Here is a 109,976-nt window from a genome sequence, read left to right as displayed (position 1 = left end):
GCAGGAAGCGGATGCGGGTGCGGTATTCGCGGCCGAGCCAGCCGACCTCGATGCAGTTGAGCAGCGAGCGCGCCGGCGGTTCGGCCGGAAGATCGATGGCGATCTCAAGGGTGATGCTCTCGCTGACGGCGAGCGTGATGTCGGGCGCGTCGCAGAAGACCATGCCGTCGATCTGCTCGCAGCTCCACGGCTCGCCGACGTCGCCGGAAAGGCTGACGGAGGACAGCGACAGCTCGTCATAGAGGAAGAGCGGGCCCTGGAACGGGCCGGAACCGGAATTGGTGACGGTCACCTCAAAGGCGCAGCCCTCGCCGGGCAGGCATTCGACGGGACCGGTCTTGGAAATGGCGAGGTCGAATTCGGTGGATTCGTCGCCCTCCGGGATTTCGGGATCGCGCGGCAGGGCGTCGTCGTAGGCGATCTCCTCTTCGGTCTCGCCGCCGCCGACGACGACCTCGACGTCACCGGGGTGGGAAACGCGGAAGGCGGTGCGCTGCGGCGGCTCGTCGGCGAGGTTGCCGGGCACGATATAGGCCGAATCGACGCCGTCCGGCGGCGTCGCGGAGGCGCCGTCTGCCGGCGGGTTGAGCGCTTCGGGAGCGAGGATTTCCGTGCCGCCGTCGATCGGAACGCCCTCAAGGCCGTTGGTCTCGTCGCTCTCGTTGCCCGAGCACGGGCCGTCGGGCGAGCACAGATTGTCGCCGGTCGCCCAGACGAAGGCGTCGGGAGCTTCCGGATCGAGTTCGCCGGCATCGGTGTAGCCGAAGCCGAAGGCGACGCCGCCATTGGCGTTGGCGCGGATGAAGGGAGGCCCGTCCTCCTCGCCGCGTTCGGTGTTGCCCACATTGTAGCGGGCGTCCGGCTGCCAGATGCCCTCGTCGTCACGCAGGTAGCGCAGCACGCGGGACATCTTCGGCTGGGCGAACAGGCCCGGGCCGGCGCCGTCGGGCACAAGGCCGCCGCGCTCGGCGACCAGCATGACGCCGTCGCGGGAAATGGCGATGTCGCTCGGCGCGCCGTTCGGCTTCAGGGTCGCCGGATCGGCGTCGTTGCCGCCCTCACCCGCATTGTCGCCGCCTTCACCGTCGTCGCCTTCGGGGCGGCGGTCGCTGGCGAAGAAGTTCGGCAGCACGAATTCGCGGCGGATGTCCTGGACATCGAAGTCGCCGGAGGCGGAAATGCCGATCGACCAGACGGTGTTCCGGGAATCCTCGCCGGCCTCGGCCCAGGTCTCGTCGCCGATCGGATCGGCGCCCCAGACCGTATAGTAGAGCCGCGCGCGGCCGCTCTGCTCGTCGCGGTCGACGGCAAGGCCGTAGACCCGGCGCCGGTAGTCGGCAACGTTCCAGCAGGACGGCGTCGTCGACGCATCGGCCGTTGCGCCATCCGGCGTCTGGCAGTTGTCGAGCTGGGCCTCGGTCTCGGGATCGAACTCCACGACCGGCAGCACGTGGTAGTCGCCGGAGGCGACGTCGAGGAAATAGGAGCGGCCGTCGACGCCGTGATCGAAGGTGCCCGTGATATCGCCGGTCTCGGCGGAGACGCGATGGATCAGGCCCGATTCCAGGTCGGTGACAAAGAGCTGCTTGTGGTCCGCGTCATAGGCGAGATTGCCGAGCGCGGCGCCCGTGTTGTAGCGGTCGTTCGGCGCGATTTCGGTAAAGGCCTCGGGGATATAGTCGTTTTCCGGCGAGATCCGGTAGATCGTGCCGGCTGCGCCTTGCGGGCCCCACTGGCCGTCGAGCCAGGAGCCGTCGGATTTCAGATGCAGGCCGAAGGCGGAGGTGGCGCTCACATAGATGGTCGGCTGGGCGCCGTCGTCGATGGCGATGCCGAACACCTGGCCGACATCGAGGGCGCGGGCGAGGACGGAGGTCGGGGCGTCGCGCCAGACCTGTCCGGTCGGCGGGCGGCCGGGCGAGCGCACATTGATGAGTTCGACCGTGGTGCCGCCGGAATCGATGGCCGGCCCCTCGCCGCCGTTTTCAAGACCGGAGAACCGCGTCACCACGGCGTCGCCGGTCGACAGGCGGGTTTCCTGCGCGGAAGCGTTCGACGACGCGAACGCCAGCCACGCCATCGCGGCAGCCGCGGCTGCCTTTGCAGCATGCAACTTATTCATTTTTCGGACGCTTCTTTCCCGACTGATTATGATTGGGTTCACGAAACGGGACTGATTTGAGGGATTGTGGCGGCGCGGTGATCCGCGGCGTGTGAACAGAGCCCGGAATCGGCCTGTGACGGCTACACGATGCACCGACATGCATTTCCCCGTGGCCCTTTCGACCGTCAAACAAGGTCGAAAGCAAGCTCCCCATCCGCCGGGCACTATAGACAGCCGACACCGTATTCACAATATGAGACAGGTGGATGGCTTAATTTTTATAGGTTTTTTCGCACTGCAACACCCGATCGTGCCAACCGGTCTCTTAAATCTCGGCCGACAGGCCCCGCGCATTCGCCCGGTCCGACGGGCGCATGCGGTTACGGGCATAGGGCGGCGGCCAGGCCCGGATCAGACCACGAAGACGGACGAGCCGGTGGTCTTGCGGCCTTCCAGGTCGCGGTGCGCGGCGACGGCGTCGGCGAGCTTGTATTCCTGATTGACGCGGATCTTGACGGCGCCCGAGGTCACGACCCCGAACAGCTCGTCCGCCATGGCGACCAGGTCCTCGCGCGCCGCGGCATAGGCGAAAAGATTCGGCCGGGTGCAGAACAGGGAGCCCTTCTGGTTCAAAAGGCCGATCGAGAATGGCGGCACCGGGCCCGAGGCGTTGCCGAATGAGGCCCACAGGCCGAGCGGGCGGATACAGTCGAGGGAGCCCGGAAAGGTATCCTTGCCGACACCGTCATAGACCACGTCGACGCCCCTGCCGTCGGTCAATTCGCGAACCTTTTCGACGAAATCGTCCTTGCGGTAGTCGATGACGTGGTCGTAGCCATGGGCCAGCGCCAGCTCGACCTTTTCCGGCGAGCCGGCGGTGCCGATGGCGGTGACGCCGAGGTGCCGCGCCCACTGGCCGGCGATCAGCCCGACGCCGCCGGCCGCGGCATGGAACAGCATGGTATCGCCCTTCTTCAGCGGGAAGGTGCGACGCAGCAGGTACTGGGCGGTCAGCCCCTTCAGCATCAGGGCGGCGGCGGTCCTGTCGTCGACGCCGTCGGGCAAGAGCACCAGCCGGTCGGCGGGGACGTTGCGCTCCTCGGCATAGGAGCCGAGCGGGCCGACATAGGCGACGCGGTCGCCCGGCTTGACGTCCGTCACGCCCTCCCCGACGGCGACGACCTCGCCTGCGCCCTCGTTGCCGGGGACGAAGGGCAGGCCCGTCGGCGCCGGATAGAGGCCGGAGCGGAAATAGGTATCGATGTAGTTGAGGCCGACGGCGGTGTGACGGATGCGCGCCTCGCCGGGCTTGGGCTCGCCCGGATCGAAGACGTCCCACTGCATGACTTCCGGACCGCCAGCTTCGTGGACCTGGATTGCATGGATCATCGTATTGCTCCCTGTTCTGTCGGCGCTCGGCTGCCCGCTTCGGCTCACGTGTCCCCGGTGCGCTTGCGGGCGCGGCGGGCGGCCAGCACGTTGAAAATCTCCACCAGCGCGGAAAACAGCATGGCGAAGTAGATATATCCGCGCGGGATATGGAAACCGATGCCGTCGGCGATGAGCGCGACGCCGATCAGGAACAGAAAGGCGAGCGCCAGCATCTTGGTGGTCGGATGACGCGAGATGAAGCGCGAGACGGCGCCGGAGGCGAAATACATGATCGCCATGGCGATGACGACGGCCGCTATCATCACCTCCAGATGCTCGGCCATTCCGATCGCGGTGATGATGGAATCGACGGAAAACACCATGTCGATGGCGACGATCTGGGCGATGATCGCGGCAAAGGTGGCGGTCACCTTCGAGGGCCCCTCCTCGCCCGCGCCCTCGATGGCGCCGTGGATCTCGTGGGTCGCCTTGAAGAGCAGGAACAGCCCGCCGGCGATGAGGATGAGGTCGCGCCAGGAAACCGGCTGGCCGAACGCCTCAAAGAGCGGCGCGGAGAGGCCGATCAGCCAGGTCAGCGCGGCGAGCAAGGCGATGCGGAAGACGAGCGCCAGCGCAAGGCCGATCTGGCGGGCGCGCTTGGCCGCCGGCTCCGGCAGCCGACCGACGATGACGGAGATGAAGACGACGTTGTCGATGCCGAGGACGATCTCCATGACCGTCAGCGTCATCAGGCTGGCCCAGACCTGCGGGTCGCTGAGGCTTGGTATCATCGTGGGCGGGGGCTCCCGCCGCGCGGTTCAGAAAGCGGTTTCGGCCGTCTTGAATTGATCCACTGGTGGACGAAGCCGATGCAGAACAGATAGAGGCTGGTCCCGGCCAGGCCGAGGACGATCCACAGCGGCGGCGCCAGGCCGGCGGCCAGCGCCAGTCCCGCAAAGACGCCCCAGCCGAGGCACATGGCAAGGGTGACGAGGCGCCAGCGCTTGACGCGGACCGGATGGACGAAGTCGAGCGGCGCAAAGGTCAGCACCGTCAGGATGACGACGACGGCAAGCGTGACGAATTGCGGCGGGTTGAGCACCATCAGCACCAGCACGACCATGTTCCAGACCGCCGGAAAGCCCTTGAACGAGCCGTCCTCGTTCTTCATGCGCGTGTCGGCGAAATAGAGCGCGCCGCCGGTCACCACCAGCACCGCGCCGATCAGGTCGAAGGGCCTGGAGGCGATGCCGGAGACGACCAGGATCATCGCCGGCAGGAAGACGTAGGTGGTGTAGTCGATGACGAAGTCGAGGGCGGCGCCGGACCAGCGCGGCATGCGGTCGCCGATCGACAGGCGCCGGGCCATCGGGCCGTCGAGCCCGTCGACGATGAGGGCAACGCCGAGCCAGACGAAGGCGTTGATGAAATCGCCCTGGACGATGGCGATGCCGGCAAGCAGCGCAAAAGCCGCACCGGAAGCGGTGAAGAGATGGATCAGGAAGGGAAGACGCGGCACGACGGTCGCCGTTTTACGCTGGAAATGGCCGCTCACTTAAGCCCCCGGGAAAGGCGGCAAAGGCCGCGCCGGGTGCGGCCCTCGATTCGCTGATTTGCTGGACCCCGACGATCGCGGCAGACGTCGCGACCGCCACCGATAACGGCGGCATACGGGCGGAAAACGGCGCGGTTGCGCGGCAGAACCGATATCCCCTTCATTCTCCCAGGCACCTCGCCAACGCACGCCCCCCTGATCGCACCCGCCGCATTATAAACCGATCGCACGGCGAATGGGTTCCGACATCAACAATACCGCACAACCCCAAAGGAAAAAAACGACGCCCAGGATGCGCGGAATCCAGATGCTGATGACGATCTTCTCAAGTGCCATAGCTGCACCGAGAATGGCAATCCAGATTACGTTCATGACGCCGACGGCGAACATCACCGCCATCAGCGCCCAGCAGCATCCGAAGCAGAACAGCCCCTGCTCGACGCCGAGGCGGAAGACGCCGGCAGTGTCGTCGCGCCATTTGGCGTGGAAATAGGGCACCGGCGCCTGGCAGCGGGTCAGGCACGCGTATTTCGCCGGCGTGAACTGGTAGATGCCGGCGGCGATCATCGTCGTGCCGGCAAGGACGAGGCTCGCAGGTGCCATCATCGGCGTCATCGCCTGCAGCGCGGTGAGGCCCCACTGGGCGAGCGAGGCAACGACCGCAAAGGCGACCCAGACCGACAGGTAGCCGGCGGCCAGGACGATGACCGGCGCCGCGCGATGGCCGGTGCGCCGGCCGCTGTCGGCGATGTCGGCATAGGTGGCGAGCATGGGACCGGCCGTCGGCAGCATCATCGCCATCACCATCATCACCCACATGACGAGCACCAGGAAGAAGTCCGAGACGGCCCAGGGCCCGGCCGAGGGCATGCCGAAATAGCCGCCGGCGGTCGGCGCGCAGATCGCCGCCAGCGCCGCCCGCGCCGTCGCGTCGAGGCCGGAGAAGTTGTTGAAGACGTTGAAGGCGCCCATGCCGGGGCCAAGCGCGCCCATGTCCATGTCCGGCACCATCGCGCCGACCATGATCAGAAGGTAGACCCAGCCGAGGCCGGCCAGGACGACGACGGTCAAAATGACGGTCATGCGCGGGCGGCGGGCGAACCAGGCAACGCCCCGGTCGGCGGCGCCGAGATGGCTGAGGTCGTCTTTGTCCGGGCTCTTCGTCACGCTGGTCTCGCTGGCGGGCGGCGCCGTCGCTCACAGGCGCCGCAGGCGCGTTTCACTGGGCGCACGGGGGCGCGGGCGCACCAAACCAAGCCGGCGCGGCAATGGCAAGCGGATTGGCGTTCGCAGCGCCTCAAGGAACGCCGCTGCGACTATACGTCAAAGCGATGCGACCTTACGTCAAAGCGATGCCCGTCCGGAATTGATCGAAAGATGGCCCATTGGGGACAGAAGAGGTTGCGCGTGTCACTGGATGCGAACGATTTCCTGATTCTCGCGGCTATCGGCGGATTGCTGATCGGATTGGGCGCAGCGCTCTCATGGCTGTTTTCCGGCCGGCACTACAATCCGGCAGACTGCCTGCCGCCGCTTACCGCGCGAACCTTCATCGGCGTGCCGCTACTGCTCCTGATCGGGCTGGCGCTCGGCGGCGCGGTCGGCTGCCTTGCCGGACCTGAGGGGCTGTGCGTCGCCGCCGACAGTTTGCGGCAGACGCCGGGCCTTGCCCTTGCGGGCGGCGTCCTCGGCGGCGCCGGCCTCAGGCTGCTGCATGGCTGCCTGGTCGACCATTCGGTCTGCGGACTGGCGCGCCAGTCGGGCCGGTCGACGGCGATTGCCGCGGTCGTCTTTTCCGTTGCGTTCTTTGCCGGCGTCATTGTCCTGGAGATGGGACAATGACCCTTCGCGACGTCGGCGAGCAGGCGGCTATGCTCTTGACCGGCGTCCTCTACGGCGCCGGCTTCGTCTTCGCCGGCCTTGCCGATCCGGCCAATGTGCGCGCCATGCTGGGCTTTTCCGGGCTCGGCACCGACGGCTGGCACGCCTGGCCGGTGTTCTCGCTGTTCGTCGCGCTGATCGTCGCCATGTGGGGCATCCGCATGGGCCAGCGCCTGCGCCGGCCGGTGCTGGCGCGCTCGTTTTCACGCATTATCTATGACGAGATGGATTTGCGCGCCCTTATCGGCGCCGTGCTCCTGGGCACCGGCTGGGGCATCGCCGGTTTCGTGCCGTCGACCGCCCTTGCCGCGCTGACCTCCGTGCCGTTCGATGCCGGGCTGTTTCTTTTCGGCGCGATCGTCGGCATTGTCGGCGTCGATCTGGTCGCCCGGCGGGGCAACGAGCCGCAGAAGCGGCTGTAGGCACTGCAGCGGCCCTCGCCGGCAGCCGCAACGAACGAGTACGACAATGGCAAAAGAACCGATTCGCAAGGAAACGCACGGGCAGTTGATCCCCGGCGAGGCCGCAACGCCCGCCACGACGGAGCCGAAGACGCTGAAGGCCGATGTGACGATCATCGGCGGCGGCCCGGCCGGTCTCGTCGCCGCCAACGTCTTTGCCCGCTCCGGCTTCCATACGGTGCTGATCGCGCTGAAGACCGTCCCGGGCGACCGGCGCACGACGGCGCTGCTTGCCGCCTCGGTGGAGATGCTGAGGGTCTCCGGACTGTGGCCGGCGATCGCGCCGCACACCGCGCCGCTCGCCACCATGCGCATCGTCGATGACACCGGCAGGCTGTTCCGGGCGCCGGAAATCGCCTTCGAGGCGAACGAGATCGGGCTCGACGCCTTCGGCTACAATGTGGAGAACACGCCGCTCGTCACCTGCCTCGGCGCCTCGGCGGAAAACCGGCCCACCCTCACCTGGCTCGATGCCACGGCGGAGGACATCGCCATCGGCGAGGAAGCGGCGCGGATCACCGCCTCGGACGGCACGGTGGTGGAGACGGCGCTGATCGCCGGCTCCGATGGGCGCAATTCGCCGAGCCGCGAGGCGGCGGGCATTTCCGTGCGCCGCTGGCAATACCGGCAGGCGGCGTTCGTTGCCAATTTCGCCCACGACGCGCCCCACCATAACGCCTCGACCGAATTCCACACGCCGAGCGGCCCGTTCACGCTGGTGCCGCTGCCGGGCGACCGTTCCAGCCTCGTCTGCGTGGAGCGGCCCCATGTGGCCGAAGAGCTGGCGTCGATGGAGCCGGCGGCGCTGGATGCGGAGGTGGAGCGGCGCGCCCATTCCATCCTCGGGCGCATGGACCTTGAGGGCGTCGGCCAGGTGTTCCCGCTGTCGAGCTTCGTTGCGAAAAAATTCGGCGCGAACCGGGTCGCGCTCATCGGCGAGGCCGGCCACGGCTTCCCGCCGATCGGGGCCCAGGGGCTGAACCTGTCGCTGCGGGACATCGCCTCCCTCGTGGAGATCGCGGAAGACGTGCGCCGCGTCGGCGGCGACATCGGCGGGCCTGAGGCGCTTGCCCGCTACGACCGGGCGCGCCAGCCGGACGTCTGGTCGCGCACGCTCGGCGTCGATGCGCTCAACCGCGCACTCCTCAGCGATTTCCTGCCGGTGCAGGCGCTGCGCGGCGCCGGGCTCTACCTTGCCAACCGGGTCGGGCCGCTCCGGCGCATCATGATGCGCGAGGGCATCACGCCGCGCTTCCGGCTGCCGAAGCTGATGCGCGGGCATAAGGCCGACCCGGCCGCGTGACGGTCCGGCATCCTACAGCCCGAAGTGGAGCACCGGCAGCATGTCGCTGCGCACGAGGAAGATAACGAGCGTGACCGTCGCCACGGAGACCACCGTGCCGACGAGGATCGCGCTGGAGGCCCGCTCCATATAGACCCGGTACTGGCGGGCGATGACGAAGACGTTCGCCGCCGGCGGCAAGCAGGCCATGAGCACGGCCGTTGCCACCCAGACGGGATCGATGCCGCCGACCCAGTTCAAAAGCAGGAACACGATGATCGGGTGGATCACCAGCTTGGTGAAGAGCAGGAACGGCAGCTCCAGCGGCACCCGGCCGAGCGGACGCAGGGCCACGGTGACGCCGAGGGCAAAGAGCGCGCAGGGCGCGGCGGCGTTGCTCAGATAGGTGAGCAGGGTGTCGATCGCCTGGGGCGGGCGGAATTCTATTGCCGCGGCCAGCACCCCGACGATGGTGGCGATGATGAAGGGGTGGGTGAAGATCCGCTTCAGGACGAGCATCACCGTCGCCCTCAACGAATGCTGCTCGGTGCCGGCGATCGCCATCATCATCGGCGCCAGCACGAACAGCAGCGTGTTGTCGAAGCAGAAGATCAGCGCCGTGGGCACGGTGGCGGCCGGGCCGAGGGCGGCGAGCGTCAGGCCGGGGCCCATATAGCCGATATTGGAGTAGGAGCCGGCCAGGCCCTGGATCGTCGCCTCGGCGATATTGCCGCGGGTGAAGACGACGCCGATGCAAAAGGCGAGCGCGAAGGCGCAATAGGTCGCAAAGGTCGTCGTCGCCACGTAGCTGAGATTGGCCAGTTCCTCGATCGGCGTCTGCGACAACAGGCGGAAGAACAGGGCCGGCAGGGCGAGGTAGATGACGAAGAAATTGAGCCAGGCGAGGCCTTCGTCGGGCAGGCGCATCAGCTTTCCCGAGCCGTAGCCGAGGAAGATCAGGCCGAAAAAGGGCAGCGCGAGGGAGATGACGTCCTGCATGGGGAAAAGCTCAGACTCCGTTTCGCACCCTTGCAGGTCCGTCTGGTGCCGGCGACGGCGGCTTGATTGGTGACCTACCGGCTTGCCTGCGCGCGGTCAATGAAGAGCCGGCGGGAACCTTTGCTGCGGCGCAACCGGATACCGGCTCGTGCGCCCAAAGACCGGTTGCCCAATACGCCGAAGTGTGCAACGCAATATGACAATCGGTGCCGCCTTGCACGGCGCCGAAAACCGACGAAAACCGGCAGGAAACAAGACCCATGAAGACACCCAAGGCGTTTTTCAAGCCGCTCGCCATCGGCGCCCCGGCCCCCATGATGGAGCCGCCGGTGCGGCTGGAGCGGATGATCCATTTCGTGCCGCCGCATGTGGACAAGATGCGCGCCAAGGTGCCGGACATCGCCAAAAAGGTCGACGTCGTCCTCGGCAACCTGGAAGACGCCATCCCGGCCGACAAGAAGATCGAGGCGCGCCAGGGCTTCATCGAGATGGCGCGCGACGTCGATTTCGGCGAGACCGGCCTTTGGACGCGGATCAACTGCCTGAACAGCCCCTGGGTGCTCGACGACCTGTTGGAAATCGTCGCCGGCGTCGGCGACAAGCTCGATGTGGTCATGCTGCCGAAGGTCGAAGGCCCCTGGGACATCCACTATCTCGACCAGTTGCTGGCCCAGCTCGAGGCCCGCAACGGCGTGACCAAGCCGATCATGATCCACGCCATCCTGGAGACCGCCGAGGGCGTCAAGAATGTCGAGGCGATCGCCACCGCAAGTCCGCGCATGCACGGCATGAGCCTCGGCCCGGCCGACCTTGCCGCCTCGCGCGGCATGAAGACGACGCGTGTCGGCGGCGGCCATCCGGACTATGTGGTGCTGGCGGACGCCGGCGCGGACGCCGATGCCCCTCGCCCCGCCTACCAGCAGGATCTCTGGCACTACACCGTCGCCAAGATGGTCGATGCGTGCGAGGCCGCCGGCATCAAGGCGTTCTACGGCCCGTTCGGCGACTTTTCCGATGCGGCGGCCTGCGAGGCGCAGTTCCGCAACGCCTTCCTGATGGGCTGCCACGGCGCCTGGTCGCTGCATCCGAACCAGATCGATATCGCCAAGAAGGTGTTCTCGCCCGACGTGGGCGAGGTGGCCTTTGCCAAAAAGATCCTCGATGCCATGCCGGACGGCACCGGCGCGGTGATGATCGACGGCAAGATGCAGGACGATGCGACCTGGAAACAGGCCAAGGTCATCGTCGACCTGGCAAGGTTGATCGCAGTCAAAGACCCGGAGCTTGCAAAGGCCTATGATTTATGATGGTTCAAAGGAGGCGGTTTCTCCCACCGCCTCCGCACGGCGGCTCGACAGCCATTTAACGTCCGTTTAAGCTGGGCCGTCGTACACTAATGTGATCAAACGCTTAGTGGAACAATGCGTACTGCGAAGTTCAACATCGGCCAGGTTGTCCGGCACCGGCACTATCCGTTCCGGGGCGTGATCTTCGACGTCGATCCGACCTTCAGCAATACCGACGAGTGGTGGGAAGCCATTCCGGAGGACGTGCGGCCGGAAAAGGACCAGCCGTTCTACCACCTCCTGGCCGAAAACGCCGAGACGGAATACATCGCCTATGTGTCGGAGCAGAACCTCGTTCCGGACACCTCCGGCGAACCGATCCGCCATCCGCAGCTCAACGAAATCTTCGAGCCCGACGAGCACGGCCAGTACCGCACGCGGGAATCCATCCTGAACTGAGGTCGGGACGGCCGCCCCGCGGCGACCTGTTGTTTCGGACCATCAAATGCAAAACGGCGCGCATCCATCGATGCGCGCCGTTTGCGTTCGTCCGGTGCCGGAAGAGGCCTTACTCGGCCTTTTCCTTGGCTTCCTTCTGGGCTTCGATCAGCTTCTCGCGGGCCGCGGCGGCCTTTTCGAAGAGCTTTTCCTGAAGCGTCTTCTGCGCCTGCTGATACTGCTGCGGGTTCAGGCCCTCGCTGTCGTAGCTGGCGGTGAAGCCGTTCAGCGACAGGCGGAAATTGATCTGCTTGTTCTGCCGGTTCAGCGCGGTGATGATGAGGTCGGCGCCCTTCTTCATGGAGGCGACGAAGGCCTCGTCGATCGGCACCCGGCCGTAGCAGCCCGAGTTCAGGCAGACGTCGATCTTGCCGCGGGTCGGCTTGTTCTTGTCGACCTGGATGTTGACGCCCGGCTGGATCAGGAGGCCGAGCGGGATCGAATAGGCGAGCACCTTGCGCTTTTCGCCGACCACTTCCTGGACCATGATCGAGCCGAGCACCTGGCCGGTCTCGGTCGTCACCTCACGGTTGACGAAGCAATGCTTCTTGTTGGTCTTCGGATCGACGTTGCAGATCTTCAGCCATTCGGAGAGCAGCTCCGGCCCCTCGGTGGCGCTGGATTCCTGCGCCCGCGCCGGACCGCCGACGGCGATCGAGGCCGCCAGCATTGCGGTCGCGGCAAACGCCATGGCAAGCGTGCGGCCGCGCACCCGACGAGCGACACCGGTCGTGTGGGAAAATGACTTGTTATCCGTCATGCGGGTTTCCTTGCGATGTCCTGTTGATTGGTGCGACCTGCACCTTGCCGGCGGCCCGGTCGCAACGATGAATCACTCATTGCCGCATGTCCTGTGGGTGAAATGCGGCGAATTATTGGCCCGGTCGTAGTCGGCGCCATCATTAGCGCGGTCGAGACCGGATTTCCAGTCATGCCGGCGCCGGGCGGCCGGTTTTTGGCCGCAGGCGGCCGGCAACCCCGCAACGCACGGCGACAACGCAACCGCGCCGTGCTTGCATGGGTCACAACGTGGTCAAACTCATCTAAAATTCAAGACAAGAGAATCAGCATGCCGTTTCCGGCGTGCCGTCCAGTCACGAGGATGCGTCCGATCCCTGCCCTTGCCCCCACGACCGCCGAACGGTGTTCCGGCCGGCGCCCGATACGGTTTCTCGCCGGCTTCCTGCTCGTTGCCGCCGCGCTGGCGTCTGCCGCGCCGCTCCGTGCCGCGGAGCCCACGCACGGCATTGCCATGCATGGGGCGCCGGCTCTTGCCCCCGACTTCGACCATTTGCCCTACACAAATCCGGATGCGCCGAAGGGCGGCACGGTGACCTACGGTCTCGTCGGCACCTTCGACAACCTCAATCCGCTGATCGTCAAGGGCACCGCCGCCGTCGGCATCCGCGATCCGCTTTTCGGCAACAACGTCATCGAGAGCCTGTTGGAGCGCAACCGCGCCGAGCCGTTCTCGCTCTACGGCCTTTTGGCCGAGCGCGTCGAGATGCCCGTGGACCGCAGCTCCGTCACCTTCTACCTCAATCCCAAGGCGCGGTTTTCCGACGGCGATCCGGTCGACATCGACGACGTCCTCTTCTCCTTCGAGACGCTGAAGGAAAAGGGCCGCCCGAACCACCGGGCGCCCTATTCCAAGGTGCTCTCGACGGAGCGCGTCGGCGACAACGGCATCCGCTTCAACCTGAAAGGCGACGACCGCGAACTGCCGCTGATCCTCGGCCTGATGCCGATCATTCCGAAGCACCATTTCGACGACGGCCGGTTCGACAGGACGACGCTCGACCCGATCGTCGGCAGCGGGCCCTATCTCATCACCGGGGTCGATGCCGGCACCCGCATGATCCTGAAGCGCAATCCGGACTATTGGGGCCGCGACCTGCCGCTCAAGCGCGGCTTCGACAATTTCGACGAGATCCGCTTCGACTATTATCGCGACGAGAACACCCGCTTCGAGGCCTTCAAGAAGGGGCTCGTCGACGCGATCACCGAGCGCGACCCGACCCGCTGGGCGACCGGCTACGACTTCCCCGCCGTCACCGAGGGCAAGGTGGTCAAGGACGGGTTCGAAACCGGCACGCCGAAGGGCATGTACGGCTTCGTCTTCAACACCCGCCGACCGCCCTTCAACGATCCGAAGGTGCGCGAAGCCTTCGGCTATCTGTTCGATTTCAAATGGATCAACGAGAACCTCTATTTCGGGCTCTACCGGCGCACGACGAGCTATTTCGAGGGCTCGGAACTCGCCTCCACCGGGCGTCCGGCGTCGGACGGCGAGCGGGCGCTGCTCGCCCCCTTCCCCGGCGCGGTGCGCGACGACATCCTTGAGGGCACATGGGCGCCGCCGGAGCCGGACGGCAGCGGCCGCGACCGCACCGCCATCCGCAACGCCCTGTCGCTCTTTGCCGAGGCCGGCTGGAAAATCCAGGGGCGCACGCTCACCGGACCGAACGGCGCGCCGATGTCCTTTGAGATCACCACCGCGACGCCCGACCACGAACGCCTGGCGCTCGCCTATGCCCGGACGCTGAAGCGCATCGGCATCGCCGTTTCCGTGCGCACCGTCGATGCCGCGCAATACCAGCGCCGGTTGCAGAGCTATGATTTCGACGTCATCCTCAACACCTGGGCCTCGTCGCTGTCGCCGGGCAACGAGCAGGCGTTCCGCTGGAGCAGCCGGGCCGCCGACCTGGAAGGCACGTTCAACTTCGCCGGAGCGCGCGAGCCGGCACTCGATGCGATGATCGCGGCGATGCTGGCGGCGCGCACGCGCCCGGCCTTCGTCGATGCGGTCCGCGCCTTCGACCGGGTGCTGCTCTCCGGCTTCTACGTGGTGCCGCTGTTCCATGCCCCGGAGGTCTGGGTGGCGCGCTGGGAGCACGTCTCCCACCCCGAAAAACCCGCACTCGACGGTCCACGCTTTGAGACGTGGTGGTCCAGAAAGGCCGCGAAATGATGCTCATCGACCATGAGGCGACGAAGCCCTACCGCACCTCCGGCGCCTGGGGACGCGTGGCGCTGGACATGCTGGTGCACCGGGCCGCGCAGGGGCACCCGGAGCACGCCGCGATCGCCGATGCGACGGACCGGCTTGACTGGACCGGCGGGGCGCCGCGCAGCCTGACCTTTGCCGAACTCGACCGGGAGATCGACGCCACCGCCGCGGCCTACCGTGCCCTCGGCCTTGAGGAAGGCTCGGTCGTCGGGCTGTTTTCGCCCAACACGGTCGACACGGTCGTCGCCCTCCTCGGCGGCCTTCGCGCCGGGCTTATCGTGGCGCCGATGCCGCTGACCTGGCGCGGCGCCGACATCCAGGCCGGGCTCGACCTCGTCGGCGCCAAGGCGGTGATCGCCGCCGACCGGCTGGAGGATGCGCCGCTCGCCGAGATCGTCCGCGACACCGCGGTCAACGTCTTCGGCGTGCGCTTCGTCCTCGGCCTCGGCGACGACCTGCCGGACGGCGTCGCGCCGTTCGCCGAAGTCCGCGATCCGGACGGAAAGCTCGCTGAGCCGGCCGGCTTTACCGCCGACCACGTCGCCACCATCACCTGGACGGAGGGCCGCAAGGGCGCCCCCCAGCCGCTGCCGCGCAGCCACAATCAGTGGATCGCCACCGGCCTGATGCATCTCCTGGAAGGCCGCATCGAGCCGGCGACCGTCCTTGCCAGCGCCTTCGCACCGACCGGCCTCGTCGGCATCGGCGCCGTTCTGGTCCCCTGGCTCCTGACCGGCGGCACGCTCCACCTCTCCCATTTCCGCAGCCTCGACGGCCTTGCCGACGACATCGCCAGGGCCGGTGCCCGGCACGCCATCCTGCCGGAGCCGCTGGTCGATGCGGTCGCCCAGCGGCTCGAGGCGGCAGGCGCGGAGCAGCCGGCCTATACCGCCATCTGGCGCAACGGCCACGGCGCGGCCGATGCAAAGATCGCCAGCACGCGGGCCGGCGTCGACATCTTCACCCTCGACGAATGGGCGCTGGTCGCCTCGCTGAGGGCCGGCGACCGTCCGTCGCCGATCCCGATCGGACCGGTCAATGCGCCGCGCGGCACCGAGCAGGCGCCGATCCTCGCCGAGACCCGGCTCGTCGCCCGGCAGCGGCGCAACGGCGAGGCGGACGACACACTGGTTTCCGGCGAGATCGCCGTTTCCGGCGCCATGGTGCCGGAGATCGGCTGGCCGGGTGGGCGGGCCGAGCCGCCGCTGCGCGACGATGCCGGCTTCGTGCGCACCGGGCTGTTCGCAAGGCCCGTCTCGGAGTTCCCGGTCACTGCGGAAATCACCGGACGGGGTCCGGGAACGGCGAGCCTCGGCGGGTTGTCCGTGCCGCTCGACCAGGTGCAGCGGCTGATCGGCGAGCGGCCCGATGCGACCAAATCCGCCGCCTTCAGCGAGGCCGACCGCATCGTCGGCGCGCGGCTTCGCGCCGCGGTCGTCGGCGAGGCCGAGCCCGGCTTCACGGCGGCGGAGCTGGAGGCCTATCTGGACGGCCGCGGCGTCGCGCTCCACAAGCGGCCGCACGAGGCCGATGCGGTCAGCGGCCTTCCCGTCAGGATCGACGGCCACATCGACCGCGAGGCCCTTGCCCGGCGTTTCTCCAAATAGGCGATACCCCCGAAATCTGCGGGAAACCGGTCTTTTCGACGGAACCCTTTACCGAACGTTTACGCTCCCGGGCGGAAAGTTGGTCAATTGATTTGACCTTGGTGTTCTGGGGGAAGCCATGTCGCCGTCCACACGTCTTCTCATGGTCGGTCAGACCGACGTCGACGACCAGCAGCCGGAGCTGGAAAGCGAGCTCTCCCGGCGCGGTTTCGAAATCCACCACAGCGACGCCAAGGCGGCCTCCAACCTCTGGGCCGCGACCCGGTCCGACGTCGTCGTCCTCGACCTCCTCGCCGCCACCGCGGCCGGCGAGCGCGAGGTGTTTTCCTCGCTCGCCGAACGGCTCGCCCGGTCCGGCCTTTCCGACCACCGGCCGGTGATCGCGCTGGCCGACCCGTCCGCGGCCGACACCTTCCGGGAGACCGTCGCCAATGTGGACGACGTACTCTATGCGCCGCTGACCGCGGCCGAACTGGTCTCGCGCATCGACGGGCTCCGGCGCCTCACCACCATGCAGACCGAGCTTGCCCGGCGCACCGCGACGGCGGCAAGCTTCGGAGTCGACCTGCCGGAGATCCTGCCGCCCGGCGAGATCGCCGACGCCAATGTGCTGGTGGTCGGTGATGCGACCCATTTCCTGGCCCTTGAGACCGCGCTCAGCGCCCATGCCGTGCTGGTCGGAGCGTTCACCACCGATACGGCCTTCGACTACCTGTCGCGGCGGGAGTTCGATGCGGTGATCGTCGCCCTTGGAGCCGACGACGCCTTCGATTTCGTCCAGGACGTGCGCCGCAATCCGCTCCATTTCAACCTGCCTCTCGTCGTCATCGGCGAGCGCGGCAACGAGGCCGAGACCTCGGCCCTCTTCGACGCCGGCGCCTCGGAAGTTGCGGCCATCGCCGGCGCCCCCGGCGAGCTCGCCGCGCGGCTGACCGCCCATATCCGCGAGTTCCGCTTCCGCCAGCGCCTCAACGCCGTCTATCGGCACAGCCGGCGCCACGTCATCTGCGACGGCCTGACCGGGCTCTATACCCGCGGCTTCCTGCTGACCCACCTTTCCCACATCATCGACGATGCGGAGCGCTGGGAAGAACCGTTCACCGTCGCCGCCTTCGGCGTGCCGGCGATGGACGCCATCAACATCGAATACGGCTATCCGGCCGGCGACCTAGCGCTGCGCCAGCTCGGCAACGTCATCGGCCAGGTGGTGCGCGGCGAGGACCTTGCCGCCCGCTTCGACGGGCCGCGCTTTGCCGTGGTCTTCACCGACACCGACATGGAGGCGGCGGAAACGGCAGCACGGCGCATCGCTGCGATCGCCGGCAACACCGCCTTCTCGCTCGACGGCGGCGAGGCCTTCTCGGTGGACCTTTGGACCGGGCTCGCCCAGTTCGAGCCGGGCGACACGCCGCAGTCGCTGATCGACCGGGCGCTCGCCCAGACGGGGTGTTAGCATTTCTTGGCGTTCAAACGCCACGCAGGCTTCTCGGCGCAACGGCGCCGGCGCGCGTTCGCGCTTGCCAAGGCCCGATGCAGAGCGCATCGGGCCTTGGAGTGCGTTTCCCTTCTTGCGGCCTTCTTCAATCGCCGTTCTTGCGCAAGAGCCCTCGCATTTGACGTGCCGCGCCCTACCCTGACAGGGTGACAGCGGCCGACTGCGAGGGACCATGACCGACGAAGAGCTGAAAAAATCCGTTCTGCCGATCGACGTCGTCTCCGACGTCATGTGCCCCTGGTGCTTCATCGGCAAGCGGCGGCTTGGATACGCGCTTGAAAAGGCGGCCGACGTCCCGGTGCTCGTGCGCTGGCGCCCGTTCCAGCTCGACGCCACCCTGCCGCCGGAGGGCAAGGACTACCGGCGCTACCATGAGGACAAGTTCGGCTCGGCCGAAAAGGTCGATGCGCTGCGCGCCCGCGTTACCGAGGCGGGCCGCGCCGAAGGCCTCGACTTCCGGCTCGACGCCATCCCGAAGGCCCCCAACACCCTCAACGCCCACCGGCTGATCCGCTGGGCCGGCCCGGTCGGCGTCCAGAACAAGCTGGTGGAACTGTTGTTCTCGCTCTACTTCCTGGAAGGCGCCGACCTCACCGACGACGCGGTGCTGGCCGAGGCGGCAGATGCCTGCGGCATGGCGAAGGACCGGGCACTGGAGCTCTTGAAAACCGACCAGGATGTCGAGGCCGTCAAGACCGAGATCGCCGTCGCCCAACGCATGGGCATCAATTCGGTCCCCACCTTCCTGATCGCCAACCGCTACGCCGTCGTCGGCGCCCAGGAGCCCGATGTGCTTGCCCAGGCGATCCGCGAGGCCTGGGTCGAGCGCTCGGAAGAAGCCGAATTCGCGGTGCCTTCCGGCACCTGATTTTTTTACGTTCAAACGCCACTAAGGCTCTACGGCGCAACGGCGCCGGCGCGCGTTCGCGCTTGCGACGCTTTCAGCGTCGAATTGATCACCCCGCACAGCCTCGAAATGATCACGCCGCCTTGCGGGCGTCGTCGGCAAGGCGCGCGAGCTTGGTGAGGATGGTCGCTGCGCCCTTCAGGCGGTCGTCGGGGCCCGGCCAGTCGCGGCTGAAGAACACCCTCTGATCCGGCCGGATCTTGGCAAGCGCGCCCTGCTCGGTGATGTAGCGGACGAGGCCTGCCGGGTTCTCGAACTCGCCCTTGCGGAAGGAGACGACGACGCCCTTCGGGCCCGCGTCAATCTTTTCCACATTCGCTTTCCGGCACAAGCCCTTGATGAACATGATCTTTAGCAGGTGCTCGACCTCGTCGGGCATGGGCCCGAAGCGGTCGATCATCTCGGCGCCGAAGGCATCGATCTCGCTCGCCTCGCCGAGATCGCCGAGACGGCGGTAAAGGTTCAGGCGCAATTGCAGGTCGGGGACATAGCTCTCCGGGATCATCACCGGGGTGCCGACGGAGATCTGCGGCGACCAGTGGTCCTCCAGCTCCTCCTCGCCGCCGGCGCGCTGGCTGGCGACGGCCTCTTCCAGCATCTGCTGGTAAAGCTCGTAGCCGACCTCGCGGATATGGCCGGACTGCTCCTCGCCGACGAGGTTGCCGGCGCCGCGGATGTCGAGGTCGTGGCTGGCGAGTTGGAAACCGGCACCGAGGGTGTCCAGGGATTCCAGCACCTTCAGCCGGCGCTCTGCCGCCGGCGTCAGCTTGCGGTCGGCCGGCACGGTGAACAGCGAATAGGCCCTCACCTTCGACCGCCCCACCCGGCCGCGGAGCTGGTAGAGCTGGGCAAGGCCGAACATGTCCGCGCGGTGGACGATGAGCGTGTTCGCCGTCGGGATGTCGAGGCCGGATTCCACGATGGTGGTGGACAGCAGCACGTCGTAGCGGCCCTCATAGAAGGCCGTCATGATGTCCTCCAGTACCCCCGGCGTCATCTGGCCGTGGGCGACCGCGACCTTCACCTCCGGCACGTTCTCGTCGAGGAAGGTCTTGATCTCGCCAAGATCGGAAATGCGCGGGCAGACATAGAAGGACTGGCCGCCGCGGTAGCGCTCGCGCAGCAAGGCCTCGCGCACCACCAGCGGATCGAAGGGGGAGATGAAGGTGCGCACGGCCAGCCGGTCGACCGGCGGGGTGGCGATGATCGACATTTCGCGCACGCCCGACAGGGCCAGTTGCAGGGTGCGCGGGATCGGCGTCGCCGTCAGCGTCAGGACGTGGACGTCGGTCTTCAGCTCCTTCAGCCGCTCCTTGTGCTTGACGCCGAAATGCTGCTCCTCGTCGACGATGAGGAGCCCCAGATTGCGGAATTTGATGGCCTTGCCGAGGAGCGCGTGGGTGCCGACGACGATGTCGACGGTGCCGTCGGTGAGGCCGGCCTTGACCCGCGACATCTCCTTGGTGCCGACAAGGCGCGAGGCCTGCGCCACCTCAAGCGGAAGTCCCCGGAACCGCTCCTGGAAGGTCTTGAAGTGCTGGCGCGACAGAAGCGTCGTCGGCACAATGACGGCGACCTGGCGCCCGGACATGGCGACGGCGAAGGCGGCCCTCAGCGCCACCTCGGTCTTGCCGAAGCCGACATCTCCGCAGACGAGGCGGTCGGCCGGGCGACCAGAGCCGAGATCCTCCAGCACCGCCTCGATGGCGCCGAGCTGGTCTTCCGTTTCTTCGTAGGGGAATTTCGCCGCGAACTCGTCGGAGAGCCCCTCCGGCGCGTTGATGACCTCGGCGGTCTTCATGGCGCGGGCGGCGGCGGTCTTGATGAGGCCGTCGGCGATCTCGCGGATGCGCGCCTTCATGCGCGCCTTGCGGGCCTGCCAGGCGCCGCCGCCGAGGCGGTCGAGCTGGACTTCGGTCTCCTCCGAGCCGTAGCGGGTCAGAAGCTCGATGTTCTCCACCGGCAGGTAGAGCTTGTCGTCGCCGTGGTAGCGGATGTCGAGGCAGTCGTGCGGGGCGCCGGCGGCCTCGATGGTCTTCAGGCCGACGAAACGGCCGATGCCGTGGTCGACATGCACGACGAGGTCGCCTTCCGCAAGGCTCGTCACATCGGAGAGGAAATCCTGGGCCCGGCGCGACTTGCGGCGCGAGCGCACCAGCCGGTCGCCGAGCACGTCCTGCTCGCCGATGACGGCGAAGTCGCCGGTCTCGAAGCCGGTCTCGACGCCGAGGACGACGAGCGCCACCACATCCTTCGGCAGCGCCTCCACGGCCTGCCAGTCGCCGACCCGCTCCACGCGCTCAAGGCCGTGGTCGGCAAGGACGTTCTGCAGGCGGTCCCGCGCGCCCTCCGACCAGGAGGCGACGACGACGCGCTTCGGCTTCTTTAACAGCGCGCGAACATGGGTGACGAGGGCATCGAAGACATTGACGTCTCCGCTCGCCCGCTCCGCGGCGAACGAGCGGCCGACCCGGCCGCCGATATTGACGATCCCCGCCTTTTCCTCCGGCGCGCCGAAGGGCGTCATCTTCGCCGTATTGCGGTCGGCGAGGAACGATTTGTAGGCCTCCTCGGTCAGGTAGAGGGTGTCCGGGTGGAGCGGCTTATAGGGCGCGGCGGCGCCGTCGGCGCTTTTTTCCTGCGCCTCGCGGCGGGCCTGGTAGTGATCCTCGATCTGCTCGTGGCGCTCGTGGACGACGTCGTCGATGAGGGCATCGAACAGCACCGGGGCGTCGCCGAGATAAGCGTCGAGCGTGTCGAGCCGCTCGTAGAACAGCGGCAGCCAGTGTTCCATGCCGGGATAGCGCCGGCCCTCGCTGACCGCCTGGTAGAGCATGTCGTTCTGGGTGTTGCCGCCGAACTCCGACCGGTAGGCCTGGCGGAAGCGGGCGACCGTCTCCTCGTTGAGGACGATCTCGTTGGTCGGCACCAGGTCGATGCGCCGGTTCTGGCCGGTCGAGCGCTGGGTTTCCGGGTCGAACGGGCGGATCGATTCCAGCGTATCGCCGAAGAAGTCGAGGCGGAGCGGCGCGTCGGTGCCGGCGGCATAGAGGTCGACGATGCCGCCGCGGACCGCGTATTCGCCGGCCTCGCGCACGGTGGGCGACCGCTGGAAGCCGTTCGATTCCAGCCAGCGCGTCAGGTCCGACATGTCGACCCGGTTGCCGGGCGCAATGGTGAGGCTCTGGCCGGCGACCCAGTCGCGCGGCGGCAGGCGCTGCAAGAGTGCGTTCGCCGTCGTCAACAGGATGACGGGCCTTTCTGTCGCCTCCATGTGGGCGAGCCGGGCGAGCGTTGCCATGCGCCTTGCCGAGACGCCGGCATTGGGCGAGACCCGGTCGTAGGGAAGGCAGTCCCAGGCCGGCAGGATGAGGGGTTCGACGGAGGGCGCGAAAAAGCCGATGGCATCGGCGATCGCCGCCATGCGGCCGCCGTCGCGGACGACGAAGGCGAGCGCCGGACCTTTGCCCTTGCCGAAGCCGGCCATGGTCAGCCTTGCGGCGACCATCGCCTCCAGGCCATCGACGACGCCGGCGAGCGTCGCCGAGGAATGGCGGTCGAACAGGGTAGAGAGGTCGGTCACCTTGCGGTCCTTGGTATCGAAACGGTCACGGAATCAGGTCAGCGGCGACGGATCAGGATCCGGCAGCGTGGAACGCGCAGATGCGCTTGAAGAGCGGCGTGTCGTAGCCTTCCGGCGTCGCCTTGGCCCCCGTGAACCAGGCATAGAGTTCCTGGTCCGGGGCATCCATCAGGTGCTCCAGCACATCCAGCTCGTCGGCATCGAGCCCTTCCACCTCGGCCTCCACGAAGGGGCCGAGCACGAGGTCCATCTCGCGGGTGCCGCGATGCCAGGAGCGGTAAAGGATGCGCCGCCGGCGCGGATCGAGCCCGTCGCTCGTTCGGGTCATGCCCGTCATAATTCTCAAAATCCCTTGTGAATGACGTTTCTATATAGTCAGGATGCGCCGCTGTCAGCAGCATGTCCGCAACATCCCCCGGGGGAATCGCCGATAATCCGGCCGAAAACGCTTTTCGCCAACCGTCAGGTGCCATGCGCCCCGAACTTCTGAACCCGCTCTACCGCACGCTGCAAAGCCTTGAGGGCATCGGCCCGAAGCTGGAAAAGACGCTGACGAAGCTCCTCGTCGGCTCGGGCGCGGAGCGCGAGGCGCGCCTCCTCGACCTCGTCTTCCACCTGCCAGCCGCCGCCATCGACCGCAGCCTGCAGCCGGGCATCGCCAAAGCCCCCGAAGGCGCCATCGTCACGCTGAAGACCTGGGTCGACCGGCACCAGCCGACGCCGCGCCATTCCCGCGCGCCCTACAAGGTCTTTTGCCACGACGACACCGGCGAGATCGCCCTCGTCTTCTTCCACGCCAAGGAGGACTGGCTGCAACGCCAACTCCCCGTCGGCGAGACCCGTTATGTGAGCGGCAAGGTGGAGTGGTTCAACGGCCAGGCGCAGATCGTCCATCCGGACCATATCGTTGCCGAGGCCGATTTCGCCGACCTGCCGCTGATCGAGCCGGTCTATCCGATGACGGCGGGGCTGTCGCCGAAGACGCTGAGGCGCGTCATCGACGAGGCGGTCGGCCTCGTGCCCGACCTGCCGGAATGGCAGGATGCGGCGTGGCTGAAGCGCCAGAAATGGCCGGGCTTTGCGGAAGCTCTCGATACGGTCCACCACCCGGAGGCGGCGAGCGACATCGATCCGGCAACGCCGGCCTGGTCGCGGCTCGCCTTCGACGAGATATTGGCCGGGCAATTGGCGCTCGCCCTCGTCAGAAAACATATGCGCAAGACCGCCGGCTCGGCCCGCACCGGCGACGGAAGTATCCGGGAAAAAATCCTGGCCGCCCTGCCCTTTTCGCTCACCGACGGCCAGCGGCAGGCGGTGGCGGAAATCGAGGAAGACTTGGCGCAGCCGAAGCGCATGCTGCGGCTGCTGCAGGGCGATGTGGGCTCCGGCAAGACGGTTGTCGCGCTGATGGCGGCGGCGGCCGTTGCCGAGGCCGGCGGCCAGACGGCGATGATGGCGCCGACCGAACTGCTGGCCCGCCAGCACCTGAAGACCATCACGCCGCTCGCCGAGGCCGCGGGTCTGACGGTCGCCGGGCTGACCGGCCGCGACAAGGGCAAGGAGCGACGGGCCGTGGAGGCGGCGCTGGCCGCCGGCGAGATCGACATCGTCGTCGGCACCCATGCCCTTTTCCAGTCGGCGACCGCCTTCAAGAACCTCGCCTTGGCCATCGTCGACGAACAGCACCGCTTCGGCGTCCACCAGCGGCTGGCTTTGACGGCGAAAGGCTCCGGCACTGACGTCCTCGTCATGACGGCAACGCCGATCCCGCGCACGCTGGTGCTGACCTATTTCGGCGACATGGACGTCTCGCGGCTGCTGGAAAAGCCGGCCGGCCGCAAGCCGGTGAAGACGTCGAGCATCGCGCTGGAGCGGATGGGAGAGGTTCTCGACGGCCTCCAGCGGGCCCTCGCCGACGGCGCAAAGGTCTATTGGGTCTGTCCGCTGGTGGAGGAGTCCGAGGCGCTCGATGCCGCCGCCGCCGAGGACCGGTTTGCGACGCTCCGGGCGGAATTCGGCGACATCGTCGGCCTCGTCCACGGCCGCATGAAGGCGGCCGAGAAGGACGCGGCGATGGCCGACTTCCAGTCGGGGCGCACGAAGATCCTCGTTTCCACCACCGTCATCGAGGTCGGCGTCGACGTGCCCGATGCCACCATCATGGTGATCGAGCACGCCGAGCGCTTCGGCCTTGCCCAGCTCCACCAGCTCCGCGGCCGCGTCGGGCGCGGCGACAAGCCCTCCACCTGCCTCCTCCTCTACAAGGGTCCCTTGAGCGAGACGGCCCATGCGCGGCTCGCCATCATGCGCGAGACAGAGGACGGGTTCCGCATCGCGGAAGAAGACCTGAAGCTGCGCGGCGAAGGCGAAGTTCTGGGCACCCGCCAGAGCGGCACGCCGGGGTTCAAAGTCGCCCGCATCGAGGCCCACGGCCATCTGCTGGAAGCCGCCCGCGACGACGCGCGGTTGATCCTGGAGACCGATCCGGAGCTGGCAGGGGCGCGGGGGGAAGCGCTGAGGATTCTGTTGTATTTGTTCGGGCGGGACGAAGCGGTGCGGTTGCTGCGGGCTGGGTGACATCCGCCCTCCTCGTCACCCCGGGCGAAGCGAAGCGGAGACCCGGGGCCTATTGCCCGTTTCTGTGCGGTGGCCCGCATCGGCTCTACGCAGAGCTTCGCCATCGCGGCCGCCAACGCTTCACCGAAACGGCATATCGTGCCGATGTGGGCAATAGGCCCCGGCTCGGGGGCCGGGGTGACGGGGAGAGGTTGGCGCGAGTTCGGAGTATCGGACACCCTCTGATTGTCTACGGCGTCGAGGCCCATTACCCTCGCCAAGTTTGGGAAGTGGAATCGAATGACGGGCGGCTGGGTCTACATTGTCACGAACCGCAAGCACGGAACGCTCTATGTGGGCGTCACAAGTGACATTCGCCGCCGAGCGGTCGAACACCGCGAGGGAGCATTCGACAGCTTCACCAAAAAACACGCGTTGCACCGGCTCGTCTGGATGGAACCGCACGAGACAATGCCAGAGGCGATCCGGCGCGAGAAATCGCTCAAGCGCTGGCAGCGTGCCTGGAAAATCCAGTTGATCGAGCAAAGAAACCCCGACTGGGACGATCTCTTTGAGACGCTGAATAGCTGACGGTCATGTGCATTCGGCGGCACGGCGTTGCTCGCGCGTCGCCCCCCTCTCCCCGTCACCCCGGGCGGAGCGAAGCGGAGACCCGGGGCCTATTGCCCGTCACAACGCAGTAGCCCCCATCGGTTGCCCGCATGACTTCGCTTGTCGGTCGGACCCGTTTTGCCGAGGTGCCATACCGTGTCGATGTGGGCAATAGGCCCCGGCTCGGGGGCCGGGGTGACGTCTGAGTTTGGGGCGAGCGGCAACACGAAAAAGCCGCGCCGTCCCGAAGGACGGCGCGGCCCGAATTAGCGCTATTGGCAGCGAAACGGCCGCCGGACTGTCAGAAGCTCACCCCCGACAACGGCACCGCCCAACCTCACCCCCTGAGGATCGACCGCCCGGCATAGACCGCCTGCGTATCCAGCTCTTCCTCGATCCGGAGCAGCTGATTGTACTTGGCCAGCCGGTCGGAGCGGGCGAGCGAGCCCGTTTTGATCTGGCCGCAATTGGTGGCCACCGCAAGGTCGGCGATGGTGTTGTCCTCGGTCTCGCCGGAGCGGTGGGACATGACCGCCGTGTAGGCGTTCTTGTGGGCCATCTCGACGGCCTGCAGGGTCTCGGTCAGCGAGCCGATCTGGTTGACCTTGATGAGGATGGAGTTGGCGACGCCACGGTCGATGCCCTGCTTCAGGCGCGTGACGTTGGTGACGAACAGGTCGTCGCCGACGAGCTGGCAGCGGTCGCCGATCGCCTCGGTGATGGCGGTCCAGCCCTCCCAGTCGTCCTCGGCCATGCCGTCCTCGATGGAGATGATCGGATATTTGCCGACGAGATCGGCATAGACGGCGGCCATCTCCTCCGGCCCGAGGATCTTGCCTTCGCCGTCGAGGTGGTACTTACCGTCCTTGAAGAACTCGGACGATGCCGGGTCGAGGGCGAGGAAGATGTCCTCGCCGGGCTTGTAGCCGGCGGTCTCGATCGCCTTCATGACGAAGTCGAGGGCTTCCTGGGCCGAGCCGAGATTGGGGGCGAAGCCGCCCTCGTCGCCGACATTGGTGTTGTGGCCGGCGTCCTTCAGGGCCTTCTTCAGGGTGTGGAAGATCTCCGCGCCGGCGCGCAGGCCCTCCGCGAAGGTGTCCATGCCGACCGGCATGATCATGAATTCCTGGAAGTCGATCGGGTTGTCGGCATGGACGCCGCCATTGACGATGTTCATCATCGGCACCGGCAGGGTGCGAGCCGAGGCGCCGCCGACATATTTGTAGAGCGGCAGGCCGGAGGCCTGGGCGGCGGCCTTGGCGACGGCGAGCGAGACGCCGAGGATGGCGTTGGCGCCGAAGCGGCCCTTGTTGTCCGTGCCGTCGAGCTCGCACATAACGTCGTCGATGCGGATCTGGTCTTCGGCATCGAGGCCGGTGACGGCGTCGTAGATGTCGTTGTTGACGGCGTCCACCGCCTTGGTCACGCCCTTGCCGAAATAGCGCTCGTCGCCGTCGCGCAGCTCGACCGCCTCGTGGGCGCCGGTGGAGGCGCCGGACGGTACCGCCGCGCGGCCCATGGAGCCGTCCTCCAGCACGACATCGACCTCGACCGTCGGATTGCCGCGGCTATCAAGAATTTCACGTCCCAGAATATCGATGATTGCGGTCATGACAGGGCCTTTCGGAGTGGGGGAAGAAATGTCGCGATCTGTCTAAAACGTTTCGCGGCGGTTGGGAACCGGATTGCGGCCGGGAATGCCGCATTGCGATCGGTTTTTTTGCGCCGCAGCGGGCGACGGGTCAGTCGGCTTTGGCGGCGAGTTGCAGGGCTGCGCCCACCGCCTCGAAATGCTTGTCCCAGCCATAGCGCTGGAAGCGCGCGACGCGCTCCATCTGGGTGGCGCGGCGGGGCGATTCCGGGTCGGCATAGTCGAGGATGACCTGGCGCCAGCCGATGCCGTCGAGCGGGTCGAGGTGCTCGGGAATCCCCTGCCCGACCTCGACCAGCGCCGGAATGTCGGAGGCGATCACCGGGACGCCGAGGGTCAGCGCCTCGGCGATCGGCAGGCCGAAGCCCTCGGCAAAGGACGGCATCAGGGCGGCTCTGGCGCCGTTAAGGAGCGCGACCAGCTCGTCGTCGGTGAGGTTGGAGGATTCCAGCACATGCCCCTTGATGCTGCGGCATCGCTCCAGCATGTCGATCGCCGCCTCGGCCTCCCAGCCGCGGCGGCCGACGACGATGAGCTTCGGCGCCCTCTCGCCGTGCTCCTCGACGATCTTGCGCCAGACCTTCAAGAGGAACAGGTGGTTCTTGCGCGCCTCGATGGTCGAGACGATGACGAAATAGGGATCGGCGCCGATCAGCCGGCCGAGCGGCTTGCGGCGGCCGAACTGCGGCTCCAGGCCGAGATGGGCCGGCACGACGTTGATCGGCCGCCCGTCGATATGGTCGCGCAGGCGCCGGCCGGTGTCGTGGGAATTGACGATCACGGTATCGGCGAAGTCGGCGACCGTGCGCACGCGCTTCTGGTGCTTCTCGGCATCGCCCTCGCGGCAATATTCGGGAAAATCGAGCGGGATGACGTCGTGGATCAGGAACGTGATATGGACGTTTCCGAGGTTCCGGAGCTGCGCGAAAAGGCGTCTCTTTTCAAGGTGATGGTGCGAGACGTTGATGTAGATTACGCGGGCGCCACGCTGCTCGGCGTTGAGCACGATGCGGCGCACCCGGCGCCTTGCCCAGAGCCGGACCGGATTGGCAAGGCCGAAGCCGGAGGGCCCGCGCGGGTCGGCGCCGTCCTCACCCTGGGCAACGACCGGCTCCTCGCCGGTGAAGACGACCGGCTTTTCCGGCAATTGCCGGACCGGCCGCTCGACATTGGGCTCCCAGGTGGCATTGAGGAAGCGGGCGACCTCGAGGATCTCGCGGGCGTTGACCGGCGTACCGGCGCCGGCCCAACTGCGGGAAATCCAGCGAATGAGGCGGCGGGCGAGCACGTCGGTGACGGCGCGGATCTCGCCGCCGGTGACGGCGACGAAGCGCACGTCGGCGTCGACCTCGCGCATGACCCAGTTGGCGAAGGCGAGTTCGACGCGGTCGATGCCGGTGGGCGCAGCGCGCTTCACGCGCGAGATCAGCCGCGAGATGTCGAACAGCACCAGCGGCCGGGTCGTATCGGTGCTCGGGGTCAGATCGGTCAGACCGATTTGTTCGTTCATAGAATTACCTGGGCTTCCCGGGCACAAGGCCTGCGCCTGTCGCGGCCGTCTGTCAAGTCCGGGCGCCGGTTGCGGCCGGACCTGAGACCCCGCGATCAGTCGAGCGCCACCGGATTGGCCTTGGCGACCTCGTCGAAGCGCTTCAGCAACGTGAGCAGGGCCTCCATTTCGCCGAGCGGCACCATGTTCGGCCCATCGGACGGCGCGTTGTCCGGGTCGTCATGGGTCTCGATGAAGACGCCGGCGATGCCGATGGCAACGGCAGCGCGGGCGAGCACCGGCACGAATTCACGCTGGCCGCCGGAGGCCGTGCCCTTGCCGCCGGGCTGCTGCACGGAATGGGTGGCGTCGAAGATGACCGGCGCGCCGGTCGCGGCCATGATCGGCAGGCCGCGCATGTCGGTGACGAGGGTGTTGTAGCCGAAGCTGGCGCCGCGCTCGGTCAGGAGCACGTTCGGATTGCCGGACTCCGTCACCTTGGTCAGCACGTTCGCCATGTCCCAGGGGGCGAGGAACTGGCCCTTCTTGACGTTGACGACGGCACCGGTCCTGGCCGCGGCGATCAGAAGGTCGGTCTGGCGGCAGAGGAAGGCCGGGATCTGCAGGATGTCGACCACCTCGGCGACGGGCGCGCACTGGCCGGCCTCGTGCACGTCGGTCAGCACCGGCAGGCCATAGCGCTCGCGGATCTCCGCGAAGACCGGCATGGCATCCTTGAGTCCGACGCCGCGCTTGCCGGAGATGCTGGTCCGGTTGGCCTTGTCGAAGGAGGTCTTGAAGACGAGGCCGATGCCGACCTTTTCGGAAATCTCCTTCAGCGCCGCGGCCATCTCCAGGGCGTGATCACGACTTTCCATCTGGCACGGCCCGGCGATGATGCCGAGCGGCAGGCTGTTGGAAAAGCGGACATTGCCGGCGGCAACGGTGCTGTTGGGGCTGCTCATGAAGCGGGATTCTCCTGGAAGGCAAGGACGGTGGCAAGGCCCGGTGCCGGGGCGACGACGATGCGGCTGCCGCGCACCTCGAAGGCGACGCCGTTTTGCGTCAGCAAGTCCTTGAGGCGTGCAAGGTCGGCCACAGTGACGACGAAGGCGGAAAGCCGCGGGCCGCGGCCGGAAAGTTTTGCATCGCGCCCGAAGATCATACGGAACGCGGCTGGCGTGACGATGGAAAAGGCGCCCTTCGGCAGCTCGGCATGGATGCCCAGCGAGGAGGCGTGGATGCCGCGCTCGCCGGTGACGACCTCAAGGTCGTACTGGAAGTCGCTGGGGTTCTCTTCCGCGGCGAACACCTCGGCAATGCCGAGCGCGCCGTTCTCGTGGGTGGTGTTGCCGGGCGCCCAGAAGCCCTCGGTGCCGATGTGCTGGCAGCAGAACAGCGTCATGTCGGGCGAGCGCTCGTCAAGCGCATAGGCAAGGCGGACGCCGATGGTGGTCTCGGAACCGTCGGCCGCGACGGCCTTGCGCTCAAAGGGAAACACCGGCCCGCCGCCATAGCCGGCCTCGTCGAGCCTGGCCCGATCGGCATCGGCGTCTTCCGTCGTCAGCGCCAGCTTGGAAAAGCCCTCCGGACCGCAGCGGAAGCGATAGGCGTCGAAGCGGCGCAGGAACACGTAGCCCTTGCGGGCATGTTCTTCCATCTCGATGCGGTTGGCGACGGCAAGCGGCTCCAGATAAGTGCGGTTCTGGAAGAAGACGCAGGCGTTCTTGGTGCCGAAGGGATGCAGCGCATCGGGCGCGACGGTGAAGCCGAGGGCGCCCAGCCGCGCCCGCGCGATGGCGAGATCGCGGACCGGAAGAACCAGATGATCGATGCCGTGAACCATAGCTTACCGCCCTTCAGGCGACGTTCCATTGCGCGCGAATATGGCACCCTCGCGACTGTCCGGGCAAAAAGGGATCAGACCAGACGGCTTTGGGCCAGCGCCGCGGCGATGAAGGAGGCAAAGAGCGGGTGCGGCGCGAAGGGGCGCGACTTCAGTTCGGGGTGGAACTGGACGCCGATGAACCAGGGATGGTCGATGAATTCGACCGTTTCCGGCAGCACGCCGTCCGGCGACATGCCGGCAAAGCGCATGCCGCGCTCCTCCAGCCGGTCGCGATAGGCGCAGTTGACCTCGTAGCGATGGCGGTGGCGTTCGGAAATATCGGTGTCGCCGTAGATCGCGGCGATGCGGCTGTCGGCGGCGAGCCTGGCCGGATAGGCGCCGAGGCGCATGGTGCCGCCGAGATCGGCGTCGGTGCCGCGCTTTTCCAGCTCGTTGCCCTTCAACCACTCCGTCATCAGGCCGACCACGGGGTCCTCGGTCGGGCCGAACTCGGTGGAGCTTGCCCCGCCGATGCCGGCGAGCGAGCGGGCGGCCTCGATCACCGCCATCTGCATGCCGAAGCAGATGCCGAAATAGGGCACCTTGCGGCGGCGCGCGAAGCCGGCCGCCTTGATCTTTCCCTCCGCGCCGCGCTCGCCGAAGCCGCCCGGCACCAGGATGCCGTTGACATGCTCCAGGCGTGGCGTCGGGTCCTCCACGTCGAAGGTGGCGGACTCGATCCATTCGATGTTGACGTGGATGTTGTTGGCGATGCCGCCATGGATCAGCGCCTCGAACAGCGACTTGTAGGCGTCCTTGAGGCCCGTGTACTTGCCGACGACGGCGATCGTCACCTCGCCTTCCGGATGGGTGATGCGGTGGGAAATGGTTTGCCAGCGGGTGAGGTCCGGGGCCGGCGCACCCGTGTAGCCGAAGGCGTTCAGCACCTCGTCGTCGAGCCCCTGTGCGTGGTAGGCGATCGGCACGTCGTAGATCGAGTCCGCGTCGAGCGCCGGGATCACCGCCGATTCCCGCACGTTGCAGAACAGCGCCAGCTTGCGGCGCTCGGCCATCGGGATTTCCCGGTCGCAGCGAACCAAGAGGATGTCCGGCTGGATGCCGATGGAGCGCAGTTCCTTGACCGAGTGCTGGGTCGGCTTGGTCTTCAACTCGCCGGCACTCGGGATGAACGGCATCAAGGTGAGGTGGATGTAGACCGCCGCGCCGCGCGGCAGGTCGTTGCCGAGCTGGCGGATCGCCTCGAAGAACGGCAGGCCCTCGATATCGCCGACGGTGCCGCCGATCTCGCACAGGACGAAGTCGTACTCCTCGTTGCCGTCGAGCACGAATTCCTTGATGGCGTCGGTGACGTGGGGAATGACCTGGACGGTGCCGCCGAGATAGTCGCCGCGGCGCTCCTTGGCGATGATGTCCTGGTAGATGCGGCCGGTGGTGATGTTGTCCATCCGGTTGGCGGGCCGGCCGGTAAAGCGCTCGTAGTGGCCGAGGTCGAGGTCGGTCTCGGCGCCGTCGTCGGTGACGTAGACCTCGCCGTGCTGGTACGGCGACATCGTTCCCGGATCGACGTTGAGATAGGGGTCGAGCTTGCGCAGCCGGACCTTGTAGCCACGCGCCTGAAGGAGGGCACCGAGGGCCGCCGACGCAAGCCCCTTGCCGAGTGACGACACCACGCCGCCGGTGATGAAAACATACCGCGCCATGGGCGACCGTTATACCGTTCAGCTTGCCGATTCGAACAGCGTCGAATCGCGCGATCCAGAGGTTTCCACCGCGCCCCGTTGAAGGGCGCGGCGGGATGATGGGAAAAGCCCGGCTACTGCGAGTTCGGAACCTGCGGTCCGCTCGGCTGCTCGGGTGTCTGCAGCCGGTCGAGGAGGCTCGGGCCGCTGTCGCCGGACGGGGCAGACGGCGCGGCGGGCGGGGCCGCAGGCGCGGTGCCTTCGCCGGCCGGAGCGTCCGGCGTTGCCGGCGGCGTCGTCGGCTGGGTGTCGGTCGCCGGCTCTTCGGTCGTCTGGGTGCCGACCGCCGGGATGAGGTCGAAGATCGACGTCGGCGCCTCGCCCATGCGGGCGATCACCGTCAGGATGATCGACGTGGCGAAGAAGGTGGCGGCCAGGATCGCCGTCGTGCGGGTCAGGAGATTGGCCGTGCCGCGGCTGGAAAACAGGCCGCCGCCACCGCCGCCGCCGCCGATCCCCAGCGCGCCCCCTTCGGAGCGCTGCAGCAGGATGACGGCAACGAGGGCGATCACGACCATCAGATGGATGACGATGATGACGGTTTGCATACGTGTCCGGCTCGAAAATGTGCGGAAAGTTGAGCGCGTCTTACACCATAGCCGCGGTGCATGTCACCCCGGCGATCGCCTCAACGCGTGCCCCTCATATAGTGTCCGTGCGGCATTCGCAACACGGCAAGGCCCCGGCGACGCGTGCCGCCGGGACGGTCAGTGCCCCTGCCGTCGACCCCGCGGGGCCGGCGACCGCCTATTTGTAGGCGGCCAGAATGCCGAGGAAGTCGGCCGCCTTGAGGCTGGCGCCGCCGACCAGCGCGCCGTCCACATTGGCGACAGCCATCAGCTCAGACGCGTTCGACGGCTTCACCGAGCCGCCATAGAGGATGCGCACCTTGCCGCCTACGTCGCCATACATGGCAACGAGCTTTTCGCGGATGAAGGCATGCACCTCGGCGACGTCGTCGGCCGTCGGGGTGAGGCCCGTGCCGATCGCCCAGACGGGCTCATAGGCAACGATCAGGTTGGCGGCGGTGGCGCCTTCCGGCAGCGAGCCGGCGACCTGGGTGCCGACCACGTCGAGGGTCTTTCCGGCCTCGCGCTCGTCCTTGGTCTCGCCGACGCAGACGATGGCGACGAGCCCGGCGCGGTGGACGGCAAGCGCCTTGTCCTTGACGACGGCATCGCTCTCGCCGTGGTCGGTGCGGCGCTCCGAATGGCCGACGATGACGGCGGCAGCACCGGCGTCGGCGAACATTTCCGCGGCGAGGTCGCCGGTGTGGGCGCCCTTTTCCGCCGCATGGCAGTCCTGGCCGCCGACGGTGACCGGCGAGGCGGATGCCTTTTCGGCAAAGGCGGCCACCAGCAATGCCGGCGGGCAGACCATGGCATCGGCCTTTGCGGCGAGCCCCGCATCGAAGCCGTCGATCAGGGCGGCGAGTTCGCCGGCCGAGGCCTTGAGGCCGTTCATTTTCCAGTTACCCGCGACGAGCGGCTTGATTCCGGTAGTCGTCATAGCGCTTGGATCCCCATTTCATGGTGAGTCACCCGGTCCGCCCCGTCATCTATCAGAAAGGGCCCGAAGCACAAAGGCCGATGCCTTGCGGCGCGCCGACACGGTCTCTATGATCCGCGCGCTTCGGTGCCAGTGGATAAAAGGCCTCGGGCCACGACCCGATCGGGCAAGGCCGGCGCAGACAACGCACAACGGAAAGACAGAATGCTCGAAACCTTGCGGAAAAGCGCGACGGGTTGGGTCGCGAAGATTTTCATAGGCCTCCTGGTCATCAGCTTTGCGGTCTGGGGCATCGCCGACATCTTCCGCGGTTACGGAACGACGACGGTGGCGACGATCGGCGAGACCGAGGTGCCGGTCGAGATCTTCCGGACCACCTATAACCGTGAACTGCGCCAGCTCGGCCAGCGCCTGCGCCGCCCGGTCACGGCCCAGGAGGCCGCAGCCGTCGGCCTGCCGCAGCAGGTGCTGAGCCGGCTCGTCAACGAAGCGACCCTCAATGAGGAAGCGCGCCGGATGAAGCTCGGCCTGTCGGACGAAAAGCTGGCCGAGACCATTCGCTCCGACCCGAATCTCCAGGGCCTCAACGGCAAGTTCGACCGCAACCGGCTGCAGGACCTTCTGTTCTCGCTCGGCATGAACGAGGCGTACTACCTCGCCGAACAGCGCCGGCTCTCCACGCGCCAGCAGCTTGCCGGCGCCATCGGCGGCGGCTTTAGGGCACCGGACGCCTATCTGGAAGCGATCAACCAGTACGTCAACGAGGAGCGGACGATCTCCTACCTCACCCTGCCGACCTCGGCCGCGGGCGAGATCGCCGATCCGTCCGAAGACGACCTGAAGGCCTATTACGAGGCCAACAAGGCCGATTTCCGCGCACCGGAATACCGCAAGCTGACCATCATCTCCGTCAATCCGGAGACCGTCGCCGACCCCAAGAGCGTCGAGGAGGCGGACATCCAGCAGACCTACGAGACGTCGGAAGCCTATTTCACGCCCGAAAAGCGTTTCATCCGGCAGATCGTGTTCCAGGACAAGGCGGCCGCCCAGGCAGCGGCCGACAGGCTGCAGTCCGGCGCCAGCTTCGAGGACATCGCGGCGGAGCGGAACCTGACCGCCACCGACACGGATCTCGGCCTTCTCGGCAAGTCCGAAGTGCTCGACCCGGCGATCGCCGAGGCGGCCTTTTCCATGACGGAGCCCGGTACCAGCGGCGTCATCGACGGCCGGTTCGGCACCGTCATCGTCAACGTCAAGGAAATCCAGCCGGAACAGCGCAAGCCGCTCGCCGAGGTGCGCGACCAGATCGCCCTCGACATCGCCGTCAAGCTCGCCGAGGGCGAGGTGCTGCAGATGCACGACGAGATCGAGGACGCGCGCGCCGGCGGCGCCACGCTTGCCGAAATCGCGCAGCGCTTCGGGCTGACTGCCCGGACCATCGAGGCGGTCGATGCCACCGGCAAGGATCCGGAGGGCAACGACGTCCAGTTGCCGATCGCCCAGGAGCTTCTGCAGGCCGCTTTCGACAGCGACGTCGGCGTGGAGAACGACCCGCTGCAGCAGACCAAGGGCTTCGTCTGGTACGACATCCAGGACGTGACCCCGGCGCGCGATCGCACCCTTGAGGAGGCCCGCGACAAGGTGGTCGCGGCCTGGCGTGCCAAGGAACTCGACCAGCGGCTCAGCGCCAAGGTCACCGAACTCACCGAGCGGCTGAAGAGCGGCACGGAGCTTTCCGCCATCGCCGGAGAACTCGGCACCGAGGTTCGGACCGCCGAGGGCCTGAAGCGCAATGCGCCCAAGGACGGCGTCGACGGTGCCGTCGTCGCCGCCGCCTTCCGCGGCCCTGAGGGTGACATCGAAAGCGTCAAGCTTAGCGATGGCAGCCGCGTCCTCCTCAAGGTCACCGCGGTCGCGCCGCCGGTGTTCTTTGCCGAGGCCGCCGACATGCAGCAGATCCGCGAGCAGCTCAACGCCCAGATCTTCGGCTCCGTTCTGGCGCAATATGTCACCCAGATTCAGGAGCGGCTGGGCGTTACCATCAACCAGCAGGCGGTGGCCTCGACGCTGGGCCTCAACGACCTGCAATAGAGCCAACCGGATTTTTCGGGCGCGGCCCCGTGCTTGCGCCCGAATGCAGCTAAGGGATCTATCGCCGATGGCCGATTTCAAATCGCTGATCGCCAAGGTCGCCGACGGCAAGGCGCTCGACGCGGCCGAGGCAACGGACGCCTTCGAGGTGATCATGTCGGGCGACGCGACGCCCTCTCAGATCGGCGGCTTCCTGATGGCGCTGCGCGTGCGCGGCGAGACGGTCGACGAGATCACCGGCGCGGCCTCGACGATGCGGGCGAAGATGGTGCCGGTGACCGCGCCGGAGAACGCCATCGACATCGTCGGCACCGGGGGTGATGCCTCCGGCTCCTATAACGTGTCGACCTGCGCGGCCTTCGTCGTTGCCGCCGCTGGCGTTCCCGTCGCCAAGCACGGCAACCGGGCGCTGTCGTCGAAATCGGGCGCCGCCGACGTGCTGATGGCCCTCGGCGTCAATATCGAGCTGCAGCCCGAGGCGATCTCGCGCTGCATCGCCGAGGCCGGGCTCGGCTTCATGTTCGCCCCCTCGCACCACCAGGCGATGCGCCATGTCGGCCCGACCCGCGTCGAGCTTGGCACGCGCACGATCTTCAACCTGCTCGGTCCGCTCTCCAACCCGGCCGGGGTCAAGCGGCAGATGACCGGCGTTTTCTCTGAAGCCTGGGTCGAGCCGCTCGCCCATGTGCTCGCCAATCTCGGCAGCGAGCGGGCCTGGATCGTCCACGGCTCCGACGGCCTCGACGAGATCACCACCACCGGCCCGACGAGCGTTGCCGAACTGAAGGACGGCAAGGTGACGACCTTCACCATCACGCCGGGCGATGTCGGCCTGTCGACCGCAAGGCCGGAAGAGCTGAAGGGCGGCGATGCCGCGACCAATGCCGAGGCGCTCACTGCCGTCCTTTCCGGTGCGTCCGGCGCCTATCGCGACATCGTGCTGATGAATGCCGGCGCCTCGCTGGTCGTTGCCGGCGCTGCCGACGACCTCGTCACCGGCATCGAGAAAGCGGCCGCCGCCATAGACGGCGGATCGGCCAAGGCCACCCTTGACCGGCTGGTCGCCGTCTCCAATCAATAGGACCTGATGACCGATATCCTGACCAAGATCGAAGCCTACAAGCGCGAGGAAATCGCCGTCGCCAAGGCCAAGCTGCCGCCGGCGGACCTTGCCGCACGGCTTTCCGAGACCGAAGACCGCCCGCGCGGCTTCCTGTCCGCACTGAAGGAAAAGGTCGAGGCCGGTGAGACCGGGCTGATTGCCGAGATCAAGAAGGCGAGCCCGTCGAAGGGCCTGATCCGGGCGGATTTCGACCCCCCTTCCCTTGCCCGGGCCTATGACGAGGGCGGCGCGGCCTGCCTCTCGGTGCTGACCGATACGCCCTCTTTCCAGGGCCATCCAGACTTTCTGGGCGCGGCGCGGAACGCCGTCGAACTGCCGGTGCTGCGCAAGGATTTCCTCTACGACACCTACCAGGTCGACGAGGCGCGGCTGTGGGGTGCCGACTGCATCCTCATCATCATGGCCGCCGTCGACGACGCCACTGCAAAGGCGCTGGAAGAGGCCGCCTTTTCCCGCGGCATGGACGTCCTCGTGGAGGTCCATGACGACGCCGAGCTTGAGCGGGCGCTGAAGCTCTCGTCAAAACTCCTCGGCATCAACAACCGCAACCTCAAGACCTTCGAGACCACCCTTGAGACCAGCGAACGACTCGCCGCCCAAGTGCCGGACGACCGACTGCTGGTCGGCGAGAGCGGCATCTTCACGCCGGCCGACATCGCCCGGCTCGGCACTGTGGGCATCCGGAGCTTCCTCGTCGGCGAGAGCCTGATGCGCCAGGAGGACGTTGCCGCCGCGACCCGCGCGCTGCTTGCGCCGGTATCCGACGCCAGCCGCGCGGCGGAGTGACGCCATGGCCGACAGCGACCACCTCACCCATATCGATGCTTCCGGCAAGGCCGACATGGTCGACGTCTCCGACAAGGCGGTGACCGAGCGCGTCGCCGTTGCGACCGGCTCCGTGACCATGCTGCCGGAGACGCTGAAGATGATCCTTGCGGGCGACGCCAAGAAGGGCGACGTCATCGGCACCGCACGCATCGCCGGCATCATGGCGGCCAAGCGCACCCACGAGCTGATCCCGCTCTGCCATCCGCTGCTGCTGACCAAGGTTTCCGTCGACATCGAGCCGGACGAGAGCCTGCCCGGCCTCGTCGTCACCGCGACCGCCAAGGTCGGCGGCCAGACCGGCGTCGAGATGGAAGCGCTGACGGCGGCGAGCGTTGCCTGCCTCACGGTCTACGACATGGCCAAGGCCGTCGACCGGTTCATGGAGATCGGCGGCATCCGGCTTTTGGAGAAATCCGGCGGCCGCTCCGGCCACTGGCGCGCGCCCGAAAAGGGCTCTGGGAAGGATGGGGCATGAGCCTCCTTTCCGTCGAAGAGGCCCATAAGCGATTGCTCGACGGCATCGGGCCGGTCGGCACCGAGGTCGTGCCGCTTGCCGAGGCCAATGGCCGGTTCCTTGCCGAGGACGTCTATTCCCTGCGCACCCAGCCGCCCTTCGATGCCTCGGCCATGGACGGCTATGCGGTGCGCGCGCACGACCTTTCCAAGGTGCCGACGACGCTGCAGGTGATCGGCGAGGCGGCGGCCGGCCACGGGTTCGACGGCACGGTCAATCCGGGTGAGGCGGTGCGCATCTTCACCGGCGCGCCGCTGCCGGACGGCGCCGATGCGATCCTGATCCAGGAAAAGACGCGGCCCGGCGAGACCCTGGACACCGTCACCGCCCTCTCCTCCGTCCCGGTCGATGAATATATCCGCCCGGCCGGTCTCGACTTCGCCCTCGGCCAGAAGCTGCTGACCAGGGGTCGCCGCCTCGGCTATCGGGAGCTGGCGCTCGCCGCGGCCATGAACCACGACACGCTCAGGGTCGCAAAACGCCCGAAGGTGGCATTCCTTGCCACCGGCGACGAGCTGGTGCCGCCGGGCGACGAGCCGGGCCCGTTCCAGATCGTCGCCTCCAACGGCTTTGCCCTCGGCGCGATGCTCGCCGATCTCGGCGCCGAGCCCATCGATCTCGGGATTGCGCCGGACGCGGCCGACGTCATCGCGGACAAGGCGCGTTCCGCCATCGACGGCGGCGCCCATGTCCTCGTCACCCTCGGCGGCGCCTCGGTCGGCGACCACGACATGGTGCAGACGGCGCTCGGCGATATCGGCTTCGAGCTTGGCTTCTGGCGCATCGCCATGGTGCCCGGAAAGCCGCTGATCTCCGGCCATATCGGGCCGATGCGCGTGCTCGGCCTGCCGGGCAATCCGGTCTCCAGCATCGTCTGCGCGCTATTGTTCCTGCATCCGCTGGTGCGGGCGCTGCAGGGCGCAAGCGAGGTGCACAGCCGGGAAGAGACGGCGGTCCTCGGCGATCCGGTCGCAGAGAACGGCGAGCGTCAGGCCTATATGCGGGCGCGGCTCAGCTTCAGCCGCTCCGGCCATGTGGTGGCAACGCCCGTCTCGCTGCAGGATTCCTCGCTGCTGGCGACGCTCTCCGGCGCCGACGCCCTCGTCATCCGGCCGCCCCATGCGCCGGCGGCCGAGGTCGGCAGCCCGTGCCGGATCATCCGGCTATAGGGCCTTCACCGGGTTTTCCAGCGTCCCGATGCCGGCGATCTCGATTTTCACGCGGTCGCCGTCCTTCAGGTATTTCGGCGGATCGAAGCCCATGCCGACGCCGGCGGGCGTGCCGGTCGCGATGACGTCGCCAGGCTTCAGGGTGATGCCATTGGAGAGCACGGCAATCAGCGTCGGCACGTCGAAGATCATCAGGGCCGTGTTGGAATCCTGGCGCAGCTCGTCATTGACCCAGCATTTGACGCTGGTGTCGGCAAGGTCGACCTCGTCGGCGGTGACCGCCCACGGCCCCATCGGGCAGAAGGTGTCCTGGGATTTGCCGATCAGCCACTGGGTGTGCTGGAGTTGCAGGTCGCGGGCCGAGACGTCGTTGATAATCGTGAAGCCCCAGACGTGGTCCATGGCATTCTCGGGCGCAATGCAGCGCCCTTCCTTGCCGATGATGACGGCCAGTTCGGCCTCGTAGTCGATGGCGGTGGAGACGGCGGCATCGATCTCGATCGCCGCGCCTGGCGCGATGACCGTCTCCGGTACCTTGGAAAAGACGATCGGCGCCTTCGGGCCGTCGGCGCCGACGGGGGCGCTCCGAAAGCCCTGATTGGCCATTTCCGCGACGTGCTCACGGTAGTTCTTGCCGATGCAGAAGACGTTGCGGGCGGGGCGCGGGATCGGCGCGCGGAGTGTCACCAGCGACAGCGGCACAGTGTCGGTCACCGGCAGCTTTGCCCCGGAAAAGACGCAGCCAATGCCGGTCGCCTCGACCGTTTCGGCCGCAACGTCTAAGCGTTCCACGACGCCCTCGGCCTCCTTGACCCGCCCGACATGGCACCCGCCCTGCCAATCGAAAACCGCCAGTTTCATCGTCGTCGCCTTTCCGCCGCTTGCCGCCTCATGCCTCGGGACCGGCCGGCGTGCAATTGCCGATCGTCCCGGTTCCTTCGCTTCTAGCACGATGACGGGCGGTGGGAATACGGGGGGCGCTCTCTGCTTGCCGCCCTCGCCGGTTCGGCTATTCTCGCGGTCCCATGATCAAGCTCGACCGATACGACCTGAAGATTCTCCAGATCCTCCAGAGCCAGGGCCGGATTTCCAAGGTCCGGCTGGCGGAGGCGGTCGGGCTGTCGACCAGTCCGACATGGGAGCGGCTGAAGCGGCTGGAAGAGGCCGGCATCATCACCGGCTACCACGCCGACATCGACGCCAAGAAGCTGGCCCCGGCAACGACGGTCGTCGTCGAGGTCACCCTGGCGCAGCACCAGGCCGCGGATTTCGAGCGCTTCGAGGCCGCCGTTGGCGCCATTCCGGAGATCGTGGAGTGCCTCGCCACCGGCGGCGGCGTCGACTACGTCATGAAGGTGGTTTGCGCCAACGTCGACGCCTACCAGCGGCTCATCGACCGCATGCTGGCCGAGGATCTCGGGATCGAGCGCTATTTCAGCTATGTCGTCACCAAGCCGGTCAAGCAGGCGAGCGGCGTGCCGCTCGACGTGCTCAACGGCGGAACGGAGGCGTAAAAGCGCCTCGCCCCATCAACGAAGGGAGATTTCCAGGCGTACGGCGTCGCCGCGATAGATGCCGTCGCTGGCAAACATCACGCGCTTCTGGCGGGACAGCACGCAGCGGTGCATCAGGGCGACCGGCGAATTGACCTCGACCTTCAATAGCGCCGCGGTCTCCACGTCGGCGGTGCCGACGGTCAGCGTCTGGTGGGCCGCGCCGATGTCGTTGCCGGCGAAGTCCTGGACGAGGCTCGACAGCGCCTTGTCGTCGAGCCGGTCGGGCGGAAGGCGGCCGAAGATCTCCTCACCGATGAAGCCGGTGCCGACCATGTAGGGCTCGCCGTCGCGGATATGCAGCCGGCGCAGGGCGTGATAGCGCGGCAGGTGCGGGGCGTCGCAACTGAGGGAATCGGGCAGCCGCGTGACGATTTCCGACGACAGGGTCCGGATCGTGGCGTCGTCATGCGCGGTGCAACAGCTCGCCCAATCCATTTCCAGCCGATGCACCCGCGAGCGCACCGGCGCCCGGCGCACGAACGAGCCCTTGGCGCGGTGGCGCTCGACGAGCCCCTCTGCTTCGAGCTTGTCGAAGGCCTGGCGGATCGTCCCGCGGGCGACGCCGAATTCCTCGGCCAGATCGTCGATGTTCGGGGTCCGGCAACCGACCCGCCACTGGCCGGAAGCGATGCGGTTGCGGAACAGGGTGGCGAGTTGAAGATAGATGGCAATACGGCTTCGCTTCAGCGAACTCGCCGTTTCGTTTGCGTCCGATGACGCCGTCTGGTCGACCACAGCTTGTGATCCTTTCGAATTCGACATCCAGGGCGTGTGCGGGAGGGAAGGCCGAAAACGGCTCGTCGCGTCTTGCGCTCTGGCCTGTCGGTGCGCTCTTTCCTGCGCGTCAGCCGCCGGCTTTCGCCCGGCTGGCAGCGCGCCCAACAATACCGAGGATACGACCGCGCCGGCCGTTCGGATCAGCCATTCATCAATAAATCGGATATCTGGACCAAATGACGCATTCTTTTTTTGGAAACATTCGTTTTTGCGCCAGCCCCCGCGTTCGGCGCCCAGCCCTTCTGCACCTTTGGCGTGTGTTTTGCGCCGGCGCGGATGTGGGGATCGCGCCGGCTCAGTAGGAGCGCGGCAGGCCGAGTTCGTGGGTCGCGAGGAAGGAGAGGATCAGGTTGGTGGAGATCGGCGCTACCTGGTAGAGCCGGGTCTCGCGGAACTTCCTCTCGATGTCGAATTCCTCGGCAAAGCCGAAGCCGCCATGGGTCTGCAGGCAGACATTGGCCGCCTCCCAGGACGCATCGGCCGCCAGCATCTTGGCCATATTGGCCTCCGCGCCGCAGGACCGCTCGGCATCGTAAAGGCTCACGGCCTCGCGGCACATCAGCTCCGCGGCGCGCATGTTGGCGTAGGCCCGGGCGATCGGGAACTGCACCCCCTGGTTCTGGCCGATCGGCCGGTCGAAAACGCTGCGCTCCCCGGCATAGGCCGCCGCCCTGTCGAGGAACCACCTTGCATCGCCGATGCACTCGTGGGCGATCAGGATCCGCTCCGCATTCATGCCGGACAGGATGTAGCGGAACCCCTCGCCTTCCGTGCCGATGAGGTTTTCGGCCGGAACGCGCACATCGTCGAAGAACACCTCGGTGGTGGCGTGGTTCATCATGGTGCGGATCGGGCGGATCGTCAGGCCGTTTTCGAGCGCCTCGCGCATGTCGAGAAGGAACACCGACATGCCGTCGGTGCGGCGGGTACTCGCGTCCTTCGGCGCGGTGCGGGCAAGCAGCACCATCAGGTCGGAGTGCTCGGCCCGGCTGGTCCAGATCTTCTGTCCGTTGATGACATAGGCATCGCCGTCGCGCCGCGCGGTCGTCTTAATCGAGGTGGTGTCGGTGCCGCTCGTCGGCTCCGTCACGCCGAAGGCCTGGAGGCGCAAGGATCCGTCGGCAACCTTCGGCAGGTATTTTTCTTTCTGGGCGTCATTCCCGTGGCGCAGCACGGTTCCCATCACATACATCTGGGCATGGCAGGCAGCGCCGTTGCAGCCGGCGTGGTGGATTTCCTGAAGGATCGCCGCCGCCGCCGACAGCGGCAGCCCGGAGCCGCCGTATTCTTCCGGGATCAGAGCGGCGAGATAGCCGGCCTCCGACAATGCGTGAACAAATTCCTCCGGATAGGCGTTCTCAACGTCGAGCCGGCGCCAGTAGTCGCCCGGAAAGCCGGCGCAGAGCTGGCGCACCGCGTCGCGGATATCCGCATAGGGATCATCGAAAACCATGGGTGTTCCTCCAGGCTCTTTGCTCTTTTTTCGGTCGCACCATCGGGCGATCGACGGCAATTGGCAAGGCGGTGCGGCGCAACGGCGCTATGATGGTAGCGATGGACATCAGGCCGGGCATTACGTCCGACAAGAACGCGGATAGAGACAATGACCCTGGTCGACGACAGCCCCGAGGCCCCTCCCCGCTTCCTCGACGTCGTTTCCTTCGTCTTCGACGGCAAGGGCGGCGCGCGCGAAATCGCGGCCGACGATTTCCCGGAACACGCCTTCGCCGAGGGGGAAAGCGGCTTTGCCTGGCTGCACCTGAAGCGGGAGGCGAGCGCCACGCCCGCGCTCCTTGCCGCCCTCGACCTTGACGGCTACGTCACCGACGCGCTTACGGCGGAGGAAACCCGGCCGCGCTGCACCGTCCATGGCGACGGCGTCCTCATCAACCTGCGCGGCGTCAACCTGCACCCGTCTGCCGACCCGGAGGACATGATCTCGGTCCGGCTCTGGGCGACGGAGCGGCAGGTGATCGGCGTCTCGGTCCGCCCCCTGTTCGCCATCGGCGACCTCCTTGCCGCCATCTCGCGCGGCCAGGCGCCGGTCTCGGCCGGCGATTTCGTCGCCAAGCTGGCGCTCCGGCTCGCCGACCGGGCCGAGCCGGCCGTTGCCGACCTGACCGACGCTATCGACGACCTTGAGGACCTGTCGCTCGATCCGGAAGCGTTCGTGTCGCGCCAGGACCTTTCCGCGATCCGGCGCGCCGCGATCCTCCTCAGGCGCTATCTGGTGCCCCAGCGCGACGCGCTGTCGACCCTTGAGATCGAAGACCTTCCGTGGCTCGGCGAGCGGGACCGGGCACATTTGCGCGAGGCCGCCGACCGGGTCCTAAGGCTCGGCGAGGAGCTGGATGCGATCCGCGACCGGGCCCAGGTCGTCCACGACCAGATCCTCGACCAGCGGGCCGAAAGCCTCAATCGGCGCATGCTGCTTTTGGCCATCGTCACGGCGATCTTCCTGCCGCTCGGGCTCGTCACCAGCCTCCTCGGCATCAATGTCGGCGGCATCCCCGGCGCCGACAACCCGAACGCCTTCGCCATCGTCTGCGCGCTCCTCGCCGCCCTCGGCGCCGGCGCCTACTGGTGGTTCCGCAGGACGGGGATGTTCCGTTAGGCAGCTTGGACGGAGGCGAAAACGGATTCGTCGCACGACCTATGATTGCCTTTTTTGTAGCCAATGTATAATTCTGCCCGCATCGTAAGTCACAGGGCATCGAGGTTGCATTGAAGCTCGACCATTCGGATGTGGCGCAACTGGCAGACCGGCCGTTGCCGCGCTTTGACGCCGGCCCGTTGATAGATTTCACGAGCTTTGAGCGGGGAGCGGTGATCAACGGCCTCGGACCGTTGGCAATGCTGGCACGCGCGCATGGTTGCCCGTTCGATAAGACCGCGGCAATGACCTTCTTCGGTGTTCGCGATGCCTCCCATAGCTTCTATGCACCTAGGCTCGATTGGGGCTTCCGGCCGACCGAACCGCAGGCGACGGATGGCCTTGCCCATCTTCTGATGGCGGGTGACGCCTCCTTGCGCGCAAGACGGATCGCGGCATTTCTTCGAGCCCTTGGTACACCCAGCATTCCGTCTGTCGACGTTTTGGAACAAGCCGAAGCGCGCGCGGAAGTCGACCGGATCGATCTGGAGATCTTGATTCCGACGGCGGACCCCAGAAAGCGACGCCCGATCATTATCGAGGCGAAATTCGGACACCACCTGACGACGGGCCAACTCTCCCGATACCTGAAGGCGCGCCGAAATTCGCGCTATGACTACGCCAATGGCGATTTCGTCCTGTTGGCCGAAAACGACCGTGCCGCAAAGCGGCTTAAAGGCCGACAGGTCACCAAATGGCGCCTGGTCACCTGGCAAACGCTCTGGCTTCGCTTCGAGCGGGCGCGGCCGGAAGAAGATAATCCGGACCTCTCAGCTTTCCTGAGCTTTCTCTGGAACCGCGTGGGACGCAATTAGGGAGTTGGAGCTATGACCGAGGCGTTCGAATACAATGCTCTCAAAGCCTATTTCACGGACGATGCGGTCAAGCGCGCCACCGACACGCTTGTCGGGAAACTGGCGGGCGACAAGTTGCCCGAAATGACATGGGACGAGGCTCGCAACTACAACCGAGCCTTGCTGATGGCTTGTCAGATACGAACTGAGTTTGTCGATCTCCATTTCCGCATTTTCGAAGAGACCTTCGGAATGCCAAACAGCCTGCCTGGGTCGCAATATTTTTACGATTACTGTAACCCGAATTATGTTTGGATTGAAAAACACATTGAGCTCGTATTTTTTGTTGACGGGCCTGCCGAAGACGGTGGGAAATGCATTAGCTATTTTGTATCTACCGAAAAGGGTAAGATATCTCTTCAGATTATGCTCTGGACCGATGAGGACACTGGCGTCGGGAGTAAAGGGCTTCCTGCAATTTCCGGCTGGAAAACGATCTCAGAAACCGAAGAGGAAAACGCGTACCTTCAAACGGAAAAGAAAATAACAATCGATGACTATTTGAAAGATCCCATGCCGACCACGGCAACGCTCGCGGCGCTGGCCAGCGAAGCGATCGAAGTTCTAAAGAGGGATTGGATTTAGAAACCCAGGAAAACGGTTCCGCCACCGATCTGAATACTCGCAACCGGAAGCCTGGCCTCACGACGCCCGCCGCTCTCGCCTTTCCGAAAGTTCCGCCCGCCGGCAGATTTCCTTAGTCAGGCCGGAAAACAGCACCTCGTGGAACGGCGCCATGGCGTACCAGTAGGCAAGGCCCGCGGCGCCCGCCGGATGCCAGTAGGCGGTTGCCGTCAGTACGGTTTCGCGTTCCGCTCTCTCGTCGATCTCGAATTCCAGGACCCCGGCGCCGGGGGCGCGCATGCCGAATTCCAGGAGCAGGCGGCGGCCCGGCTCAAGGCCGATGACCTCCCAGGAATCCACCTTATCGCCGAGGCGCAAATCCTCCGGGTGCCTTCGCCTGTGCTGCAGGCCGCGGCCGCCGACCATCCAGTCGAGCACCTCGCGCGCGGTCCAGAGCGTGTTCAGATAGTAGTAGCGATTGTCGCCGCCGATCGCCGTCACCACCTTCCAGACCGACTCAGGCGAGGATTCTGCCGTCGCCGTGCCGGAGGCGCGCTTGGCATAGTAGGCATGGTCGCGCCGCCGGCCCCGCATCCTGAACGCTCCTTCCACCCAGCGCGCCTGCACGGTGCATTGCCGCTCGGCCGCGAACGCCGCTTCGACGCTCTCGCGAAAGCCGAGAAGCCGCTGCGGCACCAGGGTTTCGAGCGGCCCGGTATCGGCGACGAAATCATGCTTCAGGCCCTCGATCAACGCCCGGGCAACATTGGCGGGCACGGCGGTCACCAGCTTCAGCCAGTAGGACGACAGGCGCGGTGACAGCACGGAGACCGGGATGATGGCGGGCGGCTGCCGGCCGGCGACATCGGCAAGGGTCGTCATCATGTCCTGGTATGTGAGGGTTTCCGGGCCCGCCGCATCGAACGTCTTTCCAGCCGCTTCCTCATGCTCCGGCAGCCGCAGGAGATAAAAAAGCAGATTGTCGAGGGCGACAGGCGGCGACTTGGAGCGCACCCACAGGGGCGTCACCATCACCGGCAGGTGGAAGACGAGGTCGCGCATGACCTCGAAGGCCGCCGAGCCCGGCCCGACGATGATGCCGGCGCGCAGCTCCGTCACTGGCACCGATCCGCGGCGCAGTTCGTCGCCGGTGTCGCGGCGCGAGGTGATGTGCTCGGAATCCGCATCGTCCGGCACCAGCCCGCCGAGATAGACGATACGGCGGACGCCCGCCCGTTCGGCAGCCGCCGCGAAGTTCCGGGCCGCCTCCAGGTCGAGCCGGCCGAAATCGCGGCCGGCGGCCATGGAGTGGACGAGATAGTGGGCGGTGTCGACGCCTTCCAGCACCGGATCGAGGGATTTTGGGTCGAGCGCGTCCGCCGCCATGACCTGGACGCCGTCCCAGCTATGCGCCTCCAGCACCTGCGGGCGGCGCGATACGGCCCGCACCGGAATGCCGGCCGCCGTCAGATAGGGCACGAGGTTGGAGCCGATATAGCCGCTGGCACCGAACACCAGGCGGCGGTCTTTGCTGGGCAGCGCCTCGGGCGGCGCGGTGTCCTCGGTCATGGCCTCGATCCGGAAAACGGGTTCTCCCATTAGACGGATCGCACACGGCTTTGGATCAATCCTGGCCGTCGCGCGTTATGTGCTCAGGTCGAGGGCAGGCAAAGCCCTTGGCCTCACGCGCAGCCGTCCGTTTCGCGGCCGACGACGTCGACGTCGACCATCACCGATCCGGCGCGGATGAAACCGAGCTTTTGCGCCGCCGCCTTTGTGACGTCGATGATGCGGCCGCGCACGAACGGGCCGCGGTCGTTGATGCAGACGACGACCGAGCGGCCATTGCGCTTGTTGGTCACCTTCACGCGGGTGCCGAATTTCAGGCGCCGGTGGGCCGCCGTCATGGCGTTCGGGTTCGCCCGCTCGCCGCTCGCGGTGCGCGAGGTCATCGCGTACCAGGAGGCCCGGCCCTTCTCGGTCTTGGCAATGGCCGCGGTCCCGCCCGCAGCCACCATGGTCACGACAGAAGCCGCAATGAGCCCCCGCCAAAGCGCGGTCAACTGAATCACCGTCTCGTCCTTCAGGTTGTTGGAAAACGGCGGCGCTTTGACACAAGGTTTGCGGCGATTTTGCGGGCGGTAACAAACAACGCGCACGGGCGGCGAAAGCGGCGCGGCGGAAGGACCCGTTTCAAGGTCGTCACAAAGGCATCAGGCGCGGCGGGCCATTCACCGTCAATCAGCGCTCGGCGGATCGCAGAGACTTCCCGTCAAATCCTTGAAAAAACTGGCGACCCCGGCAGGATTCGAACCTGCGACCTGCTGATTAGAAGTCAGCTGCTCTATCCGGCTGAGCTACGGGGTCTTTGGTGCCTCGCGCGGTCAACAGGAGGCACGGGCGCATGCTCTCGGTCGGTGTTCCGGCGCGTCTTTTTGTCCTTGAGCCCGGTTCGCTGTTCGCAAGGCCCGCTTCAGAAGCGGGCAGCTTTCAAAAAATCAGTGGGTCCAGGGCGCGGCGCGGTCGTAGCGGAAATTGTCGGCGTAGAACTTGCGCTTCGGCTCGCGAGCCTTCGGTTCCAGGACGCGGAACTCGATGCCGTTGCGCTCCGCATAGGCGATCGCCTCTTCCTTGGTGGCGAAGAACAGGCGCACCTGCTGGGTCATGTCGGTGGCCGACGTCCAGCCCATCAGCGGGTCCTTGTTGCGCGGGGCGGCGGGCTCGAAATCGAGCACCCAGCGCTTGGTCTTGCGGGTGCCGGACTGCATGGCCGTCTTCGTCGGTTTGTAGATGCGCGCGATCATTGCTGGCGGTCTCCCGAAATCCCGTTGCCTTTCGCCCGGACGGCTGGTCGGGGCAGCAGGATTTGAACCTGCGACCTACTGCTCCCAAAGCAGTTGCGCTACCAGGCTGCGCTATGCCCCGCCGGTCCGGCGCCGAACCGACTATCCGATTACACGCTGACCGCTTCGCGGACAAGCGCTTTGCCCCCTCGCCCTGCCGCGTCCCCTCACCCGCCGGCGCCGATCAGCGGATGGCGGGCACGGTCGCCGACCTTCAGGCCGATGCGGTCGGCCGTGCCGGCGACGACTTCCAGCACGAAGCGCGCCCTCTCCGGCGGCGAGACGAGGTCCGTCGATTCCGGCACCGTGTCGCGGGCGATGAAATTCACCGTCCCGTCGGCGGCAATGAAGATCATGTCGAGGGAGATATAGGTGTTCTTCATCCAGAAGGAGAGTAGTTCGGAGCGCTTGAAATCGAACAGCATGCCATGGTCCGGCGCCATCTCGCGGCGGTACATCAGCCCGCGGGTGCGTTCCGCCGTCGTATCGGCGATCTCCACGGTGAAGGAATGGGAGCCGCTCGCGGTCTCGAGCACCACGGGCGCGGCATCGGCCGCGCGCAACGGGCCGGCTGCGGCGAGCGCCGCCCATGCAAGGGCGACCAGCAGAAAAACCTGGAAGAAACGGGCCTGAGAACGACCCGCCCGAACGCCCGATGCCCGCATCGACGACCTCAATGGGAGGACGGGATGTGGCCGCCGTCTTCCGGCCGGATCTCGGCCACCATCAGCCCCTTGGGGCCGGCGCCATAGCGGATGGTGACGAACTGGCCGGGGCGCAACTCAGCAATGCCGAAGCGGCGCAGGGTCTCCATGTGGATGAAGATGTCCGGGGTGCCCTCGCCGCGGGTCAGGAACCCGTAGCCGCGCAGGCGGTTGAACCACTTCACCTGGGCCCGCTCCGGCCCGAAGGTCGGCGTCACCTGGACATGGGTGCGCGAGGGCGGCATCTGCGAGGGATGCACGGCCGTCGCCTCGTCCATGGAGAGGATCCTGAGGGCCTGCAGGCCGCGCGGGCGCTCCAGCACCTCGCAGACGACGCGGGCGCCCTCATAGGCGGTCTGGAAGCCGTCGCGCCTCAGGCACGTGACGTGTAAGAGGATGTCGGCCATGCCGTCCTCGTCGGGGACGATGAAGCCGAACCCCTTGGCAACGTCGAACCACTTGATGGTGCCCGCCACCTCGACGACATCGACTGCAGCCTCGTCGGAGAGGTCGTCCAGGTCGTCGCGCGCATCTGGCGAATACTTCGCCACCATGACAATCGGCCTCTTTTTTACGCCTCACTGACGCACCGTCCCCAAGCAACGGCCGCCGGAAGTGATTCCCGGTAGAAGGATACCATCGGGTTGGGGGCCGGGCACAAGGGGTTTTCGAGGCCTCCACGAAATTATCCGCAAGGAAATCGGGCGTATTTTACCGGCAAATTCCCCGCGACGGTACGGTTAGCCAATTCTTACCCAAGAAAAGGCTTGAATACATCGCCTATCTGCATGCGCACGACATGGTCGGCGATGGCATCGAGGTCGGTCGGATCGCGGTTGATGATGACCAGCGTCGCGCCGGCCCGCTTGGCGATCACCGGCAGGGCGGCGGCGGGGTAGACGACCAGCGACGAGCCGATGGCCAGGAACAGGTCGGCGTTGACGGCCGCCTCCTGGGCGCGCGCCATCTCCGCCTCCGGCATCATCTGGCCGAAGGAAATCACCGCGCCCTTGACGAGGCCGCCGCAGGAACGGCAGCGCGGGCTCTCCCCTGTCTCGTCGATGTGCGCGCGCATTTCGGCGAGCTCGTGGCGTTCGCGGCAGTCGAGGCAATGGGCGTAGGTCCCGTTGCCGTGGATCTCGATGACGCGCTCGGGCGGAACGCCGGCCCGCTGGTGCAGACCGTCGATGTTCTGGGTGATCACCGTCTCCAGATGGCCGCGCCGCATCTCCTCGGCGATGGCGAGGTGGCCGGCATTGGGCTCGGCCGCGCCGAACTGGTCCATCATCACGAAGCGCCGGCGCCAGTCCTCCATGCGCGCGTCTTCGGAGGCGCAGAAGTCGTCGAACATGATCGGCTTGTAGTTGGACCAGATGCCGCCCGGGCTGCGGAAATCGGGAATGCCGCTCTCGGTTGAGATGCCGGCGCCGGTGAAGACGACGCCACGCCGGGCGCCGGCCAGAAGCTCGGCGATTGTTTCGCATGCGGCGTTGAGTTCCGCGATCACCGTCATAAGTTAAGCCTCAGATTCGAAAAAACGGGAGACGCAAAAAATGCGCTATCTGCACACCATGGTCCGCGTGAAGGACCTCGATGCCTCGCTCGATTTCTACTGCAACAAGCTCGGCCTGCAAGAGGTGCGCCGGACCGAGAGCGAAAAGGGCCGGTTCACGCTGATTTTCCTGGCCGCGCCGGAGGACGGCGACCGGGCCAAGACCGACAAGGCCCCGCTCGTTGAGCTGACCTACAACTGGGACCCGGAAGACTATGGTGAGGGCCGCAATTTCGGCCATCTGGCGTTCGAGGTCGACGACATCTACGGCCTTTGCGACAAGCTGCAGAAATCCGGCGTCACCATCAACCGCCCGCCCCGCGACGGCCACATGGCCTTCGTGCGCTCGCCGGACAACATTTCCGTGGAGCTGCTGCAGAAGGGGGACTCCAAGGAGCCGGCCGAGCCCTGGGCGTCCATGGGCAACACCGGCCACTGGTGATTTTTTTGGGGCATCGGCGGGCTTGGATCGGGGGCGATGGGTCTGACGGCGAATGCACCGCTGCCTCTCCCCCGCCCCGGTCGATGCCCGTTCGAACAAAGGCTTCGAAATCGCCTTGCCTCCTCGCGCCCCGTCCCGCGGACGCCGGTTCAAGTAAGGGCGTCGGAAACGCCTTGCGGCCTCGCGCAGTGTCCGGCCTGCGCCCGTTCGAACGCGGCCCGGCATCAGCGACTGCGGGGCCTTACAGTAACCGCACCGAATGTGGTTGCGACAGGGCCGAAGGACGCCGAAAAATCCCGCCCGGCGGTCTTGTCGCCCGCAGCATTCCCCTCTATAAACCGCCCGTCGATTCCGATGATCGGCCAAGCGCTCCCTTCGTCTATCGGTTAGGACGCCAGATTTTCAATCTGGAAAGAGGGGTTCGACTCCCCTAGGGAGCGCCACGCGTCCAGCATAAGTCTATGAATTTCCTGCAAAAAATGATCGGACCGACAACCGCGCCCTAACATTTACCCTAGCAGGAGACAGGGCACGACGATTGTTTTCTTCGCCGCTTTGATTTTCAATGCCGCCCTTTCGGCGGTCGCTGAAGGCTTTCTTGCTGCCGTCGCGGGCAAGGCCAGAGACTGGCGTGCAACCCTGTCTGCCGTTGCGTTCGGTGCCGCAGCGATCGCTACCACGGTGATTGCCATCATGCCGGCAATCCCGGAAGGCTGGAGATAGGATCCACCTGTTGTCGCGGGGCAGGCACAAAAAAAGCCGCCGACCCGAAGGCCAGCGGCAAGGCACAGGGGGGGCGTCAAACAGAGTGGACAGGAGCCACTCAAATCCAGATGACTGGACTTCTTCCGTACCGCGGTGACGGCGCGGAAGCTCTTGGGACCTGCGATAATTTTCTCGGCCGCACTTGTGGGCCGAAAAATTATCGCAGGTCCGATCTCAGGTGGGATCGCCGGGCGGGGCCGGCTTCAGGTCCTCCCAGTTCTCGCCGACGGCGATCATGCAGGCGCGGCCGGAGGTATTGGTCATCAGCACCGTCCAGGAGCCGCCCTTGGAGACGAAGATCTCCAGGACGTCAGAGCGCGAGGCGAGGCCCAGCGCCCGGGGCGTCTCGCCATAGCGCGTCGCCAGCATAGCCACGACGGTTTCGCGGTCGCCGCAGGGAACGACGCCCTGCGCTGCGACGGGTGTTGGCATGAGCAAACCGGCAATGATCATGGCCAAGGCAGAGACACCGAACAGCTTCGGCAGTAGATTGGCGATATACCCCATGGCCCAAAAGGCGGCCGCGCCCAAGGATATCAACATCCAGCGGGCACCACCTGCTTGCTGAACCAACGCCTTGAATTCGCTGATGTCCTTCTTGACGATAGCCATATCCGACACCAGCAGCTTTTGCCGTTCATCAAAGCGAACGAGCAATTCGTGATCTTCCGCCTGTTGCTTTTCGAGACGCCCAAGTCGCTCATGCTCTTCCGGTGTCATCTATTACCCCAATGCCTCAAACCAATTTGAGCCGTCTCCGACAGGAAAAGCGCCGGAATGACGACCTGTGCGATGTCCCAGAACTGCGACGGCAGGGCCGCGACGTTCCAGTCGAAGAGGAAGATACTGTCGAGGACGCCGGCGGCGTACCACAAGCCAAGCGGCACGGCGAAGAGGAACCGCCCAAGCCGGGTCGCCGACCAGAAAAACCCGGCTTCGGCAACAGCGAGATCGCGCTTGGCCTCCAGGCTCTTGATCCGGACGTCGGCCGCGATCCGGTCGGCGTCATTCTCGGCGGTCAGCTTGGCGCGGTACGCCTCGATAAGCCGATCGGCAACGCCGCCGGTCAGCCAAGCAAGCAGTGTCTTGAAGATCACCATCAAGGCGCCCTCCGTCCCGGCGGCGTCGTCGTCACCTGTCTGAGAGCAATGTTGACCAGCGCCGACAAAAGCAGCGCCGCGCCCTGGTACTTCACCGGCACGACCCCGGCCCAGAGCTGCGGATCGACCAGCGCGACGACGCCGAGAACGCCGAACACGGCATTGGAAAGCCGCGTCCGCCAGCCCTTGAGCCTGTAGACAAGGTGCTTAAGCATGGGACGCCCTCCACCACCGGCCGATTTCGTCGGCGTTCTTCCAGACGGCCCAAACGACGGCGCCGGCGATCGCGACGGCGACGGCCGGGACGATGAAGGCCGTGACGTCAAAGTCGGAGAATGCAGAGACGGCGCCGCCCGCGCCGGCCGCCGCAAGGGACATCAGGCCGGCCGCGTTGGTCGTTCCCTTGGCGACTTCGGTCCGGTCGAGCGCGGCCATCGTCGCCGGGCCGAGGATCCCATCATTGACGAGACCGTCATGGGAGCGCTGGAAGGCAAGGACGGCCTTGCGGGTACTCGGCCCCCACTTGCCGTCGATCGGGCCGGGATCGAAGCCCTGCGCCTTCAGGAGCCGCTGATAGTCGATCAGCTTCTTTTCGCGGTCGGCCGCGTCGTTGTCATTGGCCGCCGCATCGTCGCGCGCGCCGAACCGCGCCGCGGTAACGGCAACGCCGCCGGCGTCGGCATAGTCGCCATGCTCGATCAGGGCGGCCTCCAGGCGCCGCCGGTTGACGAGGCCCTGGAGGCGGCGTCCGCCCGCCGTGTTGTAGCCGGCCCGCAGAAGCGCGGCGCACCGTGCGACGTGACCGTCGCGAAGGGCCGTCGCCCAACGCCAGGTCACCGACCCCTTGCCGAGATTGAAGGCAACGGACGTCGCGCCGTCATAGTGATGCTGCTCGGTCGGCCGGATCGACGCATTGACGGCGGCGCCGTATTCCGTATCTGCGACCACCATCAACAGATGCTGGCCTTCTTCCTCCGTGATGGTGTCGCCCATGCGCAGCTTGTGCCCGCGGGTCTTCATCCAGTAATCCCGAAAAACGGCGCTTCCCCAAGTGAAGCCCGTGTAAATGGTGACAACGCCGACCGCGTCGCGGTAGGCGTGATACACCTTGCCCTCGCGGCGTGCGATGAAGTCTGCGCCGCCCGGCGATAGCGAAAGGCTCATGTCGTTTCTCCCATGAAAAAACCCGCCGGCGGCGGGTTGCAGATGGATGAGGTTGCTTCGTTCAGCCTAGAGTTCGGCGTTATAGTCGACTCTCCCGCGCCAATACGTTCTTCCGGCATTGCCACTCTGAAGATAGATAACGGCTCCTTTCGTTGTAGGGGTGAAATATCCGAACGAAGCGGGAGTGATGTTGCCGAATGCGTCGATATCCTGATTCTCGACAACGACTGCATCTCTCATCTCTACAGTCGACTGAGGAATAGCGTAGAATGGTGCTGTTTGACCCGCGGCGTCCGCGTAACCTGATGACGCGAAGGGAATGCCCCCCTGAAAGTATCTGTGACACGCCATCAGATCAGATGCATATGTCACTCGCTCGAAATCGGTCGCGTAGGATCCGTATTCAAACTGCCACCCGGTCGTATAGAAGGTCGGCGCCGGGGACGCGGGGGAATAGTTCAGGATCGCGTTGGAAATGCTTGACGTGGCGTAATCCTGCGCGCCCTCCCATGTGGCGTCCGTCCCCTGAAAATTCGACCCGGCCATGAGCGCGATGCCAACCTCTATGCCCGTGCTCGTGTCCGTCTTCCATGTGCCGGTCGTGTCGAGGGTCAAGGTAACGGTTTTCGCCTCCCAAGTGTCGGCAGAATTGATCGTGATGTCTGTGACGTAGGAGCGATTGCCGTCATCGTTGGTCAGGAAGACGCCATATGTTCCCGTGACTGAGGAACGAACGCGAACACTTGCCGTCACCGTTGCGGCGCCGGATGCGCCGACCTGCAGCCAGGCGGTGTTAAGCCCCTCGATGCGTTGGCGGATGATCGCGTAGTCGGAGGCGCCGGCGGCGGCGGGCGTACCGGCCGTGACCTTGAGGCTGTGCGTGAATCCTGCCGGGGACTCCGTGCTCTGCTCGCATGTCCAGTCGAATGTCGCCGTTTTTTCGACCTCGAACCGATCGACGGGGAACCCGCTGTCCCCCGTAACGGTGCTGCCGCGCTGATTGACCACCATGGCGCCGTTGATGATCATGTTCCGGCGCCCGGCCAAGGGGCCGGTGTTTAAGCCGTCAAGACGGCGATAGAGTGCATTCAGGGTCTCCAGGCCAACGTTGATACCAATCGTTTTCGTGCCCGAAGAAAACGAGACCTTGTTGTTGCTGTTGGACGATCGAAACACCGTCGTTCGCTGGAGAGTGTCTGTCGAACTGACATAGGTGCCGAGCCCTTCTTCCCACTCATCGTCCAGCCTGGCGACGTAATAGGTCTGATCGCCGTCGCTCATGAAGCTGCCAAACGCCCGGTAGTCCGTGATAGCACCGGCAAGTTCGAAGTCGGTAACGCCCTGCGTCGTGGACGATTCCTGAACAAGATTGGCAAAAACCAGGCTCATAATCGCTCCTTGATTTTCAACTGCTTGGAGAAGATTCCGAAATCCGGCTGCATGATGCTGGTCGACTCCGTCATCAGGCCCCAGACCGTGTCGCGGGGAAGATCACTGCTGTCAGGATCCAGAAGCAGAAGGACGTCCGTCTTCAGCGCGTTCGATCGGCTGACCGTGTCGACGAAGCCGCGCTGCTCGGCATCAGTGAGGAAAGAGAACGTCAGGTCGATCGCCCGATAGGTGTTTTCCGGCGTGATCTGCGTTTGTCCGCCACGGGTCTCGGTGATCACGGACCGGTCGATATAGGTGAGCGACCATCCGAATCCGAAGTTCTTTCCAAACGCCGTCCGGACACCGGCGACGACGCGCCCGACCTCCACGTAGTCGAGGCTTGAGTGGGCGAGATCGATCCGCAGATATCGTCCGGAGACTGCGGTTTGCAAGGCCCAAACGGCCTGGGCGAAGTTCTGATCCACGGATGCCGACATGCTGTCGTAGAGATCGCCGGCCGCACCGGTGGAGTCCGACGTCGAAATCCGCAGTCGCACCGTGGACGCCGTGAGCCCGATGGCAGCGATCGTGTCAATCGATGTCGTCGCCCCGAAGTCAAAGGTCAGGTAGGACAATGCGGTCCGCGACCGCCATTTCTTCCCAACATGCTGATCCTGCACGTTCGCCGCCGGCGCCAGAATGACCTGCGTCGGCGCGGAAACCGCAGCACCATCCGCCAGGTTTGAATAGACAATCGCCGCGTTCGCCATCAGCCGAAGCCCACAATCTCGATTGCATTGCTGCTCGCATTCTCGGAAATCTCAACGACGCGCAGGTTCCGTCCGGTCGTCAGGTCGAACCGGGGAAAAGTGACGGTTATTGTGTCGCTGATCTCGAGCGAAAACGGCCGCGTTCCAAGGGTCAGTCTGTAGAGCGATGCGCTGTCCGCATGGAGAGCAAGAAGGCGATCCGCCAGGCCTTGGGCATCCTCTTCATTGCGAAAATATCCGCCGACCGGATCCCTCTCCTGGGCAAACGGATGATTGACCTTGACGGCAGCACTTTCGGCAACGGCATATCGGACTTCCTCGGCGAGAAATGCCCGCCGCTCGTCGCCGACGGCCCCGGCCAATTCGTCCTGAACGGTCCAGTTGCGGGCATATCCGACGCGCCATTTATAGGGTGGCGGCGTAAGGTTGTCCGGCAACCTCTCGCGTCGGATATCAACGATTTCAGTCTCATCGAAGCGCATCGCCGGGACGGGGCCGGGCGCTTCAAAAACCTTGATTTCGAGCTTCCCATTGCGCCGGAACCCGATGGTTCCGCCATAGCCCATGATCCGCGTCACGGTCTCCGAAACGGTCGAGGTGTCATTGTGATCCGCGTAGTAACCGACTTCGAAGGGTTGTGCGGTTTCGAACTTGTCGAAGGCCGGGACATAGAAATCGTCCGGGTCGGTCAATGCCGACAGGTTAGCGACGATCCGTCGAATGACCTGCCCCTGTGTCGAGACAAAGCCGGACCCGGAATTGTCCCCTTCCGCGTCACAGGTGATCACGTCCCCATCGAGGAGGAAATTGATGCGAAACAGCCCGCAGGCGAGACACGTCGCGAAATCGCCACTCGGGATCGCTGCCGCCAGAAGCGCGGCGGCGGTCCCGTAATCCTGATCGAAATCAAGCGCCACACCGTTGGCATAGACGGCCGAAATCGCCTGAACCGGGCCGTCATTGACCTGGTAGAGCTGTTTTGTCGACTGAACCAGAACCGGGGTGATGTTGGAGCAATATCCATAGCAGAGCGGCTTGCGCTTGCCCTCCAGGTCGTCCCCGCCATTGACCCCGCCCGATCCGGAATAGGTGCTCTCGGTGAGTGGAATCTCGAGCTTGTACCCGAAGTCCTGCAGGTCGACACGTAGCTCGGTCTCGTCAACGTGAAAATCCGAGGCCGTCCCCTTGAAGATCGTGAACCAGGTTCTGTAGTCGTCGCTGTCGCGGCCGTAGCGAACCTCCAACCCCCGACCGTCAAGGGCATAGAATTCCGGCAGGAAGTCGTAGAATCCATCGCCGTTGTTGACGACCAACTCCCCCTGCCCTTCGACAAATCCCGAGAACCCGTCGCCGCTGATGGCCGATCGCTTGAAGCTTAGCGGCTGGGCCAAGGTTCCGGAAAAGTAGGTGTCGGCCGGAACGTCATCGTCACCGGTGAGGAAGGACCGGGACGCGGCGTAGATCGCATAGTCGAAGGTGACCGTGAGCGACGCGCGCCCGTGCAGGACGACAAAAGACGTGCCCGACTCGCTCAGATCGCCGAATGGGCGATCGCCGAACGGGAAAAGGCCAAAGCTCATCGGTCAGACAGTCTCCACGGCCGAAGAACGGCGCCATAGGTTCGCAGACCGGTATCCGTGAGAACGGCATGTGCCGGGTTGATGCCGCGGGCTTCCAATGTTGCCTCGCCGATGAGCGTGACCGTGACCGGATTGAGAAGAACCGGCCATTCAGACCAGATGAGGAACTGCTGTGATCTCGTCTCGAGCCGAAGCGGGAAGCGGGCGGGCTCGGCGAATGGCGGCATCCACCGGTCGGCCGTCACTCGCTCGGCAAACGGGGCGAAGTCCTGGAACGCGAGGAACTGCTGATTGGCGGTGTTCAGCCGCGGTGGGAAGCGGTCGGGCTCGCTGAGGGGCGGAACCCACCGGTCGGCCGTGACCGTTTCTTCAAACGGGGCGAACTGAACGAACGCTTCGAACGGGTGATCGTGAATCGGTAGCGCCCTGGCGAAGCGGACGGGCTCGCTGAGGGGCTGTGCCCATTTCTCCGCATAGGCGATTTCCGGGAACGGATCCGCCTTGACGAACGCTTCGAACTGCTGGCTTGCGACGGGCAGCGCCGCGGCGAACCGAACCGGCTCGGAGAACGGGCGTTGGAATTTGTCCGGCGCCGGGACTTCCTCGAACGGCGAGAACCCCTGGTATGCAAGAAACTGCTGCTGCGTGACCGGGAGAGATGCAGCGAACCGAACCGGCTCGGAAAGCGGCGGCGCCCATCGATCGGCCGACACAGCCTCGAGGAACGGCTCGTCCTTTACGAGGAACTGGAAAGGATGGAGCGCCGTCGGCAACGCATCCGCGAACCGGACCGGGTCGTCGAATTGCCGGAACCATTTTTCGACGTAGATCGCTTCGCCGAACGGCGCCGCCTGAACAAAGACCTCGTATTGCTGGTTTGCCGTCTCGAGCCGCGGCGAAAACCGAACCGGCTCGGAAAGCGGCGGCATCCACTTGTCGGGAAATGCCGTTTCCGCAAAGGGCTCAAAGCCCTGATAGGCTTCAAACTGGTGCTGTTCGGGTCCAAGCCGCGGCGCAAAGCGGACCGGTTCGGACAGCGCCTGCGTCCATTGCGCAACCGAGGTCTCATCGAACGGTCCGAAGCCCTGATAGGCCTCGAATTGCTGAGCATTGGTCGGCAGCGCCGCCGGGAATCTCGCCGGCTCGGAAAGCGGTGGCGCCCACCTGTCCGTCGAAACCGTTTCCGGGAAAGGCGCGAAGCCCTGAAATGCGAGGAACTGCTGATCGTGCGTCGCCAGCGCCGGAAGCGTTCGGACCGGTTCCGACAGTTCTTGCTGGAATTTGTCCGGATTTGCCGTTTCCGGCTGCGCGAGCGCGTCGGGGCTGATCGATAGCGCATAGAGCGACGCCAGGCAGACGGCGACCGCCGGCACGACATGGTAGCGCGTCGACTCGCTCAGCGACTGGTGCCAACTATCCTCGAATACGGGCTCGACCGCAACGGGGATTTCATCCCCAGCAAACGGCGCTGAACCGAAGGGAAAGGCACCAAACATCGATTAGATTCCGTACGAGCGTCGCGCGTGATAGGCGGCTTCCGCACGCGCGAGCTTTTCTTCAATCGGGTCGCACGTGCCCCTGGACACACAGTCCGGGCAAATGAGCCCGCCGCAGCCGCCGCATCGCCCGCCGATGTCCTCCGGTCGCTGGAATGGCCTCACGGGAACGATCTTGTTGCAATGGGCGCAGGTGAAGGTGTCGGTTTCCTCCTGCCTGCCGTCGTTCGTGGTAAGGATTAGAACCCCGCCCGGCTTGCGCATGGATGCCTCCCATATTGACATGGAGAAGACGGCGGCAAGGCGCGGTGTCCTGCCGCCGCCCTCTATTGCGATCAGGCGCCGCGGAAATGCGCGTTGACGATGACGGTACCGGTGTAGCCGGGGGACTTGGCGCGGAACGCAAGACCGGCCGCGTCGGTCGCCGGAACCACCAGTTCCTGACCCGGAAACGCAACCCAGCGCATGGACGCGCGCTGGTTGGCGCCAATCGGCAGAAGGTTGGAGTTGGAGGTGACCGTAGGCTCCACCGTGTTGTTGGCGAGGCCGACGCCAAGGAACGCGCCGTCGGCGAGATCGATCTTGTTCGGCGTGATCGACGTTGCGGTTCCGCTGGCCGTCGTCCGGCTGACGTCCCAGGTCATGGCCTGGTCGGCCGGCGTTCCATCGGTGCCAAAAATGATGTCGTGCACCATAAAGCGCTGTAGGGACGTGCCGTTTGATGCAGCGAGCACCAGCGCAGTCTTGAAGGTGGTGGTCATGGACTGCTGGGTCCCGCCCAGCAGGTTACTGGCTGCGTAGCCGGCCATTGTCTTCTCCATCTTTTGGAATAGGCGTCGTGACGACGCTTGGAATGGCGCTGCCCGCGCCGTTGCATCAGTCGAACTTGATGATCAATTGTCCCGGGTTCAACTGAAACTGGTCATTCGTATCAAAGGTTTGCGAGTTGGCCAGGGCGCCGTAAAGCAGCATGTTGCCGGCGCTGGACGCATCCGAAATCGCGAAATATGTCACGGACCCGTTGTCACCATCGGCGGGTCCGAAATTGACCACCGTGTCGATCTGCGACGTTCCCGAAGTGAGGTCGGTTTCCGTCATCAACCCGAAGATCGATTGCCGCGAATACCCGCTGTCGGAAATCTCGTCGTCGAAAGACCCCGACTCCGTCGGCGAAGCGGTGTGCAAAGACCCCCACAATTCCGTCGGAATGGTAAATGCCGTGATCCCCAGGGCGTGGTCCAGAAGAGCCTTCTGGAGATAGCGCGTCATCGCCGCCATTAGCCGTTCGCCTTCCTCTGCTTCCGGTTTGCCGCAATCCGGGTTTCGTTCGTCAAGCGGTTGAGTTCGGCACGGACCGAGCGCAGTTCCTCGCGCATCACCTCGACCTGTTGGGCGGACGAGGTGATGATGGCCTGCGCCAGTTTCGCGTCATTTCTTGAATTGTTGTCGTTGCGCGGACCGAAGGTCCCGGAGTCCATTTGCTCGAGATAGGGTCGGTAGCGGGCGGTTGCGGCCTGATCCATCACGTACTCGCCGCGATGAACGACGCCGGCAACGACGTTGGACGGCCCGTCGCCGGTGTAGCCGCCGCGGGCGAAGCCCTCCAGGCTGCCGCGGTCGCCGCCAGAACTGATGAACGCGCTCATATAGCGGTTGAGTTGGCGAATGGCCGCGTCAACGCTCATGACCCCGTCGTCGATGTCGATGAGTTTCGAGACCTGGCGTTCAAGGGCATCGATCTGTCTTTCAGTCGATGTCAACTGCCGCGTCGCCGACGCCTGCACGGTATCGAGCGAGGATGTGACCTGCTCGAAAATCGTCGCGTATTGCGGGCTGGACGCGTAGTAGGATTTTGCCTCTTCCAGATAGGCTTGCGCGGCGCTTGTCAGGCTCGACATAGCGGTCTCGTCGCCGCGCATGGCCGCCTGGAACGTGCTACTGTACTGTTGCTGAGCCTCAGCCAGCCGTTCCGACGCAGACAGTGTCGAAAGATTACTGTCAAGCTTCAGATCGTCGCGGAACGCCTTCACCTGGTCGATGAAGTTTTCCAGCGTTGAGGCGGTGTCCTCGAGTTCGCTTCGCTCGGCGTTGTAAGCGTTCAAAAGATCCTGTCTGGCATCCTGAACCTGTTGTTCGCGATATTGACGAATCAGGGCTTTGCGCTCGGCGTTGAGCGTGTTTTCCAAAACAGCGAGCGCGTGCTTAGAGGCGCCCGACTCCTTCAGCGCCTCATATTCTGCTTTGGCGGCTCGGTTGAAGACAGCCAACTGCCCCTTCAGGGTGGATGTGTCTATCCGCGCCGTGAAGATGCGGTCCCAGAACTGCTGCAGATCGACGGAAACGGTGACGTCGGACAAGTCCTTCAGGGCCTTCCTGAGTGCCGGAAATCTTTTTGACAGTGCGTCGATCTGCTTGTCCGTGAGATTGGAGTTTCTAATGATGTTGGCCAGCGAGAGCTGCAACTCTTTGAAGGCGCCAGCACCGCTGAGGCCAAGCGCCTCGGCGTCCTTCAGACGCTCGTTGTACTTTTCCTGGGCATCGGCAATATCGTTCAGGTAGCCCCGGCCCGACAGGTCGTTGATGCTGGATCGGACGTCGCCTCGGTACTCGTCCCTGAGGTCGTCGAGCGCCGACCTCAAGCGCTTGGAAATGGCCTTGGACGCCTCTGTCGACGACATGCCGAGGTCCATAAGGGTCTTTTTCAGGCCGGAGGCGGTGCCGCGCGCATTGGCAACGGCGGCCTCCATTTCCGTCATCTCCCTGGCCCCGTGCAGCAGCGACAGGGCGTATTGCTGCGCGGCCGATCGCGCTTGTCGGGTGCGCTTGGCGACATCGGATTGTGTCTCGCCAGCGCGCTTGAACTCTTTCGCATCTGAAATCACGCCCTGCAGGCTGTCGCGAAGGTCCAGCATGTTCTTCCTGGCGACGACAAATGGGGAGTTGTCCCCAAGGCCGGAACGCAGAGCATCGATGGTGCTCTCAAACCCGCCGAGAAATTCCTTTCGAACGCGCTGCGTGAACGCGGCCGTGGCCTTGCGGAGTTGTCGGACCATCGCGTCGTTACCGGCCTTTTTTGCCAGTTCGATCGCCGGGTCCGTCTGCGACTTGTACTCGCGAACCTGCTGTGTCGCCGTGCCGACGCCGCGGCCACGGCCAACATCTATGAGGGAAATGATGTTCTCGCGTTGCGCATCAAACTGTGCTTTGGCCTGCTGGCGCTGCTTGTTGTTGCTGCCGCCGAAAAGAGAGCCGACAACGCCGGCGAGGCCGCCCGCAAGGGCGCCGAGAGGATTGCCGCCGGTTGCGGCAAGGCCGCTGAGCGCGCCACCGATACCGCCCATGACCGTTCCAGCGGTGCCGCCGCCGGTCTGGTAGCCGATGCCGGCGCCCCCCAAGACAGCACTTGCGGTTCCGCCGGAAAGAATGCCGCCGCCTTTGCCGAAGATGGCTGAAAGCCCTGTAACAGAACCCTTTGCCGTGCCCGCTTCTGCGCCGGTCTGTGTCGCACTCGAAATCGTCTTGAACAGCCCAGAAAAAAGCCCGCCCGACGACGTTACATTGTCATTTGCGGCCGTTGGTGTGCCGGAAAACAGGTTCTTGATGTTCTGCGATCCGATCTGGGCAAAGCTGCGAGCCAAATTGCGGAAGAAATCCTTTGCGTCCGCCGCCGGCTTGGTGAACAGGTCGCCGAGCGCATCGCCGAGCGTCTGCTCGATCTGCTTCGCCGTCTCGTCGGCCTGGTCGCCGACCTTGCGCAGGGCGTCGATTTCCTTGTCGACCGCCTTGCGCTGGATCTCGGTCAGCTTGTCGCCGTACTTGTCGAGCAGCGACATGAGTTCCTTGATGCGGGCTTCGGCTGCTTCCTTCGGGAAGAACTTTTCAACCAGACCGTCGGCGGTGTCCTTGAAGCGTTCGAACTCGCGGGCGGCCTCCTTGGCCGCCTTGGCGGCGTTCTTGGTCTTCTCGTCAAGGTCGCCGATGCTCACAGACGCCCCGCCCGTGGACGTTGCAACTTTTTTTAGATTGCCATCGACCGTCTGCAACTGTTTCCCAAGGTTCACATAGGCCTTGGTGAGAGCATCTGCCTCTGATGCGGCCTGGTCCTCAAAATGCTGGAGAATATCCGAGTTCAGACCGGTCAGGCGCAGAAACCCGACACGACGCGCATTCGCTGCTTCGAATTCCGCATTGGCCAGGATCATGGCCGACTTCGCGGCCTCCACCTGCATGGCAATCTGGTTGCGGAGGGCCATGGTATAGCCCTCGGATGCGGCTTTGGCATTGTTCAGCGCGCCCTCATTCTGGCGATAGGCGAACTCCGCATCGGCCGTGGCCTGGGCCGCCGCACTGACATTGTCGCGAAGCAACAGATACCCGCCTGCCAACGCCGTCACAGCGATGCCGATCGGTCCACCGACGAAGGCCATCGCCGCCGAGAGGGTGCGCGCGGCGACGGCCGCCGCCCCCATCGTCGCAGTCATGGTGGCGAACCGGGCGATCACCGTCGCCAGCGCTGCGGCAAGGTGACCGGCGGTGAAGATCACGACCGCGTTGACGATGAGCCCCATATTGTCGGCGACGGCCTTGATCGCGGGAACGAGCGTGCCGGTCATGGTGCCGCCGACGCCAAGCACTTCGGCCTGCAGCGCGGACCATACCCGCCCCGCCTGGAAACCCGGGCTGTTGGCCATTTTGTTGAAGGCGATTTCCGTCTGCCCGGCTTTGTTCTCCATCTGGCCGAGGACGTCGGAAAAATCCTCGCCGGCCTGTCCGGCTAAAGCCATTGCGGGCACGAGGGCTTCGACGCCGCCGAACAATTGCGCGAGAACGGCGGTGTTGCCGCCGGTCTTCTGCACGAGATCTTCAAGGAAGCCGGCAAACCCCTTCGACGCAAGCCCGGCCGCGGTGAAATCGATCCCGAGCTGTTTTGCGAGCTTCGACGCCTCCGACGTCGGTTTTGCCACTGCGGCAAGGATCGCGCGAACACCGGTCACCGACTCCGCCGTCGAAATGCCGCCCTTCGTCAGGGCCGCAATCGACGCAACGAGTTCGTCGAACCCGACGCCGGTTTGGGCGGCAAGCGGCGCGACGCGACCGAGAGTCGACGACAGTTCTTCGATGGTCGTCTTGCCGGCCCGCATGGCCACAAAGAGCGCGTCCGAGACCGCCGTCGCGCTTTCGACCTTCGACCCATAGGCATTCAGGATGCTGGTCAGGCCGTCGGCGGCAACCGCGACGCTGGTGACGCCACCGACGGCAAGGCGGTTGGCCGCGTCCAAAGTCCTGGTCGCCTCGGCGGCGGAAGAAGCCCCCGCCGAGATGATCTGGTAATAGGCGCGCGCCTGACCGGTTAGGTCTCCGAATGCGCGCCCTTGTGCGGTCGCCCCCTTTTCCAACTTGGCCATGTTGAAGGTGGTCGTATCAACCAGCGTCGAAACTTCCGCAACAGCATCCTTGAAGCCGACGACACTGCGAACACTCATTGCGGTGCCGACGGCCGCACCAAGAGCGCCGGCCGCTCGGGTTAAGCTGCGCATGCTCATTTCGGCGAGGTTGACCGACCTGGTCATCTTGCGGAAATTGCTTTCCGACGACCTCGTCAAGCGATCGACTTTCTTTTCTGTCGTTTCGGCAGCGCCGCCAATGTCAATAATGACACGCCTGACGACGCGCCCGCCGCTTTGTGCGCCGGTTGGATCGATCTTGACGGAAAGGGTGGCCATCAGCGTTTCTTCGGTTTTCACTTGTCGAGTTCTTTGACGATGTCGAGATATTCGGTATCGAGGTCCTGGATCATGCGCAGCAGGTCGTAGCGGGCGGACGGATCGCGATATCCGCAGAGGTCGCAATAGGCCGCGACCTCACTGACCGGGATGCCGGCCGGTGCGCCGAAGCCGACCCGGCGCGACCGATTAAGGTCCCAGAATGCCTCTAGATAGAAGGCCAGGCGCCCCGGAAGTTCGGGACGCCTTTGCAGCGCCGGCGCATCGGGCTTTACGCGCTCAAGTCGCTCTGCGTGCTCGCCCCACTCGACTTGCCATCGGAGGGCGCTGCGGAGTTTTTTGCGTCTTCCTCCCGCGGCACGGCCCGGAAGTTCTGCTCGTCCGTCGCGTCGCCGATGAAGACGTCGAACGCCCTTTCGCAGGCGCGGTCGGTCATCAGGTCGATGAAGTTCTCGCGCGTCGCCGCGATGACGGCGCCATCGGACTTGATGGTCGTGCTCCAGGACAACACGCCAGTGTCGTAGACGATGCCGGCGAGTTGCCGCGCCAGGTCCTTGTCGGCCTCCGAGCCGAGCTTCTTGCGGCGCTCCTGGCGTTCGGAATAGGCCTTCATCGCAATGCGGAACTGCGGGTTATCGTGGCCGGAAAGGCTCTTGGAGCGGATCCGGATCATGCCGAAGCCGAGATCGTATTCGAACGTCACGCCGTCTTCACCGGCGATCTTCTGGTCAACGGGAACGTAGCCGTCGATTTTCATGATTTCACCTCGTCGGGTTGGTGGGGCCGGCCGCCCGACACAGCCGGCCCCGATGACGCGAGCCGAGGGGAGGAGGGGTCGGCTCACAGCGCCAAGGCGCGTCGGGTCATTCACATTTTCAGTTGCATGCGGTATCGTCCGCCCTCCGAAAGGGAGGTGGGGAAATGCGTGCGTTTTTCAGTGTTGTTTTCTTGGTCGCGCTTGGGTTTGCCGGATGCCAAACCGCAAGCATGGAAACCCAGTTCGATGCCTCTGCGCATGAATTTGCGCTCGGTGCCGGCGACGCCTCCGTCTTTGGACAAGCATTCATGCGCCGAAATGACGGCGTGGTTGTCTACGCGGCCGGTAGCACGGTTCTGTTAATGCCGGACACCGGCTACACCAGAGAGATCGTTGAAAAGTCCCAGATCGCATTCGGCGGGTTTTCTGCCGAAGCGATAGACAAGCGCTACGAAAAGTACACCAAGGAAACGGTTGCAGACGGTGAAGGCCGCTTCACATTCGCCTCGGTTCCCGCGGGCAACTACTATCTGGTGACATACGTCACGTGGTATGCCGGCGGCATCCAACAGGGCGGCCGCATCTATCGGCAGATCACGGTCGAAGACGGCGCCGAAAAATCGATCATCATGACCAGCTAGCGCCATAGAAAAGGCGCCCGAACGGGGCGCCTTCTTGATTGCAGGACATCGTGCCGCGCCGTTATCCGGCAACGGCCTCGATCGCGACCGGCGGGAATTCCTGCGCCAGCCTGGCGAGCCCCTTCGCGGTGACGCGGACTTGCGTGGTCACCTTCTCGCTGCCGTCCGACCGGTAGACGGTCGTCGTCTTGTGCTCGAGCAGGCCTTGCGCCAGCTTCGACTGGTAGGCGATATCGCTGGTGCCGGGCCGGCTGTAGATCCAGCCGTGCGAGCGCAGGAAGGCAAACAGGTCCTTCGGCCGCACCTGCAGGGTCTTGGCCGCATCGGTGATGCACAGCGACCCGTCGGCGTTGCTGAGCCGTTCCAGCGCGTCGACCTTCGGCGCCTGCTCGGCAATGGTTCCTTCCAGTTCCAGCACCTTTTCGGTGTAGGTCAGCAGCAGCGAGCGCAGATTGTTCGGATTGCCGAGCGCCTCCATGGCGTCGACTTCGGGTGCGCGGTAGCTGCCGGTGCGCCGGATCGACGGCAGCACGTCGTGGAAAACCCAGCGCTGGAAGCGGGATATCCGCTTTCGAATGCGCTCGTCGACTTTTTTCGTTGCTCGCCGAAGAATAATCGCCCGATAGACACCGGCCTCGGATACGATCGAGACATCCTGCTCGCCGCCAGGGGTGTGCACCGGGTGCACACCCTTTTCGTCAGCATCGAGCAGACGAGTCATTTGCGGCGCCGAACTGTAGGCCAGTTCCGCCGCCACGTCGCCGGCGACGAACCAGAACTCCCCATCCTGCTCGACGATGCGCACGTTCCGTCCCTCGAACTGGAACGGGGTCACGCCGTTGATCTCCATCGTGGTTTGCGTGTTCATGTCAGGGTCTCCTGTGGCGCCCGGCCGACCAAGCCACCGGCGCGTAGTGGGTCGCAATGCGACACCGGGGCCACAGAAGCTCTCGGTATCGCGCCATCCCCTTGGTCGCGGGGGTGTTTGAATTGTCAGTGGGCGTCGTCAGATGTCCGCGCCGGGCCTAGTTGATCCGGTCGACGCGCCGCGGAACGTCGTTCAAGAGCTCCGGATAGAAGAACGGGTCGTTGTCCTTCATGTGCCGCGCCACACAGGCGCGGGCGATCTGGACGAAGCGGAGCGACCCGTTGCCTTCCAGGAACTCCCGCATGTGGGCGGCGGCCGTCGTCAAAAGGGCCTCGGGCGGGATCTGCTCCGCAAACTCCCTCGGGCTGATCTTCGGGCGCCCTTGTTGCGCCGGGGCCGTCATCGCCGGCTCCCGCCTGGTCGGCGGGCGGCGGTTGAACGACTTCACGGGAACGGTCTTGCCGCCCATCCAGTCGAACAGGACGTTCGTGCACCACACCGCGAATTCCGGCGACAGCCATTGTGCGAGGTGGATGGCGACCTTCGGATGGACCCACGTGCCCTGTGGGCCGGAACCGCCCTTAACCGATTGAATCAACTTCGAAACGGGAATCCCCGCTTCGGCCGACAGCGCCGACATGAACCCCGACGTCGCATCGAGGCGCGCATAGTCGTTGAATTTCTTCCCGGCCGCCTTGCACATGGCCGTCGCGTTCAGATAGCCGTCCTCGACGCGCTGTTCGATCCGGGCGGCGTGGAACGGGTGGATGACGATCGCGTTCACTTCGCCGCCCTCCCCTTCCGGAACGTCACGCGCATGACGTTGTCGTCATGGGCGGTCATCACGGCCTTGCCGCCGCGCTTCGTCGTCCAGGTCTGAACGCGCATGTTGTTGCAGATCGCCGGCCTTTTCCTGCCGGCCTGCGCCGTGCTATTCGCTCCGGCAGCCATTGCAGCCTCCTGTCAGGTTGCTTTCGGTTAGGGCCGGTAGGAAGGTGGTGCTTCCTATCGGCCTGTTTTTGTGATAACACGGTTTCAGATTGGGGTCAATAACTGTGATAACACAAAAGCCAAAGAAGCGCGGACCGAAACCAACCGGGAAAGGGCAGATGCTCGGGGTCCGGCTCCACGACGATTTGCTTGTGCCTCTCGATGCGTTCATTTCGGACGAGGCGGTGAACCCGGGCAACCCATCTCGCCCCGAAGCCATCCGCCGCATTCTTCGCGATTGGCTGGAAGAGCGCGGCTACCTGAACGACTAGATTCCCTCTTCCTCAGCCCCGCCCGTATCGACCTCGAACGGCGGCACCTCATCGACTTCAGGCGCCGGCGGCACATCCGCCGCCGCGCCCTTCCGTCCGACCTCGACGGCGAGCCCCTTGCCGATCCATAGATCGCCGAGGTGGCGCGCGACGGTGAGCTTTTCGCCGGCCGGATGATGGACCTTCCAGCCGGTGTCGTAGCCGTCGAAGGCCTGGATGATCTCGACACGCATCACGCGACCGCCCGCGTCAGGATGATGGTCGCGTTGTTGGGCGGCGAGCTCGCGGTCGAATAGAGGCCCTGCCATTCGAAGTCGAGCATGATGTCCTGGTCGTTGCCCGGGGTCGGCACGGTGCCGGTCGTAAACTTCGCCTTCGGGATGTTGATGGTGTACTTCTCGTTCGTCACCGAGCCGACCGTCCAGGAAATCCCGACATCCGTGTGGTTGACGAAGGCGTCATAGGCGGCAAGGTTCTCGAAATAGATCGAGATCGAGCCGGTGACGACGCAGCGGCCGGACCCGATGCCGACAAGGCCCTGGGTGCCGACGGCGGTCTGTTCGCGAAGGTTGTTCTCGATATTGACGGTCAGCGACATCACCGTCGGCGCCGGCGAAATCCCGGTCAGGGTCAGCGCGGAAACGTCGTTGGACGCCGCGGAGATCGCGTTGGTGTTCGCCGCGGTGTAGGTGGCGCCGGAGAGCGCGGCGGCGGAGGACGTGTGCCCCCGCCCCATGACGCTCATGGTGTAGGTGACGCGCTCCCGGGCGTTGATGTTCAGCGTCATCGCGCCGATCTGGCAGCCGGTGAAGCGCATGTAGGAGTCGGTCGCGCCCTGCTCGAAGGTCTTTTCGAAGGTGAAGAACTTCTTCGTCGTGCCGTTCTTCAGGACATTCGACGACCAGGTGCTCTGGAAAAGTCCCTCCAGGAGCGGATCGAGCGTGCCGTAGGACAGCTCGCCCTCGATATCGCCAGCGACGGCATAGCCGACATCGATGCTGTCGGAGACGTTCCGGTCGGCGCGGATTTCCTCCGAGCTGACGGTTTCCTTGTTGTAGTTCAGGGACTCGCCGGTGAAGCGGAGATTCTGAAAGCTCGGCGATGCGGGAGTGGTTCCATCCGTGCTCTCGGCAACGAACGCCAGCCTGGTACCACTGGAATCTGCAAAGGCCATTTGTGGGCTCCATCGATTGGGAAGGCCGACGTCGTCCGACGTTGGCGATGCGGCTTGCCCAAGGCCGTGTTACGGGCGCGCGAGCCAATCCTTCGTTGGTTCGCCGAGTAGATCTCGTGTCCATCCGCTCATGGAGCGGGTCTTGTCCGCATAGAACCGCAGCGCTTCGGTCCACGCCTTGGTGAAGCTGCTGCACTCGCTCCATGGCTTGCCGTCGAAGAAATGCGGCTCAGGGGTCATCGGGACGCCGCACAGAACGATCCGGTCGAAGCCTTCCCCGATCGCCACCTTGACGGCGAAGAGCCCGGACGACCCGGACCCGGACATTCCCGGCCATCGGTATTCCAGCGTCTCGTCAATACGGAAGGCGTTCGGCCGGCCCTGCTGCGTGTTGTTCTCGTGCGCAATTCGCTTTTTCGGCCTCGGAAAGCCCTTCGCGTCGCGCTGCTTCAGCCATTCCGCCGCCTTTTCCGGGTGCAGCGAAACGAAGACGTCGATCTCGCCCGGGTAATGGGCGAGCATATCGTTGATGGCAAACGTCGCGTCGAACGTTCCGAAGCGCCGCGCGTTGTCCAGATCCTCCCAGACGCATTTCGCGCCGCCGAGGATCACGACCGAGCGAGCCATTCCTTCAGGCGCTCGATGTCACCGGGATCGGCCGACGGGTTGCACGAAAACGCATCGAAGTTCGCCTCGATTTCGTCCAGCGCCCGGACATGGGCGTCCAGCACCTTGTCGGAGGCGATGTTGCCGCCATGGCGCTTTGCCGAAGCGAGAATGCCGGCCTTGTCCCTGCGGACGGTGATCGGCCGGGCTTCCGGGAACGATGCCATGAACGGGCGCCAGTAGAGGGCGGAGACCTTGTAGACCCAGGGCCCGCCGGTGTAGCCGTCGCCTTTCATCGTCCAGAGCACGGCGCTTCGCCAGCCGGGCCGGGCGACAATCGTCCGGCCGGCATCGGCCATTTCCCAGCCGCGACCGAACCACGACCGTTGCAGCTCGAAGATTTTGCGGTTTTCCAGTTGGCCTCGGGGATAGCCTTCGACGGTGCCTGAGCACGAGCCGACCCAGGCGCCGACGGCGTCGATCACCGTCGCGGTCACCCATGAGGATTTCGACCGCGCCATGGTGAAGACGAAGTAGGGGTTATTCATCTTCCCCATAGCCTTCGATACAGCCCCGAATGAAGCCGCGAAGAATTATCTCAATCTCATCTTTCGATTCACCATCCCGAATCAAACGGTCCCGATATTCGTGAAACAACCGAAGATCGTCATTGTTAAGGTTGGCTCGCGCTTCGCTTTCCAATATCGATTTCACGCCGCCACCTCCACGGCGCCTTTCGCGCCCCTGTAGACGATTTTCCCGCGCAACAACGGGGTGATGTCGAGTTCCCTGACCTCGGCATACTCCCGGACGAAACAGAGCCGCCTATGGGCGCCGTATTCGCCCGGCTTCCACTGCTCGCACAGCCGCTGCCAGTCGGACAGAAAGCGCCGGGCACCGGGCGTGTCGTTGAACGCCAGCACCGCCGACGCGATTGCGTTCTCCGGGCACCGTCGGCGCCACCGCTCCGGGTTCTCGGCAAACCCGACGTCGTACTCGCCAAGGTCGATTTCGGGCGCTTGCAGGACTTCGGTGTCCACGTCGATCCAGGTGACCGGGCCGAAACGCCGGACCTGTCGTTTGATCCATGCCGGCGCCGCAAGACACGCCTGCCGCGGCGTCGGGAACGGCGACACGCGCTCGATGTGATAGGCGAGACCGAGTTCATCCATGCGCGCTTCGAACCGGTCTGCGAAACTGGCGTAGTGCGGATCGGTCGTCGCGAAGGTGACGATCAAAGAACCGGCGCCCCATGCTCCGTCTGCCGCGGCGCCCAGCCGGACCGGTCCTCGACAAACATCGGGTGAGACGATAGCGCCTCGTAATCGACCAGGAACGAGTTCGGCAGACACAGGTCTTGGAACTGCCGTAGCTTCTCTGTCGGGTCGTCCAAGCGCCGCCCACGATAGGCCATTTGCGACCGCAGGACGTCTTCCGTGTTTCGGACCACATAGACCACGGCCAAATCGGGTTTGAGTGCCGAATAGAGCCCCGCCAGCCAGCGAAAGCAGGTCGCGCCCTGCAACACGACGTCGCGACTCTCCCCAAGCCATGCGACGACCGTATCGGCCGACAGGTCCGGTTCGGTGTCGCCCTCAAACCGCGGCGTCGCCAAGTCCCGCTCCATCACGAACACCTTGCCGGTGTCGGCGGCGATCATCCTTGCGCAGATCGTCGTGCCGGACCGGTGAGGGCCGGTGACGATGATGCGGGGGAAGCGGGCGAGGTGTTCAAACATCACCAACTAACGTGAGCAAGTACAATGCCATCAGTGGGTCACGAGAGTCTTCTGGACTTATACCGTGTTCAACTGCAAGCCAGTCCATAATTGCCGGAACGGCATTAATGCGCGACATGCATGGTGATGAAAAGGACGGTGTTTTTAGTGAAATTCGTCCGGCCGCATCAGTCGCAAGCCGCGAATTAGTCCAATCTATTTCTGTTGGCTTCGGCTTTGCATTTTTTAAAATGCAAACTATCCCTTTGCCATCTAAAAAAGATGCATCTTTTTTAGAGACAATATAACTTCGTCCCTGCCGAAAGTCTTCCACTGAACATCCCGGGTAACTGAAATCATACAACGCCCGAATAACGATGTTCATGCCACTCATCCCTATGCCTCCCGCGCTCACTCGTGCGTCTTGACCAGGTCCAACGCCTGCTGCTCGGTGAAGCCGGCGGCGACATAGGCGTCGAAGGCAATGCGGCGGCGTTCGGCGATGACGGCGACCAGTTGCCGCCAATGATCCATCTGCCGCACAGCCGATGCGAGAGCGCCGGCAAACTCGTCTTTCTCCTTGTCGCCAAGATTGACGAGTTTCGGTCCGTCGCTCATATCGCCCATCCAGTTTCATGCGGCTTCGGCGACCCGTGGTAGCAGATCACCCGCGCCCTTTTCCGCTCATCGATGGAGTGCCACTTGTGCGAGACAACCTGCCCCGGCACCAGGTCCTGCCACCGGTCGGCCTTGATCTTCCAAAATTGCTCGAGGAAGCCCTGATCCCCCCACATGGCGCCGTGACTGCATTCCCGCATCCACCGCGCCGGCGCCTCGATCCATTTCAGCCAGATCGGCGACCGGTCCTGCTCAGGAAGGAACATCATCCCCGAACCCAGGCCATCGGGCCGGCCGAAGTCCCGAAGAAGGGTCAGATCCGATACGGCGGCGATGTCCTTCAAGCTACCGTTGATCACCGTGTCGAGGTCCAGATAGAGCAGATCGCCCTTCACGTCCGGGCGGAACAACTCCATTTTCGACCACCAGCCCGGCCAATCGTGCCGCAGCGGGTCAGTCGCGGTTTCCTTCACATCGGAAAAGCATCTGAACCTCACCCCCGGCAGGTGCCGCCTCACGCCGTCCTGTAGCCTGTGGACATATTCCGGGGTGTAGACGCCGCCGGATTTCAGGACGCAGGCGACGGTCGGCATTCAATAAATAAGCAGGCATTTTGGTTGGTCTTCATATTTGTCGCCAATGTATTTCGGCAACAGACGATCAACCGATGCTCCCACTGCATCGCCGCGAAGCCCACTGTCCGACATGACGTCTATGGGCATGTCGTCCGGCAAATCCTCAATCGCGCGACGGAGCTCGCCGACGGTTAAAGCGCCACTGTTTGCGCCGGGTTTTTCATGCTTGCTCACAGCGGTCCTCATGATCTATGGGATAGCACGGCGCCTAAAATCTGTTTCATCAGGAGCAAGCGGCTACCATCGTCGTAGTCTTTCGAGAAAGTTGCATAAGCAACCAAACGCGCAAACGCTTTCGGGTCAGAAACGACAGCGCACCATTCTTCCTTGGAATGGGTAGAACGATGCGAAATGAGACCATCAACGGTAAGCGAACAGCAGAAACCTTCCGGTCCTTCACCGGCAAATAGATCCTTTGCGTAATAGATGTCGCCGTAGACGACCGCTTCGACGTCCCGTGCACGGCCGATGAACTGCCGATCGCCGTCCGCGCTTTCACGGTGGACGAGATAGGGCCAGCGTTCCTTGCGGAGGGCTGCAAGTTCATCGGTCATGGTCCACCCCTAAGCAACAAATGGAGCCCTACGGCAATCCTGCCATGCAGGGGTTTTGTCAAGATTTGCGTATATGCCGCCCATACCGCCCAATCCCCACAGCTTCCGCGACCCGTCGCTTGTGGCATTGTACCGCTCGATTTCGTCGCGGCATTCCTCGTCTGAGAACGTCGAAGGCACTAGCAAAAGAAACCCGTCGTCTGCAACGAGATATCGAATGCTTGCGCGCTGCATCGTGCCGGTCACAGCGCGTTCCTCTGCGCCGCTTTCTTCTGGAACTCGTCCAACATCCTTACCGTTCGGTTGAATTCGGCAAATTGCCGGGCAGCGTCTGCGAAGGAGATGCCCACGGCTCCGAATGCCGCGCTCGCTCGACGGATGGCCTTCGCTTGGCGCACCGCCCGAACGCGCCGCTCCATTCCATGCCGTCGGATGCACTAGTCAATGCGCCGGCCGAGGTCGTCAACTGCGGTGCGGTCGATTGTGGTCATTGTCGCCTCCTCACCCCAAAAAGCTATCCCGCTGATACGGGAAACTCACCGGGACCATGTAGAACGGTGGCGACGTGTCGGGCGTCCCCACGTTCATCGTCCGAAACAGAATATTCCCGCTTCGCCAGTTCGTAAAGATCGGCTCGATCAGGTCCACAAGCGCGCGCGCCGCCGCGCTGCCTTGGCCACCTGGCGTGAACACCTGGATCATCACCACACCGGCATATCGGATGGCATTGTTGCCCGGATCGCCCATGCTTTGGTTGATGCCGTCGCCGTTCAGAATGGTCAGGCGCACGGAGCTTTCATCGGTCGGCGGTTCGAAGGTTTGAGCATCCCATCCGACTGGCGTCCGGAGCGCGGCCGGGGAGCCCGTCGTCCACTCCGTATTGAAGCGGGTTTCGATGGCGGCGCGCTCGCTGGCGAAGGTCACCTAGTCGATCCTCGCAAACATGGTTTCGATCTCCGCCACGGTCACCGCCACCATGCCGTTCGGCGCCTGGCCAGACCAGCCGTTTTCGAGCCGGTTGATGTAAGGCAGATTCGACTGCACGTACGTCACCTTCGGCTCGTGCAACCCGGTGATGATCGATGATCCACGATTGATCGTCGCAGCGCCGCCCGGATCAACGCCGGCCGGCACTTCGTCTGTCGGGCTTTCGAGCGACACCACCCAGGATCCGCGCGCCCGGCCGGAATCCACCGGCGTGCGCAGGACAACCCTGCTCAGCGTCTCCATTGCGATTTTCTGCAAGACCAGCGTCAGCTTGTCCTCGACCTCCTCGACGAACTCGCGTTCGAGATCGATTGAGAACTGTGTTGCATTGGCCATCGGCGATAGCGCCGGGATGCACAGAAGCGCCCCGGCGCGGCTCCGTTACTTCTTCGGAACGGCGTAGATGAGGATCATCTGGCGCTCATCCGAAAGCTGAACCCGCCATCCCTCGACCGAGTACATGCTCGGCGTGATCGTCTCATCATGACCCTGCAGCTCGCGCAGCAGGGTCTTGCGGATCGACCGAAGCTCGGTCGCCTTCGACAGGTCGCGTTCGGGCGGCACCTCGAGCGCGACGCCGTGCCAGGCCACGTTCGAGAAGAAGTCACCGCGGAACTTCGCCGAAGCCGGGTAGGGCCGACCGTCCTTGTCCTCCCGATCCCAGATCGGGTTCAGCTTTTCGTGGATGGCGTCGATGGCGCCCTCCGCATAGTGCTTCTCGACCTCGGCGAAGATCGCCTCACGATCTGCGGCAATGTTGGTCGTCTGCTCGGTCTGAGTGGTCATGGTCAGTCTCCTTGTTGCGAAAAATTAGCTGTTGACCACCGTCGCGGCGTAGAAGCTGCCAGCCCCCACAATATCGCCGACATGCATGACGGTGTAGGATGACGCGCCGACGGTCAGCCCGTCGTTTTCCTTCGGCGTCAGAGTGTCCAGTCCTTCAATCCAGACCAGCTTTTCGGTCGGGCCGGCGATATAGCCCGGAAGGGCGTCTTCAATCTTGGTCGACGTGTCGAACAGCCCCCGCCCGGTGTCGGTCGACGTGGTCGTCGAATACGAGCCCGTCGACGGGTCATAGGCGCCCTGCGTGGTCCTGGTCAGCGTGCAGGATTGGATGACGCCGGAGATCTTCGCCGCGACGCCGTCGAAGGCCTTGGCGGCGATGGTGGCGACGGTGGTAGTCATTGTTCAGGCGCCGCGATGTGCCCCATGCTCGTCAGCACGCGCGCCTTCATCACCTCCAACATTGCCAGCATTTGCGACGCTTTCAGATTGCTGGCGTAGTAGCCAACACCGAATTCATCGCCGTCCAACCCAGCATCAAGCGTCAGAACGAAAACTGAGGTGCATGCGCGTTCGCCAGACCTGATTTCTCGGGCGGCTTCCTCAAGACATTCGGGCGGCGAAATGAGGGTGTTGTCGCAAGCCGCCACAGAGCGCGCCATGGCCAGAGATTGGACCTTATCGGTCATACCAGATCCTAAGCCTCATTCTCGAGCAAATGCTTCTTCGCCATCTCGAGTAGCCAAAGCACTGCCCCGCCGTCGGCAATGGACGAAGCGAAGTACAGCTCTCCGTCGTCGTCGCGTCCGACGATGATTACACCGTCCGAGCAATTTCCCTTGCATGCGTCGAGCACACGGTCGGCTGGCAAATCGAGGCACGTGATGGTGCCGAGAGAGATGACGTTGTCGGTCATACCCGCGCCAACTCGACAGTGTTCTGGTTCTTCACCAGACCGACCAAAAGCCCTTCAATCTTCGTGAAGACGCTCCGGGCCGGGGCACCAGCGCTGTACTCCGTTTCCGTCTCAACCGGTCCTGCCTTGACGCGTTCCATGATCGGCGCGCCGCCGCGCTCCAGAGCCGGCTCGAGATCGGCGCCGGTCAGGATCAGCAGCGCCGCCTCGAAATTGGCGTATTTCACCTTGTTGGGGACGGTGTCGGCGTCGATCGAATAGCCGTCCACGTCGCAGATATAGCCGCGCGGCCATGAAAGCGACTGCGCTTCCGTCGTCGCCAGGCCTTCCCAGCGGCCGCGGTATTTGCCCTCGAGGTAGTCGCAGCCGCGGATCAGGGCCGCTTCCTTCGCCGCATCCGTGCCGGTCCACGTGGTGATGGCGCGCGCGGTGAAATACGCATCGGCCTCCGCAGCGGAACCGTAGGCAACGGCCGTTGCGGACTTGGCCGTGACGTCGATGGTCATGCGGCGGCACCTTCATCATCGGCAGCGCCGTTGGCCTCGCTCTGCACGGCCGCCGGGGCGATGGAAGCCTCGCTCTGGGGCGCCGACAGAGCGTCGCGATACTGCGTGATCAGCGTCTCGCGCTTGGCCTTCCAGTGCGGCACCTTGCCGGTCGCTGCCTCGATTGCGGCGCGGAGTTCATCGTTGGAGAGTTCGGAGGAGTCGCCGGCAACGCTCAGCGGGACGTCTGCAGCCTCACCAGCGCCTGAAAGCGAATTCGGCGCCTCAACGCCCGCCGGCACCGGCTGAACGGCAGCAGCGGCCGCCTCAGCGCCGTAGAGCACGTGTTTCTTCGGATCGAAGTTGGCCTTGTTGATGATCGCCCAGCCTCGGGGATGATCTGCGACGATTTTCACGGTCGGGATGCGCATGGTGTCTCCTTTAGGCGGCTCGTGAATAGCCCTGGACATGGAAATATTGCTCGACCATGCCGGTAAAGTCGTCGCTCAACCGGACGGCCAATGATTCACCGGCCGTCAGAAGAATCGGTGCGCCAGAAGCCGCGAACGTCCAGCGCACGGCGACAAAGTTGTCGCCTGTCGCCCAATCGTGCTCCGTCACGTCGTAGCAAAGACGCGACCAATGCAGATTGGACTTGATCGGGACGTTGTCCGTGAGGTCGATGAGCTCGCTGTCGCCGCTGTCGAGAACCTTGACCAGGATCCCGTTTGTCAGCGCGCTCAGATTGCCGTATTCGTCAGCGCTCAAAGTGCCGCCATCACGGAGCAGCACGAGCATGCGACTGATGACATAGATCTCGTTTGCGGGACAGGTGATGCGGAAGTCCTGCGTTGGCGAGGCATAGTTGCCAACCGCATTCTTGGTCCCGCTGCCGTCACCGACGGTGTCGAGGTAGCGGAACAGGAGGTTCTCGGCAACAACGTCCGTGCCTTCGGATGCGACAAGCAACGATCCTTGGGCAGTGGTCGCGACGTTGGTATAGGCGCCGTCCTGCGTTGCGCCAACCAGAACAGACCGGGTGACGATCGCGTCGGAGTCATTGCTGATGGTCGCCGTGAGCGGCAGATTGCCCTGCCGAAATTGCCCGAACTCGGTGTGGAGACGCAGGACCGTTTGCGCGCTCGATCCGTTGACCAGCCGCACCCGGCACACCCGGGCGCCCTTGACGCCAGTGTGGAATTCGTTGAAGCCGGCCGCGACCGTGAACGCAAGCGAACTGTCGTAGTTGTTCCCGCCGTCCGTCGAAAAGTCGACGTAGAGCGTTCCACCTGCGTCCGTGTAACAGGTGACCATGACGTCCGGAAGCAGGCTGAACTCTCCGCTGCCCGTGAACGTCGCGTTACTGCCGAGCGGAACGTTGGAGCTGTTCTGCTCGCTGATTTCGCACAAGAGGGCCATGACGTCGCTCCATTGCGCGGCCGGGGCAACCGTCCCGGCCGCATTCGTGGATGAGGATCAGCCGAGAACCAGCGCGATGGCCTCGTCGTTCCAGGCCTTGGCCTGATAGAGCGTGGTGATGTCGAACATCGCCTTCTTGTAGCCCTTGTAGACCGAGATCATGAACACCAGGCCGGAGTGGTCGTCCTGCACGACCATGCGGTCGACAGCGGCATCGCCGCCCGGCGGTTCGGCCATCGGCCGCATGGCGAGCTCCATGGCGGAGCGGTGCAACATGACGTTCGCCGTGTAGCTGTTGGCAATCGTCGCCGTGACGCCATCGGCGAGGGTTTCGCGAAGGCCAGGACCGTTCAGGACGATGTCCTTGTCGCCGCTCGAAGCCGACCCGGTGCCGATGACGTAGTTGTTGGAATCGCCGGAGAAGGTGATCACGTCACCGGCGACGTGGGTGCCGGCGCCGGTATCGAGGTGGATCGTGGTCGACCCGACCGCATAGGTCGTCGGCGACAGGCCGGCGGTGTCGGTCAGATAGGCCGGGGACGAGCCATACGCGGTGCCGCGGGTGTGCGACTGCGCCTGGGCGGATTCCTTCATCATTGCGCCCTGCAGGTCGAGCAGAACGCCCTGGCGAAGAAGCTCGTCGCCACCGGACTCGTTGGCCTTCTGAAGCTGCGCAAGGTTGCGGAGCTTGGTACCGGCTGTGGTGCTCAGGATCAGCGACAGCTCGCCGTCATCGACGGGCATGCCGTTGTCGACCAGGATCTGACGCGCCTCAGCGACCAGGTCGAAATTCGACGCGAACGGGGTCGTGCCGGCGGTGCCGACGGCGCGGGACGCGTTTTTATACGCCTCCGCTGCGACCGACGCCTCGATCTGGTTGGTGATCTTGTTGAAGGCGCGCTGGATCTGGTGACCGTAGATGGTCTCGTAGCCGGAACCGTTGTTGACATGCTTGATGTCTTCACCGGTCCACGGGATCTGCACGTTGGCGACGCTGTTGAGCACGAGCGTCTTGCTCGACACGGTCTGATCGTCGCCTTCCGGGATGGTCATGGACGGCGTGACAGAGGTGTTGAGCGTAGGCTCGGCGGTGGTGAAGGAGCGAACGGTGTCGCCCTGCGCCGCGGCTTCCGAGCCGGCGTTGATCATGACGGACGGGATGTAACCGACGACATTCCGACCGACAATTTCGGCTGCCTTGTAGATATCGGCAGCCAGGTCCGTGAGGACGTTGGCCATGGTGGCCTCCTTTTCAAATCAGGATGGTGAGGTTTGGGAGGCCATCGGCCGGAGGGTAGCGCCCATCGGGCGCGGTATTGACGTGAGGCTTACGCCTGATCGACGACTTTCATGCCGTCCTTGATCGCTTTTGCGCGTTCGGACTGACCCATCGCGTCGAACTTTGCCCGAGAGATGGTCTTGCCGCTTGCGCGCCCGCCGTTGTTGCCGCGCGGATCCGGCCCGGTCGGCTTGGCGACGTACTGCTTGCCCTCGTCGGTGCCGGCGAACTCGCTGACCCATTCCTTGAGGGCGACGTTGCCCATGTCGGTTTCGACGACGGCGGTGCGGTTGCCGTCATCGTCGCGCTCGACGCGGATCTTGCCGCGGGTCTTGAGGTACGGAAGCAGCACGCCCTTGTGCTTCGGGTCGATGTCCGCCGCGTCCATGGCGGCAGCGAGGCCGCCGTCGACTATGTAGCGGTTGATCGCGCCCTTCAGCTCTTCGCCTTCGGCCTTCAGCGGTTCGATTTCAGCCGCGTGGCGATCCGCGTACTTCTTCTCGAGCTTTTCGGTAAGCTTTTCGCGCATCTGCGCAAGCTGCTCTTCCGTCGGCTGCCCGCCCTTGCCCTTGGCCGCTTCCTGGAGCGCGTCGAACGCGTCCTGGTCAAAGTCCTCAGGCAGGAAGGAATACCGCGACCGCATCTTCTCGAGCGCAGCCTTGGTCTGGTCGTCGTCGATGGCGGTCTCGTCGACCTCCCGGCCATGGGCGGCATCCCGGAGCGCCTTGACGCTGCGTTTCGAGCGCTCGTGCGCGGTCTTGAGCGTGGCCACCTTCGGGTGGTTGTCGATGCCCTCCACGTCCAGCACGTACTTGCCGTCGTTCTGCCTGTAGAGGTCTTTGATGTTGTCGTCCGTCAGCTCTTCGAACTGCTCGGAGGACAGGATTGCCTTGACGCCCATCGGGCGATCTCCTTTCGTTGGCGGCCATCGGCCGGTCTGGTTTGGTGGCTTAGATGCACGCATCCGGCCCGCGGCGCTCCCTTGCGGCGCGGGGTTAGGCAGAAACAGCGATGCGTTGAACTACAGAAGCCTGGTCAGCTTTCCGCGGGACAGGCAATGGGCGCAGTAGATCACCTTGGAACCGCCTTGAGGCTTTCCATCGGCGACCATGCGGCCCTGCTTCATCTCGATTGTGAGCGCCGTCGCGACGCCGGTATCCTGCTCGCAGACGTAGCAGGTTAGAACCTCGGCTTCACCGCGCTTGCGGGCGCGGTGTCTCTTCGGCCTTTCGCCGCCTTTTATGACCCGGAATCGCTGGGGATCATCGGCCATGAGGCGGCGGCCACGAGCCGGTCGCCTTGGTGCCCATCATGACCATATCGAGGGAGGACGATTGCATTTCGTCAATCCGCTCAGCCAGGCTTTCGATTACGTCCAACAGGCGCTCCCGATCCATCTCCATGATCGGTTCACCCCAAAACGAGGCTCCATCGATTTTGCGAACACGCGGCAGCGAGTCATCTCCAGACTCGCTCACAGCCCGCCTCCCCATGCAGCAACGGCGTCGGCGCCGTCGTCCGGCCGCTGGGCGGACCGGTACTTTGACCGAAGATCGAAGTTCATCTTGGCGTCGTCGATCTGAATCACTTTGGCGTTCAGATCAATGAAATCACGGATCCAGTCGTTTCCAACGCTCACCCCAGGATTGCGTTCACGAAAGCGCAAGAGCCACTGCAAACCTTGGCGCTCCCAAGCGTATGGCTGTAGCCGCCCCTTCTCATACGCGGCCAACATCGATGACGTCAGCATTTCGCCAAGTATCTTGGCGGCCTTCTGCTCTTCGCTGTCCAAAGCCGGCCCTCCCTAAAGCTCCACACCAGCCCGTTGGAAGGCGTCGGATTCCTTCCTGGCCAGTTCGGCGAGGGTCAGTTCCTCGCCCTTGCGATCGACAAATCGGTCGATAGGCAGCTTTCCGTCACGATACAGCTTTGCCTTCGTCACGCCAAGGACATCTTCCTGTACCGACTTTGGCTGCTTGCGGAGCCATTCGCCATAGGTGGTTGACGCCGGCACCTGGCCGTCAAGGCTCGCGCGGGTCCCCTCAGGCGCTTCGCGAAGGTTGATGCCCATTTCCTTCCAGGATTTCAGAACGGGCGTTGTCGTCGAGCGGCAATTCCAATGAGCGGGCGGCCGCGGGCCGCTGTCGACCGGATAGACTTTGCCGTCCCTGGAAGCGCAGATCAGCGTCGTGCGGCTGTCCAGTGTCGCCACCCAACGAACCCCCTTGATGACACTTTCATTGGCTTTGTAGACCTCGTTTCGCGCCACGGTGGCCGTGTGGTTGACAGCGGTCCGAACGACCGCCTCAGCACCGCGCCTGTTTGTCTCGAGAATGCCGTCCTTGAACCGGTTGGCCCGCGTGCCCCTGACGCGGCGGACCATCTGGTCAATCGTCTCACCCTCGACAAAGCCGAGCCGAATTGCATCGCGAAGCCGGGCCTGCACCGCCGCTTCAAGCCCTGAGAAGTATTCCTTCAGCAACCGCCCCTGGAACGGCCGCGCATTGACCGCCGCATAGAGTTGCGCCGCCGACGGTTGCACGATGTCGAGCGCGATCGGAACCGCGTTTTCGATCATCCGCGCCTGAAAGCCGGCCTCGTATGCCGCGAAGTCCTTCAGTTCGGCGTTGAGCGTGCCCTTGACCTGGGCATAGGCGTCCCGGTTGATCGCCCGGATCGCTTCAAGCATTTTTTCGAGGCGCTTGCGGGAAAACTCGCCCGTGACCGCGGTCGGGTCGTATTTCTGGATCTTGGCGACAAGGTCTTCATCGGCCTTGTTCAACAAGGCGACGATTTTGCGCGCCGTCGCGGTCGAATAGCGCTGCAAAAACACATGGTGGCGGATCGATGCATCGAGCAGTTTCTCGCTGGCGGTGTCCATCACCCGCCCGCATGATCCGGATCAGAGCGCCGCTTCAGCGCCATAGCCGTGACCACGGCCATGAACGCAGCGCCGAAAAACCCGACGGCGCCGACAAGCGCCAGTGCGCCCATAAAGGCCCAGAAGGACGAGAACACGGCGTGAAGGGCATCAAGCATCAGCGTCGGCGCGCATCATATCGGCGAGAAAGCCTCCAGCGCCGCCTGGATGGCTCGTGGTCAACGGGACATCGCGAAGCGCCGCCGTCATGACAGTGGCAACTGCAACCAACTGCCGTTCTCTCGCTAGAGTACGCTGGCGTCGCAGATGCCAGGCACGCATGCGCCTAACGATCTTGCCAATCATGCTGCGTCCTCCTCAGCATTGGTCCGTGTCGGCTCAGGTGGCGCGGTCACCCCACCAAGCGCCGGCCCCTCGTCATCAATCAACTGCTGCTCCTCCTCGAGCGTCCGCCCGGGATCGATGACCCCGCCGCGCTGAAGATTCTCGAACAGCGTCACCTTGGAATAGGCGCCGGACTGCCACGCCGACACGATGGCGAGGATTTCCTGCGGGCTCAATTCGTGGTCGACGAAGTCGAGGTTCGGCTCGACATGCACTTCGTCCGGGTTGGCGCCGGCCCATAGGGCCGCGTCCTTCAGGCACCGTTCAAGCCCGGCCGCCGATTGAACCGAGACCATCTTGAGCGTGCTGGTCTGGCTACCGAGGCGCAGCCGCAGCGCTTCGCCGCTTTCCGCCGTACGCTTGTTGTCGGCAAACAGCTGAGCGCCGAACATGATCGCGCGCTCGAGCGTGTCCGTGATCGCCTTGCGCTGCGCTTCGACGCCAGGACCTGTGAACTCGAGGAAGTCCGCCTTGGCGCCGGTGTCCTCAAACACCCAAAGATTCGACGCCCCGATTGCTGTCGGAGCGTTATCCCTACTGCACCCGCTGATCCACGGCTGCGGCTCGCTGGTCCAATGCATCGCCGTCATGTAATCGGCGTCGAGGCGATAGGCCCGGAACGCCAGATTGGCGAGGCCATAGAGCGGGATATCGTCCGGCTCCGGCGTCAGGTCCATCGTATCGATGAAGGTGAAGGGCAGGAAGGGGAGGCGATCGCGACGCCGCGTTCCCGCTTGAGACCAATCGGCCTCGACTTCGAACTTCTTCTTGCCGTCGACCGCGCTGCCTTTTTCGATCCACTTGCGGGTTTCAAACCCGGCCTCCGCCGTCCGCTGGCACTCCAGATAGCGACAGACCTTTGACCACTTGTTCGTGACGACGTCGCGCTCTTCAGCGCTCTCGTCAAGGACCAGATACTCCAGCGTCCCGGTCGGCGCGTCCCAGTTAATCGCGCTCTCCGCCGTGTAGCCGGCGATGTAGAATTCGCCGGCATCGGTCACGCCAGGCATCAGGCCATAGCGACCGAGCCGCAGAAGCTCTGCCGTCACCCTCTGGTGCAGGGTCTGCAGCGTCAGGCCGTCCCGCGTCGCCTTTTCCTCGAGCGACTTCAGGCCGGACGGAAGCTCGATCGTCGACTCCTTCGAATGAATCAGCCCAAGGGCACCGCGGACCGTCGGTCCGACGATCTCCGGAAACTCCGCTCTCGCCTTGTATGCCTCATAGGCTCGATCGCGCGCCTGAAGGTCAGTCATGGCGACCATGCCGGACTTCATCGGCAGATACGCCTTGCCTTTGTCCTTGATGCAGCGCTCGCCCTCTACGGCGTCGCGCATCCTCTCCCAATCCGGGGCATAGGCGTCATAGGACGGATGATGCGAGGTGATGTCAAAGTCTTCGGTCATCAGTAAAATCCGCCCAACGACACCGACCCGCCGCCCCGCTTGTCCAAAAGTTTTCCGAATGCGCCCGACGACGCGTCAACCTGATCCTTGAACTGCCCGCCCGGAAACAGGCACAGCTCGTCAAGATAGGATTCGTTCCACTCGCCCCTGACGATGTAGACGTTCCCGGCCTCGCACTGGGCCGCGAACGGCTCAGCCCTCGTCACCTTGTCGCCGGTTTCCGGCTCGGCCTTGACCGTCCAGCCGGCGAGCATCGCAACCATGTCCTTGGCCTGCACCTTGCCGGCCTGACCAGGATCCTGCGGAAGGCTGATCAGCGGAGATTTTCCGTCCACCTCGGCCGTCGCCTTGATCAACTTGCGGACAGCGTTGCCTTCATCCTGCGTCGTCACCGCATGGCCGACGATGAAAGACCCATCCGGGGCCCTGCCGATCTTCACCCCGGCCGTGCGCGCCGCCGTCTTCTTCTTCGTCGCGGCAAGGTCCCAATGCCTAACCCATCTGGTGCCGGCCGGGGGCGCGCCGATGAACTGACCATCGAACCAGGACCGCTTGAACATGCCTCCCTCGCGCGGCACCGGGCGCTGCTGAAACTGGCCTGCGACGGCGTAGGAGCCCATCGGCACCTTGTCGCGCTCAACGACCTCACGCGAGAACCTTTCGGGGAACAGAAGCTCCCCGCTTGACTGTCGCGGATCCTGAAACCCGATCGACGTCCGACACCGGCGTTCCGGCTCGAACTCCATCGGCAGCATCAGATGCTCATATCCAAGCTTCAGCGATATCGCCTGCCCGGAAACATCGGCCTCATGCAGCCGCTGCATGATGATGATGATCGCCGACCGCGCCGGATCATTCAGCCGCGACGGCACCGACTCCCGGAAAATCCGGGCCGTCGTCTCCCGTTCGGCCGGGCTCTCTGCTGTTTCGGTCGAGTGCGGATCGTCGATGATCAGCCGATCCGCCCGGCCACCAGTCAGGGACGCAAACGCCTTGCCCTCACGATACCCACGGGCCGTGTTCTCGAAACTGATTTCCGCCTTGCGGGACAGGGTAACCCGGTCACCCCATAGCGACTGATACCACTCAGATTCCACCAGATCGCGCATACGGCGCGCGTCGCGCTTCGCATAGCCCTCCGAATAGGAGGTCGTCAGATACGATCGCGACGGCTCTTTCGTCCACTCCCATGCCGGCCAGAACGTTGACACCAGCAACGACTTCATCGTGCCGGGCGGCACATTGATCAGCAGCCGGGTGATGCCCCCCCTGGTGACCGCCTCGAGATGGTCGCATATCGCGTCGATGTGCCAGCCATGGACGTAATCGATGGCCGGGTGGAGGACATGCCACGCCTCCCGGACGAAACCCGCGAGCGTCGCGCATCTTGCCCGGATGCGCTCCGCATCCTTGGCAATGCGCTCACGCTCAGCCTCGAGTCGGCGCCTTTCCCTCTCCTGTCGGATCGCCTTCAGCATCGTCGCCGGATCCGGCAAGCGGGCCGAAGAAAGATTCGAGTGCCGAGAGCTGGTCATCCGTTGCTTTGGTCAGATCCACGAATGCGAGGGGTGCGCCGTCCTTGCCGGTGTGCTCCAGCGATTGCGGGGGGCGGCCATAGGCGCGATCCAGGATTGCCGTCGCGGCAGACACCCGCGCGCTGTGAGGCGCTTTTCGATCCTTGTGGATATCGTTCAGCGTCTTCAGGGCGCCATCGGCGAGACCGCGTGCCTTTTCCGATAGTTGGCGCTTGGCCGCGCTCACCTTGCCTGGCTTTCGTCCGGCACCCTGTCTGGTTCCACCACGCGGCATCTTTTGATTTCTTTGATTGTTTCCGACTTTTCAAAGATGGGCGCCACCGCTCCCCGGTCAGACTTGCGAGGGGCGCAGAAGACGAAACTGCCGCTAGACCGGCGCGGCTCCACGCCCCTACGGTGGACAGAGCGGCACAGGGCCGCAAGTCAGTTCAGATCAAGATTGAACGCGGGCAGTGAGCAGGTGATTTCGTACGGCGGCCCAAACGGGGACATGTCCCCAGGCACAAAGCGATAAGGTTGAGGGCAAGGCCCCGGCAGCGGTTCGTGGACTTCGCCGAACTTCTCGCAGATCCGCTTCCACTGCTCAGTATTCGGCGCACCTTCAATGCCCTCGCAGAAGCCGTCGAACCATGCTTTGAATTCGAGAAATGTCATAGAGCCTCCTGAAGAGCCGCCACCCCGACGCACGAAGGCCTAGGAAACCAAACGCGTCGTGGGGCGGTGTCATCTCCAAACTGAATTGGAGACCTTGGCGGGTATTTGTCGACGCTGGCGGGGCCTGCTGAACCCCCGCAATGCGGTCCGTGGTAAGACTTCCGACCACGCCCTACGGCAAGCAGAAATCACCGTGTCACAGCGTCGATAGGGTCGGCGCGCACCCCAATACCCTACGCCACAATGGCTACGGCCAAGCCGTTCTCCTGAGTGGGTCAAGATTTTCGGGCAATGATGACACGCGCCGATTAGTGTCGATGCTGACCGGACGCTACCCCGGCTCACTGGATCTATGCGCATGTCGTCCAGCGCGTCGTCACCCGTTCCCAGCTATTTCAACGCCGGGCTCTACGGGCCGACACGTGTCTGCTTTCCACGCCGCAGCATCGATTCCGTTGCCCTGATGGGCGAATTTGGCAGCGGCTAAACCGGTCGCTTGGGCGACCAGCCTTGTCTTAGTCACGGCCCTGCTGCAACCGTGAAGCATCGCAGTATCATATCAGCAAACGCGCTTCTGCGACAGCATCGTTTGCCACTACTTTTGCGGAGGCGCCAGGTTTCACGACTCGATGGCGCCTCCGCTGGCGCACCAGCTACGCGGGATTGCATGAACACAGGGTCTCTAACCCTCTGGATCCAGGCTCGCTGCCTTCCATAACAGTAGTGCGCGTCGAACCTTAGACCACCTGTCGCGACCAAGCCGAGGAGGCGTCTATTACTCGTGTCCTCGCCGGTGCTCATGTTCTACAACGCAAGGCCGCCGGCTATCGCCCATATCCTTGCTTTGCGTTGGCTGGGAAACCAGCCCTTGGCAGAAATACTTCCGGGGCTCTTTCTACTTCAGCAGACAGGATCGGCGCCCCGGAGCGTCTGCCTGACCACTATGTGCCCTCTGTAGCTCGCTGAGCCCATACGAGGGAATAAGGCGGCTTGCTAGCTTGGCGCAAACCCACGGGCGTTGCCCTGACTTGGTAGCGGGGGAGGGATTTGAACCCTCGACCTCCAGGTTATGAGCCTGACGAGCTACCGGACTGCTCCACCCCACGACACGCCGGATATCACCAGATCATTCGGGGCCCCGGCATCATCTCGCTTTTCGACGATTCGGCAAAAACGTGACTCACAAAACGAATTTTGTCAAATTCGTTCGGCATCGTTCTCCCGACAACAGAATTTCGTAGTGCGGATATCGGCAGAAAATAGCCATTTTCGCTATGGCCGCCATCGGACTGTATACAAAATCATTCGTTGCGTATTGACGCCGGACAGAGCAATACGATATGAATGACGCCGCCAGCAAATGTAACCAAAAAAATGGAGGCCACAAATGAAAAGAAAGCCGACATGGAAAGAGGGTCGCCGACACATCCGCAGGACGCGGATTGCCCTCAAACGGATCGGTCTCGCCCCGGAATGCGATTTCCCGTTGATCGCAGTCTGACTCCTCCCCAACTTGGCCGGCGCCGCGATGGCGCCGGCCGCTTCGTTTCATGATCCAGCGAGACAATAGCCAATGCCCGGGAAAACGCCTGTCTGCCCAAATTGCGGTCGTGAGAACATCGTCGTGGACGCTTGGGCCGTCTGGAACGGCGAAGCGTGGGAACTGCTTCGCATTTTCGACGCTGCATTCTGCCAGGGCTGCCTTGAAACGTTCGCCGACGGCCCCGAATGGAAAGCTATCGACCAAGCGCCGATCACCCCTTGCCGCCCGTCCTGTGAATAAACGGCCTCAGTCGCCGATAGAGTTCTTGCGAATAGGGCTCCGGCCATCGCCAGGACAATTCCCCCAGGCTGACTTCGCCGTGGACGAAGGACACAAAGTCAAGACCGCGGCGAATATCGTCGAATATCCGACGCTTTTCCGACCTCCTGCGAACGTCCTGCCATATCCAGAGATCACGGTGGACCACCGCCTCGAGGATAGCGAGCAACCCCTCCGGTAGCCCTTCCCGGAGACGGGCAACCTCCTTCTGGCAATCCAGCACATAGTCCGCGATGCTGCTTGGCCTGCCGGCGCCGCCCGGCGCCTTCATCAGATCCAGCGATCGCGCCGGCGAGATCTCCGCACCCTCAAACACATCCCGCAACCGGCGTGCCGCAACAAGGCGTCGATGCTCGGCGCCGTCCATCCACACGACCTGCTCCCGTGTCATGTCCTTTTTCGGGCGATCCTGCAGAACGTGCTTGAATTCCAGGTATTCCAGCGGCGCGGCGGAATGATCGCGAAGCTGCAGGATCGGCGACCCTTTCTCGCTGGCGTCCTCAAGGATTCGGCGCCGGCCGCCCCGCCCCGGCTCGGCCTTGGCCACCGGCCCGTCCCGGCGGCGGCCCGCGGCAATGTGATCCGTTTCGACCGGCAATGAGCCCAAACCCTTCGGCTGGACGTCGCGCGGCAGTCGAACGGTTTCCCGGTCGCCATAGTCGACCTGGTACGATCGTCGCTCCCCGCCGGAAAAATCAATGCGACGAACCGTTTTGACCTGCCCCGCTTCAAGGAACTCGGCGACGAACATGGTGTCGGGCAACCGGCCGCCGTCACGGCGCCCGGCCTTCAACTCATCCAGGATCTTTTGGCGATCCGCGACCGACAACTCCGAGCGGGGCGGATAGGGCAGCCGGTGGACGACGCCGCGCACCTTGCCGGGCGTCGCGCCGCAACGCGCCGCGATCGCCGCCACCGGCCAACCGCACATCCAGAGCACGGCGATGATGAAGCGCTCTTCGTCAGGCAGCTTCTGGACCGTCATCTCCACACTCACCTTCTTCTCGTGATTTTTCGTCTTTTCGGACGGCTTGCAGGAACGGCCGCCCTTCGATTGCGGCCATGGCGCGGTTGGCGCGGATCGACGCCGCGCTGCCGTCGTCCGCATAGCCATATTCGTCATCGAGCAAACCTTCAGGCACCGGGGACGGCGTCATCTTGTAAGTCCGGTCCGCCTTTGCTCCCTCGTCAACCCAGAAGACCTCGACTCCCTCATCGGCAAAGACCGTCAGCCAGCGGTCCCCGTCCTGCCAGATTACCACCCGCTTGGCCATCATCGTCTCCCTTCAATGCTTGTGACATGCCTTGTGACATCTGTGACATATGTGACAACTTCGCTTGTAAGCCGCTGAAACTTAACGGATTGACCATGTCACAAGCCGCCGTCCCCAGGCCACGTCGCGAACGGATCCTCACCGTCCAACGCGGTGCTGTCCGGCTTGTCCGAGGTTTCATCGCGGCTTCGGTTCGCAAACCCAGCCACCGGTTTGCCGGTGATCCAAACGTAATTGTCGTGGCGCCCGATCAAACGCCGGCTGTGCATCTCCCGCCCCTCTCGCGAGATTGCCTGACGCACGGCCGCGTCGCGCTTTTTCTCATCGCCCTCATCGATGAACGATATGCGCGTAAAGGCATCCTTCCACGCTGCGTATCGGACGACGGTATGGATTGACCTCGGCAGCTTGAGTTCCGGCGGCGTCGGGATGCCCTGTTCGGCAAGGGCGTCGATGAGGGCCTGATAGAGCTGCCGGCGCTGCCCTTTCAGGTGAACGCCGCTCCGGGCCCTGTCGGCCGCCTTCGCCTCGTCCTTGGTGCCCTTATCCACCACGACGCAGGACGTGATCGCCCGGTCGTCCATCTCCCGCCGGCCGATCGTGATCGCGCAGAGTTCGAACTTGACTCTCGCCGTGTCATCGCCATCCTTCTGCTTCTCGACAAACGCGGTTCTGACGCCCGTTTCTTCGTCGCGGTCAACCTGGATGGCGTTATCGATGTTCGCGAAAATAGAACCGTGACCGCGCGGGGATTTGCCATTTTTCGGCATGTGGTGGACCAACATGACGTGCGCCTTCAACTCTGTTGAGATGCGGGCACAGTTCGAAAGGACCAAAGACATGTCCTTTCCGCTGTTCTCGTCGGCGCCGGCCGTCGCCGTCGACAGTGTGTCGATCACGACCAGCTCGAGCCGCTCGTTCATCACCGCGGCCCAGGCCTTGCATTCGGCGATGAACCCGTCGACATCGCCGTCGCGGTGATAGAGGTCGATGGTCGCCGGCATCAGCACGAAATCCAGCGGCGTGTCGGGCGACATCTCGTTGTGCTGCCGATAGGCTCGCAGGCGCTTCTTCACGCCCTTCTGTCCCTCGCCGGCCTGGTAGATGACCCCGCCCTTGCGAACCGCCTTCCCGAAAAACTCGATCCCGCGCGCGACGCACATGGCCATGTCGATGGCCAGGAAGCTCTTGCCGGACTTCGACGCGCCGTAGACCAGCGACCGGTCCCCGCGCGACAGGAAGTCGTCGATCAGGAACTCGTATTCCTCACCTTTGACCCGATCGAGATCCTGGAAGAGCAGGCCGCCGAACTTCGATTTCGGCGGCGCCGGCTTCCATGGACGGGCCAGACGATCGACCATATCCAGAAACGCGTCGGCCGTTCCACCGTCCGCGATCCAGTCGGAGACGTCTCCCTTGTCCGGCAACCCCGGAATGCGAAGGATCCGCAAGGATGAGACCGCGTCCCTCAGAGCCGCGCCAACCAACGTCACGTGCTTCTCGCCGGCCTCATCGTTGTCCGGCAGGATCACGACATGGGCACCGCGCAGGCTCTCGGTGAACGACTGCTGCCATTTGTTGGCGCCGCCGATGTTGCAGGTGGCGACAAGGCCCATGGCCCGGAGATTGTCCACGTCCTTCTCCCCCTCAGGCAGATAGACCGCCTGCTCGAGCGCGACGGCTTCGACGACCTCGGGGAGTCCATAAAGGAATCTGGCAACTTCGCCGAACTCCGTCGTCTCGACATAACGGTCGGCGTGCTTCTGGCTGAACTTGAACCAGTCACCGTCTCGCCGAAACCGGCCGTAGGTTCCATCGCTCAGCCCCCATATCCAGACCCCGTTTTTTGCCTTGCGCCGCTGGCGAAACCGCGGCTCGGCCGGCTTCCGGTAGCGCACCACCTGGCAGACGAAGGTTCCCTCCTCGTCCACATAGTCGTAGGTGGTTTCGATCTCCTTTTCCGAAGCCTTGGCCGCGGCCGCCGGATCCTCCCGCTTCACAAGCCCTTGCTCCTCAAGCCAGCGAACTGCGTCGGAGGTTCCAAGCCCTTTTTCCACTTCGATCAATTTCAAGACGCCGCCGCCCGCGGCCGCCGAATGATCTACCCAAGTGCCCTTGGTGAGATCGACGACACGCGCGCCCCGGGTTCCCCACCTCAGCTCCTTGTCATTCGAAAGGGCCTTGTTCGGGTCTCCCCAAAAGGTGATCGCCACGGGGCCGATCAACGCGACGTAATTGATGTCGCTCACTTCGCCCCCCTCAAATCGATAACCGGCCTTCGCCAGACCCTACGGCGAAGAGCCTTAATCATCTCGTCGTGCAATAGCGGCGCCGGGAGCGCATCGCAAAGCGCCTTGGTCAACACGTGAACAGGCGCCTTGCTGGCTGAACAAAGCTGATAGCACTTTGCTATCGCGCAGAGTTCATCTCGCCAAAGGGTTCCGCACATGACGTGGGGCGACTGGTGCTCCTGTGGATACCAGCGATCCGGCTCATATCGGCTCTCGTCACGAACGGTCGGGTAATACGTTCCGCCCAAAGGGTGTTTTTTTAAAGGGCCGAGTTTTTTTGCGACGTTGTAAGGCCGGACAATGCCTTCGTGAATCTCCAATCTCCCCCATCCAGCCGGGCGCCTGGAAAAGCATTTCTCCTGAAGGCTCATATCGCAAAGGAGCCACATTTCCCGGGCGACCATGCCGTAGGCAAGCCCTTGGCGATCGAGCCTCGCCGGACTGTCGCCTTCGCCCTTGATCTCGATACCGGCGATATGCGTTTCCGTAATCGCCGCAAGATCAAGCGAAGCACCTCTCCAATCCGCAACGCTCAACTCCGTCACGATGATCGACCCGGGGTGCGTGACACGAAGCCAGTCGATGGCCAATTCTCGCAAACATAAAGCCCTCATGCCCCCTCCATCGTCAATTCGTCCACCCAGGGTTTCGGGAAATGCCAGCCATTGTCGGCGACGGGGCAGCGGCGGCCCTTGCGCGCCGTCGCCCACCGCTCCGCAAGCCGGGCGAAGCGCGCATCGTCGGCGGAGACGAACACGACCTCCTGATGCGGCGCCGTTTGCCAGAGCCGGTCGGCGAGGTAGGCGGCAAGGCTCGGGACGACCGTTCGCCCGGCCGCCATGCGTTCGACATGGTCGCGATATCCGCGGCTGCGCAGGTCGAGCTCGGTGGCGATGTCGGGGATCATGCCGCCTCCGTCCGCTGCGCCAGCCAGGGCAGGTTCTCCGCGACGATCGCCGCGGCGACGGGCGGACAGACCGAGTTGCCGCACTTCTCGACCTGCACCGTCTTGGAAAACGGCACGCCCTCGGCATCCGCCTCGATTTGGTAGCTGTCGGGAAAGCCCTGCGCGCGGAACAGCTCGCGCGGCGTCAGCATGCGCATGCCGATGTCGATGAGGACGTAGGTGGCTCCGTCGATCGTCACCGTCACCAGGCTATGCCGGCCGACCGTCGTCACGGTCGGCAGCGGCGCGCCGAGCTGCGGCGCCTGGTCGGTGCCGTAATAGGTCGACAGGAACGCCGTGACGAGGGACGCGTGATTGCCTTCGGCCGTGACGGTCCGCGCCGGCTGCCGCAGGTCGCCTTCGCCGCCCGCCGTGTTCGACCCGTAGAAATGCGACAGGTGCGCCGCCACGATCGCCTGTTGCGCGCCCGTCGCGGTCACCGTCGACAGCGGCGCATCGGCCGTCCGTCCGACGACGCCCGTGTTGTGCTGCGCCATGAAGGCCGCGACAAGCGCGTGTTTCTGCCCGCCGGCGACGACCGTGCCGAGCGGCTTGTCGAGGCCGGGCACCCGCGGCGCCTGGCCCGGGCGCTCGCCATATCCCGTCTGGACGAGCGTCGGCGCAATGAGGGCCGACTTGCCGCCGCCGCCGGCCGTGACGGTCGCCAGCGGTTCCCTGGCGCCGTGCCCGACGCTGGCGCCGAATTGCCGGGAGACGAAGGGCATCACAAGCGCCCGTTCGCCGCGATGTGCGGCCGTCGTCGTGCGAAGCGGTTCGCCGATCGGCTCCACGCGATCCGAACCGGCATGCGTGATCGGCAAGATGAACGGTTCCGCGGCCTCGATCACGTATTTGCCGACACCCCGCGCAACGCGCCGAAGCGTCGTCGGCTGGAGCGGGCGCACCGCGCGAAGGCCGAACTTCGCCATGATCTCCGCCGCCGTGTCGAAGATCGACGGGCACGGCAGCGACCAGTCGATGATTTCCGCCGCGCTGCGCCAAGGCAGCTTTCGCCCGGCGATGACGTCGATATCGTCGGCCCGCCCGTGCGTCGGCTTCGGCCAGGCGATCGGCAGCCCGTCGCGCCGGGCGATCATGTAGAGCCTTTTGCGGATCGTCGGCGCGCCGTAGTCGGCCGCAACCAGCTCGCGCCAGTCGACCCGGTAGCCGAGGCGCCGCAGCTCGCCGACGAACCGCTTGAAGGTCTCGCCCTTGCGGTCCGGACACGGGAAGAACCGGCCGGATGCGTCCGGCACCACCGGCCCCCAATCGCGGAATTCCTCGACATTTTCGAGGATGATCACCTTCGGGCGCACCGACTGCGCCCACCATTTGACCACCCAGGCGAGATCGCGAATGTTGCGCTTGACCGGCCGCGATCCCTTGGCCTTGGAGTGGTGCTTGCAATTGTGGACGACGATCCCGTCCGCGACGTAAGACTCGTCCTCCTCGACCGCGATATTGAAGACTTCGACGGGCTCTGAGGCTTCTCCGACCCTTTGAACCCGAGACCAGTTATGGATGCCCTCGCGGACCGTCTGCAGCCTCTTCCGCGTCTCCCTCCATCTGACGAGATAGGTGCGCTTCGCTTGCACATCGCGTCCTTCGATCGTAGAGGAGTTGGCACGTGGGTTCGAGACGGTGGCGGTAAAGCCGAGGCTCTCCGCAATGGCTTTGGTCGATAGAGCCAACGCCTTGGAGATTGTGATCGTCTCGGTGACGCTGTTGCCGGAAATCATAAGCTGGCTGCCATCGGCCGACACATAGCCGGCAAGCAGAGCGCGACGCAGCTCTACAGGTGCGGACATGCACCAGGCCGGGAAGTGCTTATGGTAACCACCATGGCCGAACTGGCCCCTGATCCACTCCACCAAGCCGCGATGGTTCGTGCTAAATTGCACGGCCGTCTCGACCTCACGACGATGCCAAGCGAGTTCGCCATGCCCGGCGCGCATCCCTAACCTGGGCCAAGCGTCGAGACGTTCGGCGAGTTCGTCGGCCTCGTCCTTCGCGCAGATTATGACCAGTTCCGCATGGCCGCCTCTAATGCGCGACCACCCGTCGCCGACATATCGGCCAACTAGCCACATCAGCCGCTCATCCACGTCGATCCCCCTGCCGCCGACTTGGGGGATCGGCAGAGCTCCGAACTCGCAAGGAGTGGCGCAGAAATCCCTGTCGCCACCGGCGGCATTCATCGCCGCGTTGCCGATCCGCAAATTGGTTGCCGCCACCCACCGCGCCTCGAGTAGCGTCCGGCGGTAGTTTCGCCGTCTGTTGTCCCAGACATTCTCTATCGGTCGTGCCAAGAAGGGGTGTTCGCCGCTCACCATCAAGGTGGGCGAACCTTGGATATCGACGCTGTGCACCGACTTCTTTGCGCGCATCGTCCCGTAGACGCGACGGTACCTTCCCGCGTGCGTGAGGACACAATCGCCTTCGACGATGCTTTCGATGGGTCGGTAACCCTGATCGGTCAGGATCATTGTTCCGGCAACGAAGCAATCCGGCGAGGCCCAGACGAGGTCGACTTCCCTGTTGCGGACGTATTCCCACGGGTCCGATTTCCAAACGCTGCGCTCCAGGTGCAGCGTCTCCGGATGGTTCGCCGCGTGCATGCGGATCGCCGCGTGATCGTGGTTGATGGCGATATCCGGAGAACGCCCCGTCGCCATTTCGATGCCAAGCGAGGCCCCGCCGCCGCCGGCGAACAGATCGATGATCAGGCCGCTCATTTCTTTTTCAGTCTGTTGCGATGCCAGGCGACGAAGCCATCCGGATCGACTTCAATCATGCGCAGCGCCTTGACGATGGCGTCGAAGACCTCCGCCTGGCGCATCGCATAGGTCGAGGGCTCCCTGATCGCCCCCATCTTCTGAAGCGCCGCCTGAACGCCGCGCAGGTGCCCGGCCCTTTCCAGGCAGGCGTCGATCATCTCCTGAAGCCTGATCTTTTCGCCGGCCATCGGATCCCTCGAAACTGAACAGGCTTTCCGCCCGCACCCGCGCGCCGCGCGGCCCAACCATTTGGCCCTGAAGCCACCAGAGCACGCCGACCGCTTCTGCAGCGTCGGAATCCAGGGCCCGAACGCCGACCAGCCGGCATCGATCAATCGCTGCCTGCTTCCAGGCCTTGCGCCGACCGGAGGACGGCACGCCCTTGCCGATCTTGACCCCGAAGGCCGATCGCCACTGGTTCTCCTTGACCTCTTCAACCGGAATGCTGCAGCGACAGGCGCAGGCGTAGACGATCGCCGTGAAGCCGTAGAGTTTTCGCAGCGTGTTGATGTTGGTGATCGGGCTCCGGACCTTGCGGACATGGCGAACATTGTCGACGAAGTATTCCTCCGTCGTCTCCCGGCTGATGTCCGAACGCAGCGGCGCCTCGATCGCGATCCGTACCGGCCGGTGCTTCTTCAGGATCCGGTAGACCTTGTCCTCGAATGCCTTGAAGACATCCCCCGGCCCGTCGCCATCGACGCGGAAGGACCAGGCCTTGATCTGCCCGTCGTCGTCACGCAGGGCGACGCCAGTAACCGTCGCGATGTCCATGCCGATGAGGATCATCGACCGCGCCCTTCAACTCGCTGGTTGATGCGTGCGGCTACTCCGCCGCGTTTTTCCTGCGCGCGTTCATATCGACGATCGTTGGACCGTCGATCCTCTCCTCGAGCTCGGACCGGGTAACCTCGCCGACGTCGGTCGGCCCATCGTCGTCGTCCTCGGTCCCATCGATGGCCTCATCAAGGGAATCGTCGACGGTCTCCTCATCGTCCCCTTCATCGCCTTCGCCCTTGATGACCTCGGCCTGCATCTCGAGGATCTGTTTGCGCTGGGCGGTACCGGCATGAAAGCCACGCAGCCAGGACTGACCGGTGGCGGACGTCGGGTCGTGGGGGTTGGCCTCCGGGACATCATCCTGCAGACCCGCCCGCAACCCGTCCTCATGGGCCTTGTCCTCGATCGGCGTGCGATCTTCCTTCGGCTCATCGAAAAGGTCAAAATGGCGCGGCAGGTCGAGGCCCAGATAGCCGGCGTAGAGGATCTTGTTTTTCAGGTGCTGCACCACCTCGTGCGGCTTCTTCGCCTTCTGCAGCTTGGCGCAAAACTCCAGCGCCTCGACGTCAATTTCGTCGGTGATCGCCTGCTTTTTGGCGTTGCGCAACGACCCGACGGCCGAGTCCTTTTCTGCCGTCGCGCGCTTGATTCGCCCATGGTGGAAGATCACCATGCCCTTGATGTTGTCGCCTTCGCCAGTCATCGGCGGTCTCCTTTTGCAACGGCGGTCAATGCCGCCCCTCATTGAACTTTCCGGCTTCGTCGCCCCAACTGTCCCAACCGGGCCGGGTCTCCCGCGAAAACAGATCCGCACGCCGCGCTCCCGGCAGTAGCCGCTCCGCTTCCCGATATGCCTCATCCGGTTTCCTGGAATGTTCGCGCAGCGGTCCTTCGACGACGGTCCGCACGACCGGGCATGTTGCAGGCGTCCCGTTGATGAAAATCAGGAACGGCTCCGACGCGCTGCGCAACCGATAGCCTGGGCCGAACCCCAGCTTCCCGTGCTTGGTCCGCTTGACCCAGACGCCCGATGTCACGAACTGGAAGCCCCAGAAGCGGCCGACCTCGATCTGCTGATCGATCATTGGATGGGTGGCCCAAAGCCAGAGCACGGCGTCCTTCGCCGCCAGGTGCCCTACGGGAAAGCTTCGCTTGATCTCGCCGACAGTCATCGTCGTGTAGTGGCGATCCGGACCCTTGCTGGTCCGGCCCTTTTCCGACCATGTCTCAAAGCGCCAATTCGGGTCGGCCATGATCAGGTCGTAGCCGAACATCTGCAGCGCCCCGAACGGCCAAGACCGACCTTCGCCAGGACCTTGAGCGGAAATGGGCTGCATCACGGATCAGCCCCCGAACCGGACATCACGGGAATGGCGCCGCATCGCCGCGACCCGGCACAGCAGAGCCGAAGCGAAGGCGCCTGCGAAAAACGCGCAGAAGATCGCGCCGAGGCAATCCTGGGTCATGCCGCACCTATGGCATGGAGACGTTCGCGCGCCAGCGCGAGCCGCATGTCGTGTTCCTTGAGCGCGCCGGCGAGCGCATCGACCAGCCGGACGACATAGTGGACTTCGACCCGAACCGGATCCCCGCGGCAAAGCCGCAACAGCCACGATCCGAGATCGTGCCTGGCGCTGAGGTTGCCGATCGCCGCCTCTTTCGTCCCGGTCTTGATGCGCTCGAGAGCGACTGCCTGATTGGCGAGATCCCGGATCTCCGCTCGCGCCTGTTCCTTGTCCCGCAGATCGCGTTCGATTTTTCCACGGTGCGGGGCAAGGAATTCACGCATCTGAGCCCTCCTTCTCGGTAGTCTTTTGCTTGTCTTTCAGCATTTCAGGTGTGATGTGTCCGGCCTTCAGACTTTCCAAAAGCGTCAACATCGCCCCCGCCACCGTCTGCCCTCTTTCGAGCCGGCAGACGGTCGGCTGCCGAACACCCAGCAGTTTTGCAAACTGCGCCTGAGACATCCCGAAGCTCTCCCGGAGCTCTCGAATCCCCGCACCATCCATCGATCACGACCTCAATGTGATTCATCATACCTTTTGTATTCCATTCGATCGCCTCTCGTCAATACCCGAAGTATCCGCGTATTTGCGATGGGTGGCCTATGAGCAGATGGCAACGATTGAGGGCAGCGCGCGTAGAGGCCGGGTATGCGCATGCGTCGGAAGCCGCGAAGGCAATGGGCGTGCGTGAGGTGACCTATGTGTCGCACGAAAACGGCACCCGGGGCATGACCGCCGACGCCGCGATTCGATATGCCCGGTTTTTCCGAATCAGCCTGAAGTGGCTCCTGACAGGCGAAGGGCCGAAGCGCGGCGATGAGGCGGAACCGCCGGCGCCTCTCGACACGGCCGGCGCACCCTACTCAGGAAAGGGCGTGATTTTGGCGCCCATCGTCGGGAAAGCCGAGGCCACGTCGTGGATCCATGTCGATGACATCCAGGACGACATTCTCGGGACGATCCCCGTCGTCCCGGACCCAAGATTCGATCGGGCCGACTATGTCGCCTATCAGGTTGTCGGCGACTCCTTCGACGAATTTGTTCGCGATGGCGGCTATGTCGTTGCCGTGCCTTGGGCGAAAACCGGAATGTCGCCAAGGTCCGGTCTGCCGGTGGTCGTGGAACAATTCCGAAACGGCGGCAGCTTTCGCGAGCGGACCCTGAAAGAGATTTCGATCAGAAACGGACGGATCATGCTGGCGCCGCGGTCGTCTAACCCGCGCCACAAGCCGATCGACATCGGGCCCATCAATGCCTCGCCCAACGACGAGGTCGAAGTGCAAATCGCCGCGCTGGTGATCACCTTCGTGCAGCCCGCCGTTTTTTGAGTTGTGACATATGTGACATGCGGTGTGACATCACCGAGTCATTGTTTTTTTTGGCCTTTTTCGAACAATTGTCACAGATGTCACAAGATCTGAGTTGGCCCGCGTCTTGCTACGCGCTCGGCTCAGAAAAATAGTATTGCGCGCGGCTCAGAGACAAGGACGTATAACTAAACTCTGAGAGGGGGGTAGGGGCCTATAGCCCCTACCCCTCCTTCTCAGTGTGAACGCGCGCGAGAAACATCTTCACAGCCCACTAAAAAAATCATACCCTTCGTATTGACATACGCTCGGCAATGAGCAATACATTGGGTATTCAACGGAGTGAGCCATGCAGATGACAACTCGCACACGAAGAACGGCCGGCACGCATTGCGACCGCATCATCGAGGGCGTTCGGTATCGACTCTGCGCGGCCATTGCCGAGGAAACAGCCAAGACCAACCGCTTGTGCGACGACCTTGCCAGCCACCACCGACGCCTGTCGCAGGATCAAAGCCCCGAGGCACGATGCAAGGCCGAAGAAACACCGGATGCCAAGGCCGCAGGACTTCGACCGTTTTTCGCTTTTATCCAGGATTTAGAAGGCTCTCCGATCATCGATGAGGCACTTGCCGTCGACCGGATCCTCGACACCGAGCAGAAGTGTGTCGACCGCATCCTCCAGGGCGGCTGCTACGGCCCTGTATCCAGAGTAATTTTTGCCGATATCGGATCTGGACAGGCTTTCGATGCAACGAAAGCCATCGCCCGCCTTGTCGCCGACCAGATCGACGCCGCCGAAGAAAATCGCGACTTCGCCATCCGGTTCGTCGAAGGGCACCTTCCGTTCGTTTGGGACGGCGAGAAGTGGGTCCGCGTGAGTGCCGCCGGCGATTGGACTCGCCCCTACCAGCGCGGTGACATCATCTTCCCAACGAAGGAACGCGTCTGATGGACTCGAACATTATCCGGAAGCCAAATTGCGCCGAAGGCGGGATTACGTGCGAAGAAAAAGCGGCAATGGATATCCACACAGAAATGTGGATCCGCAGAGTTCTGCGCACCAAGCCAATCGAGCCAACAAAGATCCGGCGCGCGATTGTCGATCTATATGCTGCGGCCGGACGTCCCGCACCGCGCGTAGTTATTGTTCCATCCCCAATGGTGATGGCCTTCTCGTATGGTGCATCGGCCGCAATCTGGTACACGTACGCCGCCACGCACGCCGCCACGGACGCCGCCACGCGCGCCGCCACGTACGCCGCCACGTACGCCGCCACGCACGCCGCCACGGACGCCGCCACGCACGCCGCCACGCACGCCGCCACGTACGCCGCCACGGACGCCGCCACGGACGCCGCCACGGACGCCGCCACGCACGCCGCCACGGACGCCGCCACGCACGCCGCCACGCACGCCGCCACGCACGCCGCCACGCGCGCCGCCACGCGCGCCGCCACGCGCGCCGCCACGGACGCCGCCACGGACGCCGCCACGGACGCCGCCACGCGCGCCGCCACGCGCGCCGCCACGGACGCCGCCACGCACGCCGCCACGCACGCCGCCACGCACGCCGCCACGGACGCCGCCACGGACGCCGCCACGCACGCCGCCACGCACGCCGCCACGGACGCCGCCACGGACGCCGCCACGCGCGCCGCCACGTACGCCGCCACGGACGCCGCCACGGACGCCGCCACGGACGCCGCCACGGACGCCGCCACGGGCGCCGCCACGTACGCCGCCACGGGCGCCGCCACGCGCGCCGCCACGCGCGCCGCCACGGACGCCGCCACGGACGCCGCCACGTACGCCGCCACGGGCGCCGCCGAAACCGCAGCGGCGCGCGCGTGTTTTGATCTCGCGGGCCCCTTGGGCGTCCAATGCGCTCGACTGTGGTGGAGGGTTTATCAAGGCGGCAACATGTGGGGCAGCTACGATTGTTATCTTACGGCTGCGCGCGACATCCTTGGGCTGAGATTGGCGCCTCATGCGGCATACGACGCTTGGGAACGCGCGGCCATCCACGGCGGGTTCCGCGTGATGCACGAGAAATTCTGCATCGTCTCGGATTTCCCGGAAGTCCTCAAACTTGACGACGGTAACTTGCCTCATTGCGAGGATGGACCATCCCACCGTTGGCGCGACGGATGGTGTCTCTACCACTGGCATGGAACGCGCGTGCCGGCGCATTGGATTGAAAACAAGGCAACGCTCGAACCAGCCGAAGTTCTGCGTGCCGAGAACGTCGAGCAACGAGCCGCAGGCGCTGCCATCATCGGATGGCCGAAGATGCTCGACAATCTTAAGCACCGTGTCATCGACAGCCACGAAGATCCGCAACGCGGCGATCTCTTGGAAGTTTGGTTGCCAGGACTTCCGGAAAGCGAGCTCTACCTGAAATTCTTCTGCCCGAGGAACGGGGAGATGATGGAGGCCGTCAACAAGCGCGAGCTGGCGAAGCCTGATCTACACCACGCGCATGCCTGGCACGCGAGAGTGCCGGCGAATCTTTATTCCCCACCTGAAAAACGGAGCTAATCGGATGTCTGCTTTCGACAACGTTACCGCTTGCCGCCTGACCAACGCCCATGGCGAGGTCAATTTCATCCGGATCGACGAAGGGACCGTCGACACGGACGGGTTCGCACTCGTCGGGCCCGGTCCAGATGGATTCATCGTTGGCCATTCGGAAAGCGGTCATCACCACGTCCTGGAAGCCGGCGGCGCGACTGTGATGGAGTTCCAGGATGCCGGTATGAAGATGCTTTACGCCATTCTCGGCAAACCGGCGGTGCTGAAACAGTCGGCTGGAGATCCCCATGAGGAACAGGTGGTAGAGCCCGGCGCCTACCTCATTACGAACAACCAGGAATACAACCCGTTCACTGAGCAAGCCCGCCGGGTCGCTGATTAGATGATTATCGGAGGCCTTTGGCTGGATGCCGAAGGCCTTCAGCATCCAGCAAACGAAGGCAGGCCATGACCCGCATTGAGTCCGCAGCCTTCGCCATCTGGCGAACATGGGCGCGGGAGAACGATCCGGCTCGCGCCGAGCGAAGGTGGGCGCGGCTAAAGCCGAAGATCAGGGACGACTTTATTCGCGAGGCGGTCGCGGCCGCAGAGGCCTTAGGGGTGGAAATATGAGCAATGTCATTGAATACGTCGGAGAAAATCCCGTTTCCGTTCTCGTCGACGGCAAGAAGTTCGAAGAATTCTTCAAGAACATCCGCAAAGAGGTGTTGGCGGCGCCCGTCGATCTCGAAACCGTGAAGGGCCGGAAGGCCATCGCTTCGACGGCCTATAGGATCGCCCAAACCAAGACCGCGATCGACAACGCCGGCAAGGCGCTGACGGACGACGTGCGAAAGAAGATCAAGGAAATCGATGGCACCAGGAAGGAAATCCGCGGTCGCCTGGATGCGCTGAAGGCCGAAGTTCGCAAGCCCCTCGATGATTGGGAGGCGGCCGAAGAAAAGCGGGCGGAAATCGTCAAGGAAAAGATCGCCTGGATCGAGGGCGCTGGCCGCACGGACTTCAACGACACGGCCGAGACGATGGGCAGCAGGCTCGCCGATCTGAAGGCGTTCCATGTCGATCCGGATGTGTTCCAGGAATTCGAAGCCGCCGCTGCGGCGAAACTGAAGGATGCGATCGGCTCCCTTGAGGTCGCCGTCGAGCGCGCCAGGATTGCCGAGGCAGAGAAAGCAGAGCTCGAGCGACTCAGAGCTGAAGAGGAAAGGCGCATCGCCGAGGAACGCGCCCGCAGGGCCGAGGAAGAGCGCAAGCGCCGTGAAGAGGCCGAGGCCCGGCGCGCTGAGGAGGAGCGCCAGCGGATCGAAGCCTTGACTGCCGCACGAGCCCGCGAAGAGGCAGAACAGGCGGCCGAGGAACGGATTCGCGCCGCCGAGGCCGAGAAGCAGCGTGTCATCGAAGCCCAGCAGGCGGAAGAGCGTCGCCAGGCCGAGGAAAAGCGGCAGCGCGAGGAAGAGGAGCGGCGCCGGGCCGCCGACATCGAAAACCGCACCCGCGTGATCGACGAAGCGGTAACGGCCATCTGCGCTGCGATCAAGGTTCTGCCGAAGAAGCATGCCAAGGCCGTCGTCGAAGCGATCGCCGACGGCGTCGTGCCCAACGTCTCCATTCGGTTCTAGCTGCCATGGCCTTCTTCGGAGCAGTAGCTGGTGGCGCCCTTCTCGCCGCGTTCCTTGTCAAAGCGACGGAAAGCCGTGTGGTGTTCGTCGCTTGGCTGCTGGCGGCGGTCGCGGTGATCCTTCTTTTCGATGACGAGATCAAAGCCTTGGGAGCGATGTGATGAGCAAGCCGCAATTCACGCCGGGGCCGTGGCGCGTTTATCAGGACGGCATCCATCCGGATTTTCAATCCCACGCCGACCCAAATGGTTCTCATGCGATTTGTGCAGATTTCTTTGGGCCTGATGCGGCTTTCAACAGGCAAGCAGTTTCGGCTCTTCCGGACCTCTACGAGGCGCTGGAAGCATGCGCGGCAGCCATCGGCGAGTGGTCCCGGCCGGGGCCTGTAAACGGAATGACCGTTCCGGCAGATTCCCATCCGTTGCTCGCAGCGATGAAAAGTGCCCATGCCGCGCTCGCAAAGGCGCGAGGAGAAAAATCATGACCACGATAATCGATCCCTACGCCGCCTGGCGCGCGATGCTTGCCGGCGAGCCTGAGGATAGCCAGCAAAAGCAGCCGGCACGCCCCCCCCCGGGGGGGGGGCAACGGTCTACCGCGATGAACGCGAGGCAAGACCGGTCGGCATAGGACACAACGGCGGTCCGCCGCTGAGCGACTGAGATTTGAGGATGCAATCATGATCCCCTGGAATGGCCACCCCATCACCGAGCCCGGCACCTATACCGGCATGCCGCTGGATTTCTACCACGGTAAGCCGACCGGCCCCGAGCCCTGCATTTCGTCGTCTGGGCTGAGAACCATTTGGACCAAGAGCGAGGCGCACTACTGGTGCGACAGCCCCTACAACCCCAGGCGCGAGGATCAGAAGGACGAAAGCGACGCGGTGATCTTGGGCCGGGCGGCTCACCACCTGCTTCTGGGAGAGCAGGAGTTCTCGAAGCGCTTCGTCCTCCGCCCCGAAAGGGTTGATGGCGCTGCCTGGAACGGCAATCGCACGGCCTGCAAGGAATGGCTGGAGATGATGAAGGACTCCGGCCTGACGGTGCTGACGCCGACACAGCGCGAGAAGATCCTGCGCATCCGCGATGCCCTCGCCAACCATCCGGCGGTGCAATCCGGCATGCTCGACGGCGACGTCGAAACGTCGACGTTCTGGAAGGACGAAGAGACCGGCATCTGGCTCCGTTCCCGCCCCGATGTTCGGCCGAGCGACGACGACTACACCGACCTCAAGGTCACCCATTCGGTGCAGACCGAGGACTTTGTCCGGTCGATGCGGATGTTCCGCTACGACATGCAGGGTGCCCTGGTCGGCTGGGGGCACGAAGTGATGACCGGTCGGCCGATAACGTCGTTCACGCTCGTCTGCGTCGAGTCCTCGGCGCCCTATTGCGTTCGGGTGTTCACGCTGGATCCGAAGGACCAGATGCGCGCGGCCAAGTGCTGTCGTTGGGCGCTGAAACGATTCAAGCGGGCTTGGGATACCGGCTGTTGGCCGGGCCCGCACGGCTATGACGACGTCGAGACGTTCAGGTTCCCGGAATGGGCCGCCGACAAGATGGAAGCGGAAATCTCCAAGGCCCGCGACGAAGCGATTTTCCACGGACAGGAAGCGGCGGAATGAGCATGGACATTGTCGACAACGATACGGGCGAGATCGTCGAGAGCGGGTTCGATGTTTCGAAAAGCCTGGCGGTCGGTCTGACCCGGGCGGAGATCGATCAGCAGATCGCTTCAGCGCACGCCTATCCGCGCACGCTGAAGCGTGTCGCCTCCCAGATCATGAATCTGGCAACGCTGGACGAAGATACGGCAGCCGAATGCATGTACGCCCTTCCGCGCGGCGGCAAGCCGATCAAGGGTCCATCCGTCCGCTTCGCCGAGATCCTGCGTCAGGCCTATGGCAATTGCCGGTCGGCGGCCCGGGTCGTTCACGTCGACCGCGCCGAGAAATACGTCGAAGCCGAGGGCATCTTCCATGACCTGGAAACCAACTCGGCAACAAGCGTCCGTGTCCGGCGCCGGATTTCCGGCAAGGACGGGCGCACCTACAACGACGACATGATCGTCGTCACCGGCAATGCCGCGTGCGCGATCGCGCTTCGGAACGCGACGTTGAGCGGTATCCCGAAGGCGCTTTGGCGTCGCGCCTATGAGTCCGTGCAGAGTGTCATTGCCGGCGATGTCACCACGCTATCGGAAAACCGGGAAAAGGCCATTCAGGCCTTTGCCGTCTATGGCGTGACGCCCGACGAAATCTTCGCCGCGCTGGGTGTGGATGGGAACGAGGACGTCACCATCGATCACATCGTCACCCTTCGCGGCATGTTCTCCGCCATCAAGAACGGCGAAGCCACCGTGGAGGAGATGTTCGCGCGGCAGGCCAACACGGCAGAGGACAAGGCCGCGGCCGAGCGACTGAAAGAACGTGTTGCGGCAAAGAAAAAGGACCGGGAAGGCTTTTCCGCGGCGAAAGGCACGGTTGATGCCTCGATGAGCGAGGCATCAACAGGAAATTCGAAGAAGGCACCCGCCGATGCGGCGGACCATGTGTCGACCGAGGAGAAGGCCCTTCAGTCGACCGACAGCGGCGACCAGGAATCTTCCGTCGCTGCTGAGGCATTGTCCGGTGAAGGTCCTGCGTCATCGGACAATGCCTCCCCCCCCCCTCATGAAGAGGGCGGAGTCGTGCTTTCGCTTCCGGAGCGGATCAACAAGGCCCTCTGGGATTGCGAGTCCGCCGAACAAATCGAGGTGGTCTATGAGGAGGCGTTCGCAGAGGAGGTGAACCAGACCCTCAACGACAGCGGACTGGACCGGAGTGTTTTCACCGACATTGTCAACGCGCACCGCGACTCCATCGCGGGAAAGACCAGTGCGGAGGAAACCCAGGCGAAGATCCGCGAGCTCGTCAATTCGGCCAATCTGGCTCTGAAGAAATCCAGCGGAGGCTGATGGGGATGGGCGCATATCGCTTTGCCCGTCCGGACACGGCCTTCAGCAGGGACGGAAAGGGGCGCACGAAGCGGCCACGCCGAACAGCGGCCCAGCATCTTCGCTGGATCCGGACGCTTCCGTGCCTCGTGACTGGCAAGTTCGGCGATATCCACGCCGCCCATATTCGTTACGGCGACCCGCGGTTCGGAAAGCGCGCCACCGGCATGGGCGAGAAGGCGGACGACAAATGGACGGTGCCCCTTTGCGCGGAACAGCACGTCTTTGGTGACGGCGCGCAGCACGCCGCGAACGAGCGCCGTTGGTGGGCTGCAAAGGGCATCGATCCCGTCGCCGTCGCGGTCGCTCTCTGGACCGCCAGCGGCGACGACGAAACCGCCGAACAGATCCTTTCCGAAGCCCGCGAACAGGCAAGAAAACTGAAGCAAGGAGAACGTCAATGACCACGAAGCAGCCCAACGCGATCGACGTCCAGGTCGGCCACAACATCCGCAAGATCCGCAACGTCAAGGGCATGAGCCAGGAGAAGCTCGGAGAACACCTCGGGGTCAGCTTTCAGCAGGTGCAAAAATACGAAAAGGGCACCAACAGGGTGAGCTCCTCCAAACTGGTGTCGATTGCCCGCGCCCTCGACACCGATATCGCCACACTCTTCGACGGCGTCGAGGGTATCGGTCTTGATACGCCTCTCCTGTCGTTGATCCTGACCTCCATCATCGACCGGTCCGGTGGCCGTCAGCTTCTCGCCGCCTATGACGCCATGACCATCCCGGAGCGCGAAGGCCTCGAGCGCGTTGCGCAGGCGATTATGGAAGCCAGGACACTGATTGCCGACAACGGCACACCGGCCACCGCCGCGGCGTAGGGAGACGGCTGATGGCCTTCTCGAAAAACGACTGGACAGCCGCAAAGGCGGAGATGCGACGCATTGCGGCCATGCAGTTTCCCGACATCTCGCCGGGGATGGTGAGCGAGACTGCTCCTGTCCTGCGTGACGCCGACCCGCTTGCGCTGCTCGTCGACGAGAGCTACCAGCGCAATCTCGGTGAGCGCTCGGTGAGGCTGATCCGCAAGATCCTGTCGGCCTGGGACTGGCGCGCATTCAAGCCTCCGGTTGTCGTCGAGGTCGACGGCGACCTGCACGTCATCGATGGCCAGCACACGGCGATTGCCGCTGCGTCGCACCCGGAGATTAAAACCATCCCCGTGCTTTTGGTCGATGGCGGCGCCGTTGAGGACCGCGCAACAGCCTTCGTCAAGCACAACCGCGACCGCATCGCCATCACGCCGATGCAGCTTTTCTACGCCCGGCTCAAGGCCGGGGATGAGGACGCCCTGACGATCAGCCAGGTTTGCGAGCGCGCGGGGGTGCGCGTTCTGAAATACCCGCCGGCGAACGGACGCTACAAGGAAGGCGACACCGTTGCCGTCGCGACCCTGGAACAACTGATCCGCCGTCGCTACGTCGTCGGCGCGCGCAAGGTTCTAGACGTCCTGGTCGAGGCGCGCCAGGCGCCGGTCCAGACGGCGGCGATCAAGGCCGTCGAAACGCTTCTCTTCGCGCCGGAATATGCCGGCCAAGTCGATCCGGGAGACATCGCGACCACTCTGCGCCGCCTCGGACGCGATGCCGAGCGCCAGGCAGCCTTGTTGGCTCAAGAGCACCGCGTCCCATTGTGGCGCGCACTGGTAACCGTGCTGTTCCGAAACACGAGGAAAATCCGTGGACGCCAACGCTCGTCTTGAGGTCGTTGAAAACGAAAACGAAGTGCTGCGGGCGCGGATTGCTGTCCTCGAGGATGCTCTGATGGAGACAAAACCCTTGCCCATCGAATGGAGTTTGACCGGCGCAGAGGCCTGCGTGTTCGGGGTTCTTGTCAACCGCTCCATGGCGACCAAGGACGCCATCTTGGCGGCACTCTATCGCGACGTCGGCAAGGACGAGGCGGAACCTAAAATCGTGGACGTGTTCATCTGCAAACTGCGCAAAAAACTCAGACTGTTCGATGTCGAGATCCGGACGGTCTGGGGCCAGGGCTATGCCTTGGCCGAGGAAACGCGCCGTACGTTCAAGAAAGGTGCCGCCGAGCAGAACTCACCAGAGAATCCGGAGGTCTGATCACATGGGACAGCCAAAGCCCGTCTTGGGCTATCCGAGCCAAACCGCAGCTATCCTCGCCATGCAAGAAGCGGGGCTGGACAACGATGAGATCGGCGCGCGAATTGGCATAAGCGTGAAGATGGTCACCTCGCTGGCCCACTCCGGGCAAAAAGGCCAGAAGCGGATGCGGCGGCCATTCGACAACCTCAACACTCAGGAATTCACGCTGCCGCTCGATATCGTGCACGGCCTGAGGCCACATGCTGCCAAGCGTGATGTCACCGTAAACGAGCTCGTACGGCGTATCTGCGACGCGGTGATTGAAGACATGATCGTAGATGCTGTGCTCGACGATTTGCCGGAGGCCGCGGAATGACGGCAGTGCCTCACCCCATTCCGGACGATGCTCTTGATGCAGATATTGCCATCCTCGGCAAGAAGGGGCGCGGAAAGACGTACACGGCCAAGGGGATAGTTGAGCGACTTCTCGACCTCAAACGTCGCGTCCTGGTGCTGGATCCGCTGTCAACTTGGTGGGGGTTGCGATCGTCCGCCGACGGCACCGGAGAAGGGTATCCGGTTGCCGTGATTGGCGGGCCAAAAGCGGACTTGCCATTGAGCGAAGCGATAGGCACGCCGCTCGCGCGGATTATTGCCGAAAACAACATGCCGACCGTCATCGATATGGGCGAGATGCGCAAGGCTGCTTGGCAGCGTTTGGTCGGCGATCTTCTGGAGGAGTTGTGGATCACGAACCGAGATCCGCTTTGGATCGTCTTGGAAGAAGCCGACGTCTTCGCGCCGCAGACCCCCGGCAAGCAGGATGCTTCGACACGAGTTCTTGGCGAAGTTGACCGGATTGCCCGGCGCGGCCGGGCCTATGGGTTCCGCCTGATTTCCATCACCCAACGTCCGGCACGCATCAACAAGGACGTGCTGACCCAGCTCTCGACGCTCGTGGCCCTTGGTGTCACGAGCCCGCAGGACCGGGATGCGATCAAGGCGTGGGTGGATGGAAACGCGGACAATGACCGGGCAAGGGAGGTTATCGAAAGCCTTGCCAGTCTCAGTGTTGGCGAGGGCTGGGTCTGGTCTCCAGATCACGCAATTTTGGACCGGGTGTCATTTCCACAGATCCGCACGCTCGATACCTCCAAAACACCGAAAGCGGGTGAGCAGCGGCTGGAACCGACCTGCCTTGCAGACGTCGATCTCAGTGCAATCCGCGCCGCGCTGCAACAGGACGAGACAGAAGACCTCCGGCCAAAGCGGGCAGTCGTCACTGAGTCCGATGCCAAGCAGGCAACAGATGCTGCATTCGAACGCGGGGTAGTGTCTCAGTTTGAAATTTAGGGAAGGATGGCACGCCTTGCTAAGCGGAATTCAATTGTTCCTGTAGAAGCCGTGAAACGATCGCATG

General features: G+C 64.3%; 121 protein-coding genes, 4 tRNA genes and 1 pseudogene (1 of these 126 running past the window's edge). 39 read left to right on the top strand and 87 right to left on the bottom strand.

Annotated elements, in window-relative coordinates:
- From M2319_RS20720 to M2319_RS20700, 5 genes are all read right to left on the bottom strand, one after another.
- A protein-coding gene (locus M2319_RS20720) for a hypothetical protein (protein WP_264603375.1) crosses the window boundary here: on the bottom strand, positions 1–2,122 show its 5' end (the start). Its footprint begins 2,414 nt before the window's first position; only the first 2,122 of its 4,536 coding nucleotides appear in the window; its start codon is at positions 2,120–2,122; its stop codon lies off the left edge, out of view.
- A 393-nt stretch (positions 2,123–2,515) separates the two neighbouring features.
- A complete protein-coding gene (locus M2319_RS20715; RefSeq protein WP_264603374.1) occupies positions 2,516–3,493 on the bottom strand; it encodes a quinone oxidoreductase family protein in 978 nt (325 codons plus the stop codon).
- A 44-nt stretch (positions 3,494–3,537) separates the two neighbouring features.
- A complete protein-coding gene (locus M2319_RS20710) occupies positions 3,538–4,266 on the bottom strand; it encodes a TerC family protein (RefSeq protein WP_264603373.1) in 729 nt (242 codons plus the stop codon).
- A complete protein-coding gene (locus M2319_RS20705) occupies positions 4,263–5,030 on the bottom strand; it encodes a CDP-alcohol phosphatidyltransferase family protein (RefSeq protein ID WP_264603372.1) in 768 nt (255 codons plus the stop codon). Before M2319_RS20705 ends, M2319_RS20710 begins: the two co-directional genes overlap by 4 nt.
- A 213-nt stretch (positions 5,031–5,243) precedes the next feature.
- Positions 5,244–6,197 (bottom strand): DUF2182 domain-containing protein, encoded by a 954-nt coding sequence (locus M2319_RS20700; RefSeq protein WP_264603371.1) that lies wholly within the window; start codon positions 6,195–6,197, stop codon positions 5,244–5,246.
- A 240-nt stretch (positions 6,198–6,437) separates the two neighbouring features.
- Between M2319_RS20700 and M2319_RS20695 the strand changes: the two genes are divergently transcribed.
- Genes M2319_RS20695 through M2319_RS20685 form a run of 3 tightly spaced genes read left to right on the top strand, consistent with a single transcriptional unit; the run spans position 6,438 to position 8,675 of the window.
- Positions 6,438–6,872 carry a YeeE/YedE family protein gene (locus M2319_RS20695; RefSeq protein ID WP_264603370.1) on the top strand — a complete coding sequence of 145 codons (435 nt, stop codon included), beginning with the start codon at positions 6,438–6,440 and terminating at the stop codon, positions 6,870–6,872.
- Entirely contained in the window at positions 6,869–7,333 is a 465-nt protein-coding gene (locus M2319_RS20690; RefSeq protein ID WP_264603369.1) for a DUF6691 family protein, read from the top strand. The genes M2319_RS20695 and M2319_RS20690 overlap by 4 nt, the downstream gene beginning before the upstream one ends.
- A gap of 46 nt (positions 7,334–7,379) precedes the next feature.
- Positions 7,380–8,675 (top strand): UbiH/UbiF family hydroxylase, encoded by a 1,296-nt coding sequence (locus M2319_RS20685; protein WP_264603368.1) that lies wholly within the window; start codon positions 7,380–7,382, stop codon positions 8,673–8,675.
- 12 nt (positions 8,676–8,687) lie between these two features.
- Here M2319_RS20685 and M2319_RS20680 read toward each other — a convergent pair whose 3' ends face one another.
- Positions 8,688–9,653: an AEC family transporter gene (locus M2319_RS20680; protein ID WP_264603367.1), complete on the bottom strand. Its 966-nt coding sequence runs from the start codon at positions 9,651–9,653 to the stop codon at positions 8,688–8,690.
- A gap of 260 nt (positions 9,654–9,913) precedes the next feature.
- On the opposite strand from M2319_RS20680, the gene M2319_RS20675 reads away from it, so the two are divergent.
- The gene (locus M2319_RS20675; RefSeq protein ID WP_264603366.1) at positions 9,914–10,960 is read left to right on the top strand and encodes an HpcH/HpaI aldolase/citrate lyase family protein; all 1,047 of its coding nucleotides are present in this window, start codon (positions 9,914–9,916) and stop codon (positions 10,958–10,960) included.
- Between the two features lie 114 nt (positions 10,961–11,074).
- Positions 11,075–11,398: a heat shock protein HspQ gene (gene hspQ / locus M2319_RS20670; protein WP_264603365.1), complete on the top strand. Its 324-nt coding sequence runs from the start codon at positions 11,075–11,077 to the stop codon at positions 11,396–11,398.
- A 109-nt stretch (positions 11,399–11,507) separates the two neighbouring features.
- On the opposite strand, the gene M2319_RS20665 is transcribed toward hspQ, so the two are convergent.
- A complete protein-coding gene (locus M2319_RS20665) occupies positions 11,508–12,197 on the bottom strand; it encodes an invasion associated locus B family protein (RefSeq protein WP_264603364.1) in 690 nt (229 codons plus the stop codon).
- Between the two features lie 342 nt (positions 12,198–12,539).
- Here M2319_RS20665 and M2319_RS20660 point away from each other — a divergent pair, with 342 nt between their 5' ends.
- The 4 genes from M2319_RS20660 to M2319_RS20645 all read left to right on the top strand — a co-directional run bounded on the left by M2319_RS20660 (position 12,540) and on the right by M2319_RS20645 (position 18,417).
- Positions 12,540–14,408 (top strand): extracellular solute-binding protein, encoded by a 1,869-nt coding sequence (locus M2319_RS20660; protein ID WP_264603363.1) that lies wholly within the window; start codon positions 12,540–12,542, stop codon positions 14,406–14,408.
- Positions 14,405–16,054, top strand: coding sequence for an AMP-binding protein (locus M2319_RS20655; RefSeq protein ID WP_264603362.1), 1,650 nt, complete (start codon positions 14,405–14,407; stop codon positions 16,052–16,054). Before M2319_RS20660 ends, M2319_RS20655 begins: the two co-directional genes overlap by 4 nt.
- A 118-nt stretch (positions 16,055–16,172) precedes the next feature.
- Positions 16,173–17,507 carry a diguanylate cyclase domain-containing protein gene (locus M2319_RS20650; protein ID WP_264603361.1) on the top strand — a complete coding sequence of 445 codons (1,335 nt, stop codon included), beginning with the start codon at positions 16,173–16,175 and terminating at the stop codon, positions 17,505–17,507.
- A 214-nt stretch (positions 17,508–17,721) separates the two neighbouring features.
- The gene (locus M2319_RS20645; protein WP_264603360.1) at positions 17,722–18,417 is read left to right on the top strand and encodes a DsbA family oxidoreductase; all 696 of its coding nucleotides are present in this window, start codon (positions 17,722–17,724) and stop codon (positions 18,415–18,417) included.
- 112 nt (positions 18,418–18,529) lie between these two features.
- Here the strand turns inward: M2319_RS20645 and mfd are convergent, their stop codons facing one another.
- The gene (gene mfd, locus M2319_RS20640; protein WP_406682249.1) at positions 18,530–21,964 is read right to left on the bottom strand and encodes a transcription-repair coupling factor; all 3,435 of its coding nucleotides are present in this window, start codon (positions 21,962–21,964) and stop codon (positions 18,530–18,532) included.
- A 127-nt stretch (positions 21,965–22,091) separates the two neighbouring features.
- Entirely contained in the window at positions 22,092–22,376 is a 285-nt protein-coding gene (locus M2319_RS20635; protein WP_264603358.1) for an FAD assembly factor SdhE, read from the bottom strand.
- Positions 22,377–22,510: 134 nt separating this feature from the next.
- On the opposite strand from M2319_RS20635, the gene recG reads away from it, so the two are divergent.
- Complete coding sequence (gene recG, locus M2319_RS20630) at positions 22,511–24,616, top strand: ATP-dependent DNA helicase RecG (RefSeq protein WP_264603357.1); 2,106 nt, start codon at positions 22,511–22,513, stop codon at positions 24,614–24,616.
- 279 nt (positions 24,617–24,895) lie between these two features.
- Positions 24,896–25,186 (top strand): GIY-YIG nuclease family protein, encoded by a 291-nt coding sequence (locus M2319_RS20625; protein ID WP_264603356.1) that lies wholly within the window; start codon positions 24,896–24,898, stop codon positions 25,184–25,186.
- Between the two features lie 358 nt (positions 25,187–25,544).
- Here the strand turns inward: M2319_RS20625 and eno are convergent, their stop codons facing one another.
- The 7 genes from eno to tpiA all read right to left on the bottom strand — a co-directional run bounded on the left by eno (position 25,545) and on the right by tpiA (position 33,444).
- Entirely contained in the window at positions 25,545–26,819 is a 1,275-nt protein-coding gene (gene eno, locus M2319_RS20620) for a phosphopyruvate hydratase (RefSeq protein WP_264603355.1), read from the bottom strand.
- A 130-nt stretch (positions 26,820–26,949) separates the two neighbouring features.
- Positions 26,950–28,368 carry a glycosyltransferase family 4 protein gene (locus M2319_RS20615; RefSeq protein ID WP_264603354.1) on the bottom strand — a complete coding sequence of 473 codons (1,419 nt, stop codon included), beginning with the start codon at positions 28,366–28,368 and terminating at the stop codon, positions 26,950–26,952.
- Between the two features lie 95 nt (positions 28,369–28,463).
- Positions 28,464–29,312, bottom strand: a complete 849-nt coding sequence (gene kdsA / locus M2319_RS20610; protein ID WP_264603353.1) for a 3-deoxy-8-phosphooctulonate synthase — start codon at positions 29,310–29,312, stop codon at positions 28,464–28,466.
- Positions 29,309–30,193, bottom strand: a complete 885-nt coding sequence (locus tag M2319_RS20605; RefSeq protein ID WP_264603352.1) for a VOC family protein — start codon at positions 30,191–30,193, stop codon at positions 29,309–29,311. Before M2319_RS20605 ends, kdsA begins: the two co-directional genes overlap by 4 nt.
- 74 nt (positions 30,194–30,267) lie before the next feature.
- Positions 30,268–31,896 carry a CTP synthase gene (locus tag M2319_RS20600; RefSeq protein ID WP_264603351.1) on the bottom strand — a complete coding sequence of 543 codons (1,629 nt, stop codon included), beginning with the start codon at positions 31,894–31,896 and terminating at the stop codon, positions 30,268–30,270.
- Positions 31,897–32,009: 113 nt separating this feature from the next.
- Entirely contained in the window at positions 32,010–32,483 is a 474-nt protein-coding gene (gene secG / locus M2319_RS20595; protein ID WP_264603350.1) for a preprotein translocase subunit SecG, read from the bottom strand.
- 199 nt (positions 32,484–32,682) lie between these two features.
- Positions 32,683–33,444, bottom strand: coding sequence for a triose-phosphate isomerase (gene tpiA, locus M2319_RS20590; protein ID WP_264603349.1), 762 nt, complete (start codon positions 33,442–33,444; stop codon positions 32,683–32,685).
- 204 nt (positions 33,445–33,648) lie between these two features.
- On the opposite strand from tpiA, the gene M2319_RS20585 reads away from it, so the two are divergent.
- The 5 genes from M2319_RS20585 (at position 33,649) to M2319_RS20565 (ending at position 39,169) form a co-directional block, all read left to right on the top strand.
- The gene (locus M2319_RS20585) at positions 33,649–35,535 is read left to right on the top strand and encodes a SurA N-terminal domain-containing protein (RefSeq protein WP_264603348.1); all 1,887 of its coding nucleotides are present in this window, start codon (positions 33,649–33,651) and stop codon (positions 35,533–35,535) included.
- A 67-nt stretch (positions 35,536–35,602) separates the two neighbouring features.
- Positions 35,603–36,616 (top strand): anthranilate phosphoribosyltransferase, encoded by a 1,014-nt coding sequence (gene trpD, locus M2319_RS20580; protein WP_264603347.1) that lies wholly within the window; start codon positions 35,603–35,605, stop codon positions 36,614–36,616.
- 6 nt (positions 36,617–36,622) lie between these two features.
- A complete protein-coding gene (trpC, locus tag M2319_RS20575) occupies positions 36,623–37,444 on the top strand; it encodes an indole-3-glycerol phosphate synthase TrpC (protein ID WP_264603346.1) in 822 nt (273 codons plus the stop codon).
- Between the two features lie 4 nt (positions 37,445–37,448).
- Positions 37,449–37,961 (top strand): cyclic pyranopterin monophosphate synthase MoaC, encoded by a 513-nt coding sequence (gene moaC / locus M2319_RS20570; protein WP_264603345.1) that lies wholly within the window; start codon positions 37,449–37,451, stop codon positions 37,959–37,961.
- Positions 37,958–39,169 carry a molybdopterin molybdotransferase MoeA gene (locus tag M2319_RS20565; RefSeq protein WP_264603344.1) on the top strand — a complete coding sequence of 404 codons (1,212 nt, stop codon included), beginning with the start codon at positions 37,958–37,960 and terminating at the stop codon, positions 39,167–39,169. The genes moaC and M2319_RS20565 overlap by 4 nt, the downstream gene beginning before the upstream one ends.
- On the opposite strand, the gene M2319_RS20560 is transcribed toward M2319_RS20565, so the two are convergent.
- On the bottom strand, positions 39,164–40,030 hold the full coding sequence (locus tag M2319_RS20560; RefSeq protein ID WP_264603343.1) for a fumarylacetoacetate hydrolase family protein: 867 nt from the start codon (positions 40,028–40,030) through the stop codon (positions 39,164–39,166). The two genes, M2319_RS20565 and M2319_RS20560, sit on opposite strands and share 6 nt — an antisense overlap.
- 167 nt (positions 40,031–40,197) lie before the next feature.
- On the opposite strand from M2319_RS20560, the gene M2319_RS20555 reads away from it, so the two are divergent.
- Positions 40,198–40,683 carry an Lrp/AsnC family transcriptional regulator gene (locus M2319_RS20555; protein ID WP_264603405.1) on the top strand — a complete coding sequence of 162 codons (486 nt, stop codon included), beginning with the start codon at positions 40,198–40,200 and terminating at the stop codon, positions 40,681–40,683.
- A 15-nt stretch (positions 40,684–40,698) separates the two neighbouring features.
- On the opposite strand, the gene M2319_RS20550 is transcribed toward M2319_RS20555, so the two are convergent.
- On the bottom strand, positions 40,699–41,460 hold the full coding sequence (locus tag M2319_RS20550; protein WP_264603342.1) for a GntR family transcriptional regulator: 762 nt from the start codon (positions 41,458–41,460) through the stop codon (positions 40,699–40,701).
- A 337-nt stretch (positions 41,461–41,797) separates the two neighbouring features.
- Entirely contained in the window at positions 41,798–42,955 is a 1,158-nt protein-coding gene (locus M2319_RS20545) for an acyl-CoA dehydrogenase family protein (RefSeq protein ID WP_264603341.1), read from the bottom strand.
- A gap of 150 nt (positions 42,956–43,105) precedes the next feature.
- On the opposite strand from M2319_RS20545, the gene M2319_RS20540 reads away from it, so the two are divergent.
- From M2319_RS20540 to M2319_RS20530, 3 genes are all read left to right on the top strand, one after another.
- Complete coding sequence (locus tag M2319_RS20540) at positions 43,106–44,116, top strand: zinc transporter ZntB (protein WP_264603340.1); 1,011 nt, start codon at positions 43,106–43,108, stop codon at positions 44,114–44,116.
- Positions 44,117–44,226: 110 nt separating this feature from the next.
- Positions 44,227–44,970, top strand: coding sequence for a PD-(D/E)XK nuclease family protein (locus M2319_RS20535; RefSeq protein WP_264603339.1), 744 nt, complete (start codon positions 44,227–44,229; stop codon positions 44,968–44,970).
- Between the two features lie 12 nt (positions 44,971–44,982).
- A complete protein-coding gene (locus M2319_RS20530; RefSeq protein ID WP_264603338.1) occupies positions 44,983–45,594 on the top strand; it encodes a hypothetical protein in 612 nt (203 codons plus the stop codon).
- Positions 45,595–45,651: 57 nt separating this feature from the next.
- Here M2319_RS20530 and M2319_RS20525 read toward each other — a convergent pair whose 3' ends face one another.
- The 8 genes from M2319_RS20525 to M2319_RS20490 form a co-directional block, all read right to left on the bottom strand.
- On the bottom strand, positions 45,652–47,142 hold the full coding sequence (locus M2319_RS20525; protein WP_264603337.1) for an SDR family oxidoreductase: 1,491 nt from the start codon (positions 47,140–47,142) through the stop codon (positions 45,652–45,654).
- Positions 47,143–47,255: 113 nt separating this feature from the next.
- On the bottom strand, positions 47,256–47,591 hold the full coding sequence (locus M2319_RS20520; RefSeq protein ID WP_264603404.1) for a septal ring lytic transglycosylase RlpA family protein: 336 nt from the start codon (positions 47,589–47,591) through the stop codon (positions 47,256–47,258).
- Positions 47,592–47,863: 272 nt separating this feature from the next.
- Positions 47,864–47,940 (bottom strand) — tRNA-Arg (locus M2319_RS20515).
- Positions 47,941–48,071: 131 nt separating this feature from the next.
- Complete coding sequence (locus tag M2319_RS20510; RefSeq protein WP_264603336.1) at positions 48,072–48,377, bottom strand: ETC complex I subunit; 306 nt, start codon at positions 48,375–48,377, stop codon at positions 48,072–48,074.
- Positions 48,378–48,421: 44 nt separating this feature from the next.
- Positions 48,422–48,498 (bottom strand) — tRNA-Pro (locus M2319_RS20505).
- 85 nt (positions 48,499–48,583) lie between these two features.
- Positions 48,584–48,955, bottom strand: a complete 372-nt coding sequence (locus tag M2319_RS20500) for a DUF192 domain-containing protein (protein WP_264603335.1) — start codon at positions 48,953–48,955, stop codon at positions 48,584–48,586.
- A 134-nt stretch (positions 48,956–49,089) separates the two neighbouring features.
- The gene (locus M2319_RS20495) at positions 49,090–49,674 is read right to left on the bottom strand and encodes a cold-shock protein (RefSeq protein ID WP_264603334.1); all 585 of its coding nucleotides are present in this window, start codon (positions 49,672–49,674) and stop codon (positions 49,090–49,092) included.
- A gap of 197 nt (positions 49,675–49,871) precedes the next feature.
- Positions 49,872–50,633 carry an SIR2 family NAD-dependent protein deacylase gene (locus tag M2319_RS20490; RefSeq protein ID WP_264603333.1) on the bottom strand — a complete coding sequence of 254 codons (762 nt, stop codon included), beginning with the start codon at positions 50,631–50,633 and terminating at the stop codon, positions 49,872–49,874.
- A gap of 40 nt (positions 50,634–50,673) precedes the next feature.
- On the opposite strand from M2319_RS20490, the gene gloA reads away from it, so the two are divergent.
- Positions 50,674–51,114: a lactoylglutathione lyase gene (gene gloA / locus M2319_RS20485; RefSeq protein WP_264603332.1), complete on the top strand. Its 441-nt coding sequence runs from the start codon at positions 50,674–50,676 to the stop codon at positions 51,112–51,114.
- Positions 51,115–51,482: 368 nt separating this feature from the next.
- Positions 51,483–51,557 (top strand) — tRNA-Glu (locus M2319_RS20480).
- Positions 51,558–52,053: 496 nt separating this feature from the next.
- On the opposite strand, the gene M2319_RS20475 is transcribed toward M2319_RS20480, so the two are convergent.
- The 13 genes and pseudogenes from M2319_RS20475 to M2319_RS20420 all read right to left on the bottom strand — a co-directional run bounded on the left by M2319_RS20475 (position 52,054) and on the right by M2319_RS20420 (position 65,840).
- Entirely contained in the window at positions 52,054–52,599 is a 546-nt protein-coding gene (locus M2319_RS20475) for an ABC transporter permease (protein WP_264603331.1), read from the bottom strand.
- A complete protein-coding gene (locus tag M2319_RS20470; RefSeq protein ID WP_264603330.1) occupies positions 52,596–52,979 on the bottom strand; it encodes a hypothetical protein in 384 nt (127 codons plus the stop codon). Before M2319_RS20470 ends, M2319_RS20475 begins: the two co-directional genes overlap by 4 nt.
- Positions 52,979–53,194 (bottom strand): hypothetical protein, encoded by a 216-nt coding sequence (locus M2319_RS20465; RefSeq protein WP_264603329.1) that lies wholly within the window; start codon positions 53,192–53,194, stop codon positions 52,979–52,981. The genes M2319_RS20470 and M2319_RS20465 overlap by 1 nt, the downstream gene beginning before the upstream one ends.
- Complete coding sequence (locus M2319_RS20460; RefSeq protein WP_264603328.1) at positions 53,187–54,143, bottom strand: glycoside hydrolase family protein; 957 nt, start codon at positions 54,141–54,143, stop codon at positions 53,187–53,189. Before M2319_RS20460 ends, M2319_RS20465 begins: the two co-directional genes overlap by 8 nt.
- 66 nt (positions 54,144–54,209) lie before the next feature.
- Positions 54,210–55,532 (bottom strand): hypothetical protein, encoded by a 1,323-nt coding sequence (locus tag M2319_RS20455; protein WP_264603327.1) that lies wholly within the window; start codon positions 55,530–55,532, stop codon positions 54,210–54,212.
- On the bottom strand, positions 55,529–56,284 hold the full coding sequence (locus M2319_RS20450; protein WP_264603326.1) for a hypothetical protein: 756 nt from the start codon (positions 56,282–56,284) through the stop codon (positions 55,529–55,531). The genes M2319_RS20455 and M2319_RS20450 overlap by 4 nt, the downstream gene beginning before the upstream one ends.
- Positions 56,284–57,864, bottom strand: coding sequence for a hypothetical protein (locus M2319_RS20445; protein ID WP_264603325.1), 1,581 nt, complete (start codon positions 57,862–57,864; stop codon positions 56,284–56,286). The genes M2319_RS20450 and M2319_RS20445 overlap by 1 nt, the downstream gene beginning before the upstream one ends.
- Positions 57,861–59,360 (bottom strand): hypothetical protein, encoded by a 1,500-nt coding sequence (locus tag M2319_RS20440; RefSeq protein ID WP_264603324.1) that lies wholly within the window; start codon positions 59,358–59,360, stop codon positions 57,861–57,863. Before M2319_RS20440 ends, M2319_RS20445 begins: the two co-directional genes overlap by 4 nt.
- 335 nt (positions 59,361–59,695) lie before the next feature.
- Entirely contained in the window at positions 59,696–60,169 is a 474-nt protein-coding gene (locus M2319_RS20435) for a hypothetical protein (protein ID WP_264603323.1), read from the bottom strand.
- A 67-nt stretch (positions 60,170–60,236) separates the two neighbouring features.
- Entirely contained in the window at positions 60,237–60,638 is a 402-nt protein-coding gene (locus tag M2319_RS20430; protein WP_264603322.1) for a phage tail fiber protein, read from the bottom strand.
- Positions 60,638–65,104, bottom strand: coding sequence for a phage tail tape measure protein (locus tag M2319_RS20425; protein ID WP_264603321.1), 4,467 nt, complete (start codon positions 65,102–65,104; stop codon positions 60,638–60,640). Before M2319_RS20425 ends, M2319_RS20430 begins: the two co-directional genes overlap by 1 nt.
- Positions 65,101–65,343, bottom strand: a pseudogene (locus M2319_RS23235) (phage tail assembly chaperone); the annotation flags it as partial. The gene M2319_RS20425 and the pseudogene M2319_RS23235, both read right to left, overlap by 4 nt.
- 11 nt (positions 65,344–65,354) lie before the next feature.
- Positions 65,355–65,840 carry a hypothetical protein gene (locus M2319_RS20420; protein ID WP_264603320.1) on the bottom strand — a complete coding sequence of 162 codons (486 nt, stop codon included), beginning with the start codon at positions 65,838–65,840 and terminating at the stop codon, positions 65,355–65,357.
- Positions 65,841–66,004: 164 nt separating this feature from the next.
- Between M2319_RS20420 and M2319_RS20415 the strand changes: the two genes are divergently transcribed.
- A complete protein-coding gene (locus M2319_RS20415; protein ID WP_264603319.1) occupies positions 66,005–66,481 on the top strand; it encodes a hypothetical protein in 477 nt (158 codons plus the stop codon).
- A gap of 61 nt (positions 66,482–66,542) precedes the next feature.
- On the opposite strand, the gene M2319_RS20410 is transcribed toward M2319_RS20415, so the two are convergent.
- From M2319_RS20410 to M2319_RS20400, 3 genes are all read right to left on the bottom strand, one after another.
- Positions 66,543–67,349, bottom strand: coding sequence for a phage antirepressor KilAC domain-containing protein (locus M2319_RS20410; RefSeq protein WP_264603318.1), 807 nt, complete (start codon positions 67,347–67,349; stop codon positions 66,543–66,545).
- A gap of 157 nt (positions 67,350–67,506) precedes the next feature.
- Positions 67,507–68,133, bottom strand: a complete 627-nt coding sequence (locus tag M2319_RS20405; RefSeq protein WP_264603317.1) for a KilA-N domain-containing protein — start codon at positions 68,131–68,133, stop codon at positions 67,507–67,509.
- Positions 68,130–68,300 (bottom strand): hypothetical protein, encoded by a 171-nt coding sequence (locus M2319_RS20400; protein WP_264603316.1) that lies wholly within the window; start codon positions 68,298–68,300, stop codon positions 68,130–68,132. The genes M2319_RS20405 and M2319_RS20400 overlap by 4 nt, the downstream gene beginning before the upstream one ends.
- A 158-nt stretch (positions 68,301–68,458) precedes the next feature.
- On the opposite strand from M2319_RS20400, the gene M2319_RS20395 reads away from it, so the two are divergent.
- Positions 68,459–68,611, top strand: a complete 153-nt coding sequence (locus M2319_RS20395) for a hypothetical protein (RefSeq protein ID WP_264603315.1) — start codon at positions 68,459–68,461, stop codon at positions 68,609–68,611.
- Here M2319_RS20395 and M2319_RS20390 read toward each other — a convergent pair.
- From M2319_RS20390 to M2319_RS20165, 44 genes are all read right to left on the bottom strand, one after another.
- Positions 68,608–68,844, bottom strand: a complete 237-nt coding sequence (locus tag M2319_RS20390; protein ID WP_264603314.1) for a hypothetical protein — start codon at positions 68,842–68,844, stop codon at positions 68,608–68,610. The two genes, M2319_RS20395 and M2319_RS20390, sit on opposite strands and share 4 nt — an antisense overlap.
- Positions 68,844–69,785 (bottom strand): phage tail tube protein, encoded by a 942-nt coding sequence (locus M2319_RS20385; protein WP_264603313.1) that lies wholly within the window; start codon positions 69,783–69,785, stop codon positions 68,844–68,846. Before M2319_RS20385 ends, M2319_RS20390 begins: the two co-directional genes overlap by 1 nt.
- Before the next feature lie 69 nt (positions 69,786–69,854).
- Positions 69,855–70,412: a hypothetical protein gene (locus tag M2319_RS20380; protein ID WP_264603312.1), complete on the bottom strand. Its 558-nt coding sequence runs from the start codon at positions 70,410–70,412 to the stop codon at positions 69,855–69,857.
- On the bottom strand, positions 70,394–70,939 hold the full coding sequence (locus tag M2319_RS20375; protein ID WP_264603311.1) for a hypothetical protein: 546 nt from the start codon (positions 70,937–70,939) through the stop codon (positions 70,394–70,396). The genes M2319_RS20380 and M2319_RS20375 overlap by 19 nt, the downstream gene beginning before the upstream one ends.
- 162 nt (positions 70,940–71,101) lie before the next feature.
- On the bottom strand, positions 71,102–71,629 hold the full coding sequence (locus M2319_RS20370) for a hypothetical protein (RefSeq protein ID WP_264603310.1): 528 nt from the start codon (positions 71,627–71,629) through the stop codon (positions 71,102–71,104).
- The gene (locus M2319_RS20365; RefSeq protein WP_264603309.1) at positions 71,626–72,129 is read right to left on the bottom strand and encodes a hypothetical protein; all 504 of its coding nucleotides are present in this window, start codon (positions 72,127–72,129) and stop codon (positions 71,626–71,628) included. The genes M2319_RS20370 and M2319_RS20365 overlap by 4 nt, the downstream gene beginning before the upstream one ends.
- Positions 72,122–72,502: a hypothetical protein gene (locus tag M2319_RS20360; RefSeq protein ID WP_264603308.1), complete on the bottom strand. Its 381-nt coding sequence runs from the start codon at positions 72,500–72,502 to the stop codon at positions 72,122–72,124. The genes M2319_RS20365 and M2319_RS20360 overlap by 8 nt, the downstream gene beginning before the upstream one ends.
- Positions 72,503–72,519: 17 nt before the next feature.
- The gene (locus tag M2319_RS20355) at positions 72,520–72,726 is read right to left on the bottom strand and encodes a hypothetical protein (RefSeq protein WP_264603307.1); all 207 of its coding nucleotides are present in this window, start codon (positions 72,724–72,726) and stop codon (positions 72,520–72,522) included.
- Complete coding sequence (locus M2319_RS20350) at positions 72,723–73,319, bottom strand: glycosyltransferase family protein (protein ID WP_264603306.1); 597 nt, start codon at positions 73,317–73,319, stop codon at positions 72,723–72,725. Before M2319_RS20350 ends, M2319_RS20355 begins: the two co-directional genes overlap by 4 nt.
- The gene (locus M2319_RS20345) at positions 73,320–73,535 is read right to left on the bottom strand and encodes a hypothetical protein (protein WP_264603305.1); all 216 of its coding nucleotides are present in this window, start codon (positions 73,533–73,535) and stop codon (positions 73,320–73,322) included.
- An 8-nt stretch (positions 73,536–73,543) separates the two neighbouring features.
- Positions 73,544–73,915, bottom strand: a complete 372-nt coding sequence (locus M2319_RS20340; protein WP_264603304.1) for a hypothetical protein — start codon at positions 73,913–73,915, stop codon at positions 73,544–73,546.
- 501 nt (positions 73,916–74,416) lie between these two features.
- Complete coding sequence (locus tag M2319_RS20335; protein ID WP_264603303.1) at positions 74,417–74,839, bottom strand: DUF4128 domain-containing protein; 423 nt, start codon at positions 74,837–74,839, stop codon at positions 74,417–74,419.
- A complete protein-coding gene (locus M2319_RS20330; protein WP_264603302.1) occupies positions 74,840–75,238 on the bottom strand; it encodes an HK97 gp10 family phage protein in 399 nt (132 codons plus the stop codon).
- Between the two features lie 45 nt (positions 75,239–75,283).
- Positions 75,284–75,688 (bottom strand): hypothetical protein, encoded by a 405-nt coding sequence (locus tag M2319_RS20325; protein WP_264603301.1) that lies wholly within the window; start codon positions 75,686–75,688, stop codon positions 75,284–75,286.
- 24 nt (positions 75,689–75,712) lie between these two features.
- On the bottom strand, positions 75,713–76,087 hold the full coding sequence (locus tag M2319_RS20320) for a hypothetical protein (protein ID WP_264603300.1): 375 nt from the start codon (positions 76,085–76,087) through the stop codon (positions 75,713–75,715).
- On the bottom strand, positions 76,084–76,374 hold the full coding sequence (locus tag M2319_RS20315) for a hypothetical protein (RefSeq protein ID WP_264603299.1): 291 nt from the start codon (positions 76,372–76,374) through the stop codon (positions 76,084–76,086). Before M2319_RS20315 ends, M2319_RS20320 begins: the two co-directional genes overlap by 4 nt.
- 8 nt (positions 76,375–76,382) lie before the next feature.
- Positions 76,383–76,601, bottom strand: coding sequence for a hypothetical protein (locus tag M2319_RS20310; RefSeq protein WP_264603298.1), 219 nt, complete (start codon positions 76,599–76,601; stop codon positions 76,383–76,385).
- The gene (locus M2319_RS20305) at positions 76,598–77,107 is read right to left on the bottom strand and encodes a DnaT-like ssDNA-binding protein (protein WP_264603297.1); all 510 of its coding nucleotides are present in this window, start codon (positions 77,105–77,107) and stop codon (positions 76,598–76,600) included. Before M2319_RS20305 ends, M2319_RS20310 begins: the two co-directional genes overlap by 4 nt.
- Positions 77,104–77,517: a hypothetical protein gene (locus tag M2319_RS20300; RefSeq protein ID WP_264603296.1), complete on the bottom strand. Its 414-nt coding sequence runs from the start codon at positions 77,515–77,517 to the stop codon at positions 77,104–77,106. Before M2319_RS20300 ends, M2319_RS20305 begins: the two co-directional genes overlap by 4 nt.
- Positions 77,518–77,527: 10 nt before the next feature.
- On the bottom strand, positions 77,528–78,505 hold the full coding sequence (locus M2319_RS20295) for a hypothetical protein (protein WP_264603295.1): 978 nt from the start codon (positions 78,503–78,505) through the stop codon (positions 77,528–77,530).
- Between the two features lie 57 nt (positions 78,506–78,562).
- A complete protein-coding gene (locus tag M2319_RS20290; RefSeq protein ID WP_264603294.1) occupies positions 78,563–79,744 on the bottom strand; it encodes a P22 phage major capsid protein family protein in 1,182 nt (393 codons plus the stop codon).
- A gap of 89 nt (positions 79,745–79,833) precedes the next feature.
- Positions 79,834–80,685 (bottom strand): hypothetical protein, encoded by an 852-nt coding sequence (locus tag M2319_RS20285; protein ID WP_264603293.1) that lies wholly within the window; start codon positions 80,683–80,685, stop codon positions 79,834–79,836.
- A gap of 120 nt (positions 80,686–80,805) precedes the next feature.
- The gene (locus M2319_RS20280) at positions 80,806–81,057 is read right to left on the bottom strand and encodes a hypothetical protein (RefSeq protein ID WP_264603292.1); all 252 of its coding nucleotides are present in this window, start codon (positions 81,055–81,057) and stop codon (positions 80,806–80,808) included.
- Positions 81,047–81,262, bottom strand: coding sequence for a hypothetical protein (locus M2319_RS20275; RefSeq protein WP_264603291.1), 216 nt, complete (start codon positions 81,260–81,262; stop codon positions 81,047–81,049). Before M2319_RS20275 ends, M2319_RS20280 begins: the two co-directional genes overlap by 11 nt.
- Entirely contained in the window at positions 81,259–81,576 is a 318-nt protein-coding gene (locus M2319_RS20270; protein ID WP_264603290.1) for a hypothetical protein, read from the bottom strand. The genes M2319_RS20275 and M2319_RS20270 overlap by 4 nt, the downstream gene beginning before the upstream one ends.
- Before the next feature lie 12 nt (positions 81,577–81,588).
- Positions 81,589–82,665 carry a phage head morphogenesis protein gene (locus M2319_RS20265; RefSeq protein ID WP_264603289.1) on the bottom strand — a complete coding sequence of 359 codons (1,077 nt, stop codon included), beginning with the start codon at positions 82,663–82,665 and terminating at the stop codon, positions 81,589–81,591.
- The gene (locus M2319_RS20260) at positions 82,665–82,823 is read right to left on the bottom strand and encodes a hypothetical protein (RefSeq protein ID WP_264603288.1); all 159 of its coding nucleotides are present in this window, start codon (positions 82,821–82,823) and stop codon (positions 82,665–82,667) included. The genes M2319_RS20265 and M2319_RS20260 overlap by 1 nt, the downstream gene beginning before the upstream one ends.
- Positions 82,816–83,010 (bottom strand): hypothetical protein, encoded by a 195-nt coding sequence (locus M2319_RS20255; protein WP_264603287.1) that lies wholly within the window; start codon positions 83,008–83,010, stop codon positions 82,816–82,818. Before M2319_RS20255 ends, M2319_RS20260 begins: the two co-directional genes overlap by 8 nt.
- Positions 83,007–84,452: a DUF4055 domain-containing protein gene (locus tag M2319_RS20250; protein WP_264603286.1), complete on the bottom strand. Its 1,446-nt coding sequence runs from the start codon at positions 84,450–84,452 to the stop codon at positions 83,007–83,009. Before M2319_RS20250 ends, M2319_RS20255 begins: the two co-directional genes overlap by 4 nt.
- Positions 84,452–85,930 carry a phage terminase large subunit gene (gene terL, locus M2319_RS20245; protein ID WP_264603285.1) on the bottom strand — a complete coding sequence of 493 codons (1,479 nt, stop codon included), beginning with the start codon at positions 85,928–85,930 and terminating at the stop codon, positions 84,452–84,454. Before terL ends, M2319_RS20250 begins: the two co-directional genes overlap by 1 nt.
- Positions 85,881–86,213 carry a hypothetical protein gene (locus M2319_RS20240; RefSeq protein ID WP_264603284.1) on the bottom strand — a complete coding sequence of 111 codons (333 nt, stop codon included), beginning with the start codon at positions 86,211–86,213 and terminating at the stop codon, positions 85,881–85,883. The genes terL and M2319_RS20240 overlap by 50 nt, the downstream gene beginning before the upstream one ends.
- Before the next feature lie 197 nt (positions 86,214–86,410).
- A complete protein-coding gene (locus M2319_RS20235) occupies positions 86,411–86,641 on the bottom strand; it encodes a hypothetical protein (protein ID WP_264603283.1) in 231 nt (76 codons plus the stop codon).
- A gap of 1,029 nt (positions 86,642–87,670) precedes the next feature.
- Positions 87,671–87,747 (bottom strand) — tRNA-Met (locus tag M2319_RS20230).
- A gap of 648 nt (positions 87,748–88,395) precedes the next feature.
- Entirely contained in the window at positions 88,396–89,448 is a 1,053-nt protein-coding gene (locus M2319_RS20225; RefSeq protein ID WP_264603282.1) for a hypothetical protein, read from the bottom strand.
- Entirely contained in the window at positions 89,426–89,737 is a 312-nt protein-coding gene (locus tag M2319_RS20220; protein WP_264603281.1) for a hypothetical protein, read from the bottom strand. Before M2319_RS20220 ends, M2319_RS20225 begins: the two co-directional genes overlap by 23 nt.
- A 98-nt stretch (positions 89,738–89,835) precedes the next feature.
- Entirely contained in the window at positions 89,836–91,986 is a 2,151-nt protein-coding gene (locus tag M2319_RS20215; RefSeq protein WP_264603280.1) for an AAA family ATPase, read from the bottom strand.
- Positions 91,983–92,618 (bottom strand): hypothetical protein, encoded by a 636-nt coding sequence (locus tag M2319_RS20210; protein ID WP_264603279.1) that lies wholly within the window; start codon positions 92,616–92,618, stop codon positions 91,983–91,985. Before M2319_RS20210 ends, M2319_RS20215 begins: the two co-directional genes overlap by 4 nt.
- Before the next feature lie 20 nt (positions 92,619–92,638).
- Complete coding sequence (locus M2319_RS20205) at positions 92,639–92,935, bottom strand: hypothetical protein (protein WP_264603278.1); 297 nt, start codon at positions 92,933–92,935, stop codon at positions 92,639–92,641.
- On the bottom strand, positions 92,932–95,709 hold the full coding sequence (locus M2319_RS23185; protein ID WP_319801807.1) for a DNA cytosine methyltransferase: 2,778 nt from the start codon (positions 95,707–95,709) through the stop codon (positions 92,932–92,934). Before M2319_RS23185 ends, M2319_RS20205 begins: the two co-directional genes overlap by 4 nt.
- Before the next feature lie 51 nt (positions 95,710–95,760).
- Positions 95,761–96,540 (bottom strand): RuvC family protein, encoded by a 780-nt coding sequence (locus M2319_RS20185; protein ID WP_264603277.1) that lies wholly within the window; start codon positions 96,538–96,540, stop codon positions 95,761–95,763.
- Between the two features lie 37 nt (positions 96,541–96,577).
- Entirely contained in the window at positions 96,578–97,234 is a 657-nt protein-coding gene (locus M2319_RS20180) for a ribosome modulation factor (RefSeq protein ID WP_264603276.1), read from the bottom strand.
- A 25-nt stretch (positions 97,235–97,259) separates the two neighbouring features.
- The gene (locus tag M2319_RS20175; RefSeq protein ID WP_264603275.1) at positions 97,260–97,805 is read right to left on the bottom strand and encodes an MT-A70 family methyltransferase; all 546 of its coding nucleotides are present in this window, start codon (positions 97,803–97,805) and stop codon (positions 97,260–97,262) included.
- Between the two features lie 188 nt (positions 97,806–97,993).
- Positions 97,994–98,320, bottom strand: a complete 327-nt coding sequence (locus tag M2319_RS20170) for a hypothetical protein (protein WP_264603274.1) — start codon at positions 98,318–98,320, stop codon at positions 97,994–97,996.
- A complete protein-coding gene (locus M2319_RS20165; RefSeq protein WP_264603273.1) occupies positions 98,313–98,540 on the bottom strand; it encodes a helix-turn-helix domain-containing protein in 228 nt (75 codons plus the stop codon). Before M2319_RS20165 ends, M2319_RS20170 begins: the two co-directional genes overlap by 8 nt.
- Positions 98,541–98,713: 173 nt before the next feature.
- Here M2319_RS20165 and M2319_RS20160 point away from each other — a divergent pair, with 173 nt between their 5' ends.
- From M2319_RS20160 to M2319_RS20090, 15 genes are all read left to right on the top strand, one after another.
- Complete coding sequence (locus tag M2319_RS20160; protein ID WP_406682242.1) at positions 98,714–99,364, top strand: hypothetical protein; 651 nt, start codon at positions 98,714–98,716, stop codon at positions 99,362–99,364.
- 328 nt (positions 99,365–99,692) lie between these two features.
- The gene (locus M2319_RS20155) at positions 99,693–100,295 is read left to right on the top strand and encodes a hypothetical protein (RefSeq protein ID WP_264603271.1); all 603 of its coding nucleotides are present in this window, start codon (positions 99,693–99,695) and stop codon (positions 100,293–100,295) included.
- A 209-nt stretch (positions 100,296–100,504) separates the two neighbouring features.
- Entirely contained in the window at positions 100,505–101,884 is a 1,380-nt protein-coding gene (locus tag M2319_RS20150; RefSeq protein WP_264603270.1) for a DUF6745 domain-containing protein, read from the top strand.
- Between the two features lie 4 nt (positions 101,885–101,888).
- Entirely contained in the window at positions 101,889–102,260 is a 372-nt protein-coding gene (locus M2319_RS20145; RefSeq protein ID WP_264603269.1) for a hypothetical protein, read from the top strand.
- A gap of 106 nt (positions 102,261–102,366) precedes the next feature.
- A complete protein-coding gene (locus M2319_RS20140) occupies positions 102,367–103,497 on the top strand; it encodes a hypothetical protein (RefSeq protein ID WP_264603268.1) in 1,131 nt (376 codons plus the stop codon).
- A 5-nt stretch (positions 103,498–103,502) separates the two neighbouring features.
- Positions 103,503–103,658: a hypothetical protein gene (locus tag M2319_RS20135; protein ID WP_264603267.1), complete on the top strand. Its 156-nt coding sequence runs from the start codon at positions 103,503–103,505 to the stop codon at positions 103,656–103,658.
- Positions 103,658–103,981, top strand: a complete 324-nt coding sequence (locus M2319_RS20130; protein ID WP_264603266.1) for a hypothetical protein — start codon at positions 103,658–103,660, stop codon at positions 103,979–103,981. Before M2319_RS20135 ends, M2319_RS20130 begins: the two co-directional genes overlap by 1 nt.
- Positions 103,982–104,176: 195 nt before the next feature.
- A complete protein-coding gene (locus M2319_RS20125; RefSeq protein ID WP_264603265.1) occupies positions 104,177–105,124 on the top strand; it encodes a PD-(D/E)XK nuclease-like domain-containing protein in 948 nt (315 codons plus the stop codon).
- The gene (locus M2319_RS20120; protein ID WP_264603264.1) at positions 105,121–106,455 is read left to right on the top strand and encodes a hypothetical protein; all 1,335 of its coding nucleotides are present in this window, start codon (positions 105,121–105,123) and stop codon (positions 106,453–106,455) included. Before M2319_RS20125 ends, M2319_RS20120 begins: the two co-directional genes overlap by 4 nt.
- The gene (locus M2319_RS20115; protein WP_454557349.1) at positions 106,455–106,898 is read left to right on the top strand and encodes a DUF968 domain-containing protein; all 444 of its coding nucleotides are present in this window, start codon (positions 106,455–106,457) and stop codon (positions 106,896–106,898) included. The genes M2319_RS20120 and M2319_RS20115 overlap by 1 nt, the downstream gene beginning before the upstream one ends.
- Positions 106,895–107,320, top strand: a complete 426-nt coding sequence (locus M2319_RS20110; protein WP_264603262.1) for a helix-turn-helix domain-containing protein — start codon at positions 106,895–106,897, stop codon at positions 107,318–107,320. The genes M2319_RS20115 and M2319_RS20110 overlap by 4 nt, the downstream gene beginning before the upstream one ends.
- An 11-nt stretch (positions 107,321–107,331) precedes the next feature.
- Entirely contained in the window at positions 107,332–108,201 is an 870-nt protein-coding gene (locus M2319_RS20105; protein ID WP_264603261.1) for a DUF6551 family protein, read from the top strand.
- A complete protein-coding gene (locus tag M2319_RS20100; RefSeq protein ID WP_264603260.1) occupies positions 108,179–108,574 on the top strand; it encodes a helix-turn-helix domain-containing protein in 396 nt (131 codons plus the stop codon). Before M2319_RS20105 ends, M2319_RS20100 begins: the two co-directional genes overlap by 23 nt.
- Positions 108,575–108,578: 4 nt before the next feature.
- On the top strand, positions 108,579–108,932 hold the full coding sequence (locus M2319_RS20095) for a hypothetical protein (RefSeq protein ID WP_264603259.1): 354 nt from the start codon (positions 108,579–108,581) through the stop codon (positions 108,930–108,932).
- A complete protein-coding gene (locus M2319_RS20090; protein WP_264603258.1) occupies positions 108,929–109,909 on the top strand; it encodes an ATP-binding protein in 981 nt (326 codons plus the stop codon). Before M2319_RS20095 ends, M2319_RS20090 begins: the two co-directional genes overlap by 4 nt.
- The last annotated feature ends 67 nt before the right edge of the window (positions 109,910–109,976 follow it).

Source organism: Rhodobium gokarnense, from assembly GCF_025961475.1.
Lineage (GTDB): Bacteria > Pseudomonadota > Alphaproteobacteria > Rhizobiales > Rhodobiaceae > Rhodobium > Rhodobium gokarnense.
The sequence above is the reverse complement of the archived record's forward strand: the minus strand, read 5'-3'. Positions and strand labels throughout refer to the sequence as shown.

Excerpts from the sequence above, each read along its gene's own strand:
- M2319_RS20715 (WP_264603374.1), bottom strand. The coding sequence starts at position 3,493 with ATGATCCATGCAATCCAGGTCCACGAAGCTGGCGGTCCGGAAGTCATG.
- M2319_RS20710 (WP_264603373.1), bottom strand. The coding sequence starts at position 4,266 with ATGATACCAAGCCTCAGCGACCCGCAGGTCTGGGCCAGCCTGATGACG.
- M2319_RS20690 (WP_264603369.1), top strand. The coding sequence starts at position 6,869 with ATGACCCTTCGCGACGTCGGCGAGCAGGCGGCTATGCTCTTGACCGGC.
- M2319_RS20685 (WP_264603368.1), top strand. The coding sequence starts at position 7,380 with ATGGCAAAAGAACCGATTCGCAAGGAAACGCACGGGCAGTTGATCCCC.
- M2319_RS20680 (WP_264603367.1), bottom strand. The coding sequence starts at position 9,653 with ATGCAGGACGTCATCTCCCTCGCGCTGCCCTTTTTCGGCCTGATCTTC.
- M2319_RS20675 (WP_264603366.1), top strand. The coding sequence starts at position 9,914 with ATGAAGACACCCAAGGCGTTTTTCAAGCCGCTCGCCATCGGCGCCCCG.
- hspQ (WP_264603365.1), top strand. The coding sequence starts at position 11,075 with ATGCGTACTGCGAAGTTCAACATCGGCCAGGTTGTCCGGCACCGGCAC.
- M2319_RS20665 (WP_264603364.1), bottom strand. The coding sequence starts at position 12,197 with ATGACGGATAACAAGTCATTTTCCCACACGACCGGTGTCGCTCGTCGG.
- M2319_RS20660 (WP_264603363.1), top strand. The coding sequence starts at position 12,540 with ATGCGTCCGATCCCTGCCCTTGCCCCCACGACCGCCGAACGGTGTTCC.
- M2319_RS20655 (WP_264603362.1), top strand. The coding sequence starts at position 14,405 with ATGATGCTCATCGACCATGAGGCGACGAAGCCCTACCGCACCTCCGGC.
- M2319_RS20650 (WP_264603361.1), top strand. The coding sequence starts at position 16,173 with ATGTCGCCGTCCACACGTCTTCTCATGGTCGGTCAGACCGACGTCGAC.
- M2319_RS20645 (WP_264603360.1), top strand. The coding sequence starts at position 17,722 with ATGACCGACGAAGAGCTGAAAAAATCCGTTCTGCCGATCGACGTCGTC.
- mfd (WP_406682249.1), bottom strand. The coding sequence starts at position 21,964 with ATGGTCGCCGCAAGGCTGACCATGGCCGGCTTCGGCAAGGGCAAAGGT.
- M2319_RS20635 (WP_264603358.1), bottom strand. The coding sequence starts at position 22,376 with ATGACGGGCATGACCCGAACGAGCGACGGGCTCGATCCGCGCCGGCGG.
- recG (WP_264603357.1), top strand. The coding sequence starts at position 22,511 with ATGCGCCCCGAACTTCTGAACCCGCTCTACCGCACGCTGCAAAGCCTT.
- M2319_RS20625 (WP_264603356.1), top strand. The coding sequence starts at position 24,896 with ATGACGGGCGGCTGGGTCTACATTGTCACGAACCGCAAGCACGGAACG.
- eno (WP_264603355.1), bottom strand. The coding sequence starts at position 26,819 with ATGACCGCAATCATCGATATTCTGGGACGTGAAATTCTTGATAGCCGC.
- M2319_RS20615 (WP_264603354.1), bottom strand. The coding sequence starts at position 28,368 with ATGAACGAACAAATCGGTCTGACCGATCTGACCCCGAGCACCGATACG.
- kdsA (WP_264603353.1), bottom strand. The coding sequence starts at position 29,312 with ATGAGCAGCCCCAACAGCACCGTTGCCGCCGGCAATGTCCGCTTTTCC.
- M2319_RS20605 (WP_264603352.1), bottom strand. The coding sequence starts at position 30,193 with ATGGTTCACGGCATCGATCATCTGGTTCTTCCGGTCCGCGATCTCGCC.
- M2319_RS20600 (WP_264603351.1), bottom strand. The coding sequence starts at position 31,896 with ATGGCGCGGTATGTTTTCATCACCGGCGGCGTGGTGTCGTCACTCGGC.
- secG (WP_264603350.1), bottom strand. The coding sequence starts at position 32,483 with ATGCAAACCGTCATCATCGTCATCCATCTGATGGTCGTGATCGCCCTC.
- tpiA (WP_264603349.1), bottom strand. The coding sequence starts at position 33,444 with ATGACGACTACCGGAATCAAGCCGCTCGTCGCGGGTAACTGGAAAATG.
- M2319_RS20585 (WP_264603348.1), top strand. The coding sequence starts at position 33,649 with ATGCTCGAAACCTTGCGGAAAAGCGCGACGGGTTGGGTCGCGAAGATT.
- trpD (WP_264603347.1), top strand. The coding sequence starts at position 35,603 with ATGGCCGATTTCAAATCGCTGATCGCCAAGGTCGCCGACGGCAAGGCG.
- trpC (WP_264603346.1), top strand. The coding sequence starts at position 36,623 with ATGACCGATATCCTGACCAAGATCGAAGCCTACAAGCGCGAGGAAATC.
- moaC (WP_264603345.1), top strand. The coding sequence starts at position 37,449 with ATGGCCGACAGCGACCACCTCACCCATATCGATGCTTCCGGCAAGGCC.
- M2319_RS20565 (WP_264603344.1), top strand. The coding sequence starts at position 37,958 with ATGAGCCTCCTTTCCGTCGAAGAGGCCCATAAGCGATTGCTCGACGGC.
- M2319_RS20560 (WP_264603343.1), bottom strand. The coding sequence starts at position 40,030 with ATGAAACTGGCGGTTTTCGATTGGCAGGGCGGGTGCCATGTCGGGCGG.
- M2319_RS20545 (WP_264603341.1), bottom strand. The coding sequence starts at position 42,955 with ATGGTTTTCGATGATCCCTATGCGGATATCCGCGACGCGGTGCGCCAG.
- M2319_RS20540 (WP_264603340.1), top strand. The coding sequence starts at position 43,106 with ATGACCCTGGTCGACGACAGCCCCGAGGCCCCTCCCCGCTTCCTCGAC.
- M2319_RS20530 (WP_264603338.1), top strand. The coding sequence starts at position 44,983 with ATGACCGAGGCGTTCGAATACAATGCTCTCAAAGCCTATTTCACGGAC.
- M2319_RS20525 (WP_264603337.1), bottom strand. The coding sequence starts at position 47,142 with ATGACCGAGGACACCGCGCCGCCCGAGGCGCTGCCCAGCAAAGACCGC.
- M2319_RS20520 (WP_264603404.1), bottom strand. The coding sequence starts at position 47,591 with ATGGTGGCTGCGGGCGGGACCGCGGCCATTGCCAAGACCGAGAAGGGC.
- M2319_RS20510 (WP_264603336.1), bottom strand. The coding sequence starts at position 48,377 with ATGATCGCGCGCATCTACAAACCGACGAAGACGGCCATGCAGTCCGGC.
- M2319_RS20495 (WP_264603334.1), bottom strand. The coding sequence starts at position 49,674 with ATGGTGGCGAAGTATTCGCCAGATGCGCGCGACGACCTGGACGACCTC.
- M2319_RS20490 (WP_264603333.1), bottom strand. The coding sequence starts at position 50,633 with ATGACGGTGATCGCGGAACTCAACGCCGCATGCGAAACAATCGCCGAG.
- gloA (WP_264603332.1), top strand. The coding sequence starts at position 50,674 with ATGCGCTATCTGCACACCATGGTCCGCGTGAAGGACCTCGATGCCTCG.
- M2319_RS20475 (WP_264603331.1), bottom strand. The coding sequence starts at position 52,599 with ATGACACCGGAAGAGCATGAGCGACTTGGGCGTCTCGAAAAGCAACAG.
- M2319_RS20470 (WP_264603330.1), bottom strand. The coding sequence starts at position 52,979 with ATGGTGATCTTCAAGACACTGCTTGCTTGGCTGACCGGCGGCGTTGCC.
- M2319_RS20465 (WP_264603329.1), bottom strand. The coding sequence starts at position 53,194 with ATGCTTAAGCACCTTGTCTACAGGCTCAAGGGCTGGCGGACGCGGCTT.
- M2319_RS20460 (WP_264603328.1), bottom strand. The coding sequence starts at position 54,143 with ATGAGCCTTTCGCTATCGCCGGGCGGCGCAGACTTCATCGCACGCCGC.
- M2319_RS20455 (WP_264603327.1), bottom strand. The coding sequence starts at position 55,532 with ATGAGCCTGGTTTTTGCCAATCTTGTTCAGGAATCGTCCACGACGCAG.
- M2319_RS20450 (WP_264603326.1), bottom strand. The coding sequence starts at position 56,284 with ATGGCGAACGCGGCGATTGTCTATTCAAACCTGGCGGATGGTGCTGCG.
- M2319_RS20445 (WP_264603325.1), bottom strand. The coding sequence starts at position 57,864 with ATGAGCTTTGGCCTTTTCCCGTTCGGCGATCGCCCATTCGGCGATCTG.
- M2319_RS20440 (WP_264603324.1), bottom strand. The coding sequence starts at position 59,360 with ATGTTTGGTGCCTTTCCCTTCGGTTCAGCGCCGTTTGCTGGGGATGAA.
- M2319_RS20435 (WP_264603323.1), bottom strand. The coding sequence starts at position 60,169 with ATGGCCGGCTACGCAGCCAGTAACCTGCTGGGCGGGACCCAGCAGTCC.
- M2319_RS20430 (WP_264603322.1), bottom strand. The coding sequence starts at position 60,638 with ATGGCGGCGATGACGCGCTATCTCCAGAAGGCTCTTCTGGACCACGCC.
- M2319_RS20420 (WP_264603320.1), bottom strand. The coding sequence starts at position 65,840 with ATGAAAATCGACGGCTACGTTCCCGTTGACCAGAAGATCGCCGGTGAA.
- M2319_RS20415 (WP_264603319.1), top strand. The coding sequence starts at position 66,005 with ATGCGTGCGTTTTTCAGTGTTGTTTTCTTGGTCGCGCTTGGGTTTGCC.
- M2319_RS20410 (WP_264603318.1), bottom strand. The coding sequence starts at position 67,349 with ATGAACACGCAAACCACGATGGAGATCAACGGCGTGACCCCGTTCCAG.
- M2319_RS20400 (WP_264603316.1), bottom strand. The coding sequence starts at position 68,300 with ATGGCTGCCGGAGCGAATAGCACGGCGCAGGCCGGCAGGAAAAGGCCG.
- M2319_RS20395 (WP_264603315.1), top strand. The coding sequence starts at position 68,459 with ATGCTCGGGGTCCGGCTCCACGACGATTTGCTTGTGCCTCTCGATGCG.
- M2319_RS20390 (WP_264603314.1), bottom strand. The coding sequence starts at position 68,844 with ATGCGTGTCGAGATCATCCAGGCCTTCGACGGCTACGACACCGGCTGG.
- M2319_RS20385 (WP_264603313.1), bottom strand. The coding sequence starts at position 69,785 with ATGGCCTTTGCAGATTCCAGTGGTACCAGGCTGGCGTTCGTTGCCGAG.
- M2319_RS20380 (WP_264603312.1), bottom strand. The coding sequence starts at position 70,412 with ATGGCTCGCTCGGTCGTGATCCTCGGCGGCGCGAAATGCGTCTGGGAG.
- M2319_RS20375 (WP_264603311.1), bottom strand. The coding sequence starts at position 70,939 with ATGAATAACCCCTACTTCGTCTTCACCATGGCGCGGTCGAAATCCTCA.
- M2319_RS20365 (WP_264603309.1), bottom strand. The coding sequence starts at position 72,129 with ATGTTTGAACACCTCGCCCGCTTCCCCCGCATCATCGTCACCGGCCCT.
- M2319_RS20360 (WP_264603308.1), bottom strand. The coding sequence starts at position 72,502 with ATGAGTGGCATGAACATCGTTATTCGGGCGTTGTATGATTTCAGTTAC.
- M2319_RS20355 (WP_264603307.1), bottom strand. The coding sequence starts at position 72,726 with ATGAGCGACGGACCGAAACTCGTCAATCTTGGCGACAAGGAGAAAGAC.
- M2319_RS20350 (WP_264603306.1), bottom strand. The coding sequence starts at position 73,319 with ATGCCGACCGTCGCCTGCGTCCTGAAATCCGGCGGCGTCTACACCCCG.
- M2319_RS20340 (WP_264603304.1), bottom strand. The coding sequence starts at position 73,915 with ATGACCGATGAACTTGCAGCCCTCCGCAAGGAACGCTGGCCCTATCTC.
- M2319_RS20330 (WP_264603302.1), bottom strand. The coding sequence starts at position 75,238 with ATGGCCAATGCAACACAGTTCTCAATCGATCTCGAACGCGAGTTCGTC.
- M2319_RS20325 (WP_264603301.1), bottom strand. The coding sequence starts at position 75,688 with ATGACCACTCAGACCGAGCAGACGACCAACATTGCCGCAGATCGTGAG.
- M2319_RS20320 (WP_264603300.1), bottom strand. The coding sequence starts at position 76,087 with ATGACTACCACCGTCGCCACCATCGCCGCCAAGGCCTTCGACGGCGTC.
- M2319_RS20315 (WP_264603299.1), bottom strand. The coding sequence starts at position 76,374 with ATGACCGATAAGGTCCAATCTCTGGCCATGGCGCGCTCTGTGGCGGCT.
- M2319_RS20310 (WP_264603298.1), bottom strand. The coding sequence starts at position 76,601 with ATGACCGACAACGTCATCTCTCTCGGCACCATCACGTGCCTCGATTTG.
- M2319_RS20305 (WP_264603297.1), bottom strand. The coding sequence starts at position 77,107 with ATGACCATCGACGTCACGGCCAAGTCCGCAACGGCCGTTGCCTACGGT.
- M2319_RS20300 (WP_264603296.1), bottom strand. The coding sequence starts at position 77,517 with ATGCGCATCCCGACCGTGAAAATCGTCGCAGATCATCCCCGAGGCTGG.
- M2319_RS20295 (WP_264603295.1), bottom strand. The coding sequence starts at position 78,505 with ATGGCCCTCTTGTGCGAAATCAGCGAGCAGAACAGCTCCAACGTTCCG.
- M2319_RS20290 (WP_264603294.1), bottom strand. The coding sequence starts at position 79,744 with ATGGCCAACGTCCTCACGGACCTGGCTGCCGATATCTACAAGGCAGCC.
- M2319_RS20285 (WP_264603293.1), bottom strand. The coding sequence starts at position 80,685 with ATGGGCGTCAAGGCAATCCTGTCCTCCGAGCAGTTCGAAGAGCTGACG.
- M2319_RS20280 (WP_264603292.1), bottom strand. The coding sequence starts at position 81,057 with ATGGCCGATGATCCCCAGCGATTCCGGGTCATAAAAGGCGGCGAAAGG.
- M2319_RS20265 (WP_264603289.1), bottom strand. The coding sequence starts at position 82,665 with ATGGACACCGCCAGCGAGAAACTGCTCGATGCATCGATCCGCCACCAT.
- M2319_RS20260 (WP_264603288.1), bottom strand. The coding sequence starts at position 82,823 with ATGCTTGATGCCCTTCACGCCGTGTTCTCGTCCTTCTGGGCCTTTATG.
- M2319_RS20255 (WP_264603287.1), bottom strand. The coding sequence starts at position 83,010 with ATGATTGGCAAGATCGTTAGGCGCATGCGTGCCTGGCATCTGCGACGC.
- M2319_RS20250 (WP_264603286.1), bottom strand. The coding sequence starts at position 84,452 with ATGACCGAAGACTTTGACATCACCTCGCATCATCCGTCCTATGACGCC.
- terL (WP_264603285.1), bottom strand. The coding sequence starts at position 85,930 with ATGCTGAAGGCGATCCGACAGGAGAGGGAAAGGCGCCGACTCGAGGCT.
- M2319_RS20235 (WP_264603283.1), bottom strand. The coding sequence starts at position 86,641 with ATGACATTTCTCGAATTCAAAGCATGGTTCGACGGCTTCTGCGAGGGC.
- M2319_RS20225 (WP_264603282.1), bottom strand. The coding sequence starts at position 89,448 with ATGACGGTCCAGAAGCTGCCTGACGAAGAGCGCTTCATCATCGCCGTG.
- M2319_RS20220 (WP_264603281.1), bottom strand. The coding sequence starts at position 89,737 with ATGGCCAAGCGGGTGGTAATCTGGCAGGACGGGGACCGCTGGCTGACG.
- M2319_RS20205 (WP_264603278.1), bottom strand. The coding sequence starts at position 92,935 with ATGATCCCCGACATCGCCACCGAGCTCGACCTGCGCAGCCGCGGATAT.
- M2319_RS23185 (WP_319801807.1), bottom strand. The coding sequence starts at position 95,709 with ATGAGCGGCCTGATCATCGATCTGTTCGCCGGCGGCGGCGGGGCCTCG.
- M2319_RS20185 (WP_264603277.1), bottom strand. The coding sequence starts at position 96,540 with ATGATCCTCATCGGCATGGACATCGCGACGGTTACTGGCGTCGCCCTG.
- M2319_RS20180 (WP_264603276.1), bottom strand. The coding sequence starts at position 97,234 with ATGACTGGCGAAGGCGACAACATCAAGGGCATGGTGATCTTCCACCAT.
- M2319_RS20175 (WP_264603275.1), bottom strand. The coding sequence starts at position 97,805 with ATGTTCGGCTACGACCTGATCATGGCCGACCCGAATTGGCGCTTTGAG.
- M2319_RS20170 (WP_264603274.1), bottom strand. The coding sequence starts at position 98,320 with ATGCGTGAATTCCTTGCCCCGCACCGTGGAAAAATCGAACGCGATCTG.
- M2319_RS20165 (WP_264603273.1), bottom strand. The coding sequence starts at position 98,540 with ATGGATGGTGCGGGGATTCGAGAGCTCCGGGAGAGCTTCGGGATGTCT.
- M2319_RS20160 (WP_406682242.1), top strand. The coding sequence starts at position 98,714 with ATGGGCGTGCGTGAGGTGACCTATGTGTCGCACGAAAACGGCACCCGG.
- M2319_RS20155 (WP_264603271.1), top strand. The coding sequence starts at position 99,693 with ATGCAGATGACAACTCGCACACGAAGAACGGCCGGCACGCATTGCGAC.
- M2319_RS20150 (WP_264603270.1), top strand. The coding sequence starts at position 100,505 with ATGGTGATGGCCTTCTCGTATGGTGCATCGGCCGCAATCTGGTACACG.
- M2319_RS20145 (WP_264603269.1), top strand. The coding sequence starts at position 101,889 with ATGTCTGCTTTCGACAACGTTACCGCTTGCCGCCTGACCAACGCCCAT.
- M2319_RS20140 (WP_264603268.1), top strand. The coding sequence starts at position 102,367 with ATGGGCGCGGGAGAACGATCCGGCTCGCGCCGAGCGAAGGTGGGCGCG.
- M2319_RS20135 (WP_264603267.1), top strand. The coding sequence starts at position 103,503 with ATGGCCTTCTTCGGAGCAGTAGCTGGTGGCGCCCTTCTCGCCGCGTTC.
- M2319_RS20130 (WP_264603266.1), top strand. The coding sequence starts at position 103,658 with ATGAGCAAGCCGCAATTCACGCCGGGGCCGTGGCGCGTTTATCAGGAC.
- M2319_RS20125 (WP_264603265.1), top strand. The coding sequence starts at position 104,177 with ATGATCCCCTGGAATGGCCACCCCATCACCGAGCCCGGCACCTATACC.
- M2319_RS20120 (WP_264603264.1), top strand. The coding sequence starts at position 105,121 with ATGAGCATGGACATTGTCGACAACGATACGGGCGAGATCGTCGAGAGC.
- M2319_RS20115 (WP_454557349.1), top strand. The coding sequence starts at position 106,455 with ATGGGGATGGGCGCATATCGCTTTGCCCGTCCGGACACGGCCTTCAGC.
- M2319_RS20110 (WP_264603262.1), top strand. The coding sequence starts at position 106,895 with ATGACCACGAAGCAGCCCAACGCGATCGACGTCCAGGTCGGCCACAAC.
- M2319_RS20105 (WP_264603261.1), top strand. The coding sequence starts at position 107,332 with ATGGCCTTCTCGAAAAACGACTGGACAGCCGCAAAGGCGGAGATGCGA.
- M2319_RS20095 (WP_264603259.1), top strand. The coding sequence starts at position 108,579 with ATGGGACAGCCAAAGCCCGTCTTGGGCTATCCGAGCCAAACCGCAGCT.
- M2319_RS20090 (WP_264603258.1), top strand. The coding sequence starts at position 108,929 with ATGACGGCAGTGCCTCACCCCATTCCGGACGATGCTCTTGATGCAGAT.